Below are 91,169 nucleotides of genomic sequence, written 5' to 3'. Positions count from 1 at the left end.
TGATTTGATTTTACCATAGACTTATTGTATTTCAAAAAAAAAAAAAAAAAAGATTTTGGAGTATTTTAACCTATTTATCTTTGGAGTGTTGATTCTTGTAACGATAAAATGATCTTTTGAATTTTATCATCAGTATTTAATGGGAATAAAGCCTAAAACAAGAACGCGTAGCTGACAAAAACTTCTTTATTCCTAAAAACGCTGAAGTTTTGTCGGATCGTTTGTTGCTGCCACACATTGCTAGAGCCAAAATTCTTCCAACTTTGCGCACTCAAGCTATAGTAAGGGATTTTTAACCCCACATTAAAGCGGTTGCGCTTGCCTATATACAAAGAACCCCCAAAATTCACAAAAAAACCCCCACCCGCTGCAAAAAATTTATCCTCTTGATTCGTGTTTTGATTTTTATATTGAGAACTCCACAATATGGCGTATTCCACCCCACCCCCACCAAACACGCCTATTTTAAAAAACAGCATTTTTTCTGTTTTTAAAGCGAGTTTTAAAAGGGTGTCTATAGGGAGATTGACAAACACATTCACGTTCAAGCCAAACGCCATGAAATGCCCGTTATTGAAAAGAAAATCTTGAGGGTTTGGGGTTTTTTGCAAATTCAAAGAGCCTTGAGTGTTTGAAGCGGTATCGTAGGTTTTAATCGCACTTGGGTCATAATTGGCTTGGGATAAAAGGGTATTGCCCCCCACTTTTTGACCTAATTGTGCTTTAGCGTATTCTATATCCCCCCACACCCTTAATCCTAAAATATGGTATTTATCAATAGCTATTTCATCGCCTATTTGCCCAGTATAGGACAGGTTTTTACCCCCCTTATAATGGGCTTCTAATTTCTCGCCATAACACACGCTGCTAGGGCAAGTGGGGTTGTCTTTATAGGCTTGTTGCCACATGCTTGTGCGCGTGCTAGCCCCTGTGCCTAGCCTAAAACCCAAATAAATATGGTTTTTCGTTTTAAAAAAAGGCGTTTTTTCAGTGGCATTGCCCCACAAAACCCCCAAACCGGCTAAAAAAACAAGCGCTTTCAAACGCTTTTTTGATTCAATTCTACCCATAATGGCACTTCACTTTGCAACATTTCTTGATTAAAAAATTCCTCTATACTCTCTCGCATGCCCTTTATCTCTGTAAGGGTATTGACGCAGTTGCGAAACGCGCTCGCTTGCATTTCGCCCTTGGCGTAAGCATGCAAATTTTTCCTAAACATGATCACCCCCCTATCCCCATAAAACTCCACCATTTTATCAAAATGTTCTAAAACCAGGTCTTTTTTCACGACTGCGGGCAATTCGGTGGTGTTGTTTCTGATTTGCCAAAATATCCATGGGGCTCTTAAGGCTGCTCGCCCTATCATTAGCCCATCAGCTTGCGTGATTTGCAAGACTTCAAAGGCTTTTTTCACGCTGTCAATTTCGCCATTGGCTATTACCGGCTTTTTTAAAATCCCTTTCATTAAAGCGATGCTTTCATAATCTATTTTGTCTTTTTGGTATTTGTCGCTTCGTGTCCTCCCATGCACCACCACATAATCCACCGGCGCGTCATTCAAGGCATGAGCGATTTCTTTAGGGATTTTTTGATCAAAGCCTAAACGCACTTTCACGCTTGTGATTTTTTTATTAGTGTTTTCTCTGATGGTTTTTAAAAGCTTCACCAAGTGGTTTAAATCCTTCAATAGCCCGCTACCATTACCATGGTTAGCCACTTTAGGAGCAGGGCAACCGCAATTAAAATCAATCCCACTCACATGCTCTAAAGCGTTGATTTTTTCCACCGCTTCTTTGACTACGCCCTCTTTAGAGCCTGAAATTTGTGCCATGAAATGATCTTCTAAATGGGATTTTTCCAACATTTTAGAAGTTTTATCAAACGCATACACCAACGAATGCGAGCTCACCATTTCGCTTGTGGTAACATCTACGCCAAATTTTTTCACCACGCTCCTAAAAGGCAAATCCGTATAGCCTGCCAAAGGGGCTAGAAAAAGCCATTTTTTATTCTTAAAGTCCATTCATTCTCATATCAAAGTTTTTTGCTGTATTTTGACACAATCAAGGTTAAAAAGCGCTTTAAAAACTTATCGCTGGATTGAAATGAAGCTCTTTTATAGATCCGTTAAACTCTGTTTAAAACGGGTTAAAAAATCATGCGTTGGTTGTTTTAAAAACTCTGCGTATAAAACAGGCCGTAAGCGTTTAGGGATATTCAATCTCCTAGCTTTGTCTTTAAAATCCTTTGGCATGCTTAAAGTTTTTTGGGGTTTAAGGGCGATAAACGCATGCTCTTTATCCTTTTCAATGATGAATTTTTGAGCGATTTCTAGGCTAAAAAAATGGCGTTTGATTTCTTCTTTTTGAGAAAAGCTCAACACATACCCCTTTTGCTTTAAGATTTTATCCACCATAAAAAGCGCATTTTGCGAATACTTAAAAAAAATGATCCCATGCATTTGTGAAACGGGCATCAAAGAATAAAGCCGCTCTTTTTCTTTATCCAAAAATTTAAAACTTTGGATAATGCCCTTAGAATAATGTTGCATCAAGGAGTTAGCGTAATTTTTCCTAAAAAAATTGCGTTTGAATTTTAAAGAAGAATTAGAATCATCTTCAAAAAATTCCCAATCTTTAACGAGCGCTTTAAGGGTTTCTTTAGGGGTGTAAAGTAAGGGGCGAACAATCGCATAAAACCCTCTTTTTTCATAAGCTTGAAAGCTTAAAAGCGTGTTCAGTCCGGCTCCTTTGCTTAGTTGCATCAAAAACCATTCCAGCCTGTCATTCAAGTGGTGTGCTAAAATCAAATGCTTGTAAGAATGCTCTTTGATCAAAGTTTCAAAAAAATCATAACGGATCTTCCTCGCTTGCATTTCAAAATTGCGCTCAATCTTTGGAGCGTAGTGGATATAGCATTTTTTATGGTGCGCTTGGGCGAGTTTTTGGGCGTGCTGGATAATTTCAAGGCGTTGTTTTTGCGTGTTGTAATCCACTAAAGCGATGTCAAAAGCGATATTTTCTTCAACTAAAAGATGAGACAAGCAAGTAGAATCCAACCCACCCGAAAAACCCAATAAATTTTTCCCCCCTCTTAAAGGCTCTAAATAGGTTTTAAAATCTCGTGCTATCAAATCGGCATTAAGCATAGATTTAATTCATCGCATTCTTTCACAAAAATTCCTTGCGAGAAAGAATGCTTTTCAACAAGCTCGCGCTTTCTATGCCTAAAATTTCATTCCTGAGTTTTTCTACTTCATGCAAACTCGGGGCTTTTTCATGGACGGCTTCATTGCGAATATCTTGAATGAGAGTGAGGCTTTTTGAAAAAGAATAATTGATGAATCGGTTTAAGTTTTCTTCTAAATGGTATTGGATTTTTTCGTGTCTGAGTAAAAATTTAATACTCCCAAGATTGGGCTTTTGAGTGAAAAAATCTTCAAGTATCAAAGATTTTCCTTGGACTTTATAATTTAAATCATAAAGGTTGGGATCTTTTTCACACGCCTTTAAAAGGACTTTTTTAGCAAAAAGATAAATTTCATATTCTAAAGTTTTAGAGTATTTGACGATGATGCTTGTAAAATCATTCAAAAGATCGTTTTCGCTTTGTAAAAGCTCTAATTCTGCATGAATGATGTTATTGATGCTGTCAGGGTGTAAGAGGTAAAAAAGCCTTTTGCCAAAAACAAAACGCATGAAATTTTCTTGCATGATCAAATATTCTTTGCTTTTATACACGCTCAAATAATGTTTTTCATCGCCTAAAAAATAAGAACGCTCTTCTTTCAACCTCACCGGCAAAGGATAGACATAATTATTCCCATAAATAGCGTAAGTGTGGTTGTTGGGCACGATGAAATTGGCTAAAAATTGATCCCTTAAAAGGCTAAAGTCTTCCCTGACTAATTCCCTTAAATAGCTGATAATAAAAAAGTCTTCCACTTCCAAATTTTTTTCTTTATAATAACTAGGGATCAAACTCTCATCAATCTCTTTAGAAACCTTTATCACCTTAGCGGCAAATAAATTAGCGTAATCGGTCAAAAAAAGCTGCAAAAAATTTTCTTCATTGGTGGCTTTGTAAATCTCTTCTAAAGAGTCTTGCTTTTCTTGATCGTTGAGCTTTGATCGGATTTTACCAAAGCCCACTTGGGATTTTTCCTGTAAAACGCTTAAATGTTGTTGGATAACATCTTTTTGATAGTAAGGGTTATAGAGGATTAAAAGATGGTTCATGCCTTGCCTTACTTTAAGATTTCTTTAAGATTCTTCTTGATCTCATCAGGATTTTGCTCGTATTCTTGGATGAGTTCTTTTAAAATTTCAAACAATTCGTCAAAATCCTGTGGGTATTCTTTCTTAAAACCCACGATCAAATCCAAAGTCTTGCCCGCCTTGTTTGATGGATCGTTTTCGCCCTCAAGAGCGTTTTTTATATCCAAAACCATATTGGCAATGCGAGCACTCTGCACGGGGCTTGAAATGCGTTTGAATAAAGAGCCTCTAAACGCGTTTAAAAGCTTAAGAATTGGGCAAATTTTAGAAAACATCGCCTTTCCTTTAAAAGATTTAAAACACCGCTTACTAGCCAAAAACTAGCAAGCGTTCTAGCGTTGGCACATTCGGTATTTTAACACAAATTCAGTTCATTCCTCTTTTAGGCTCAACATCTATAAAATCTTCGCCCTTGATAAAATCTTCGCCAGTTTGAATCCACTTTTCAAGTCCTTCACTAAACTCTTGCGTTTTTTTAACGCTTTCTTCGCATGCTTGAATGCATTTTTCCAGTTCCAACGCCATTGGGAAACATGTCTGTTTGAATCTGGTTTCATCATTGATGAGATTTAAGATTTCTTGTTTTTGTCCGTCAAAATTAGATTTCATTTCTTCTTTAGCTTTTTCAAGTTTTTCTATTTCTTGGCTTTCTTTCCAAGAATCCCACACTTCAAAAGCAAGACCGATAAGCGGTAAAGCTTTGTTCAAATTGCTTGCCAATTTGACAGCACCCCAAGGTTTGAATTTCAAAGCCAAATCTATGTCTGTAAATTTTGCCACAGCCACTATCGTGTCTCTAGCCAGTTTGATATTAGTTGCATTGATGAACCCGCTTTGATTTAAAAATTGATTCCAATTTTCCCCAATGTTCCGGCATGTTTTTCAAAAGAACTCATATCGGCGTTAAAACCCGTTTCAATTTTAGCCATTTCATTGAAGATCCCTTGCGTTTGCCTTTCAAATTCATTTTGGACTCTTGTGTCTATATTGATACCTTTATCGCCTATTTCTCTAATAATAAAATCATTAAAGGTTTCTAGGCTGGTGCCAGAAACTTGAAGGATGAGATCGCTGAAATACCTCGTTATAAATTCTTTTAAATTAATGCGGGCTTGAGAAATTTCTCCGTTTAGATCTTGAAGATCCTTTCGCCTTTTTTCAAGCGTTTTATTCAAATATTCCATTTCTCCATTAATATCTTGCAACGCTTGTTTTGCGGGCGGCATTTGCCTATAGACCACATCTTGAATGACGCTTTTTTTGGCTTCTTCCATAATGGTTAATTTCCCGCCATTTTCTTTAATCTTTTTTTGCGTCGCGTCTTGCAAGGCTTTGATATGTGAGAGCTTTTGAAACTCTTCTTGATGCTTTAGCCAGTGTTCCACCCCCAAATCAAAAGGGTTTGCCGCAACAGCGACAATAATCAAACTTTCTTTTTCTTCTTCGCTTAAAAAAATCAATTCATTCAGTCGGCTTTGGATGTTTTCTTTTTTGATTTTAAATCTTTTGTTGTAATCTTCTTCATCTTCAATATCCGCTTCTTCATCAAAACGGCTGATGACAAATATCGTCCTGGATAAAAGATTGAGCGTCCTAAACAACCAGTTCAAATCGTCCTTATGGCTTTCTTTGATAGGGTTTGACGGATTGAGCGCGTATAAAATGAGGTGGGCTTCGCTGATATATTTTTTCGTAATATCTTTATAGCGTTCTATTTTGCCGCTATCAGTTATTTTTTCTTTAAACCCGAATAGTCCCGGGGTGTCAACCAGCTCCATTTCATCATCTATGTTATAGATTTTAACTGCATCGCTGGATTCTTTGTGGTCTATCTTCATGCTCTCATCTAGCCGATCGATCCAAGCTGCCGCTATGGAGGTTTTCCCGCAAGAAAAACCTCCCACCAACGCCACTTTAAGTTTTTGATCGCCCACATTTTCCATCGCATTACGGATCTTGTCTTTGAGAGACTCTTCAATATTGATGCCGTATTCTTCCCCAGTATGGACAAAATCAAGTAATTTTTGGAGATTTTTTTGATTCCTCTCTTGATTTTTCTTAAATTGTTCTAGCGTTTCATTCTTCATTGCATGCTCCTTGTTTTGATATTGTTAGATGGATACTATTAGAAATGTATCCTAATTTTTCATGGGCTTCTTCCAATTGTCTTTTCATGCGTTCGTAATTATCAACAGGTCTAAGATTGGCTTTGAGTTTTCCAATCTTTTCCCATATGTCTTTTTTGCGACTTTCAAGTCGGCTTTTCACATCCTGCACAATTTTTTCACAAATTTGATGTAAATTCTTATCCACTTCTTTTTTTGTTGGGATCTTTTATATCTTGAACTAAAAAAGCTCCAGATTGATCTGGCTATTCCAACTAATCCTGTAATAATCCCTGCAGTCAGAGCAAGCCAACCCATAGGATTCCAAGCGTTAAATATCCCAAGCAAACCCAAACCTCCTATTGAAGTGGCTAATTTTGTTCCATCAATGCCGCTATCAGTATCAAAATCAAGATTAAAGCCTCTATCAATACTGATGTGCTCTAACATTGCTAGAGAATCTTTAATTCTGTATTCAAGTTGTTTAATAGCTTCTTTTATCTCTCCATCAAATCGTTTCTCACATTCTCTAAACTGCCATTTTATGTCTTCATGCAATGTTTCAATTCCTTGAATGAGTTCATTTTCAAAAATTTCTTTACATTCCTCATCTTCAATATTTTTGTTAATATGCGCATACATTTTTTCTCTCAAGTCAGATTTGAATTGATCGATTTTGCTGAACGCTGAATTGGTTAAATTGGATATATATTTTTCTTTAGAACGATCCAAATTATCACAAACTTCTTGGTGGTGATTCTTTATTTCTCTGATGGTTGGATCGATCTGTTTTTCAATCGTGGTTACGATCGCTTTTTGCAATTTTTCTATCACTTTTAAGGCTTTATTGCAGTTGGATTCTATGATTTTTTTGCGTGAGTTTTCAAGAAGCGTTCCGGCTATAAATTCACCTAATTGTTTAAAATGAGATTTCAATAACAATTCTTCTACTTTAAAAATTGCTAGAAATTTTTGTTTGTTTTTATAAAAATCAGTCTCTGGCAGTAGTGCCGATGAAAGGCCATAAAAAGCCACTTGGGTGCTGACTATTTGGTGTCCCTTGTAGTGTTTGCCTAAAATGGCTCTCATCTTTTCATTCAAATCTCTTAAGCTTTCTTTTTCGTTTTCATCAATAAGCCCATCTTTAAAAGCTCTCGGGTTGTTAATCGGTTTGTTGAAAATCGTCCATACCTCTGTTTGCGAATCAAGTTGTTTTTGGATTTTTTCAATCGTCCCTTCTTTCCTCTCTTCTCCTTTTTGCGGAGGAGTGGGCTTTTTGGTAACATAAAAAATAGCATGGGCTTTTTGCGTTGCGTTAGAAATTTGTTCAATAACTTTTTTTCGTCGCCTTCTATCCCTGGAACATCCAGTAAAGTAAAGGTTTTGTTGTTGTGTTTGAGGGTGTAAGATTTGGTTTCTGTAGTGAAATCGCTCCTCCCATCGCCTATAATCGCTCCATCTTGAAATTTTTCTAGCTCCAAAAGAGCATGCCCGCTGCCTCTATGATTTTTCTCTGAATAGAGCCGCTTGAAGCGCTCTTGTTGATCCATTTTGCCTGGTTCTTTAAAAAACAGCCTCAAGCATTCAATGAGGGTTGATTTCCCCGCACCGGTTTCCCCATAAAAAGCAATGGTAAATTTTTCCAACTCTTCATTATTTTTTAAACTTTCAAGCTCTTTTAAGCTCTCAGACTCTAGTTTTTTGAACAACTCTAGGGCTTTTTGGTTGAACTTTCTTAATCTCTCATCGCCGCCATCGGTATTTTCAAAAATCTTTTGGAGATCTTTGATGCTTTTCTCCACATCAGAATAAATCTTTTTCATTTTTGTCTCTTGCCGGAATTTTCTGACGCATTTTAACAAAAAAAAAACGCAAACCCCCACGCTACAGCCACGCTACAGCCACGCTTTTAGCCCTATGGCTAGCTTTTAAAAAGCCCTTAAAACCTTAGCGAGTAAGATATTGTCTTTAAATTCGCTAGGCATAATCATATAATGCCCGGGTTTTAAAGGGGTGGCTAGTTCGCTGTCGTTGATTAAGATTTCCCCATCCACTTCAGGCGCCCATCTCAAATCCCTTGCTTTGTAAAAATACTCGCCCTCTTTATTTTCCACTAACGCCTTAATGGGCCTATTTAACAAAGCCTTAAAGGAATTGTTCTGGTGTTTTAGAGCGATTTTATTCAAGGCTTTGATGCGAGCGTTGATGATTTTTTTAGGCACTTTCTCTAAAGAATAGGCATGCGTGTTTTCTTCAGCGCTGAAAGCAAAAATATTCAACCGGTCAAACCGGAACTCGTCCAAAAACGCGCTCAATTCCTCAAATTCGCCCTCATTTTCTTCCGGATGCCCTACAATGATCGTGCTTCTGATAAAGCTTTCTTTAACCTGCTTCATGGCATCTAAAAGCTTTAAATGGTGCACTTGGCTGGAGTTGCGCCGCATTTTTTTAAGCATGGAGTCGCTGATATGCTGGATGGGCATGTCAAAATAATTTTGAAAAATGGGCGAACTTTCAATCGCACCAATAAGCTCTAGCGTGGTGCTAGAAGGGTAGAGGTATAGAATGCGAGCACTCTTTAAGGCTTGCTGTTTGTCAATCGCGCTAATGAGCTGGATCAAGCCGTCTTTTTGCCCTTTATCGTATAAAAAGGAGCTAGAGTCTTGAGCGATAAAAGTCATATCCGTATAGCCTTTAAGCGCGAGATTTTCCACTTCTTTTAAAATGGAGTCTAATTCCCTGCTTTGTAATTTCCCCTTAAAGCTAGGGATAGCGCAAAAAGAGCATTTTTGATTGCAACCCTCAGAAATTTTCACATACGCATGCACGCTAGAACCTGTGATAATACGCGCGTTATAATGCTCGCTCAAAAACACTTGCTCGCTGAACTGGTTTTGTTTTTTAGCAATCATTATGTCAATCTTGTCATAATCCCCCACGCCGGTAAAAATATCCACTTCAGGGATCAACTCTTTGATTTCATCTTTATAGCGTTCGCTCAAGCACCCGCTCGCAATCAAAATCGCCCCCCTTTTTTTGTCTTTAGCGGCGTTTAGAATGGTTTGGATGCTCTCTTGTTTGGCGCTTTCAATAAAACCACAAGTGTTGATCAAAATCACATCAGCGCTCTTAGCGTCATTAGTGAGCGTGTAGTTATAAAGCTTGCCTAACATCACTTCTGAATCCACCAAATTTTTAGAGCAACCTAATGAAATTAAGCAGAGTTGTTTGTTTTCTTTAATTTGCATGTTAATGGCTTTTTAAGTTTTTCAAATCCACTTCCCAAAAGAAATCAATCCATTCAGGAGCGTCTTTTAAAAACGCATCGGCTTTGTATTTCGCGCTTGTTTTTTGGAACAAACTCGCGCTATAAAACTTTTTATCAGGGTGTTTGTCTTCTAACACTTTAAGCACCGCTTCTAAAGAATTACCGCTATCTACGATCTCATCTACCACAAGAATGGTTTTTAAACGCTCTTTGATCGTGGGGATATTTTCAATTTTTAGGGCGTTTTGTTGGTTGGTGGTGTCATAAGAAATCGCATTGATGCCATAAACTTCCCTTAAATTCCAGTGCAAACTCAAAAAATGCGCTAAAGTCATGCCCCCTCGCATCACGCACACAAGGGCTTCTGGGACACCGCAAATGCTCTCTACTTGTTTGACTAATTCTAGGCTGTCTTTCAAAAAGGTTTCATAAGAATAATGCATTATAGTCCTTAAATTTCATAATATTGCTTCAAAAAGGTTGTATTCGCCACGCCGTCAAATTCCCTTAAATCCAAGTCGTTTAAGGCTAATTCTAGGGCGTTTAAGGCGTAGGTGGTTTTATAGACAGGAATGATCCCCATGTGGTTGATACGAATGAGTGCGTCTTTATAAGGCTCTTGACCGCCCGCAAATTGCACCTGGTATTTTTCTTTTAAAAGGTTTCTCAATTCTTTGGCATGCTCGTTAATAATCGTTGTCATGCTCAAGCTTGGGCTTTTAGGGAAAATCTTTAAACCCAAACCTAAAACGGCTTTTTGAGTGGCTAAAGCGACTCGTTTAGTTTCTTTATAAAGTGCTTCAAAGCCCCCTAAATTTTGCACCAATTCAAAATAGCGTTGCAACCCTAAAGTGTGTAAAATAGGAGCGGTGTAGCTTGTGGTGTTATTTCTTTGGTTTTTCAATTCGCTCTTTAGATTGAAATAAAACCCCACATTGCGTTCTTCTATGCACTCAATCGCCTTCTGGCTCAATGCGATTAGGCTCATCGCAGGAGGCAGCATGAACGCTTTTTGACTCCCTCCAATGAGCGCATCAACATGCGTTATTTCTAAAGGCTCAACCCCTAAAGCGGTGATAGCATCTACTATCACAAAAACATTCGGGTTAGTTTCTTTGATCGCTTGAGCGATTTTTTCTACAGGGTGTCGTAACCCCCCACTGGACTCGCATGCTTGAATGCAAAACGCATCAATGTTAGGGTTGGCTTTAAGCGCGTTTAATATCCCATCCACTTGAGCCGGTGTGTCCCATTCATAGACTAGTTCATGGGCTTTGATGGAGTGGGCTTTAGCGATCTTGCCAAACCTTTCGCCAAACTTGCCCGCATTAACAAAAAGCAACTCTTTTTGACACAAAGCAACCACGCTCGCTTCCATAGCCCCCGTCCCGCTGCTATTTAAAAGCAAAACTTCTTCTAAACCGGTCATTTTTTTTAAATTTTCTCGCACGCCTTGGAAAATCTTTTCAAAATCTTTGGTGCGGTGGTGGGGCATTGGCTGAGAAAAGCTTGAGCGCATCTCTTCGCTAATGGCTACAGGGCCTGGAGTGAAAAGCAACATTTTAAAATTAACCTTTAATTTTTGAGAGAATTTAAAAGCTATCATACTAAAACGCGCTTAAAATTAAGCCTTATTGTTTAAGAAAATCGCTTTTTAATGCAAATAAAATGCTAAAATGCCATGATTTAAAAAGAATTTAAGGCAATGATTGGATAAATTTGGTCTTCGTGCGTGTTTTCTAACCCTTTTTTTTAGCGGGTATTCTAAAAAAGCTCCAGGAACGATAGGGAGTTTGGTAGCGTTGTTACTAGGCTTGCCTATTTTAATTTTTTCGGCTAACACTTTGTTTTTAGCGGCCATTTTGATTGGGCTTATCGCTATCACTCAAATAGATAAGAAAGAAGAGGAGAGCAAGATCCATGACAGCTCTTATATTGTGATAGACGAATTAGTGGGCATGTGGTTGGCGATGGCGATTAGCGGGTTATCGTTAGCGGGCGTGGTTTTGAGTTTTATCTTTTTTAGGATCTATGATATTACTAAGCCCTCACTCATTGGCAAGATAGACAAAGAAGTTAAAGGGGGCTTAGGGGTTGTGGCTGATGACGCTTTAGCGGGTGTTTTAGCCGGATTGAGCGTGTTATTAGTCATCAATATTTTAGGATTTTTTAACATTAAACTTTAATTTTAAGAAAATTCAAAAGCCTTTTTTTAGGTAAATATAGATAGACTTTATTGCAATCGTTTTTAGGGAGTTTGATCGTGGAATTTTGCGTTTTATTTGGTGGGGCGAGTTTTGAGCATGAAATCAGCATTGTGAGCGCGATCGCGCTTAAAGAAGCGCTAAAGGATAGGATTAGATATTTTATTTTTTTAGATGAAAACCATCATTTTTATTTGATTGAAGAATCCAACATGCATTCAAAATACTTCGCTCAAATCAAAGAAAAAAAATTACCCCCCCTAATCCTTACGCATAATGGCTTGCTTAAAAACTCGTTTTTAGGCACTAAAATAATAGAATTACCCTTAGTGATTAATCTTGTGCATGGGGGCGATGGCGAAGATGGGAAATTAGCGAGCTTGTTAGAATTTTATCGTATCGCTTTTATAGGCCCTAGGATTGAAGCGAGCGTGTTGAGTTATAACAAATATTTAACCAAGCTTTACGCCAAAGACTTAGGGGTAAAGGCTTTAGATTATGTTCTTTTGAATGAAAAAAACCGTGCTAACGCTCTAAATTTGATTGGCTTTAATTTTCCTTTTATAATCAAGCCTAATAACGCTGGGAGCTCTTTAGGGGTGAGCGTTGTGAAAGAAGAAAAAGAATTGATTTACGCTTTAGACGGCGCGTTTGAATATTCTAAAGAGGTTTTAATAGAGCCTTTCATTCAGGGAGTGAAAGAATACAATTTAGCCGGCTGCAAGATCAAAAAGGATTTTTGTTTTTCCTATATTGAAGAGCCTAACAAACAGGAATTTTTAGATTTCAAACAAAAATATTTGGATTTTTCACGCACCAAAGCCCCTAAAGCGAATCTTTCTAACACCCTAGAAGAACAATTGAAAGAAAATTTTAAAAAACTCTATAACGATTTGTTTGATGGCGCGCTTATTCGTTGCGATTTTTTTGTTATAGAAAATGAAGTGTATCTTAATGAGATTAACCCCATTCCTGGCAGTTTGGCCAATTATTTGTTTGATGATTTTAAAACAACGCTAGAAAATTTAGCGCAATCATTACCCAAAACCCCTAAAATCCCAATCAAAAACTCTTATTTGTTGCAAATCCAAAAGAATAAGTAATGGCCAAACGCAGTATCGCTTATTTGGATAGCGTTTTTGACATTTCCTACACTTTTATAGACCACCATAGCCCTTTAAACGCCTTGTTTTTGCATGGTTGGGGGAGTTCTAAAGAAATCATGCAACAAGCGTTTCAAGGCTGTTTTTTAAATTACAACCATTTGTATGTGGATTTGCCCGGCTTCAATCAAAGCCCTAACGATGAAAAAGTCTTAGAGACTAAAGATTATGCTAATATCATCAATCTGTTCTTAAAAAGCGTGGATAAAAAAGCGCATGTCGTTTTTGGGCATAGCTTTGGAGGGAAAGTAGCGATCTTGTGCGAAAACGAACGCATTGTTTTATTGAGCAGCGCAGGGATCTTAGAGCCAAAACCTTTAAAAGTGCGTTGTAAAATCCTTTTAGCTAAAATCTTTAAAAAATTAGGCTTGAATTTAGGGTTTTTGAGGAGTAAGGACGCTATGGGGCTTAATCAAGCGATGTATGAAACCTTTAAAAAAGTAATTAGCGAAGACTTTAGCGATCATTTCAAACGATGCGAGAAGGAAGTTTTATTATTTTGGGGTAAAGATGATAAAGCAACCCCCTTAAGCTCCGCTCAAGAAATGCAAACCTTATTAAAAAGAAGCACGTTATTCGTTTTGGAAGGGGATCATTTCTTTTTTTTAAACCAAGCAAAAGAGATTGAAAAACTAGTGGAGAATTACCATCATGCAAAGTCTTAGTTGGCTGAATTTAGCGTTTCGTTGGCTCTTTATAACAGGGCTTGGCTATTATATAATGACTTTATTGCAATGGTATCATTACAGCGTGTTTAGGATCTTAACCAAGCACCACAAAATGCGTTGGCATGGGATTTATTTTTTATTGCCTTTGGGGATGTTTATCCTATCGTATGCTTTCAAAATGCCGTTTGTTTTTGATTTCTTTTGCGGCGTTATTCAAATGCCCATGCTCATTGTTTGGGCCAAACGCAACGACAAGCCTTTAGTTTTCACGCCAAGGGTGAAGCGCTTTTTCATCTTCTTATTACTCTTTTTAATCTTGCATGAAATCTTAAATATAGAACTAGTCCCTTTGAATGGGATTTCACTCGCGCTAGGCTATTTGTGTTTATTCACATTTGTTTTGAGCGCTTCTTTAATCTTTGAAAAAGTCCTATCTAGGCGGTATTTGCAAACCGCTAAAGACAAAATCGCCTCTTTAAAAAATTTAAAAGTCATCGCCATTACCGGAAGCTTTGGGAAAACCAGCACCAAAAATTTCTTGCTTCAAATCTTACAAACCACATTCAACGCACATGCAAGCCCCAAAAGCGTCAACACCCTTTTAGGCATTGCGAACGATATTAACCAGAATTTAGATGATAAGAGCGAAATCTATATCGCTGAAGCCGGAGCAAGGAATAAGGGCGATATTAAAGAAATCACCCGCCTTATTGAACCACACCTTGCCGTGATCGCAGAAGTGGGCGAACAGCATTTAGAATACTTTAAAACTTTAGAAAATATTTGCGAGACTAAAGCGGAATTATTGGATTCCAAACGCTTAGAAAAAGCCTTTTGTTATTCTGTAGAAAAAATCAAACCCTATGCCCCTAAAGATAGCCCTTTAATAGATGTTTCTAGCTTGGTTAAAAACATCCAATCCACTTTAAAAGGCACTTCTTTTGAAATGCTTTTAGATAGCGTTTGGGAAAGCTTTGAAACGAAAGTTTTAGGCAGATTTAACGCTTATAATATCGCTTCAGCCATTTTAATCGCTAAGCATTTAGGCTTAGAGACCGAAAGGATCAAACGGCTTGTTTTGGAACTCAACCCTATTGCCCATCGTTTGCAACTTTTGGAAGTGAATCAAAAAATCATCATAGACGATAGCTTTAACGGGAATTTAAAGGGCATGTTAGAGGGCATTCGTTTAGCGAGTTTGCATCAAGGGCGTAAAGTCATTGTAACACCGGGCTTAGTGGAAAGCAATACAGAAAGTAATGAGGCTTTAGCGCAAAAAATAGACGGGGTTTTTGATGTCGCTATCATCACAGGGGAGTTGAATTCCAAAACGATTGCTTCCAAATTAAAAACCCCCCAAAAAATCTTACTCAAGGATAAGGCGCAATTGGAAAATATCTTACAAGCCACCACGATTCAAGGCGATTTGATTTTATTCGCTAATGACGCCCCTAATTACATTTAGGAAATGAACATGCAACATTTATACGCTCCTTGGCGCGAAAGTTATTTGAAAGAGAAAAATAAGAGTTGTATCTTTTGTGAAATTTCTCAAAACCCTACAAAAGATCCAGAGAACAGAGTGCTTTATAGAAATAGCGATCTCTTTGTGGTGATGAACGCCTACCCTTATAACCCAGGGCATTTGTTGATCGTTCCTCATGTGCATCAAGCGAGCGTTGAACTTTTAGATCTGAACACTTGGCTGAACATGAATAAATTAGCGCCTAAAGTGTTAAAAGCGTTGTATGCTTATGGCGCTCAAGGGATCAATTTAGGTTTGAACTTGCACAGAAACGCCGGAGCAGGGATTCCTGAGCATTTGCACATGCATTTAGTGCCTAGGTTTTTAGGCGATAGCAATTTTATGAGTGTTATCGCTCAAACCAGGGTGTGCGGGATTGATCTTAATGAAACCTATCTTACCTTAAAAAACTTATTAGAAAAGGAGCTTCATTGAAAACAAACGCTTTTAGTTTGGGTGTGCTACAATTGATTTTAATTCATTTTAAGGAGTGTCAGCGATGAAGGCGCGTGGGTTTAAGGCAAAGATGCGTGGTTTTAAAATTTTTTCAGGGAGCGCTCACCCTGCATTTGGCAAAGAAGTGTCAAAGCATTTAGGCTTTCCCTTATCCAAAGCGGTGATAGGCAAATTCAGCGATGGCGAAATCAATATCCAAATCAGCGAATCGGTGCGCGGTAAAGATATTTTTATCATCCAACCCACTTGCGTGCCTGTCAATGACAATCTAATGGAATTGTTAGTCATGGTAGATGCTTTAAGGCGCAGTTCGGCCAATTCTATCACAGCGGTGTTGCCGTATTTTGGCTATGCCAGACAGGACAGAAAAGCGGCTCCAAGAGTGCCTATCACGGCTAAAATGGTCGCTAATTTGATGCAAGAAGTGGGGATTGAAAGGATCATTACGATGGATTTGCATGCCGGGCAAATCCAAGGCTTTTTTGATGTGCCGGTAGATAATTTATACGGATCTATTGTCTTTAGAGACTATATCCGCTCTAAAGCGTTAAAAAACCCTGTGATCGCTAGCCCTGATGTGGGTGGGGTTACAAGAGCTAGGTATTTTGCCAATCAAATGGGCTTAGATTTAATCATCGTGGATAAGCGCCGTGAAAAAGCTAATGAAAGCGAAGTGATGAATATTATCGGCTCAGCCAAGGAGCACGATGTGATTTTAGTGGATGATATGATTGATACTGCAGGCACGATCTGTAAAGCCGCTTTGGCTTTAAAAGAGCAAGGGGCGACTTCTGTCATGGCGTTAGGCACGCATGCGGTTTTGAGCGGGAATGCGATCAAGCGCATTAAAGAAAGCGCGTTAGATGAAGTGGTGGTAACTAACTCTATCCCTTTAGTTCAAAAATGCGATAAAATCACCACTTTAAGCGTAGCACCCTTATTTGCGGAAGTGATCAGAAGGATTTATCATAACGAAAGCGTCCAATCGCTTTTCACTTAAAAAAGGGGATAAAAGAAAAGCGGGAGTGGTGGATTCTGTAGGACTTGAACCTACGACCAATCGGTTATGAGCCGAGTGCTCTGACCAGCTGAGCTAAGAATCCAAAATTCCCAAAGGATGGTTTGCTATTGTATCCAAAAATATAGCGAAAAGCAAGCAGGTTTTCTAGGATTGCAAACAGGATCATAAAAGTGATAAAACTGCTCCCCCCATAGCTGAATAAGGGTAAGGGAATCCCCACCACAGGGGCTAACCCTAAAGTCATGGCGATATTCACGCTGGAATAAACAAAGATTAAAATAGAAATCCCAAGGGCTACAATCTTTAAAAACCAATCGCTGTTGCTTTCAAACAGATAAAAAAATAAATGCAAACTCAAGCCTATATAAATCGCAAAAAGCAACATAGCCCCTAAAAACCCAAAACGCTCCACGAAGTAAGCAAAGATGAAATCGCTCGTTGCGATAGGCAAGAATTTGAATTTGGTTTGCGTGCAAGCCTCTTTAGATTTGCCTAAAAACCCGCCCGATCCTATAGCGATAATGGATTGCATGACATGGTAATTGGGCTTTTCAGAAAGAAAGTCTGCGATGCGCTTTTTTTGATAATCATGCAAAAAATGATAAGCGACAGGCGAAGCCACTAAAAGAGCGATAAAAAGAGGGAGCCACACCCTAGTCCTTAAACCCACGATAAGTAAAATCCCAAAACCCATGATGAGCACAATAAGAGCCGTGCCTAAATCAGGCTGTTTTAAAATCAAAGCCGCCGGTAAGCAAATGTAAAAACTAAGCTTTAAAAACATGCCCCAATCATAGCCCTTAAAAGGAGGCGGGTTTATTTTAATCAAATGCGCCAATAGTAAAAGGATAGCGATCTTCACGGGTTCGCTGGGCTGTAAAGTGATAGAAGTGAAAGAAATGACTAACCATCGCTGCGCCCCAAGCTTGCTAGACCCCATAAAATCCACTAACGCCAATAAAATCACGCACGCCCAATAAAACACAAAGAGCCACCGATCGAGCTTTCTAAAAGGGATAAAAAACACGATCCAAAAGAGAAGAAACCCTATCGCATAATAAACCCCTTGCTTTAAGCTCAAAACCGCGCTGCTCTCAAAAATCAACAAAAAAGAAACCACCAACAAGGGGATGATAAACACAAAAGGCAAAAGATCAAAATGTATCCAGATTCTTTTGTCTAATGCCATGCGTTTTTCATAACCCCTAATCTTATGGTTTTAATTTTTTGATTGTATCCAAATTGAGATAATTCTCCTTAAAGAGAGAAGTTATCATGCCAACTTCATCAGGCAAATTGACTTCGCCCGTCTCATCATTAAAGCACTTTTCTAGCACTTTCAAATACGCAAACCCAATGCCTTCTGTGATAACAGCAGCGGTTGCACCCCCTGCAACACTCCCCACAACAGGAATGAATTTAAGGAAACCATTAACGAGCGTTCTCCCCACTTGCGCGGCAGCGGTTACGCTTAACAATCCTACGACCAAACTCGCACCCACAGATTTATCCAAATCCATTCCAAAAGCGTCATTCATTTTATAGATCATTCCTGCTTGAATGGGCGCGATAGCGAGCGCATCGCTAAAGGGTATGGGGATAAGCCCAGCCGCTCCTGATGCAACATGGATAATGGTTTTACATTCCTCTATCATGGCCTGTTTTCTTTCTTGGATCTTAACTTTTTGAACACGCAAAAAATGGTTTTTCATAGCGTCTGAAAGACATTTTTTCGTTTCATCTACCAATTCTTCTAAACCTTCAACAGGGACTTTCAACCCCCTAAATGAAAAGGCAACGGAATTAACTCTCACATAAGCTCTGACAAAACCTTTAAACCCCCATTCTTCGTCTATGATCCCTTTAGTTTCTTTAACAAAGGCATCGCCGGCTTTTTCTTGTGTGTTGGTGAAAACGAAAATCGTTGGGATATTCCAATTTCTAGCAAAGCTTAATAACTCTCTCTCTCTCTTGAACCCTACTAGAAGTCTCCTTAACGCACAGATACGCCACATCAATGGCTTCTTTTTTATCAAGCGTTTTAAAAGAATCTTCCATTTCTTTTTTAATGCTTTGCATGGTGTCGTGGTAATCTGCAGCTTCAATGCCTTGAGTGTCCCAAAAAACCAAGCCTTTCTGTTCATCAATGTATTTTCCAATGTGCTGATTAATAGGCTCTCCTACAGCTGTTTTAGCGATTTCTTTACCAAAGAGAGCGTTAATGAACGAGCTTTTACCACTCCCAGTATACCCCATAAGCAAAATATTCATTTTGCTCTCTTTAATGCCTTTGAGATTTTTAAAGTGTTCACGAAGTTTATCTGTATTTAATCCGCCCGTTTCTTTATTGAACGCACCGCCTAAAGAGTTATCGTGTTCCATTAGAACCCCTTTAAAAATGATTTGAGCCACACAATATTGTCGCACCGATTATAGCGTATTAAAATAATGAAATAGGATTTTTTTAAGGTTTTGAGTAGAATAATGGTTTTTAAAAATGCAAAAAAGAGTTTGGATGCAAAAAGTTTTCATAGCCCCTACCCATTACAAACGCATTGATGAATTTTTAGCCAAAGAATTGCAAATTTCTAAAAACCAGGTATTGAATTTGATTAAAGAGGGGCTAGTGTTTTGTCAAAAAAAGGAGGTCAAAAAAGGGGGGCTAGCTTTAAAAGAGGGCGATGAAATCACGCTTTTAACGCCCAAAATCGCGCCCAAACCCTTAAAAAAAGAGCTTGATTTAGAAATAGAAGTCATTTTTGAAGATGAAGACTTGTTAGTGTTGAATAAGCCCCCTAATCTAGTCGTCCATAAAGCCCCAAGCGTGAAAGAGCCTACTTTAGTGGATTGGTTGGAATCTAAAAATTACGAGCTTTCTAATCTTGGCTTAAAAGAGCGCTATGGGATTGTGCATCGTTTGGATAAGGACACAAGCGGAGGGATTGTCATCGCTAAAAACAATTTTACCCATGTTCATTTGAGCGAGCAGCTCAAAACTAAAACAATGGGGCGCTATTATATCGCCTTGCTTTCAATGCCCCTAAAAGAAGAAAAAATGAGCGTGGAATGCTATTTGACAAGAAATCCTAATAACCGCTTAAAAATGATAGCGCTCAAAGCGGCTAAAAAAGAAAAAAGCCGCTATTCTAAAAGCGAATTTACTAGCTTACTGACTTCTCAAAATGGCATGGATTTGATAGGGGCTAAACTATTCACCGGGCGCACGCACCAGATCAGAGCGCATTTAGAATATTTGAACAGACACATCATAGGCGACAATCTTTACGGGCTTAATGGAGCGCTTCCTAAAGAAGAAATAAGGATCATGCTGCATGCCTATTTGATAGAGTTCAAACACCCTAGAAGCGAGCAAAAACTGCGCTTTAAAGTTCCCCTATTAAAGGATATGTTAGAATACCTTAAAAAAGTTTTTGACAAGGAGAATTTAGATGAGGTCTTGGATGAAGAAAAAATACTTCACGCTTTTATTGCAAAGTAGTGTGGTATTAGCGGTTTTTATAGGGTGTTCTTCTACCAAGAATCATACTTTTTCAGCCCTTAACAATCAAGAAAATACAGACCCTAATCTCCCGGTAGTTTATTCTGTTAAAACGATTAACGATGTGAGTTCAGTGGGTTTTGAATGGCCTAAAATCGCTGATACTTATGATATTGATGGGTTTATTTTGTATCGTTTGAAAAAAGACTCCAAACTTAAAAGAATCGCCACGATTAAAAACCCTTATGCGACCCACTATTATGATGAGGGGCTAGAAACAGAAAGTTCTTACGCTTACCAGCTCGCTACTTACAAGGGCGATAAAATCTCTAAACTTTCAGAACCCATTTTAGTAAAAACCTCTTTTATCAATCCTGTAGAAAGCGTGTTTGCAAGCCTTGAATACCCTAAAAGCGTGAAAGTCTTTTGGAGCCCGCACCCTAACCCTAGCGTTTCTAAATACATCATTCAAAGGCAGAATAAAGACGGCAAATTTTTAAATGTAGGGGCTGTAAAAAACCGCTTGTTTGTGGAGTTTTTTGATAAAGATTTAGAAGATGGGAAAAAATACCGCTACCAAGTCATCGCCGAAAATTTCATGGGGGATAAATCTAGGCCTAGCATCATAGTAGAAGGGAAAACCAAAGATTTACCCAAAGAAATCGCTAATGTTAGAGTGAGCCAAAACCTCACACGACACATTGAATTGAGTTGGGATAAATCCCCGGAAGAAGATGTGATAGCTTATCGCATTTACGCTTCCAATAACCGCAACGATAAATACAAATTCATCGCTCAAACCACCAACACTTCCTATGTGGATAAAATAGAAAAAGACAACCTCACTCGTTATTACAAAGTCGTCGCCCTTGATAAAACGCATCTTGAAGGGGCATTACCCAAAGAGCCTGCAATAGGTGAGACCGCTGACAGACCCGAAGCCCCTATCATCACTAAAGGGACTATTCAAGACTCTTCAGCCCTCATTCAATGGGAAAATAACCCAAGCGCTAAAATAACCACTTATGCGGTGTATCGTTTTGAAGCCAACTCTAAAACCCCTTTGCGCTTTGGGAATATCACCAAAAACCAATTCGTGGATAAGGACATGAAAGTGGGCGTGGCTTACCGCTATCAAGTGGTGAGCGTGGATAAAGATGGTTTAGAATCGCACCCAAGCAAAGAAGTGCGTTTGTTTTTAGAGCGCTAAAAGGGTTTTAATGCCCCATTTTTTAGCCAAGCTGGATTTTAAACCTTTAAAATACCCCTTAATTGAAGGGGATTTTTGTTTTCATAAGGAATTTTTAAGCTTAAAACACCCCACTAAAAGCTGTGTGTATGCGAGTTTTAAGGATCATATTTTTTTATTGCAAAAAATCAGGCGAGCGAATGATTTTTTGATCAAAAGCGAAAAAGCAACGCCCTTAAAAAGAGAGGTTTTAAAGCAAGTTTTAAGGATTTATTCGCAATCTTTTGAAGTCATTTCGCATAATTTGCAAGAAAATTCTAAACATGCGAGCGGAAAAAAAGCCCTTGATTTAGGAAATTTTGAAGACTTTATTCAAAAAAATCAAGCCCCTATTTTAGTAGAAATTGGTTTTGGGAGCGGCAGGCATTTGATAGAATTAGCCAAAAACAACCCTACTAAAACATGCTTAGGGATAGAGATTCACACCCCGTCTATCGCACAAGCGTTAAAGCAAATTGAGTTGCTGGATTTAAAAAATCTGCACATCTTGCAAGGCGATGGCCGTTTGGTTTTAGAGAGCATGCCACATCACAAGTGCGAGAAAATTTTTGTGCATTTCCCTGTGCCATGGAATGAAAAAAAACACCGCCGGGTGCTAAGCGAAAAGTTTTTAAACGAAGCTTTAAGGGTTTTAAAGCCTAAAGGGTTTTTGGAATTACGAACCGATGATAGCCTTTATTTTGAAGACAGCTTGAAATTAGCCCTAAAAAACTTTCAATGCGAGATAGAAATCAAAAAAAACGCTCAAATACCGGTTGTCAGCAAGTATGAAGCGCGTTGGAACAAACTCAAAAAAGATATTTATGATTTAAGAATTTATTCTTTAGAATGGAATGAAACCCCTTTTTACAACCATGCATTTGATTTTTCTTTTGATACAATAACAATGAGTAAAAAGAGCGTTAAAACGATTTTAAAAACCAAAAAAATCATCCAAGAGGGGTATTTTGTGCATGTTTGTAATATTTATGAGAATAAGGGGGATTTTTTAGTGGAATTGAGTATGGGGGATTTTGATTGGCCTGTGCGTTTGTTTGTTTTATTAACAGAAAATCAGATTTTTTATCTCAATAAAAGCCCCTTAAAAACCTTAAACAACCACAAAGCGCATCTTTTGCTTCAAAATATCCTAAGCCAAAAGGGAATTGGATGAGTGTGATCATCGCAGCGAACAATCTATGCTTACAATACCAGCAAAACGAACCGGTCATTAAGCATGCGAATTTACGCATCAAACGCAAGGATTTTGTGTTCATTTCAGGGCCTAGCGGGAGCGGTAAAAGCACGCTTTTGCGATCGTTTTATGGGGATTTAAAACTTTTTAGCGGTAAATTAGAAGTTTGCAATATCAATATGAACAACGCTTCAAAATCAACGATTTTAGATTTGCGTAAAAATATTGGCGTGGTTTTCCAAGATTATAAATTGATCCAAGATTACACGATTGAGCAAAACATCAAACTACCGATGGTAATTTGCGGGATCAAAAAAGAAGAATGCCACTTGCAGCTAGAAAAACTTTTAGGGCATATTGATTTACGCCATAAAGCTAACCGCTACCCCAAAGAACTCAGCGGAGGCGAACAACAGCGAGTGGCTATGGCTAGGGCTATGGCGAACTGCCCTGAACTCATTTTAGCCGATGAGCCTACTGGGAATTTAGACGATTATTCTAGCGATAAAATCTGGAGCTTATTAAGGGGCATGAACACGCAATTAAACGCTACGATCGTGGTGGTTACACACAAATTCCCTAAAAATTTTAGCGCTTATCACCGAAAATTTTACATAGAAGATGGGGAAGTTTATGAATACTCTTAAAAAGCATTTAGCCTTTATCATTCCCCTAGTAGCGTTATTGTTTAGCTTGGAGTGTGTGTTGTTTATCAATCAAGCGATCGAGCAGAAAGAAAAAAAATTGATTGAAGATTATTCGGTCGTGTTAGCCAGCACGCAAAAATTAAGCTTGGAATTGTTGCGTCAAAATTTTAGCGAAATCATAGCGTTAAAAGAAATTGATCCTAATTACTCTTTAGAGCCTCTTCAAAAAACTTTAGGTACAGACGGGCTTAAGGAATTAAAAAAAAATTTACCCTTTTTTTATTCTTTACAACTTTCCACATTCCCCACTCAAGAGCGTTTAGAAAACATTAAAGAAAAATTGCTCAAAATCCCTGGCGTTCAAAAAGTTGAAGTCTTTGCCAAAACTTACATGCAAGTGTATGATCTCTTGAGTTTTATTAAAGCAGCGGTCTATATCTTTGCGTTAGTGGTCTTTGTCTTATCGGTTTTATTGATGTTCAAGCAAGTCCGCATCTGGATCTATCAATACCATGAGAGGTTAGAGATCATGGATTTATTAGGGGCTTCGGTGTCTTTTAAAAACGGGTTTTTGTATAAAATAGCTTTAGTGGATTCTTTAATCGCTAGTTTTTTAGCCCCCATGCTCATGCTCTATACCACTTCGCAAAAAGGTTTTGAAAAAACGATGGATACTTTGGGTATTATAGGAGGCGCGTTTGTTTTAAACCATTTTTTATGGGGACTGCTTTTTAGCCTTGTGGTCTCATTTGTTTCTGTTTTACTTGTAGCTTGGAGGACTAGACATGTATAAATTAGGGGTGTTTTTGTTAGCCACCTTACTATCAGCTAACACGCAAAAAGTGAGCGATATTGCTAAAGATATCCAACACAAAGAAACCCTCTTGAAAAAAACCCATGAAGAAAAAAACCAACTAAACAGCCGTTTGAGTTCTTTAGGCGAAGCGATCCGCTCTAAAGAGCTTCAAAAAGCGGAAATTGAGCACCAAATGGTTGCCTTAAAAAAGAGTCTTGAAAAAAATCGTAACGAAAGTTTGGCGCAAGAAAAAGTCCTAACCAACTACCGCAAGTCTTTAGATCATTTGCAAAAACAACGATCATTTTTACAAAAGAGGGTGTTTGATACGCTTTTAGAGGATTTTCTTTTTTCACAAGCCCTAAAGGGGCAGAATTTAGCCTCTTCTAATGATGTTGTTTTGCAAGTAGCATTTGAAAACTTGCACCAAAGCACTCTATCTAAAATGTCGCAACTGAGCCAAGAAGAAAAGGATCTCAATGTGCAAGCTTTAAAAGTCAAAAGCAGCATTCAAAAAATCTCATCTGTCATAGATGAGCAAAAAACTCGTGAAGTAACCTTAAAATCCTTGCAAACCGAACAAAATAAGCTCATTTTGAGCATGCAAAAAGACTATGCGATCTATAACCAGCGATTAACCCTTTTAGAAAAAGAGCGCCAGAATTTAAACGCTCTTTTAAAACGCTTGAATATCATCAAACAAAATAAAGAAAATGAAGAAAAAGTCAGTTTGAAAAAATCTTCTCAAGCCTTAGAAGTCAAACAAGTAGCGAGTTCTTATCAAAATATCAACACCACGAGCTATAACGGGCCAAAAACGATCGCTCCCTTGAACGATTATGAAGTGGTGCAAAAATTTGGCCCCTATATTGACCCGGTTTATAATTTAAAAATTTTTAGCGAATCCATTACGCTAGTGTCAAAAACCCCAAACGCTTTGGTGCGTAATGTTTTAGACGGGAAAATCGTGTTCGCCAAAGAAATCAACATGCTTAAAAAAGTAGTTATCATTGAGCATAAAAACGGCATCCGCACGATTTATTCTCAATTGGATAAAATCGCCCCCACCATTAAAAGTGGCATGCACATCCAAAAAGGCTATGTTTTAGGGCGCATTGAGCAACGCTTGGGCTTTGAAGTTACCATGAGAGAAAAACACATCAACCCCTTAGAACTCATCGCACGCAATTAAGATTTAACAAATCATTTTTATTGCCGATATTGGCTAAAGAGCTTATGCAAACAAATAAATCATTATACTTGTAGGCATGGAAAAATTTGGAGGTTTTTATGGTCAATGAAGTTCAAGGGATTGGGATTCCCACATCTCACACAAGCGTTCAAACAACCCCCACAAAAGAGATCAGTCGCACAAATACGATAAACACTATTGATGAATCTAAGACAACGATAGACCCTGATCAATACAAACCCAAACTAGAATTATTGAGCGAGCGTCTGAATGAAGAAATGAAACGCATTGGCACGGATATTAATTTTAGTTATAACGATACGATCAAAGGGTTAGTGGTTTCAGTCAAAGACGCTAATGGGGATAAGGTGATAAGAGAAATACCCTCTAAAGAAGCCGTGGAGCTTATGCAAAGAATGCGCGATGTGATAGGCATTATCTTTGATAAGAGAGGCTAAAAATTAGAGGTAAAACATGGCAATAGGTTCATTAAGCTCATTAGGGCTTGGCAGTAAGGTTTTGAATTACGATGTGATTGACAAGCTTAAGGACGCTGATGAAAAAGCGTTAATCGCCCCCTTAGACAAGAAAATGGAGCAAAATGTTGAAAAGCAAAAAGCCCTAGTAGAAATTAAAACGCTCCTTTCAGCTCTAAAAGGTCCGGTTAAAACGCTTTCGGATTATTCCACTTATATCAGCCGAAAAAGCAATGTTACAGGCGATGCGTTGAGCACGAGCGTGGGGGCTGGCGTGCCTATTCAAGATATTAAAGTGGATGTGCAAAATTTAGCGCAAGGCGATATTAACGAATTAGGGGCGAAATTTTCTTCAAGAGATGATATTTTTAGCCAAGTGGATACCACGCTCAAATTTTACACGCAAAACAAAGACTACGCCGTTGATATTAAAGCAGGAATGACCTTAGGCGATGTGGCTCAAAGCATCACGGACGCTACCAATGGCGAAGTGATGGGTATTGTGATGAAAACAGGAGGGAATGACCCCTACCAATTAATGGTGAATACCAAAAACACCGGCGAAGACAACCGCATCTATTTTGGCTCACACCTCCAATCCACGCTCACTAACAAAAACGCCCTTTCTTTGGGGGTTGATGGAAGCGGAAAAAGTGAAGTGAGTTTGAATTTAAAGGGGGCTGATGGGAACATGCATGATGTCCCTATCATGCTAGAGCTCCCTGAAAGCGCTTCTATCAAACAAAAAAACACCGCAATCCAAAAAGCGATAGAGCAGGCTTTAGAAAACGACCCTAATTTTAAAGATTTGATCGCTAATGGGGATATTTCCATAGACACTCTTCATGGGGGGGAATCTTTAATCATTAATGACAGGCGTGGGGGAAACATTGAAATTAAAGGGAACAAGGCTAAAGAGCTTGGGTTTTTGCAAACCGCCACCCAAGAAAGCGATTTGTTAAAAAGCTCTCGCACCATTAAAGAGGGTAAATTAGAAGGGGTAATTAGCTTGAATGGTCAAAAACTGGATTTAAAAGCCTTAACCAAAGAGAGCAACACCAGCGAAGAAAACACAGACGCTATCATTCAAGCGATTAACGCTAAAGAAGGCTTGAATGCGTTTAAAAACGCCGAAGGCAAGCTTGTGATCAATTCTAAAACCGGAATGCTCACCATTAAGGGCGAGGACGCTTTAGGCAAGGCCAGTTTGAAGGATTTGGGTTTGAACGCTGGCATGGTGCAATCTTATGAAGCTTCACAAAACACGCTTTTTATGTCTAAAAATTTGCAAAAAGCGAGCGATTCAGAATTCACTTATAATGGGGTGAGCATCACACGCCCCACTAATGAGGTCAATGATGTGATTAACGGGGTTAATATCACTTTAGAGCAAACCACAGAGCCTAATAAACCCGCCATTATTAGCGTGAGCAGGGACAATCAAGCCATTATAGACAGCCTTAAAGAATTTGTCAAAGCCTATAATGAACTTATCCCTAAACTGGACGAAGACACTCGTTATGACGCTGACACTAAAATCGCTGGGATTTTTAACGGCGTAGGCGATATTCGCACCATTAGATCCTCTCTTAATAACGTGTTTTCTTATAGCGTGCATACGGATAATGGGGTAGAAAGCTTGATGAAATACGGGCTTAGTTTAGACGATAAGGGCGTGATGAGTTTGGATGAAGCTAAATTGAGTAGTGCCTTAAATTCTAATCCTAAAGCGACTCAAGATTTTTTCTATGGGAGCGATAGCAAGGATATGGGGGGCAGAGAAATCCACCAAGAGGGCATTTTTTCTAAATTCAATCAAGTCATCGCCAACCTCATAGACGGAGGGAACTCTAAATTAAAAATTTATGAAGATTCCCTAGACAGAGACGCTAAAAGCCTGACCAAAGACAAAGAAAACGCTCAAGAGCTTCTAAAAACCCGCTACAACATCATGGCGGAGCGTTTTGCCGCTTATGACAGCCAAATCTCTAAAGCCAATCAAAAATTCAATTCCGTGCAAATGATGATCGATCAAGCGGCGGCTAAAAAGAATTAAAAACAGAGAGTTATCAATTTTAAAGGATAAAGGAACATTATGCAATACGCTAACGCTTATCAAGCCTACCAGCATAACCGAGTGAGTGTGGAATCCCCGGCAAAACTCATTGAAATGCTTTATGAAGGGATTTTAAGATTTTCTTCGCAAGCCAAACGCTGTATTGAAAATGAAGACATTGAAAAAAAGATTTATTATATTAACAGGGTTACGGATATTTTCACGGAATTGTTGAATATTTTAGATTATGAAAAGGGAGGGGAAGTGGCAGTGTATCTTACAGGCTTATACACCCATCAAATCAAAGTTTTAACGCAAGCCAATGTGGAAAACGATGCGAGTAAGATTGATTTGGTGTTGAATGTAGCTAGGGGGTTGTTAGAAGCTTGGAGGGAAATCCATTCAGATGAACTCGCCTGATGCGTTATTAGATTCCTTTAAAATCGCTCTCATTAAAAAAGATTCTAAACAGGCCTTTTCATTGATAGAGCGCCTTTCTTTAGAGCAAATAAAAAGCTTGGATTTAGACACGCTTTTAAGCCTTAAGGAAATGATAGCCCAAAGCATTGAACTATTAGAAAAAGAAAAAGAAGAACTGCAATTACAAATGCATAAGGCTAAGAAGATTCAAAAATTCTTGTCTTAGATTTTTTAAACTACGATACAATGAAAGCACTATTTTTATTGAAGGCTAAAGGTTGTCTGAACCCATAGATAGATTCACGCGCATAAGGTGGTTGTTTAAAAACGATTTTGAAAAAATCCGCCGACAAAGGGTTTTAATCTGTGGCGTTGGGGGCGTTGGGGGCTTTGCACTAGACGCTTTGTATCGTGTGGGGATAGGGCAAATCACTATCATTGATAAAGATGTGTTTGATGTTACCAATCAAAACCGCCAGATTGGATCAGAAAGGATAGGAGAATCTAAAGTGTTGGTGTTGCAAGATCTCTATAAGGGCATTCAAGCTTTGAGTTTGCACATAGATGAAGCGTTTTTAAATTCATTTAATTTTAGAGATTATGATTACATTTTAGATTGCATGGACGATTTACCTATAAAAACGAGCTTAGCGATCAAATGTCAAAATTTCGCTTACGGGAAATTTATCAGCTCTATGGGGAGCGCGAAACGCTTGAACCCTAAACACATTCAAGTGGGGAGCGTGTGGGAAAGCTATGGCGATAAATTCGGGCGTAAATTTAGGGATTTTTTAAAAAAACGCCGTTTTAAAGGGGATTTTAAAGTGGTTTTTAGCCCTGAAGTCCCGCATTGCATAGAGCTTGGGAGTTTTAATGCGGTTACGGCGAGTTTTGGTTTGCAAATAGCGAGTGAAGTCGTGCAAGACATTATTAAATAAGATATTATCAACAATGAAAGGAAGTGGAATGAAAGATTACGAAGACGAATTGGAAGATTTTGAAGAAGAAGAATTAGAGGGCTTTGAAGAAGAAGATGAAGAGTATGGGGATTATAAAAATGTCTATGATGATGACGATTATGAAGACTATAGCTCTGATTATGAAGAAGAGTGAAAAATGATTTGTGCAAGCGTCCTCCAGCATGCCTATTGCGGCTCTAGAAAAAAAACCATAGAGCACACCGCAAACTTGCTTGAACAAGCGCTAAAAAAACACCCTAAAACCAATTTAGTGGTGTTGCAAGAATTAAACCCTTATAGTTATTTTTGCCAGAGCGAAAACCCTAAATTTTTTGATTTGGGCGAATATTTTGAAGAAGATAAGGCTTTTTTTAGTGCTTTAGCTCAAAAATTTCAAGTGGTGCTGATCGCTTCTTTATTTGAAAAGCGCGCTAAAGGGTTGTATCACAATAGCGCTGTTGTGTTTGAAAAAGACGGATCGATCACTGGAGTGTATCGCAAAATGCACATTCCTGATGACCCAGGGTTTTATGAAAAATTTTATTTCACGCCGGGGGATTTGGGCTTTGAGCCTATTGTTACAAGCGTGGGCAAATTAGGGCTTATGGTGTGCTGGGATCAGTGGTATCCTGAAGCAGCAAGGATTATGGCTTTAAAAGGGGCAGAAATTTTAATCTATCCTAGCGCGATAGGGTTTTTAGAAGAAGATTCTAATGAAGAAAAAAAACGCCAGCAAAACGCATGGGAGACTATCCAAAGAGGGCATGCGATCGCTAATGGCTTGCCTTTGATTGCGACTAACAGAGTGGGCACAGAATTAGATCCTAGCGGCGCGATTAAGGGGGGCATTACTTTTTTTGGCTCTAGTTTTGTGGTGGGGGCTTTGGGCGAATTTTTGGCTAAAGCGAGCGATAAAGAAGAGATTTTGTATGCGGAAATTGATTTAGAACGCACCGAAGAAGTGCGCCGAATGTGGCCGTTTTTGAGAGACAGACGCATTGATTTTTATAACGATTTGTTGAAACGCTATATTTAATCAGTCAATCAATTTAAAATTTAAGATTAGAAAGGATTAAACATGGTAGGTGTGGTTTTTTGCGCTAAACAAGCGCAAAAATTCTATCATTTTTTTTGTGCGGTATTTTCATTTTAACAAGGAGCAAAAATGCTAGAAAATAGCTCTATATGGAGCAATCCTGCCTTTGTGGCCATCATTTGCATGTGCGTTCTTAGCCTTTTAAGGCTCAATGTCATGCTTTCTATGATTAGCGCCACTCTCATAGCAGGACTTATGGGAGGGCTTGGGATCACGGAGAGTTTTAATGCAATGATAGATGGCATGAAAGGCAATTTAAACATCGCTTTAAGCTACATCCTTTTAGGGGCTTTAGCGGTAGCGATCGCTAAAAGCAATCTTATTAAAGTCGCTTTGAGTAAATTAATAGGCTTAATGAATTACAAACGATCCACTTTTTGCTTTTTGATCGCTTTCATCGCATGTTTTTCGCAAAATTTAGTGCCGGTGCATATCGCTTTTATCCCTATTTTAATCCCCCCTCTTTTGCATTTAATGAACCGGCTAGAATTGGATAGAAGAGCGGTCGCTTGTGCTTTAACCTTTGGCTTGCAAGCCCCCTACTTGGTGCTTCCTGTAGGGTTTGGCTTGATTTTTCAAACCACCATTTTAGAGCAATTAAAAGCTAATGGCGTTAGCACCACCATAGCGCAAATCACAGGAGTGATGTGGATAGCAGGGTTAGCGATGGTTGTTGGGCTATTTGCCGCTGTATTAACGCTATACAAAAAGCCCAGACACTACAAAGAAAAATCTTTTAACATAGAAAATTACGCCTCGCTCCAATTAAACTACCATGACTACTTGACTTTTATAGGGATTATCGTGGCGTTTGTGATCCAATTAGCCACCGATTCTATGCCCTTAGCCGCCTTTTTAGCGTTAGTGATCATCTTACTGGGCCGTGGCATTAAGTTTAAAGAAACAGATTCGCTTATGGATGATAGCGTGAAAATGATGGCGTTTATCGCTTTTGTGATGTTAGTGGCTAGCGGGTTTGGAGAAGTGTTGCAAAAAGTGCATGCGATAGAGGGTTTAGTGAATGCGATCACAAGCGTAGTCCAAGGGAAGCTTTTAGGGGCTTTTTTAATACTTGTTGTAGGGCTTTTTATCACTATGGGGATAGGGACTTCTTTTGGCACTATTCCTATCATCGCTGTGTTTTATGTCCCTTTATGCGCGAAATTAGGTTTTAGCATAGAATCTACGATTTTACTCATCGGCATAGCCGCAGCTTTAGGCGATGCAGGCTCACCGGCTAGCGATAGCACCATGGGGCCCACTTGCGGGCTTAACGCAGACAACCAACACAATCATATCTATGACACATGCGTGCCGACTTTTTTAGTCTATAACCTCCCTTTGATTGTTTTTGGAGTGGTTGGAGCGTTACTATTAGGCTAATCTATCAAGTTAAGAAAATCTTTTCTTTAGCCTTACCCTCTGGGATTAACGCTTTTTTAGATGTGCTAGTGGTCGTGCTCTCGGTTTTTTTTGTGGGCAAGATTTCGCACCATCACATTGTGGCTCTAGGGGTGGGCTTGCAATTTTTGATGCTTTTTTATGGCATCAATACGATTTTATACACCGGCACTAACGCCATTCTTTCTAGGCTTGTGGGGGCTAGGGATTTTGCTCAAATCAATCACGCTTTTTCCAGTATTTTTATAGGGGCGTTTGTGATCTGTTTGGGCGTGCTGTTTGTTTCTTATTTTTTGATTGAGCCTTTTTTAAATTGGATGCAATTACAAGATCCTTCGCGCCAATTGACGCAAGATTATTTAGAGGTCTTAGTTATCGCGCTACCGAGTATTTTTTTAAAAAATGTTTTAGTTTCAGCGCTCGCTAGCTTTTCAGACACCCTAACCCCCTTTATTGTCAAAATCATCATGGTCATCGCATGCATTTTCTTGAATCAAGCCTTGATTTTTGGGGATTTTGGTTTTAAAGAAATGGGGATTGTAGGCTCTGCTTTAGCGAATGTGATTGTTTCTTATTTGGAATTACTCGCGCTTGGCGTTTGGATACAAATCAAAAAAATCCCTTTAAAATTCAAAATAACCTTTAATTTTTCTTTTTTAAAAACCATGTTTAGAGTGGGTTGGCCGGCCGGGTTTGAACGCTTATTGAGCTTATTTTCTTTAATCCTCTTATCCAAATTTGTAGCGAGCTATGGGGATAAGGTGTTAGCGGGCATGCAAATAGGCATTAGGGTTGAAACCTTTTCGTTCATGCCCGGATTTGGGTTTATGATCGCAGCGATGGTTTTAACAGGGCAAAATTTAGGAGCGAACAAGCCAAAGATCGCTACAGAATATGCGCATTTGATTTTAAAAATCTCTATGGGTTTAATGGGGGTTTTAGGGATTGTTTTAGTCTTATTCGCTAAAGAATTTGCGAGCCTTTTTTCTCAAGATGAAGAAGTTTTGGAAGTGGCGCGATCTTATTTGATCGCTGTGGGCCTCTCTCAAGCCCCCTTAATTGGGTATTTTGTGCTAGATGGAGTTTTTAGGGGGGCTGGCATTTCTAAAGTCTCACTCTATATTAACACTCTAAGCTTATGGGGGTTAAGGATCATGCCTATTTACTTGCTTTTAATTCATCATTTTAAGGTGGAATTTATTTTTGTAGTGATCGCATCAGAAACTTTTTTGCGCTCATTCATCTATTATAAAGTTTTTTCTAAAGGCATATGGAAAAGGTGCGGGAAAAAGGCTTGATTATTGCCTGAGCGTAGCGGTCGTTTTGAAACGGCTTTCTCGCACTACCTGCACGCCCACTTCGCCCACATACTGAACGCTCTCTTCTATCTTTTTAGCGATCTTTCTGGCAATAATAGGCACTTGATTGTCCCTAACTTGGTTGGATTTGACAATCACTCTTAATTCTCGCCCACTCTCCATCGCATACGCTTTTTCCACCCCATCAAATTCTAACGCGATCTCTTCTAAAGCTTGCATGCGTTTAGCGTATTCTTCATCGCTCTTTCTTCTAGCCCCAGGACGCCCTGCTGAAAGCGCATCAGCCGCGCACACGCTCGCGCACTCCACGCCCATGATTTCTTCATGCCCATGGTGGGCATAAATCGCATTAATCACAACCGGATCTTCTTTATGGCGCTTGCACACCTCAACCCCTAAATTCACATGGTCTCTCCCAAGCTCTTGAGTGAGCGCTTTACCAATATCATGCAAAATACCGGCTCTTCTGGCGAGCTTTTTATCCCCCCCAAGCTGCTCTGCAATCAAGCCGGCTAAAAGAGCGACTTCTTTAGAATGCTGTAAGGCGTTTTGCCCAAAACTAGAACGATAACGCATTTTGCCTATTAAAATTTTAAGCTCATCTTCCATAACCCCAAGCTCTAATTCTAACACCACGCTCTCCCCTTCAGAAAGCAATTCTTTTTCCAGGTTGCGCGCGACTCTATGATAAACCTCTTCAATCCTGTTAGGCTGGATACGGCCGTCTTCTATTAAAATTTTAAGCGTCTCGCTCGCTACTTCACGCCGATAAAGATTGAAACTGGACAAACACAATTCGCTGCTGTCTTCGCTAAATTCTATATCCACCCCACTGACCTTTTTAAACGCTTCAATATTTTTCCCGTCTTTGCCTATCACACGACCGATATAATCTGAGCAAGGCAAAGCAATACGAGTTGTTAAATTCTCTGCCGCATAATTACCCGCAAAACGGGCTGTCGCTTCCGCTAAAATGGCATACGATTTTTTCTTGCCCTCTTCTTTGGCTTCTTTTTCATAACGCCTGATTAACGCACTTTTTTGGGCTTCTAATTCTTCTTCTAACTGCTCTAAAATCATGTTTTTAATTTCATCTTTGGTGTAAGCCATGTAATTGAGCATCGCGTCTAGCGCTTTGGCTTGAGCTTCTTTACAAACAGTGCGCTGTTTTTTAAAATTTTCTTTTTCTTGTTCTAAAATTTGGCGTTCTTTTTCAAGCTCTTTTTTTTCCTTTTCTAAATAGCGTTTTTCATCTCTTACAAATTCTTTGTGTTGTGCTTCTAAATGCTTCAAATGCGCTTCTTTTTTTTCAAAATGGGTTTTTAGTTGCAAATTCTTGTTTTCATATTGCTGTTGCAATTTGCATTCTTGGCTTTTCATGCGCATCTCTTCAGCTTCCACGAAAGATTTCGCTTGAAACTCCATTAATTTGGCTTTAGCTGAAGCGCTTTTTAAAACGGCTTGCCCTCTAGCGTAATAGATCTTTTTCATCACATAATACATGACTAGAGCGGTAATCAAACACGCTACCAAGACTTCTAATGAAATGTAAATTAACCCGCTGCTCATAATGTTTCCTTCTATTATTCTTCATAACGATACGAGCATTCATGTAAAGATTCGCTTCAATGTCATAGGCGTCTGTAAGAACACCATTAGCTAGAGCTAATTCCCTACTCACAAACACGATTAAGGGGCGTTTTAGTCGCCTTTTGAATAATTGGGGCAAACTCCTATCATACATGCCTAGCCCAAAACCCACGCGCCTAAAGCTTGTATCCATTCCTAAAATCGGCACGACAATGCAATCTAATTCCCGCTTATAATAGCGCGACAAACTCGGCTCATCAAACCACCCCAAACGCCTTAAGGGCAACCTAAAGGGCACGATAGTGAAACCCTCTTTAGAAAAATGAGCGCCTTTTTTAATGCTTTTAGGCAACCACACGTGCTTATTTTTTTGTCTTAACTTCAAAATCAAAGGCCTGATGTCAAGCTCATGCCCTAATGGGCTATACAATAAAATATTTTGATAATCTTTGAGTTTCCAAAATAAAAGCCTACAAGCCAATTTATCCCTGACTGCTTTATCTTTGGTCGGTTTAGTCCTTTTCAAGCGTTCTTTACAAAAATCTCTAAAAATCGTTTTAATGGTTATAATCCTTAAATTTTAGACTTACATTATAGTATAATTTTAGGTTATTAGTTACCATTTTATTTTATTCTTAAGGATGTGTTTATAATGAGAATTAAGGCTTATTTTTTGCGTTTTATTGCGCTGGTTTTTATCGTTTTGTTGGGTTTTAACGCTTGTAAAAATTCCCAAAAACCTCAAGATTCTCAAAACAATACCACCCAACAAGATAGCCCTAAAACCTACACCGCTATGGATTTGAATAACCAAGAATACACGATTACAGGCGATTTAGATTCTCTAAACATCAGCCCGGATTCTAACGCCCCTACTCTATTGATTTTAAGCGCTTTAGACAATTCTTTAAAAGATTACGCCCCCAGCTTTAACATCTTAAAAAAAACTTTTAAAGATCGTTTGAGGGTGCTTATTTTACTCAATAAACCCTATTCAAGCGATGCAATCAAAGACTTTATTGCACCCTTTCAAGCTGATTTGATGATTTTAAACCCTAAAGATACCGCTCTTTTTGATCATTTAAAGTATGATATTTTAAACCATTCTTTTAACATGCTCTTATACCACAAACACCAATTGATTAAAATGTATCAAGGGATCGTGCCAGCAGAAATGCTCCAATTTGATATTTCCAATTTAAAGGATTAAAAAACCATGTTTAATTTTTTCAAAAAAATTGTCAATAAAATTAAGGGCGAAGAGACTAAAGAAGAAGCTAAAGAGAAAAAGCGCCAAAGCGTTCCTAAAGAGGAATTAGAAGGAATTTTGATTGGCTTTGACATCCAATACGATTTGATAGAGAGCTTGTTACAGCATTTAGGCGATTTAATTACGCCCAAGCAATTAGAAGTCGCTTTGTTGCGTTTTGTGCGAGGGGAAAGCTATTATGATAAAACCCGCCTAAAGACTATCACCACAAAGCCCTTAGTGCATTTGATCGTGGGGGTTAATGGGGCGGGTAAAACCACAACAATCGCTAAATTAGCCAAACTCTCTTTAAAACAGCATAAAAAAGCGCTTCTTGGGGCAGGCGATACCTTTAGAGCGGCCGCAGTCAAACAGCTGCAATTATGGGGCGAAAAGCTTAACATTCAAGTCATTAGCGCTAAAGAAGGGAGCGATCCAAGCTCTCTAGCTTACAACACCATAGAAAGCGCGATCGCTAAAAATATAGATGAAGTTTTTATAGATACCGCTGGGAGGTTACACAACCAGACCAACCTTAAAAACGAGCTTTCTAAAATCGCACGCACCTGCTCTAAAGTTTTAAAAGACGCCCCCTTTTATAAATTCCTTATTTTAGACGGCACGCAAGGGAGTTCTGGGCTAACGCAAGCGAAAATTTTCCATGAGACTTTGGCGCTAGATGGCGTGATTATGACTAAGCTTGATGGCACTTCTAAAGGCGGAGCGATTTTAAGCGTGCTGTATGAGTTGAAATTACCCATCCTTTATTTAGGAATGGGCGAAAAAGAAGACGATTTGATCGCTTTTGATGAAGAACGCTTTATAGCAGATTTGGTTGATGCGGTGTTTGTGGAACAATAAATTAAAAATTATTGATTAAGAATAACCCTAAAACTCACATCCATGTGGTTTGCCTCTTGCAAAGCGTTACAAACCTCTGCGTTTTTGATATAAAACTCCTTCAGCGGGATATGGGAATAAAGCTTTTTGTACGCTTCATCAATTCTGCAAATTAATGGGCGCGATTCATAAATCTTGCACAAATTCGTTTCTAAATCCAAAAACTTGCACACCCCATTGCCAGTATCAAATTCAATAAGCTCAATAATCCCAGCGATATTTTTACAGCAAAGCCCACAAGAGGTGCAAGGGAAACGATTAAGGGTTGCTTGCTTTTTTGATTCTTCCATGATCGCTTCTTTATACCTTCTCTATTTCACGCTCTCTTTTCCTCTTTTAAAGCCTTATAGCTTTAAGAAGTCTTATCGTCTCTTAGATCTTCAAGCTGCGCTTGCCTAAATCTGATACCATCCAAGCTATAATTCCCATTTTCTAAGCTATCCATCTGATCTCGCATAAGAATGAGTGCGTTTTTTGCTTTTTCGTTAAGCTTTTGGTGTTTGTCCATGATAGAGACTTTCAAAAAAGCGCTCAAACTAAAGAGCGTTGAAACGGTAACGCAGAGTTGATCTTTTTCTTTTTGATTGTAACGAGAGGTATCGTAGTTATGCTTTTTCATCGTGGCGATGGCGTCTTGAGAAAGCGAGAAAAACAGCGCGTCAAACTTTGTGATCTGCCTAGTGAAAAGCTCCGCCATTTTCCTAACGGCTTGGAGATTATCAATCATCACATCCGCTTTTTTGACGGCTGCTTCAACTTGAGAGCAATAAGCTTTGGCATTGTCTAGCTTTTTTTCCATTTCATCAGCGCTAATAGCCCCAAAAATAGCGAGTGCAGGAGCTGCTAACAAGCCTCCAACCACTGCCATACTCCCAGCAGCCAACCCACCTCCCAAAGAAATCGCCCCACCACTCATCCAAGCAAGAGCACCACCAATATGAGACAGCACCGTGCCCAGCCGCCGCATTTATACCAGTGCATGCGCCATAAGTGGCAAGAACTCCAACTGCAATGCCCACGCCACCCAAATTAGCAAGATCCAACAAGCCCATCTCTTTATACTTATTGACAATATTTAGCGCTTCTAAGACTTGCTCTTGAATATTTTGCATATCAATATTGCTGATGACAAACTCATGACCCTTCAATTGGTGGAAGTGATCCAAAAAGTTTGAAACCGTATGGCTTAAAACATGGAGTTTTTTCTTACCCAATCTCACTAAAGCTTGATTGCGACTAGACTGCACACATTATCAACTTTTCTTTTTGCCTTCTCTTTTAAACTCTCTGCCTTTTTGATAAATTCATCAGCTTCGCAATCGGCATCGAGCGCATCAATCCCTTTTTTGACTCCGTATCCTGCTGCCGCTATGGCTACTCCGGCTAAAATAAATGGTAATGGCATGTTTTCTCCTTAAATGTTATTTTTTTGCGATACATTCATAAATATTCGTTATGAGTGAGACTCCACCACCTATCAACGCACCGGTTTGTGCAGCGTTCATTCCTGCTTGATGCGAAACGGGAGAACGGGAGACAGATCTCTCATAAGAATACCATGTCTGATACTTTTCAAAGCTTTTAGATTTTCATCAATGCTTTTTTGAAGCTCAACGCGCACGGCTTTCTTTTGTTCTCTTGGCAAATCGCTTACATCAATCAGATCTTTATGGAGATAGGCAAAATGAAGCGTTTGATAAATATCAATCATTTCTTTAATAACGCTATCTTCAATCCCAAGCGTTCTAGCGGTTTGTGCGAATTTCTCACGATCTCTTTGATTGAAAGAACCACCATTTTCTAACGACTCTATCACATTGGTTACAATTTCATATCTATCATTTTTTTCCATGTTTTCTCCTTTACATTCTTATGTCTTTATTACTGGTAATCAATTCCCAAAATTCTTGGGTATTATTAAACAAGGGCTTTTGACCTAGTCTTTCTTGAATCTTATTATTGACTCCTATGGCCAAATCCGCATCGCCTGCATAAAGCACCCTCTCAAGCTCATCAAAATTTTGATTGAAAAACTTTGTAGTTTCATGAAAATATTTCTCAAACACCTCCTTAAATTGATTTTGATAAATCTCTAACAACTTGATGATTTCACGGCATTCTCTTTCAATCTCAATACGCCTTTGGCGTGCCAATTTAGCCTCTTCACGAGCCTTTAGAAGGGCGTTAAAACAAGTTTCGCTCAACACTGCACCCACAAAGCCCCCAATCAACGCCCCAACCACAGGAATAGGGATGAGCGCTTGACCAGCAAATGCCATAGCCCCACTACTTACAAGAGTAGTGTTGGCTTTCCCAAGCTGTTTAAGAAGCTCTTTCCCATCAATCTTTCCAGAAAAATAGCGAGTTAAAACCGTAGCATTTGCCACACAAGCACCCACAATCATCGCAGGCACTGAACCCTTGCCAAGGCTTTGGATGATTTTATTAGCACTGCTTTGCATCAAACCTCCCAAAGATGAGCTTGCAAACGCGCTGCCATAACTAAGCGCTCCACCCTTTAGGGTAGCAATGGCGGTGTGCTTGATCGCTTTTATAGGATCCTTGCCATTTACGAAACATTCATAAGCATTCTTTACCAACGAGACACTACCACTTATCAACGCACCGGTTTGTGCGGCGTTCATTCCTGCTTGATGCGAAACGCTGGCAACATCTTTGGCAGTGGAGAGCTTTGGGTTCAACCTAGCTTCAATCGCCTCTGCTTTAGTGATGCTCGCAGATCTTGTATGGGCTTTGATTGTTTTGCAATATTGGCGTTTTTCCTCTAAATGAGCGGCTTTTTGAAAATCGCCAAGCCCCTTTTGTTTAGCGATTTGAGATTCTAGGCTCTTGATCTTAATATTAGCTTCTTTTTGAAAATCCCCAAAAAAATCCTTAGGGATTTCCATCTTCATGCCATTTTTTAGATATTTCTCATAATCTTTGGATAAGAATTTTTCAAAACACTCCGCACCATTTCTGCCCACAAATTTACTCTGCACAGCCGTGCCAGGAATGACATTCCCCTTTTCATCCACACTGATATAATCCACGATTTCGTGGTTCTTACTGGGCGTGGCATAGTTTGGGAAAGGCTTTTTAAACTGAGCCTTTTGTCCGCTAGAAAGATCATCATACTGCACTATCCTTTCTCTTTTTCCTGCAAGGATATTATGCTCATTAACACGGGCTTGCTCTTTGATTTCAGCAGAATACCCCGCCTGTTGGTGGATATTTTGATTAATATAATTAGGGTTTATCTTCCTTTTTGAGATTTCTTCTAATCTATCCAAGACAGAAAAATGCTCTCTATTGGCGCTAGCATAGAGTGCACTCTCTTCAGCAGTTGAACTCATGGTGGTTGCATCTGTGATGTTGCTGTATTTTTGTTTTTTTTCTCGATCTTTTTTCATGACTCAACTCCAAAAACGAGAGTTTTAAAAAAAGCGAGGGATTTTGGGGATTCTAAAGGGTTCAGGGTAGGCTTATAGTAACCCCCACCCAGAAAAGCTAGAAATAAAAGACTAGGACTAAAAAATGCTAGGACTTTTTCCATAAAGACCTCCTTATTGTTCAATCCTAGCCACTATAACCAAAAATCCTAAGCAAACCGCTTTATTTTTAATAAAAAGGTTTAAAATGATAAATATTTTACGCCCCTACCCCCCTGTATAGTAAAACGCCCTTGTGGGAGTGTCGCTGTTTTTATCATTCCACATGTTTTTTTCTGGTTTATTGATGATGGATTGCTTTAAAAGCCTTTTCATCATTTTTGTATCTTTATTTATGATCGCTTCTTTAGCGTCTATGGCGTCTTGATAGTATAAACATGGGCAAATCTTGCCATCAGAAGCCAAACGGATACGATTGCAAGATTGGCAAAAGTCATCGCTATGCGGAGCGATAATGCCAAATTGATAGCCATTTTCTAGCGTGTAGATTTTAGAAGACCCTTGTTTGGGTTTTTCCATGCCCATAATCTTATATTTTTGAGCGATCAAATCTAAAATTTCTCGCTCTTTCAAGCCTTTAACCAAACTTTTAGCATGCGTATTTTCCATAAATTCAATGTAGCGGATTTGTATGCTTCTATTTTTTGCGTATTCTAAAAGCTCTAAGATTTCATCATCATTAACGCTTTTCATCACAACCGTGTTTAATTTGAGTTTTAAACCCACTTTCAAGGACTCTTCAATCCCTTCTAGCGCATTTTTAAGAGCGTCTTTTTGAGAGATTTTTAAAACCCTATCGCTTTTTAAAGAATCTAATGAAACATTCACTCGGGATAACCCGGCATTCTTTAAATCCTTAGCCATTTTTTTGAGTAAAAAACCATTAGTGCTTAAAACTAACGCTACTTCCTTATTGTAGGCGTGCAGTTTAGCGATAAATTCGTCTAAACCCTTGCGTAATAGCGGCTCCCCACCCGTGATTCTAATTTTTTTAACGCCCTCATCAATGGCGATTTTAAGAAATTCTAAAACATTATCCAAAGGCAATAATTCTTCATCATCAAAAAAATCTAATGGCGTAGCAGGCATGCAATACTGACACCTGAAATTGCATTGTTTGGTTACAGAAACCCTAATATAGTCAATAACCCTATTAAAACTATCTACTAACACTCCCTTTATCCCTTATGCCCTTTATTTAAGCTTTTAGTGTAACATAATAAACAATAACTTAACAACATCAAAATGGATAGATCTTTTGAAAAACCCTATCATTGATAACATTCCTTGCGTTTTACTGGCTGGGGGCAAAAGCTCTCGTTTTATCATTAATAACATTCAAACCAATAAGGCTCTCATGCCTTTAAAATCGTATCCTAGCCTTTTAGAATACCAATACTCGCGCCTTTTAAAACTTTTCAAACAAGTCATTATCAGTGCTAAAAAATCGTATGAACTAAACGCTCCCTACCTTTTAGAAAAAGAGAGCGATCTTTTTTCACCCCTTTTTGGCATTCATAACGCTTTTTTAACATTGCAAACCCCTTATATTTTTTTTATCGCCATAGATGCACCTTTAGTGTCTTTTGAAAGCATTAAAATTCTCTGTGGGATTCAAAACTTTAGCGTAGTCTATGCTAAAAGCCCCACAAAAGAACATTATTTGATTTCTTTATGGCACAAAAGCACCCTTAACGCTCTCAGTTACGCTCTTAAAACGCAAAATTATCGCCTGAGCAATCTTATCAAAAACGCCTCTTCAACCGCTATCCATTTTGATAAAGAAGAAGAATTTTTAAACCTAAACACCCTAAAAGACTATGAATTAGCCGTTCAAATTTTAAAAGAGGGATCAAATGGCTGAAGAAGAAAAAACCGAACTCCCTAGCGCGAAAAAAATCCAAAAAGCCAGAGAAGAAGGCAATGTGCCTAAAAGCATGGAAGTGGTGGGGGTTTTGGGGTTATTGGCTGGGCTGATGAGTATTTTTGTTTTTTTTATATGGTGGGTGGATGGCTTTAGCGAAATGTATCGCCATGTGTTGAAAGATTTTTCCCTAGATTTTAGCAAAGAAAGCGTTCAAGAGCTGTTTAACCAACTGGCTAAAGACACTTTTTTATTGCTTTTACCTGTTTTAATCATTTTAATGGTGGTGGCGTTTTTATCCAATGTCTTGCAATTTGGCTGGCTCTTTGCCCCTAAAGTCATTGAGCCTAAATTTTCTAAAATCAACCCTATCAATGGCGTCAAAAACCTTTTTTCTTTAAAAAAACTCCTTGATGGGAGTTTGATCACCTTAAAAGTTTTTTTAGCTTTTTTTCTAGGGTTTTTCATCTTTTCCTTATTTTTAGGGGAATTAAACCATGCGGCTCTTTTGAATTTGCAAGGCCAGTTATTGTGGTTTAAGAGCAAGGCGTTAGCGCTCATTTCTTCACTTTTGTTTTTATTTTTTGTCTTGGCTTTTATAGATTTAGCAATCAAACGCCGCCAATACACTAACTCTTTAAAAATGACTAAACAAGAAGTTAAAGACGAATACAAACAGCAAGAAGGAAACCCAGAAATCAAAGCCAAAATCCGCCAAGTGATGGTAAAAAACGCCACGAATAAAATGATGCAAGAAATCCCTAAAGCTAATGTTGTGGTTACTAACCCTACCCATTACGCCGTCGCTCTCAAATTTGATGAAGAACACCCTGTGCCTGTGGTGGTGGCTAAAGGCACGGATTATTTAGCTATTAGGATTAAAGGAATCGCCAGAGAGCATGATATAGAAATTATAGAAAATAAAACGCTCGCTAGAGAGCTTTATAGGGATGTGAAATTAAACGATACCATACCAGAAGAATTGTTTGAAGCGGTAGCGATAGTCTTTGCTCAAGTGGCTAAATTAGAACAAGAACGCCAAAAACAAAAAATCATTAAACCTCTTTAAGATTGTTTAAACCCGCTTTTAAGCCCTAAAAAGACACTCAATCAAGGACACTCAATCAAAAGGCTTTAGCTATCCCTATTGAATGAGAACTAAGCCTTTAAATCTTATGCTCCAAACGCCTTAAAGTGTTATGGATGTATTCTAAAAGCCACCCTAACAAGCCTAAAAAGTAAAAACCCAACCGCATGCCATAGTATTCTTTAGTTTGAATGAACATGCTAGAGCATAGCACCACCACGCTAAGCCCCACGATCAAAATAAGCGTGTTAGCGTATTCATACAACCCAAAAAGGCGTTTGTGGTAGATTAAAACCAGTATCAATAAAATAAGAGCGAGTGTAAAAAGGGAAAAATCCACGCAATCAGACACGCTTAAAAATCTAAAACTCTGTAAAGAAGAAGCAAAAACCCACACGATGCAAATATTCATAGAGGGCAAGAAAGATTGCTTCATGCTAGCCCCTAAAAAACGCCACAATAAAGTCGCTAACAGCACAAAATAGAAAAGATAAAGCGCCATTAAAGAATGTTTAACAGGAAAATTCCAAGCGTAAAAAGAAAGGCATAATATCCCTACGCAAGCGCATTTTTGGCGCGTGAGGGTGAAAGGCTTTAGAATAAGCACAAGCAGATAAATTAAAGAAACGCCTATTAACCCCAAATAATCTAATTTGACAATGAAATCATAAACATGGTTTTCAAACAAAAAAAACAATTGCGAAAAATCATCGCTGAAATGCGAAAACAACAAAGTTTCCGCATTGAACAAAAATAACAAAAAAAACAATGAAGAAAAAACGACTTTATGCGTGTATATTTTTTGATAAAAATTCATCTACAACCTAATCATTGCCTAATCATTCTTGCTGAAGAAACTATCAATACCATCAGCAATGCCCTTAGCCAAGATCTTTTGATACGGTTTGCTTTGGATGCGTTTAGATTCTATCGCATGGGAATTATAACCAATTTCTATTAAGATTGAAGGCATTAAAGCCCCGGCTAACACCCAAAAAGGCCCCTCTCTCACGCCCCCATCCACCACATCAGGGTAATTTTTGCGGACACTTTGGAGCATGCCGTATTGCACATCAATCGCCAGTTTGTTAGAAACAATCAGTCGCTGCGTGTTCAATGAATTTAAAAACAAACTTTTAGAAAAATAATCCATCAAATTCACATCGTCTTTATTTTCTTGCTCAGCCACTTTCCTAGCCCTTTCACTCCTTGCGGTGGATAAGAAATAAGTCTCTATACCATGAGCGTTAGAAGTGGAATGTTTAGGGATGGAATTGGCATGCACTGAGATGAATAAATCTGCCCCTTTTTTATTGGCTAGTTCCGTGCGAGCCACTAAATCAATATAAATATCCTTATCCCTTGTCAATAAAACGCTATAGCCTCTTTTTTTAAGCTCTTTGTATAAAAACTTCACCACTTCTAAAACAATGTCTTTTTCACACACCAAATTCGCGCTCATCGCCCCGCAATCTTTCCCCCCATGCCCAGCGTCTAAAACGATTTTTTTGTGTTTTTTACGCTTGGTTTTGATGAAAGTGTCATTTTTTTCTGCTATAAAGACTTGGTTCTTACTCTCATTTTCCGCTTCTTTTTTAGGAATTTCTTTTTTAGGAATTTCTTTTTTAGGAATTTCTTTTTTAGGAATTTCTTTTTTAGGAATTTCTTTTTTAGGAATTTCTTTTTTAGCGCTCCTTTCGTTCAATGGAGAGTGCGCATGCTTTGAATGTGCATGCTTAGTTGGCGTTTTTTCTTTAGTCTCTTTAGACTTTTTAGCCTCTTTTTTAATGGGCTTAGGGGTGGGTTTTGGCTTTGTGTGTTTGAGTGCATGGTGTTTGGGTGGTTTGGGTGTTATTTGATGCCTTGTTAAGGGTTTTTTCTCCACGATAGAAACATAGAGCTTGTCTTTAAGGATTTTAACCTCATAAGTCATCTTAGGAGCATGGCTAATGACCACTCGCGCTAATTTAGGGCTGAATTGCGCGATCGTGATAGACGATTGTTTAGAAAATTGGTAATGCTTTTTAGGAATGGTTAAAATGGCTTCTAATTCCAAATAACTCTTGAAATTTTTGAGCGAAACTTCTTTGAATTTTTTAACCTCTTGATTGAACAGAATTTTAACACTGCTAGAGCCAAAAGGCACAATGTTGATAATTTTAAGGGTTGTAGCATAAGCAAAATGCAACCAAAAAAGACATGCAACAACCCCTAACCTCACAAGCACTACAAATTAACCCTCTGTAAGCTCTTTAATCAATTCATGCACGCTGATAATCTTATCCACTCTATAGCCGTTAGCCCCGGTAAAATAAAGCCCCTCTTCTCTGTTCCCTAAATAACTGCGCCCCAAGCCATCAGCGATGCAATAGCCCACCTTTTTAGCCTCTTCACCCCTGTTACAAGGCGCTACACAATTGCTCACGCATGCGATTTTGGGCGCATTACCCTCTTCAATGCGTTTGAGCACCCCCGTATTAATAGCCCTAGCCGGATAGCCTACAGGCGATTTAATGAGTAAAATATCTTCTTTGTTGAGCGTGGGCAAAAGATCGGCATACACTTTAGCGTCGCATTCCTTCGTGCCTAAAAAACGAGTCGCCATCTGCACCCCACTCGCTCCAAGGCTTAACATGGTGTCTATATCCTTCCTATCCCAAATCCCCCCAGCAGCGATGATAGGGATATTCCCCCATTCTTTAGAAGCTTCCACGACTTTAGGCACTAAGTTTTCTAATCGGAATTCTTCTTTGAAACAATCTTCGTATTTAAAGCCCTGATGCCCCCCACTCAAAGGCCCTTCCACAATGAATGCGTCCGGGATTCTTTTATACCGATCGCTCCATCTTTTACAAAGGATTTTTAAAGCCTTCGCTGAAGAAATAATAGGGATGAGCGCCACATCGCTAAAATCCTTAGCGAATTCAGGCATGTTAGTGGGCAAACCAGCCCCTGTAATAATGATGTTCGCTCCCGCTTCACAAGAGTCCCTTAAAACACGGCCATAGTCATTGATAGCGTATAAAATATTCGCCCCCAAAGGGTTGTTCCCACAAATTTTCCTAGCGTTTGCAAAAATCTCATTCAACGCTTTTTTGGAGTAAAAATTCAAAGCTTCAAAGGGTTTTTTAGCCACAATCCTTTCTACAAAACGCATGTTTTTATAATAACCAGTCCCTACGGCTGAAATCACTCCTAAAGCCCCTTCTTTGGCAACATTTCCAGCTAGTTCATCCCAGCTAATCCCCACACCCATACCCCCTTGAAAGATAGGGAATTTTATGGTGTGCTTACCGATTTTTAGCGGTTTGAGTGTTGATACCATAGCTCTTTCCTTAAATTAGTTAATATTTAATTTCATAAATCTTTTCTTACCAAGCTGTATAACATAATTTCCTTTAACAAAACGATAACTCTCATTTTTTATCACTTCTTGATTAATCTTTACCCCTCCCCCTTGAATATCGCGCCTGGCTTGTGAAGTGGATGGGCAAAAGCCAATCTGTTTTAACACATCTAAAATCCCAACCCCTTCATCAAAATCGCTCTCTGATAAAATTTCGGGCAAAAGGTTTGCGCTAAACACTTTAGAAAATTGCTCTTTAGCCTTGAATGCTTGATCATTATCATAATAACGAGCCACGATTTCACCAGCGAGATCCTCTTTAACGGCTTTAGGGTGCAAGGTCTGATTTAAAATACCATGTTTTAAGTCTTCAATTTCTTCTAAAGTCTTAGCGCTCAAAAGGGTGTAGTATCGCCACATGAGATCATCGCTCACGCTCATGATCTTCCCAAACATCGCATTAGGCTCTTCAGTGATCCCCACATAATTCCCCAAGCTTTTACTCATTTTTTGCACCCCATCAAGCCCCTCTAATAAAGGCATGGTAATGATAGACTGCTCTTTATTCAAGCCGTAAGCTCGTTGCAAAAAACGCCCCACCAGCAAATTAAACTTTTGATCATTGCCCCCAAGCTCAATATCCGCATCCATCGCCACTGAATCATAGCCTTGCAACAAAGGGTATAAAAATTCCACGATGCTAATGGGGCGATTTTCTTTATAGCGTTTAGCAAAATCGTCCCTTTCTAGCATTCTAGCGACTGAAAACTTCGCGCACAATTCTATCATGCCCTTTGCGCCTAAAGCATCCAACCAAGTGGAATTAAAGCACACTTCGGTGTGTTTTTCATCTAAAATTTTATAGATTTGCTCTTCATAAGTTTTAGCGTTTTCTAAGACTTGCTCCCGGTTTAAGGGCTTTCTGGTTTCATTTTTCCCTGTAGGATCGCCTATCATAGCGGTAAAATCCCCAATCAAAAACTTAACCCTAGCCCCATATTGTTGCAATAAAGCTAATTTTTGGATCAATACCGTATGCCCTAAATGCAAATCGGGAGCGGTAGGATCAAACCCGGCTTTAACGATAAAGCGTTCATTGGTTTCGTAATATTTTCTCACCAGCTTTTCAATGTATTCTAATCCAATGATTTCATTAGCGCCTCTTTTGATCTCTTTTAAGGCGGTACTGACTTTTTGTTCCATGTTCATTCCTTAATTAGGGCTTATTATGATTCATAAGCATCATCCAGACTGGATAATTCTACAATCCTATCCTGATATTTGCGATTGATTAAGGCTCTGATCCAATCCGCCTTATCCGTGGCTATTTCAAAACTCACTTCACAATGGCTAGAATATTTGTCTTTATAGCCTAGGTAAGACACGCCCACAATATTGCATTCATTCCTGTTTAAAAAAGTTAACAAACCCGCTAAAACCGACTTTTTTTCGCCTAAATAAAACATCATTTTATAAATCGTTCGATCCCGTTTGTGCCATTCTATATAAACCATAGGCGCTTTAGCGTCCACTTCCGCCATCGCTTTTTTGCAAAATTTATGGTGTGCAACCGCTTTTGGATCTTTTAAATCCGTTACAATCGCAATGATTTCATCGCCATATTTAGGGTAACAACAATCATTCAACAACACCTGTTTGATTTCTAAAGCGTTGCTTGAACAAACGCTAAAATGTTCTAATTCCTTACACTGCCACTGCCGATTGGGGGCTAAAAAATTCAAAACATTGGTTTTAAAACCCAAATACCTCAAACCTCGAGTCCATAAACTCATCTCTTGGTATTCTAAAATCGCATCTTCTTTTAAAGAAAACACTTTATTTTCAATTTCTTCAGTGAGCTTGGATAAATTTTCAAAGCTTTTCATCGCTTCTGTTAAAGTAGTCTCCACCCCGCAATCTGTTAATTTTTCTTCAAAGTTTTTATAATCTTTCAAATCCACATCTTCAAAAACAGAGCGCCCAAAAAAAGTCGTTAGAATATTTACCATGCTCTTAGTATCAATTTCTTTCAAGCGATTTCTTCTTTGGATGCGCAAATGGTTTTTAGCCTTAGAAGTTTTAAGCTGATCCATCCAAATGAAACGAGGTATTATTTTATCGCCTTTAACGATTTTAACCACATCCCCACTCCTTAATTCCTGATTGAGTAAGGCTTTTTTACTATTGATATAAGCGTCCGTGGCTTTATCGCCCAAATCGCTATGCACCATGTAAGCAAAATCTAAAGCAATCGCTCCTACCGGTAAGGTGTAAGTGTCCCCATGAGGCGAAAAAACGACAATATCTTCACGATACAAATCGTTCTTAGCGAGTTCGTAAAATTCCTTAGGGTCGTTTTTCAAATCGCTGTCATGGTATTTAAAATTTTGCAACCACCTCATGCCCTCATGATGATCTTCATTATCCACGCCCCCAGCTTTATACTTCCAGTGGGCTGAATTACCATACTCCGCCCCCATATGCATATCAAAGGTGCGGATCTGCACTTCATAAACAGAAGATTCATCAAAAATGGTCGTGTGTATCGTCTTATAGCCATTTTCTTTCGGTAAAGCGATGTAATCTTTAAAACGGGAGACAATGGGTTTGAAATTCAAATGGATAATCCCTAAAACTTTATAGCAATCAATCGGGTTTTTCAATAAAATCCTAATGGCTAACAAGTCCAAAATTTCATCAATATTAACCGCGCCCTTTCGTTGCATCTTAAGATAGATAGAATAGGGGCGTTTCACCCTTGTAACGAGTTTAAAATCCGAATGGCTAAACCCGCTATCAAAAAGTTTTTTTTCTAACTTGCTCGCAAAAGCGTTGAGTTTTAAGAGTAAAGACTGCTTGTTTTTGTGCAAATATTCCTTGATATTTTTATATTCTTCTGGATAAATATAATAAAAGCTCTTGTCTTCTAATTCATTTTTGATTGAAGACATGCCCAATCGACTCGCTATAGGGGCATACACCGCTAGAGTCTCTTTAGAAATACGCACCTGCTTGTCATGAGGCAAGGCGTCTAAGGTGAGCATGTTGTGCAACCTGTCGCTAATCTTTACCACTAAGGCTCTTGGATCTTGTATCGCGCTAATTAAAATCTTTCTAAAAGTGAGCGCTGAAACCACCATTCTGGGATCTTGAGAGCTCACCCCTAACTCTTCTTTCCTGATTTCAGTGATTTTAGTGAGCGCATCCACTAAATTAGCCACATCTTGCCCAAATTCTTGCTCAATCGTTTCAATCTTACAAGGCGTGTCTTCCACCACATCATGCAAAAGTGCAGCGCACACCATCGCTTCATCGCCCCCACAAAACGCTACCAAGCTTGCCACACAAATAGGATGGACGATATAAGGCTCGCCGCTCTTTCTATATTGCCCCTTATGGCTTTTGGCCGCTAAATTTAGGGCGTTTTCAATTTTGGGTGTGGAATCAATTAAAGTCCTTAAGATTTCAATGCCACCCTTTGGGGTCGTAACTTTTTTAATAACATCAAGAATCCGTAAGAATCCGATATCAACGGATTTATCAATTTCGTTCATCTATCCTGTCTATATCAATTTTCCCTTCAGCGATTTCTCTAATGGCAATATCCACTAATTTATGGCGTTTAGGGTCCATATTCACTAAAGTTTTGGCTCCGGCGTTTAATTGTTTCACACGAGCGAAAACTAAATTATCTAGCATGTAGCGGTCGTTCCCAATATTTTTTAAGGCTTGAGCGACTAAACTCTCTGTTCTCTCTTTTTTCAAACTGATCCTTTTATTTTGAGTTCTATCCAATTTTAAAGGGCTTATTTTACCATAGAAAATACGCCTTGTTGGTGCTTGATCACTTGCAATAAATTCCCCTTTTTGAACATGTTACACACCACAATGGGGAGCTTATTGTCTTTAGCTAAAGAAATAGCGGTATCGTCCATCACTTCAATATCCCCTATCAAGGCATCGTTATAGCTTAAAGTGTCTAATTTTTTAGCGTCTTTGAATTTGTTAGGATCTTTATCGTAAATGCCATCCACTTTAGTCGCTTTAATGATTAAATCCGATTCAATTTCAATCGCTCTTAAAGTGGCCGCCGTATCCGTAGTGAAAAACGGGTTTCCCGTGCCTGCGCCAAAAATCACCACCCTACCCTTTTCTAAATGCCTGATCGCTTTTCTGTAAATGTAACTTTCACAAATTTCTTTGATTTCAATCGCGCTCTGCACTCTTGTGTCTAAGCCGATATGCTCTAAAGCTTCTTGCATGGCTACCGCATTAATCACGGTGGCTAACATGCCCATATAATCCCCACTGGTGCGCCTAATGATCCCCCCTTGAGCCGTGCTAACCCCCCTAATGATATTGCCTCCACCAATCACAATACCCACTTCAATATCGTTTTCCACTAAGCTTTTGATCTCTTTAGCGATGTGATCTAACACATGAATGTCAATCCCAAACTGGTTGTCCCCAGCTAACGCTTCCCCAGAAAATTTCACCAAAACCCGTTTGTTTTTTATTTTTGCTTGCATGATCCCTTCTTAATTAATTAATAAAATTTTAATAAAACTTGTGATTGTAACCTAATCTTGCTTAAAAACACCCTTTCTGAATTTTAAGCCTACATTCCCAGCGAATCACTAAAAACGCTTGGGTTTTTGAATGCGTTTAAATAACAATTCACGATAGAACGCTTTAAGGCCTAATTGTTCTTTTTTGCCTAAAGTGTAGTAAATTTTTTGCAAGTAATGCAGAATGTCTTGGCGTTTTAAGTTGGTTTTTAAAGCGGCTTCTTTAAGGATGTAGTAAGGGATTTTTGTTTTTTGATGTTTGAAAGCTAAAGACAAACGCTTGTAAAAATCCTTGTTTTGATAATAACACAAACGCCCAAAAACAAACGGCAAGCGTTTTTTTTCATACCACAGAGCGGCTAAATCTATAAAATCTTTTTTGGGGTTGGAATAATAAAATTGCAACGCTTTATTGCCGATTAACACTTCGCCCTTTAACCCTAGCGCTTGAGAGAGGGCGTTTGAAGAAGCGCTTTCTTTATCAAAAGCGTTTTTTGTATCCACAACCAGCACGCTTAAAACTTCCTTATAAGCGACAATACCTAGAGAATAAGGATAAAGAGCGAATTGATAGCCAGCGATAGAAGAAATAAAGCCCGCATCAATACGCCTGAATAAAAAACTTTGATTGAGTTTGGAGGGGTAGGTTTTTTTAAGCCGTAAAAATTGTTTGAAATAACAAGGGGTGGGGTAGGATTTGATAAACACATCAAAAGGGAGCATGTTCAAATAATCAATTTTACCAAAACGCACTTAAAATCCTTTTTTGTATCGCATGGTAGCTAAAGTTTCTTACAACTTAACTAAAAGTAAAAAGAGTTTTGTTATCATGGAGTAGTTTGCAATGCATTAGTGAGTAATACTATTTAAAAAGGAGAAATGATGAAAGATTTTTTAGAAGATTACAAAAAAAGCGTTTCAGAAAGAGAAAGTGAGGGTATCCCACCACTCCCCTTAAGCGCTAAACAAGTTCAAGCCGTCGTTGAGATTTTAATGAAAGATCCTACAAACGCCGCTTTCGCTAAAGAATTACTCATTCACAGAGTAAGCCCTGGGGTTGATGAGGGGGCGAAAGTGAAAGCGGAATTTTTAGCCAAATTGTCTCAAAAAAAACTAGAATGCGCACACATTAGCGCTTTAGAAGCGACCACTCTTTTAGGCACGATGCTTGGGGGGTATAATGTAGAGCCTTTGATTATGGGCTTAGAGAGTCAAGACAAAAACATCGCTAAAGAGAGCGCAAAAGCGTTAAAAACCACTCTTTTAGTCTATGGATCGTTTGATAAGATCGCCGCAATGAGTAAAACTAACGCTTTAGCTAAAGAGGTGCTAGAGTCTTGGGCGAACGCTGAATGGTTTTTGAATAAAGAGCCTTTGAATGAATGCATTGAAGCGTGCGTGTTTAAGATTGATGGCGAAACCAATACCGATGATTTAAGCCCAGCGAGCGATGCTTTCACACGAAGCGATATTCCTTTACACGCCAAAGCCATGCTAAAAAACCGGATTGAAAATTACGAACAACGCATAAAAGCCATTAAAACTAAAGGCGTTCCTGTAGTGTATGTGGGCGATGTGGTTGGCACAGGAAGCTCTAGAAAAAGCGCGACAAACTCTATCATGTGGCATTTTGGTAAGGACATTCCTTTTGTGCCTAATAAAAGGAGTGGGGGCATTGTGATTGGGGGGGTGATCGCTCCGATTTTCTTTGCGACTTGTGAAGATAGTGGGGCGTTACCCATTGTGGCTGATGTTAAGGATTTAAAAGAGGGCGATAGGATTAAAATCTATCCTTATAAAGGCGAAATCACGCTAAACGATAAAGTGGTTAGCACCTTTAAGCTAGAGCCTGAAACCTTATTAGATGAAGTCAGGGCTTCTGGGCGTATCCCTTTAATCATCGGTAGGGGTTTGACTAATAAAGCACGTAAATTTTTAGGGCTAGGCGAATCTGAAGCGTTCAAAAAACCAGCCGCTCCTAAAAGCGACGCTAAAGGCTACACTTTAGCCCAAAAAATCGTAGGCCGTGCTTGCGGGGTGAAAGGGATCTTACCTGGCGCTTATTGTGAGCCAAAGGTTACCACCGTGGGCAGTCAAGACACCACAGGGGCGATGACTAGAGATGAGGTTAAAGAATTAGCGAGTTTGAAATTTGATGCGCCTTTTGTGTTGCAGAGTTTTTGCCATACCGCCGCTTACCCAAAACCTAGCGATGTGAGTTTGCATGCAACCTTGCCTGGCTTTATCACTCAAAGAGGCGGTGTGGCGTTGCATCCGGGCGATGGCGTGATCCATACATGGCTGAATCGCATGGGATTGCCTGACACTTTAGGCACAGGGGGGGATAGCCACACCCGTTTCCCTTTAGGCATTAGTTTCCCGGCAGGGAGTGGGTTAGTCGCTTTTGCAGCGGTTACAGGCACGATGCCATTGAACATGCCAGAATCGGTGTTGGTGCGTTTTAAAGGTGAAATGAATCCTGGGATCACCTTAAGGGATTTAGTGAATGCAATCCCTTATTATGCGATTAAAAAAGGGTTACTCACGGTGGAGAAAAAGGGTAAAATCAATGTCTTTAACGGGCGTATTTTAGAGATTGAAGGCTTGCCTGATATTAAAATGGAGCAGGCCTTTGAACTAAGCGATGCGAGCGCCGAAAGGAGCGCGGCTGCTTGCGTGGTGCGTTTGAATAAAGAGCCGATGATTGAATACTTGAAATCCAATATCAAGCTGATTGATGAGATGATTGCAAGCGGTTATGAAGATAAAGAGACTTTGAAAAAACGCAAAGATGCGATGCAAGCTTGGGTGGATAATCCGGTATTGTTAGAGCCAGATAGTAACGCTCAATACGCTGCTGTCATTGAAATTGATGTGGCAGAAATCACGGAGCCTATTTTGGCATGCCCTAATGACCCCGATGATGTCGCTACTTTGAGCGAAGTTTTAGCGGATATGACCGGCAAAAGACCGCATGCTATTGATGAAGTATTTATTGGATCTTGCATGACGAATATCGGGCATTTTAGAGCCTTTGGCGAAATCGTTAAAAACGCTCCTCCCAGTCAAGCACGCCTTTGGGTAGTGCCACCCAGTAAAATGGACGAACAAGAGCTTATTAATGAGGGCTATTATGCGATTTTTGGGGCTGCCGGGGCAAGGACTGAAGTCCCAGGCTGTAGCTTGTGCATGGGCAATCAAGCGAGGGTTAGGGATAATGCGGTCGTCTTTTCTACTTCCACACGGAATTTTGATAATCGTATGGGCAGAGGGGCTAAAGTGTATTTAGGCAGCGCGGAGCTTGGGGCGGCGTGTGCTTTACTAGGGAGAATCCCCACTAAAGAAGAATACATGAACTTAGTGAGCGAAAAGCTAGAGAGCCAAAAAGACAAGATTTATCGCTACATGAATTTTAATTTAATGGAGAATTTCAGGCTCTAGTTTTATTTCCATTAAAAGGGGTGATCCCTTTTATTTGGCTATGACTGAGTGTTGAGAGAGGATAAAAAAGGAGAGTGGTGATGAAAAAAATCGTTGTGAGTTGGTGTGTAGTGTTGGCTTTTTTAAGCGCGGATCCAGTGCAAGACAATAAAACGATCAGTAACGCGGATTTGATTAAAGAAATAAGGGATTTAAAAAAAGTCATCAGTGCACAAAACACTGAGATCAACAATTTAAGAAAAGTGCAAGAAGTGTTGTCTGGGCAATTAGGGGACATGCGTAAGGATATATTAAGCACTAGAGATTATTGCATTAGCTTAAGGCCTTATATCTATAATTGGCGCTAGGGGATCATCAAAGCATGAGAGCATGCACCATTTGATCCTTTGATGCAATCCTTTAATGGTTGAAAAATATGGTTGAAAAATTAAAAGTTAGGGGGTTTTGGTTTTCGCTTTGTGCCCTTATAATGGGGATTTTATAGGGTTTGAGTGTTTAAAAGTGCGTTTAACCCACATGCCTTGAAAAAAGCTCTCTTGTTGGATTGTAGGGGTAAAATCAGTCCCCTTATTAAATATTATATAATAAAATTTTAGGAAATTCAGTTTAAAGATATTAAAAAATGCCATACGCCTTAAGAAAAAGATTTTTCAAACGCCTTGTGCTGATTGTTTCCACTTTTTGCGCGATAAGCTTGAACGCTAAAAGCTATCTGTTTTCCCCCTTGCCCCCAGCGCACCAGCAAATCATTAAGACAGAGCCTTGCTCTTTGGAATGCTTGAAAGACTTGATGTTGCAAAATCAAATTTTTTCTTTTGTTTCTCAATACGATAACGACAACCAAGATGAAAGTCTTAAAACTTATTACAAAGACATACTCAATAAACTCAACCCCGTATTCATCGCTTCTCAAACTCCAGCTAAAGAAAGCTATGAACCTAAGATTGAATTAGCGGTTTTACTGCCTAAAAAGGTGGTGGGGCGTTATGCGATTTCGGTGATGAACACCCTTTTAGCGTATTTGAACACCAGAAACAACGATTTCAATATCCAAGTCTTTGACAGCGATGAAGAGAGTCCTGAAAAATTAGAGCAAACCTATAAAGAAATTGAAAAAGAAAAATTCCCTTTTGTGATAGCCTTATTGACTAAAGAGGGCGTGGAAAATTTGATCCAAAACACTACCATTAGCACCCCTACTTATGTGCCTACGGTGAATAAAGCACAATTAGAAAATCATACCGATCGTTCTTTAAGCGAGCGCTTGTATTTTGGGGGGATTGACTATAAAGAGCAATTAGGCATGCTCACGGCTTTCATTAGCCCTAATTCGCCCGTGATTGAATACGATGATGATGGCCTAATAGGCGAACGCTTGAGGCAAATCACGGAGTCTTTAAACATTGCAGTCAAACACCAAGAAAATATTTCTTACAAGCAAGCCACCAGTTTTTCTAAAAATTTTAGAAAAAATGATGCGTTTTTTAAAAATTCTACCTTGATTTTAAACACCCCTACCACTAAAAGCGGTCTAATCCTTTCTCAAATAGGGCTTTTAGAATACAAGCCCTTTAAAATCCTTTCCACACAAATCAACTTCAACCCCTCTTTACTCTTACTCACCCAGCCCAAAGACAGAAAAAATTTATTCATTGTCAATGCCTTACAAAATAGCGATGAAACGCTGATAGAATACGCCTCCTTATTGGAGAGCGATTTAAGGCATGATTGGGTGAATTATTCCAGCGCGATAGGGCTAGAGGTGTTTTTAAACACGCTGGATCCGCATTTTAAAAAATCTTTTCAAGAGAGTTTAGAAGACAATCAGGTCCGTTACCACAATCAAATTTATCAGGCTTTGGGGTATTCTTTTGAGCCGATAAAAAATGGAAGCGGAACCAAAAAAGAATAATATTTAGATAATTATTTGAATACTTTCATTTTTAATAGGTTTTTTAATAAAATTGGATTACGATGCGAGCGAAAATTAAACAAAGGTTATTCTATGTTAAAATTTCAAAAATTATCTCTATTGTTTGTTTCCATTCTTTATAATCAAAGCCCTTTATTGGCTTTTGATTATAAGTTTAGCGGGGTAGCAGAATCCTTTTCTAAAGTGGGGTTTAACCATTCCAAACTCAATTCCAAAGAAGGCATTTTCCCTACAGCCACTTTTGTAACCGCCACAATCAAGCTTCAAGTCGATTCCAATCTGCTCCCTAAAAGCATTGAAAAACACAGCCTAAAAATAGGCGTTGGCGGGATTTTAGGAGCGCTCGCTTACGATTCCACAAAAACGCTCATAGACCAAGCCACGCATCAAGTCTATGGCTCAGAACTTTATTACTTCATAGGGCGTTGGTGGGGGTATTTAGGCAACGCTCCTTGGAAAGACTCTCGCATAGAATCTGACGCTCACACCCGTAATTATGTCTTATATAATTCCTATTTATTTTATTCTTATGGCGATAAATTCCACATCAAATTAGGGCGTTACCTTTCTAACATGGATTTTATGAGCGGTTATACAGAGGGTTTTGAAGTAGAATATAAAATCAAACCTAAAGTGGCGTTAAAATGGTTCAGCTCTTTTGGGAGGGCTTTGGCTATGGGGCAATGGATACGAGATTGGTATGCCCCTATTGTTACTGAAGACGGCAGAAAAGATGTTAATGATGGCATTCATGCGGTGCAACTCTATTTTTCTAGCAAACATGTTAAAGCCACGCCCTTTTTTTATTTTTCACCTAAGACTTACGAAGCGCCCGGGATTAAAATCCATATTGATAGCAACCCAAAATTTAGAGGTTTAGGGTTACGATCTCAAACCCTTATCAATGTAATTTTCCCCGTTTATGCTAAAGATTTATACGATGTGTATTGGCGTAACTCTAAGATTGGCGAGTGGGGTTCATCGCTTTTAATCCACCAACGCTTTGACTACAACGAATTTAACTTTGGCTTTGGTTATTACCAAAATTTTGGCAACGCTAACGCAAGGATTGGCTGGTATGGTAACCCAATCCCTTTTGACATAAGAAGTAACAGCGTTTATGGTTTGGTTTTTAGTAACGCTGTTACCGCAGACTCTGTTAGCGGATATGTCTTTGGTGGGGGCGTGTATAGAGAGTTTTTATGGGGTATTTTAGGCAGATACACTTACGCCACCAGAGCGAGCGAAAGATCCATTGACTTGCACTTGGGTTATAAATGGGGTTTTTTTGCTAGCGTTGATGTGAATTTACAATACTATGCGGTGAGCATGCACACTGGCTATAAGACTAATGATCTCACTAGCCCTTTTGATAAAGCCTTTAAGGCGAACACACAAGACAGGAGCAATCTCATAGTGAGTTTGAAATTCTTTTTTTAAACCCTATCAATTAGGCTTGGTGGAATTGAGCCATTGTTTTTGGAAATCAATGGCTTTTCTCAATTCGGCTTCTAGTTGGGCTAAAATATCTTTTAAGGGCTTAACATCAACCAAATTGTCTTGCTTGAAAGAATCCAGCTGTTTGTCAATTTGCAAAGCGGCGTCTAGCGCGTCTTGGGGGAATACCGGCTCGCCTAAAGCCTTTTTAATCGCTTCGCCGATTTCAATCGTTTCAGAGCCTTGATGATCTTTTAAGTTAGGATTATTTTCTTTGTCCTTAGGCTTAGGCTCTAAGATCAAGTGCAAATGTTTGATTTTTTCATGCAAATCGTTAAGATCTTTTAAGTGATCGGTATTGCGCCCCCTATCCACCGCTTTTTCTAAAAGCTTATCGCTCAGGCTTACTAACTGATCGCTTAATTTAACGCTGTTAGCTTGAGCTTCTGTTACTTCATCAATATCAATCGCTGCTAAAGCACTCACAAAATAAAAGGGCAACGCCCACCTTCTAAAACGAGAGAAAAACTTCTGCATTTACCTTCCTTAAATACGCTTAAAAATGATACTTTTTAATATGGTGGAGCTGTGGGGAATCGAACCCCAGTCCAAAAATCTTGTCCTAAACACAAACTTCTACAATGCTTAGAAAATTGGTTAGTTTTTTAGCCTTAAAACTAGCTCTGGTCCAACTTTCTAAAACCTTGAGATAGTTTCAAGAGTTCTTGTTTCTTAGTTTAAAAGGCGAACCACCTTTTAAAAGCGTCTAGCTTAAGGTTATGGAGTGATTAAAACGCTAGAAATTCTAATCAGTCCAGCTCCAAAAGGAGATTAACTCACGCAGCTTTAGCGTAAGCTGGAGCGTAATCTGTGTTGTTTACAGTTATTTTTGTTGCTGTTTTACAAGCAGCACTTGGCATGCTGTCTGTGCGACAAGAAATCTGTCGAAATCCAAGTCAGCCCCATAATTTTAAAAGCTTGTCTATTTTAGCCAACTTTTGCTAACAAAATGCAATGAATCATTAAAAATCATTGGCGCACAATATCAATGTTTTCATCTTTAGGCTTAAAAACAAAGATTTCATCAGCAATGGTGGGGTTAATTTCTGTTTGAGAAAAAGTGATCGTTACAAGATTGTTCATTTCATCTTTAAATTCCAGCGAAAAAGGCTTGCCGTCTTTGAAAACCAAACGATAAGTGGTTTTGTTGATAGTCGTTTTAAAAGAGCCGTCATCTTGCTTTTTTAAGCGCTTGAGAATGGTGAAAAAATCCGTCTTGTCTTTTAAGGGCGTGATGGTCGCTTGAAACAAATTAGGCTCATAAATTACCACTTCTTTATCGTTCATGTAAATTTCTTTTTTTAAAGGCTTTTCATAAACCCATAAAGCCCAATTAGGGGCTTTAGCCTTTAAAACCCCATAATAAACTAAAGGCTTTTCATTTTTTAAAACCTGCTTGAAATTCGCGCTAAAACTTTGCAAATGCTGCAAAACCTCTTCTTCTTTAGAAAGCGTTGAAGGATTTTTAGCATAAGCAACGCTCATAAAAATCAAAACCATTAAAATCTTTAAAAAAGCTTTCATCATTCAAACCTTAAAATCATCTCTTACCTCAATAAAACTCTCTATTTTACAAGACTTTTATTTTATCCATGCTAAAATGGGATTAAAAACTGACGCTTTAATAAAATAAATGGGATTAAAGCACTCTTAATAAGGTTATTACTACTATGATAAAAGCAATAATTGGAAAAATCATTGGCACCAGAAACGATCGCTGGATCAAACAATACAAAAAAAAAGTCCTAGCCATCAACGCCTTAGAGCCTACTTATGAAAAAATGAGCGATGATGAGCTGCAAAACGCTTTTGAAGAATTAAAAAAACGAGTGCGATCCACAGAAAAAGATTTACAAGAAAAAACCCTTTTAGAAGTTTTACCAGAAAGCTTTGCTATCACTAGAGAAGCGAGCAAAAGGATCTTAAAGATGCGCCATTTTGACGTGCAACTCATTGGGGGCATGGTCTTAAACGATGGCAAAATCGCTGAAATGAAAACTGGAGAGGGTAAAACTTTAGTCGCTACTTTAGCGGTGGCTTTGAACGCTTTAAAGGGCGAGAGCGTGTATGTGGTAACCGTTAATGATTACCTAGCGCATAGGGATTCTAAAGAAATGGAGCCGTTGTATCATTTCTTAGGTTATAGTGTAGGCACGATCACCGCAAGCGTGCGAGATGATGATGAGCGTTTAGAAATTTATTCTAAAGACATTGTTTATGGTACTAATAATGAATTTGGCTTTGACTATCTAAGGGATAACATGAAATATTCTTTAGAGCATAAAGTGCAAAAATCGCATGCGTTCGCTATTGTTGATGAGGTAGATTCCATTTTAATTGATGAAGCGAGAACCCCTTTAATCATTTCAGGGCCTGTGGATAGGCGCATGGAAAATTACAACAAGGCTGATGAAGTCGCTAAAAGCATGCAAGTGGAAACCGATTTCACCATAGACGAAAAAAACCGTGCGATTTTAATCACTGAAGAGGGGATTAAAAAAGCCGAAAACCTCTTTGGCGTGGATAATTTATACAAGATTGAAAACGCCGCCTTATCGCACCATTTAGATCAAGCCTTGAAAGCGAATTACCTCTTTTTTATTGATAAAGATTATATTGTAGCCAATAATGAAGTGGTGATTGTAGATGAATTTACCGGCCGTTTGTCTGAGGGGAGGCGCTTTAGTGAGGGCTTGCATCAGGCTTTAGAGGCTAAAGAGGGCGTGAGCATTAAAGAAGAGAGCCAAACCTTAGCCGATATTACTTTCCAAAATTATTTCAGGATGTTTTCTAAACTCGCTGGCATGACAGGCACGGCTCAAACCGAAGCCACAGAATTTTTAGAAATCTATAATTTAGAAGTGGTGTCTATCCCTACTAATCTAGCGATCAAGCGAAAAGATTTGAACGATCTAATCTATAAGAGTGAAAAAGAAAAATTTGACGCTGTGATCCTTAAGATTAAAGAATTACACGATAAGGGACAGCCTGTTTTAGTTGGCACGGCCAGCATTGAAAAGAGTGAAACCTTGCACGCTTTACTCAAGAAAGAACGCATCCCTCACACCGTTTTAAACGCCAAGCAGCACACCAAAGAAGCTGAAATCATCAAAGACGCCGGGCTTAAAGGAGCGGTTACGATTGCGACTAACATGGCAGGCAGAGGCGTTGATATTAAGCTCACTGATGAAATTAAAGAGCTTGGGGGGCTGTATATCATTGGCACTGAAAGGCATGAGAGCCGTAGGATTGACAACCAATTAAGGGGGCGAAGCGGGCGCCAAGGCGATCCGGGAACAAGCCAATTTTATTTGAGTTTAGAAGACAATCTGTTGCGCATTTTTGGGAGCGATAGGATTAAGGGGGTGATGGAAAAATTAGGGCTTAAAGACGGCGAACACATTGAATCAAAGCTTGTAACAAGAGCGGTGGAAAACGCGCAAAAAAAAGTGGAGAACTTGCATTTTGAAAGCCGTAAGCATTTGTTGGAATATGATGATGTCGCTAATGAGCAACGAAAAAGCGTGTATAAATTTAGAGATGAGTTATTAGATGCCAATTACGATATTGGCGCTAAAATCGCTGAAAACAGAGAATACGCACTCAATCAAATCTTTTCTAAACTCAAAGCCTTTGACCATCAAAACCTGTCTAAAGAGGAACTTTTAGGGCTTAAAAACATCTTAAAAGAAGATTTTAATGCTCATGTTGGATTAGAAGATTTAGAAAAAGCCTCTCCTATTGAAAATTTTGTCGCTGAAAAATTAAAAAGCGATTATGAAAACAAAATGAAAGTTTTAGATAGCGAACAAAGAAGCCGGATTGAACGAATCGTGTATTTGCAGATTTTAGACAACGCATGGCGAGAGCACCTTTATACGATGGATAATCTCAAAACTGGTATTAATTTAAGAGGCTATAACCAAAAAGACCCCCTTGTAGAATACAAAAAAGAGAGTTACAACCTTTTCTTAGAACTCATTGAAGACATTAAAATGGAAGCGATCAAAACCTTTTCTAAGATCCAGTTTGAAAATGAGCAAGATTCTAGCGATGCGGAGCGTTATTTGGATAACTTTAGCGAAGAAAGAGAGCATGAGAGCATAACCTACCGCCATGAAGAAGCCTTAGATGAAGATTTGAATGCGACCATGAAAGCTTTCGCTAAAACCCCTAAAAGGAACGAGCCTTGCCCTTGTGGGAGCGGCAAAAAATATAAAGATTGTTGCGCTAAAAGCGGGCCTAAAAAGGGCTTATTTGCCAAATAGATCGTTGATTTTTTTCCTTATCAAGCGTTATTTGCGTTTTGATAAAAGCCAACCTTTTATTAGCATCACCGCCCTGTTGGCTTTCTTTGGCGTGGCGGTTGGCGTGATGGTTTTAATTGTGGCTATGGCGATCATGAACGGCATGAGTAAGGAATTTGAAAAAAAGCTTTTTGTGATGAACTACCCCTTAACGCTCTATACCACAAGCCCTTATGGGATCAGCGAAGAGGTGGTGCAAGCTTTAGAAAAAAAGTTCCCTAATTTGCTTTTTAGCCCCTATTTGCAAACTCAAAGCCTGATTAAAAGCGCGCATTCCATGAATGGTGGCGTGGTGTTTGGGGTTGATTTTTCTAAAGAAAGGCGTATTAATGAAGTTTTAAACGACGCTTTAAAAAACACCAATGAAAACGATCTTTTTAAAAACCCTTTTAATTTGATCGTGGGGAAAAGCTTGAGATACAGCTTGAATTTAGATCTCAATCAAAAAGCCGATTTGTTTTTCACCGAATTAGAGCCAACAGGCCTCACGCTCTCCCCTATCATGAAGCGTTTTACCATCAAAGGCGATTTTGATTCAGGACTAAAATCTTATGACATGAGCTACATGTATTCTAGCCTTCAAGCCATAAGTGCGATCAGGAGGTTGCCCTTAGGGCTTTATGATGGGGTGCATGTGTATTCTAAAACGCCCATGAAGGATATTGAAATTTTACGCAACGCTTTAAAAACCATCAACCACCATGGCATAGGCATTGAAGGGTGGTGGCAACAAAATGGGAATTTTTTCTCGGCCATGGAATTAGAAAAAAGAGCGTTATTCATTGTGCTCATGCTCATTATTTTAATGGCGTCTTTGAATATCATCAGCTCGCTTTTAATGGTGGTGATGAACAGGCGTAAAGAAATCGCCCTACTCTTTAGCATGGGGAGCAGCCAAAAAGAAATCCAAAAAACCTTTTTTTATTTGGGGAATATCATTGGTTTAGGCGGTGTGGCGCTTGGGGTAATTTTAGCGTTTTTAAGCATGTATCTTTTAAGCGTGTTCCCTATCATCTCGCTTCCAGCGGATGTTTATGGCATTAACACCTTGCCTTTGGATTTGTCTTTAATGGATTTTACGCTCACTTTAATAGGCTCTATCATTATCGTAGCGCTTTCTTCTTATTACCCGTCTAAAAAAGCTTCTCATATTGACGCTTTAAGCGTGTTAAGGAATGAATAAATTAAAAAATTAAATCATATTGAGATTAAATAAGGCTTTGAATGTCTGTATTTGATTAACAAAGAAAAATTTTATCCTCAAAATTAAAAAAAACAATAATATTATGCTAATATAAGGAACGACTTAGTTAAGAATTAACTTTGTAAGTCGGACTTCGTAGAAAAAAGGACGAAAGATGAACAGACTGATTAGACTCTCAAGATCTGTAAGAAAAAATTTTCTTTGAATGGTGTTGGCTTACTCTATTTTTTGTTTATACTAAGGGTTAAACATGAACTATAAAGTTGCATCTGCTAAAAATATCGCAACGCTTCTTTTTTTATTCTCTTCTCAAAGTCAAGCTTTTGATTTGGGTAAAATCGCTAAAATTAAAGCGGGTGCTGAAAGTTTCTCTAAAGTCGGTTTCAATAACAAACCTATTAACACTAATAAAGGGCTTTACCCTACCGAAACCTTTATGACGATCATGGCTTACATGCAAGTAGATTTTACGGAACTCTTGCCCAAAAGTGCTACGGCTAATGGGCATCATTTAGACGGGAGTCTTGGGGGTTGGGGGGGTGCTGTTATTTATGATACCACTAAGGATTTTATTAACGAAGTTACAGGAAAACCCTATGGGGCTATGACTTGGAACTATGTGGGCTATTGGGGCGGTCTTGTGGGGCAAAAACCATGGGCTAGTTGCGGGTTAGCCACAGGGAATTTGACCCAAGGCCAATACGATAAGATGACTCAAGCTGAAATGACGCAGTTGTCTAATCAAGAAGCTTTAGAGGCTTCCACTTGCGCAAAAAGTTATGCCGATCACACCAGGAACTATGTGATTTATAACGCTTACTTGCACTACAACTACAGAGATATTTTTGAAATTAGGGGCGGGAGATACGAATCCCCAGCGGATTATATGAGTGGTTACAACCAAGGCTTGGATATGACCTTAAACTTAGGGAATTTCAAATTCTGGTGGTTTAGCTCTTTTGGCCGTGGCTTTGCCTATAATGAGTGGCTTTATAATTTCTATTCGCCTAAAACCTACACTCTTAAAAATGGGCAAACCATAAACCCTGGGGTGCATGCCTTTTATATCATTTGGAATTACAAGGGTTTTAGCATTCAGCCTTTTGTCTATTTTTCACCCTTTAACGAATACGACCCTAACTTTACGATCACTTATGATAGTAACCCCACTTTTACTGGCTTAGGGTTTCGCTCTCAAACCGATATTACCGTGCTTAATCCCTTTTACGCTAAAAGATTTTGGGACACCTATCAATTTGGCATGCCAGCCGGTAAGAACGCGCACAGCTTGATGATCAAACAAAAGTTTGAATGGAATGAATACAATTTCGGTTTTGGGATTTATAAATCCTTTGGGAACGCTAACTGGATGATAGGCTACCATGGTAACCGCTTGGGCTTTGACTTTTGGACGAACACCGTTTATGCAAACACCCTTAACTCTTTGTCTTACATGATGGACGCGAACGCTTTCACCGTGTTTGCCTTTGGCGGTGGGGTGCATAGGAAATTCCTTTGGGGTTTATTGGGGCGTTTGACTTATGGGCCTAGGGCGAACGAACAAGTCCTATCGCTCAACTTGGGCTATAAATTCACTAAAAATTTCTCAGCCGACATCAAATTTGAATATTATAATGTGTTGATGCATCAAGGCTATAAAATGGGGTGGAACGGGCCAAAATTAGACAGCCAACCCGCCACCGATCAAGACAGGAGCCATATTTTCACCGAAATCGTGTGGAAGCTTTAAACCCTCTTTAAATAACAACCCTTTAAGGGTTTGTTAAAACGCCTAGCAAAAAATAGCCATTAAAAACGCTTTATCGCCTATTTTAGGGCTTGTTTTTAAAAAGCGTTAGAATTTTTAAATTTTTTTATTATGCTATTTTTGGCTCTGTGATACTAAAACTTTTATTTTTAAAATGGGCTTTTGGTTGCTTTGTTTTGTCATTTTAAAATTTGTTTTATTAAACTTATCACAAAACTCAAAAACTCATTTTAAACTTTTATCTAAAACTCATTTTATAAGGGGATAGGGGGGTATTTTGAAATCATTCTCCCCCTTAACCCCCAACTAGATCCCCCTAACCCCAAGAAGACCGCCTTAAGAAATTATCGCTTGATTAAAATCAAGCTCTTTTATTATTTGATTGTAAAAAATACTTTTTAGCATTTTTTAGGTTTTATTTTTGTTGTAAAACTTATTTTTTTAAAACCCTGATTTTAGCGCTCATTAAATCGTGGTTTAAAGCTTTTTTGATGTTTTCAAATTGGCTTTTTTTGTTTTTAAGGCTTGTGATTTCATGATCCAAAGTGCTTAAAACGTTAGCGATAGCGATTTGTTCGTTTAGAGGGGGTAAAAGGATTTCAAAATCTTTTAAAGTTGCCATTACGATATAAGGGGTATTACCTTCATTTCTATTTGTTTGAATATGAGATTGCAAAAACATTGTTAAAAAATATTTTACAAATATAATATGTTCACTAAAATTATCCAACACATAGGTTCTTTGATAGGCGTTAAATTTGCCCTTATAGTAATGCACATACCCTACATACGCACCATTTCCAGAAATTAAAATTGCTTCTGTGTCAAAAGCGTACTTATCTATAAAATAATATTCTTTTGCACATGTATAAAATCTATATTTTCCATAATGAACCATTTCATTTGCATCTAATGAACCGGTTGTGATTTCGCATATATCCCCAAGCCTCACTCTTTGCCAGGCTTGATTGAAGCCTTTCAAGCGTTTTCTTTGACTCAATAGTTCAAAGCTTAAAGCTTTTTTAACGCCCTCTTTTTTAAGAATGAGGGCTCTCAAAGAGCAAAGATAACGATTCAAACCGCTTAAAATGTTAGCGATAGCGATTTGTTCGTTTAGAGGGGGCAAAAGGATTTCAATGTTTGAAATTGTCATTTTAGTTAAACTAGGAACACCGGTCGCTTCGTTATAGTTTGACCATTTTATGATAGAAAAAGCATAAAATATAAATTTTGGAATGGATTTTTTAAATAAATAGCTATAAAATAGTGTATCTACTACCCAAAATTTACCATTTAGATAAATAGGCTTATCAATAGTCCCTTTTCTCCCTATGCAAACACTTTCACCATTATGAAGGAAATTATTAATTGATAGCATATAGCCACCGCTTCCATAAACAGGAATATTTCCTAATTTAAAATTTTTGTAATCTCTACCATGCTTTAATGTTAATATATCCCCAAGCCTTACTCTTTGCCAATTTAAGGGCAGCATTAATGCGTCCATGCGTTCTTTTGAATGGTTTTAAAAAAGACAATGTGCTCTAATTTGTTCATTTTGCCCCCTTTAAACTTCTAAAACGCTAGCGATAAAAAGGCTCTTTTTTAAGCCCTCATCGCGCGCATGGAGTTGGCTAAGGCTAAAAGCGTGACCCCCACATCGCCAAAGACCGCTTCCCACAAGCTCGCTACCCCTATAAGCCCCAGCACGATAAAAACCGCTTTAATCCCCAAAGCGAACAAGATATTTTGCCAAATGATGCTTTTAGTTTTTTTAGCGATCGCCAAAACTTTCACTAACGAATTTAAGGAGTCATTAGTGATCACAATGTCTGCGCTTTGCTTGCTCAATTCTGAGCCTTTCCCCATGCCAATCCCCACATCAGCGCTCGCTAGAGTCGGAGCGTCATTGATGCCATCGCCTACAAAAATCGCCGGGGCTTTATAGCGTTCTTTAAAAGTTTTAAACACGCTCGTTTTTTCTTCAGGCAACAAGCTCGCATAATATTCACAGCCTAGAGTTTGAGCGATGCTCTCAGTTGCGCTTTTTCTGTCCCCGCTCAAAATGCAAAAATTCTCTATCCCTTGTGCTTTTAAATCCCTTAAGCATTCTATGGCGTCATCTTTAATCTCATCGCTAATGACGATATAGCCCACATAAGCCTGATTGAAAGCCACATGCACGATCGTGCCGTTTTCTTTGGAAGGGCTGTGCGCGATATTGAATTGATCGAGCATTTTTTCATTCCCTGCGATGATTAAATCCGTATTGCATTGTGCTTTAACCCCCATTCCGCTCACTTCTTCGTAATTTTTAATGTCATGCTGGTGCTTATCGTCCTTTAACATTTCTTCGCATGCTTTTTGAATGGATAAAGCGATCGGGTGCGTGGATAAAAGCTGCGAACAAGAAGCGTAATGCAAAACTTCTTCTTTAGAATGCCCATTTTGCGGCACAATATCTACCACTTTAAAAACGCCTTTAGTCAAAGTGCCGGTTTTATCAAAAGCGATGCTTTTAGCTTGGGTAAGCACCTCTAAAACATGCACGCCTTTCATTAAAATGCCCTTTCTGCTCGCCGCTCCCACGCCCCCAAAATACCCTAAAGGCACAGAAATCACTAACGCGCAAGGACAGCTCACCATTAAAGCCACAAGCCCCCTATAAATCCACTCATCAAAGCTCCCCATAGAAAACAAGGGCGGTAATATAGCGATCATTAGCGCAATGAATAAAACGCTTGGGGTGTAGTAGCGTGAAAATTTAGTGATAAATTTCTCGGTTTCGCTCTTTTCATTCGTGGCTTGTTGGACTAAATCCACCACTTTAGCGATAGAAGAATCTTTATACATTTTTTCTACTTTAATTTCAAGGACCGCTTTTAAATTCAAGCTCCCCCCTAAAACTTTAGAGCGTTCGCTGACATTAACAGGCATAGACTCCCCACTCAACGCCCTTTCATCTAGCAAACTTTCGCCCTTAACTACCACGCCATCCACAGGCACTTTTTCGCCGACTTTCACCACCACAATGTCATTGACTCTTAAATCTTCAGGCGCAACGCTCACTAATGCATCGCCCTTTTTCAAATAAGCCAGATTAGGAGCGACATCCACCAAAGCCTTAAGGGATTTTTTAGAGCGAGAGACAGCGAGTTTTTGCAAAAATTCGCCCGCTGAATAAAACACCATAATAGACACGCTCTCTTCATAAGCCCCCACGCAAAAAGCTGCAATAGTCGCAATGAGCATCAAAGCGTTTTCATCAAAAAATTGCCCTTTTCTAAGCCCACGAAACGCCCCTAAAATCACATCTTTACCGCTCACTAGATACACTAAAGCGAGCACCACAAACACCGCTTTTTCAATAAAGGGGCTAGGATTTAGGTGTAAGATTAAGATCGCGCCCAAAAAGACAGCGATCGTAATGATGAGTGGGGTAAAACTCAAGGGCTTTTCTGTAGCCTCTTTAAAAGACAGGCTCAAATGCGGTTCATTCTGCTTGATAAAAGCCTTAACCTTTTCAAAATCGCTCGTATCCAAAAACAACTTACTGGTGCTGAAATTGATTTGAGCTTTTTTCACATAATCTAATTTGTTTAAATCCCTTTCCAATTTAGACGCGCAATCAGGGCAATCCAAATTATGAATGTGGTATTCTTGCATTTTCTCTCCCTTATAAAAATCCTTTTAAGAAATCTTTCTAAAACTCAGCGCTTTAAGCATGTGAGATTTTTCTATATTCTCGCAAGCGTTTAAATCCGCAATCGTCCTAGCGACCTTTTTGACCTTATTAATAGAGCGCATGGACAGATTAAACCTTTCAACCGCCTGCTCTAACAACTTTTTTGCTTCAGCGTTTAAAGGGCAAAATCGTTCTATCTGTTCTTCATTAAGCTTACCATTAAAAGCGCTCTGTTTCCTTAACTTTTGCTGTTTGAAAGCTAATAATACCAATTCATGCATCTCTTTTGAAGTCCAAGAATGCGACGGCGTGTCTTTATAATTCCCCTCTTCCATTTGCACGAACAGATCAATCCTATCCAAAAAAGGCTCGCTCAAGCGGTTTTTATACTGCGTGATTTCTCTATCTTGGCAACGGCATGCTTTGGTTGAGCTGAGTAAATTCCCGCACAAGCAAGGGTTTTGAGCCCCTACAAATAAAAAAGAAGTTTCGTATTCAATCTTGCTGTGCACTCGTGAGATCACTAATTTATTGTTTTCTAAAGGCTCTCTTAAAGCTTCCAAAATATCCTTTTTAAAATGGGGCAATTCATCAAAAAAAAGCATGCCGTTATGCGCTAGCGCGATTTCGCCGGGTTTTGGCTCTCTTAAAGAGCTTGAGCCTAAAATACTGGATTTTGAAGCGCTCTGGTGAGGGTTTCTAAAGCTCCTTAAGGGGTAATAGGCACTGTCTTGCTCGCTTAAAATGCGTAATTTTGTCGCTTCTAAGATTTCATTCAGGCTCAATGGAGGCAAGATATAGCGCATGCGATTAATGATCATGCTTTTCCCACACCCTGGACTCCCCTCTAAAATCAAATTATGAAACCCAGCGCTAGCGATCAAAGCGGCTTCTTTAGCGACAGCTTGCCCCTTAACTTCTTTAAAATCTAAGGCATAGGCGTCTGAAAAATAATACTCTTTATCGTTCAATTCTATCGTTTTAAAGGGTAGTTTTTTCGTGTGGGTGTCTGCTTTGATTTCAGGGTTTTGCAAGATTTCTAACGCTTCTTTAAAATGCTCCACAAAAAAGCATTGCAAATTAGGGATGAGCGAAAAAAGCTCTTCATTCGCCTTAGGCGCAATGATTTTGGCATGGGGGCGCTTAATGGCAATGTCTAAAAGCATGGGGAAAATGTTAGGATTGGGTTTGATCTTGCCATCAAGCCCTAACTCCCCAAAAGCAAACCACTCTTTAAAAGCCAACTCTTGTTTTTGCAAAGCGATTAAAAGAGCGATAGGCAAATCAAAATGGCTCCCGGATTTAGGCAAATCTGAGGGGGAAAGGTTGATGGTGATTTTTAAAGGCGGGAAAGTGAAATCGTTATTTTGTAAAGCCGATTGGACCCGCTGCTTGGCTTCTTGGATAGAATTATTAGCCAAGCCTGAAATCACAAACGCCGGCAAAGCCCTTGTGAAAGTCGCTTCCACAGCCACGATTTCTGCCACCCCCCTTTGCATGGTTGCGCAAAATATCGTGTTAATCATGGTTGTTACTTGTGTTTTTGTTTTTTTTGCAGCTCTTTGAGTTCTTTTTCAAATTTCTTACGCTTCAAAATGGATAATTTATCCACGAATAACACGCCATTGAGGTGATCGATCTCATGCTGAATGGCTACCGCTAAAAGCTCGCTCGCTTCTAAAATTTTCACTTCAGCGAAGCGGTTTTGATACTCTATCTTAACCTTTTCAAAGCGCTCCACTTCTTCATAAAATCCCGGCACAGACAAGCACCCCTCTTTATATATTATCGTCCCTTTAGTTTCTATAAACTTAGGGTTAATGATTTCTAAGCAGTCTTCTTTGTGTTGCACGCCGTCTTCTTGCGGGAGATTGATAATGAGCATTCTTAAAGGCAAGCCCACTTGAATAGCGGCTAACCCTATCCCCTCACTAGCGATCATAGTCTCATGCATGTCATCTAGCTGTTGGTGGAGTTTTGCATCAAAAGAAACGACCTCTTTAGAAATCGTTCTTAAAATTTTAGAAGGGTAATGGATAATCTCTAATAACGCCATGCAATCACTTCACATTTTTCTGTAACACTTTATCAATCAAGCCATACTCTTTAGCTTCTTTAGCGCTCATATAAAAATCCCTGTCCGTGTCTTTAGCGATTTGTTCCAAACTCTGCCCTGAGTTTTGAGCCAAAATAGAATTCATCAAACCCTTAAGCCTGAGAATCTCATTAGAAATGATTTCAATATCGCTCGCTTGCCCTTGAGCCCCCCCTAAAGGCTGGTGTATCATAATCCTTGAATGGGGTAGTGAAAAGCGCTTGCCCTTAGCCCCACAGCTCAGTAAAAACGCCCCCATAGAAGCCGCTTGACCGATGCAAATCGTGGAAACATCAGGGCGGATAAAATTCATGGTGTCATAGATGCTAAGACCGCTTGTTATCACCCCACCGGGAGAATTGATATACAAGCCAATGTCTTTTTCAGGGTCTTCAGCTTCCAAAAACAAGAGTTGGGCCACGATAGAAGACGCCACGCTATCATTGATCTCACCGCTCAATAAAACAATGCGATCCTTTAAAAGGCGCGAGTAAATATCATAGCTGCGCTCCCCACGATCGGTATTCTCTATTACATAAGGAATGTATCCCATCATCTCTCCTTTTTAGCCGTTTAACCCGCTTGAATTTTTTGAGCGTTGGGCCTCATTTTTTCCAAAATTTCTTGTTGCTCTTTAGGCAGGTTTTTATCCAACAAATAAGCCAACACCCTATCTTCAATCATCGCCATTTTCACCGCCGCTAACATGTTGTTTTTGCGGTATTGTTCAATGAGGCTTTCTGGGTTTTGCCCTGTCATCATCGCTTCATAATACAGAGTTTGAAAGACTTCATTGTCATGCACGCCAATTTTTTCTTCCTTCGCTAAAGCGTCAATGATAAAAGTGATTTTCACGCTTTTTGTCGCATCATTCCTAAAGCTCTCACGCTTTTCTTTGGCTTTTTCTTGACTTTCTTGTAAGGATTTGACTTCCTCAGCTTGCATGGAATAAAGAGCGTTCCTGAATAACAAATCCATTTCTTGCTCTATGATCGTTTTAGGCAAATCAAAAACAATCTTTTCATCTAAATTTTCAATCAATTTTTCTTTCAACTCTTCATTATAGAGCCTGGCTTTATTTTCTAAAAACAACTGCCCTTCAACCCTTTCTTTTAAAAGCTTTAAAGTCGCATCCTCTTCATTGGCTAGCACGATTTTAGCGAGTTCGTCATTGATTTCTAACACTTCACGCGCTTGAATCTGGTGCAATTTCACTTTAAAAAGGGCTTCTTTGCCGGCTAAATGCTCTGCGTGGTATCCGCTAGGGAAAGTCAAAGAGAATTCTTTTTCTTCGCCCGCTTGCATGCCTAAAAGAGCCTTTTCAAAATCTTCTAGCATTTGCTTACTGCCTAAAATCAAATTGAAATTCTCAGCCTTGCCCCCTTCAAAAGGCACATTATCTATAAAGCCTTCAAAATCAATCGTTAATTTATCGTCATTTTGAACTTTTCTTTGAGCGTCAGTATCCACAAATTTCGCATAGTCTTTAGCGAGCTGTTTCAAACGCTCATTAATTTTTTCTTCATTGGGGATTTCCACCCCCACGCTAGGCACGCACTCTTTGATCTTGTCTAAAACAATCGTGGGTTTTAAGCCGATGTCCGCTTCTATTTCAAAATGCGTGTCTTTTTTTTCAAATTTAGTGAGGTTGGGGCTGCCGATTAAATCCTTATTTTCAATCCCTAATTCCTTAAAAGCGTTTTTTAAAACCTCTTGAATCATTTCTTCTTGAGCGTCTTGTTCAATTTGGGCTTGATAACGGGTTTTCACTAAACTAAGGGGGACTTTACCTCTTCTAAAGCCATCAATTTTAACTTTTTGGGCGATTTTTTGAGCGATTTTATCATAACGCTTTTCTAAATCTTCAATGGAAGGTTTAGCGCTCAAATGGGCGTTAGCGGTGTCAATCTTTTTCACTTCAAGATTCATTTTTTTCCTTAATGGCTAAAAAATTAAATTTTTGTATCATTATAGCTTAATTTGTTTTAATTCCGGTTTATAAAAAGCGGTTTTAATTCTAGTTTTCAAAAATTTAAAAAACTAAAAGTCATAAGTTGAAGTGAGATAGACAGAAATATTGCGTTTGAAATGAAGGGTGTATAAAGGGGTTTTAAAATAATCATTGGTTAAAAAGGGGATACGCGCGCCCAATTCTATCGCCCAATTCTTATACCTTGAAAAGCGGTAACGATACCCCACATCCAACATCACTTGAAACATGTAAGGGTGATAAACGCTCAAAGGATCTTTAGCCCACTTTTTAAAAATCTTTGTTTCATAAAACCAGGTTTCGCCCACGAAATTCATCCCTAAAATCAGCGTTCCAAAAGCGCGTTTGTATAAAAAATCAGCTCCCGTGCCATAAAAAATAGCGTTAATAAAAGTCTCTTTTCTTTGCAACTTTTCTCTATAGCTTTTAGGAATTTGCGAACTCTCCCTCAAACTATCGCCCAACACGCCTTTATTTTTAAGAAAAAACCCATAAGCATAGTCCAAAGAAATATAAAAACGAAAGCCATAGCGCTCTTTTTTAGGAAAAAATTGTTTATAGCCATAAATCAAACTGACTTCAGCAAAAGGAATGTCTCGGTATTTTGAATGGTTTTCAAATTTTTCCCTGCTCTGTAGCCATGACATTTGCACCACGCTTGTGCCATAATAATGGGAGCTTTTGTCTATGTTAAAAAGTTTTTTTTTGGGCTTTTTAGGCTCAGCAAAACATGGAGGGTGGGTCTTGCCTCTTAAACACTTCTTTGCTAAAAACCGCTGGAATCCTAGATCTTCTTTTTTGATGATGGTGTAAGTAACCAGATCATCAGCCCTTAAATACACGCTCAAAAAGAACGCTAAAAACCCCTTTTTAAGCAGTTTATTCAAGCGCTCTTTTCTTATGCGTTATTTGTTTTTATCGGTTTCTCTTGTTTTTCAATTCCTTGGCGTCTTTTTGATAAGATTCTAAATTCTTTTGAGTGAGTTTTTTGTCTATTTCTTGCATGATATTTGCAAAAATCTTATTCAAAGCACTCTTGATCGCATCATTAGAATTATCCGTTCCCTTAACCATAGTGCTAACTAACCCCCCGCTATGGCTTGAATGGGTGGTTTTTAAGAATTTTTCTTGGATGTCCAACTCGCTCAAATCCATCGTAAAAGAATCCAAAGATTCCCCACTCATAGGTTCTAGTATGGTAACCTTGACAAACCCGGCCGGGATTAAAACCCCTTCCATTTTATCCAAACCAGTGGAGAATAATAACCCGGGTTCTGATTTTTTCTGTATGGTCCTTTTAGGATCAGGGCGTAAAACAATTTCGCCGTTCATAGCGACGGCCAAATACCCTTCTTTTTTTTGCGAAAAAGAAAGATCGTCTTTATCGCTGCTATCTACGCTAATAACCTTATAGCCCTGATTTTGCAAAATCTGTTCAACCTTGATTGCGGTTTGATTCTTGAATTTGTTTTCATACTCTTTAGCAATATTATCGCTGTATTGAAAAGCCGGCCTTAAAAGTAGAATCTTTTCGTCTAACGCTTGAACTTTCTCGCTAGCTGGATGGTAATTCAACTTCAAAGAGACTTCATTGGTTTCAATAATATGCGGGCTGCATCCCACTAACAAAGCCACCACGCTCGCACCTAAAAGGCATTTTTTCCATGCAAAATCTTTAAAATGATTATTTGCTTTCATCGTTCTATCCTTGATTGTAACATTTTAGACTTCTATAACAACAAACCCGAAGCAACCAACACGCTTTTGTTGTCAAAATGTTATTTTACCCTAACATCTTTAGATTATCAGTCTTTTTCTATTTTTTAGCGTTATAATCCCCACTTTTGCCTCCACTCTTATGCTCCAACATCACACCGCTAATTGTCATGCTCTTATCAATGGCTTTCACCATGTCATAAATGGTTAAAAGCCCTATGCTCACACTCATTAGCGCTTCCATTTCTACGCCCGTTTTAGCTTGAGTTTTGACTCTCGCATAGAGTTTAAAACTACAAGTTTCTTTTTCTTCTAAAATATCAATATCCACCCCATTGAGCATGATTGAATGGCACATGGGAATGAGCTCGCTTGTCTTTTTAGCCCCCATAATCCCAGCAATAATAGCAGTCTGTAACACCGGACCCTTTTTGACGCAATGATTGATAATAGCGTCATAAGCCTCTTTATTCATGCTGATACGACCGCTTGCTAAAGCGATTCTTTCAGTGGTTTCTTTATCCCCTATATCCACCATTTTAGGCTGATTTTCTCCATTCAAATGAGTGAGCGGCATTTTTTACCTTATTGTTTGGGGCGAAACGCTTGAATGTTTTTTTCATTCACTTGCATATAATTCCCTAAAATCAAATCCACGCAATAAGGAATCGCTGGAAAAACCGCCTCTAAGCATTCTCTAATGCTTTTTGGCTTACCAGGGAGATTGACAATCAAACTCTTATTCCTAATACCAGCGCTTTGGCGCGACAGAATCGCTGTAGGCACATATTTTAAACTAGTTATTCGCATAAGCTCTCCAAAACCAGGAAGCATTTTTTGGCACACTCTTTCTGTGGCTTCTGGGGTTATGTCTCTTAAAGCAGGGCCTGTGCCTCCTGTAGTAACGACTAGATCGCATTGGTATTCATCGCACATTTTAATCAGCGATTTTTCAATTAAATCCCTTTCATCAGCGACAATTTCGTAATAAAATTCTAAAGGATTGAGCAGGTATTCGCTCAACACTTCTTGTATCGCCTTACCGCTTAAATCTTCATAAATCCCTTTTGACGCCCTATCGCTCGCGCTCAAAACGCCTATATGAATCGTTTGCATTTGAACTCCTTTTTAAGCTAAAAGCCCACTCCCTTTTAAAAGGTGGCTTCTTTCTTTAGCGTAGATGCGTTTATTGTGGATTAAATCGTATTTCCAAATAGGGGCGTTATGCTTAAAATCTTCAATAAAATCTTGGTATAGTTCTAAGGCGTTTTTTCTGTTCTTTCCCATTAAAACGCATAAAAATGAGCTTTGTCCTATCAAAACATCGCCCAAGCTGTGCGCCATTTTTAACACCACGCCCAAATCTTTGGCTTTATGGTGCCATTTTTCAAACCAAGTCTTTAATAGTGCTTCATGAATATCAAAACTCAAGCCTTGAATGTTATCCTCCCCTCTCACAATCCCCACAAACACACAAAACGCTCCAAAGTTTTTCGTGCAAGCTTCCTCTTGGTAGGCTTTCAAAAGCTCACTAGTATCCAATGCCCCTTGAATGATTTTTAACACCTAGCCCCCACAAACCGGTGGCAACAAACTTACCACATCGCCATCTTTTAAAGGTGTGTTTAAATTGTCTATTAAGTGATCATTAAGGGCTATCGCGCAAACGCCCAACCACTCTTTTAAGCCCTCTTTTTCTTGTAAAATCGCTCTTAATTCCTTTAAATCACCCGCTTTGACGAAAAAATTTTCTTCTTTTATGGGTCCAAAAAATCGCACTTCCACCATCATTTACCCTTATATTAAATCTTTTAAAAGCATGATTTTATATTTTTAAAACCTCTTTAAAGCGCTCATAATTTTCACAATAAATGCCCCATTTTGAGCTTTTTGACTTCCAAATACCCTTGATTGTGCTCATTAGCGCACACGATCAAGCTCTCTCTTGTTACCTCAGCGTATTTTTCTAAAGCGGCGATTTTTAGAGGGTTGTTTGTGAGTAAGCGCATTTTTTTAATATGGTAATATTCTAAAATTTCACCCGCAACACTATAATCCCTTTCATCGTCTTTAAACCCTATCATTTCATTGGCTTGAATGGTATCATAGCCTTTATCCTGTAAAGCGTAGGCATTGACTTTGTTAAATAGCCCTATCCCACGCCCTTCTTGGCGCAAATAAATCACTAGCCCCCCTTCTTTAGAAATCCTTTCTAACGCCATTTGCAACGCCCCTCCGCAATCGCATTTTTGAGAGCCTAGAGCATCACCCGTTAAGCATTCTGAATGCAAACGCACTAAGGGGTTTTGAGAAAAATTAGGGGTGAAAATGACTAAATGATCTTTAGAGCCATTAGAACCCTTTTCTCTAAAACACTGGATATAAAACTCCCCAAATTGAGTGGGTAATTTGGCTTGGTTAGAGACTTCTAATCGTTTCAAGGATACTCCTAAAATTAGTTTTAAAACGCGTCTTTTAAAAAAAGGTATTCTATCAAAACTCTTTATAATTTTCTTAAATTTTAAGCTCTTAAAATTTGTAAGTCAAATTCAAACCATTAGGGCTTAAATTAGAACGGATTTCATGTTTATTATAAATCCCTAAAGCTTCCCCAAGCCCTAAATCTCTAATGATAAAACCGATAGGATCCATAAGAGCGATGACTAAACGCCCTAAAAACAAAGAGCCAAAAAGCTTGCCTTCGTTGCGTTGGATATAGCGCGTGAGCTGATAAAACCCCTCCCCTAAAATGGAGCCTAATAAAGGGGTGATCACCAAATCCTGCCAGCTAGGCACTTCCACAAACGCTTCCAAACCATATTCCCAAAAAAGCGTGGAAGTGATAAAAGAAAAAAACGCTGATGCCATCCAACTAAACCCAGCCATGCGCGGTTGCATATAATACATAGCCCCAAAATAAGGGTGCAAAATTTCATTGAAAATAAAACTATCATTGTCTAGTTTTGGCCCCATGCGGACATTTTCAAACCAACTTTTGATCCCAAACTTTTCTCTATCCCAATTCGTTACGCTCTCTGGCATGAGATACAACCCCACAATCCCTATCACCAAAGACACGCCTAAAATCCCTATGCTCGTGCCTAAATATTTCCAACGGCTATTTGGGGCATAAGGGATCGTGTTGCTCTTTTTAAACTTCTTTTTAAAATGTTGCCAAATAAGATTTTTAGGGCTTCGTTTGAGCGTTTCTTCTAATTGAATGCTGTTAGCGTTTAAAAAACTACAGCCCAACCCCCAAGTCACCACGCAAACTACCCAAATCTTTTGGAAGGTTTTTAGGACTATTTTCAATAATATTTTTAGGAATGTTTTTAATGAAATCAGCATAAACTCTATTATTACTCTCATCAGGTTGCAAACTTTATTGCTTGACTTAAAAAGAGTTTATTATACCTTAAAAACATTACAACACATTCAATAAAACTTAACAAGCCTCTTAAAGGCTAATCGTTTCTACAAGCTTAAGCCCAAACCCGCTCAAAGCCTTATACTGCCTGTCTTCACAAGAGCTTAACAGCCTAAAATCCTTTATCCCCAAATTTTTTAACACTAACGCCCCAATCCCAAAATCTTTAACGATATTGTTTTCTTTGGAATGCGTGTTCATAAAGATCAAATAACCCCCTTCGCGCTTTAAATATTCTAACGCTTTAAAAAACACTTCAAACGCATCAGTCGTCAAAAAATCAAAATCCTCTTTGATAGGGTGGAAACGCACTAAAGGGGCCAAATCATGGGTTTTTGCGCCTTTAAATTTAAAAGCGTAATGGTTTTTTTGCTGGTGGTCTAAAAAAGTGTAGCATTGCGTTTGGTGTTTTAAAAATTCTCTTTCTTCTTGGCAAAACATTTTCAGCAAACTTTCATTTTCCAAACGATAGCTAATCAAATCAGAAACATAGAGAGTTTTAAGATCATGTTTAAGGGCAAAGTCGCTCAAAAATTTATCCCCTCTCCTCGCCATAGATCCATCTTCTTTCATGATTTCACAAATCACGCTCACGGGCTTTAATCCAGCTAATTTGCATAAATCCACGCTCGCTTCAGTATGGCCCGTGCGCGCTAACACGCCTCCATCTTTTGCGATTAAAGGGAAAATATGCCCCGGGCGCACAAAATCGCTCGGTTTGGTGGTGTCCTTACACAATAATTCAATCGTCAAATGCCTTTCAAAAGCAGAAATCCCGGTTTTGGCTTCTTTAGCGTCAATAGAAACCGTGAAAGCGGTCTCATGATTAGAATCATTCACGCTAACCATAGGAGGCAATTCAAATTTTTTCGCTAAATCTTTGGTCAAAGACACGCAAATCAACCCCCTAGCATGCGTGGCCATGAAATTGATTTTCTCAGGGGTAGAAAAAATCCCGGCTAAAACCAAATCCCCCTCATTTTCCCTGTCTTCATCGTCCATGACAATGAGCATTTCGCCATTTTTATACGCTTCTAAAGCTTCAGTAACTCGTTTTAAGATCATTCTAACTCCCTAGTTTTATTCAATAATATTTAGTTTTATAGAAAAAAGAAATATAGCATGTTTAATAACGATGATTACTTTATTGCTTCATTTAGCAAACCGCTAAAGCCTTTAAATCAATTGAATGAAACTTCCCCTATCATGCAAGAAATGCTCAAAGACTTATTCTAATGTTTGCAAAGCCTAATGATTAGTTTTTTCTAATGATTAATTTTGGGCTATACCTAAAAACTTTATCTAAGATTTTAACCGCGCTTTTATGCAAAGAACGGCCAATCCTAATGCTTAAAGGTAATTTTTTAGGCCTTTGTTTTTCTGTGTTGGAGTTTTGAGTATTCATTCCATCGCAAGCAATCGCAAATTCTTCTAACACATAGTTTTTGACCCCATGCCAATAATGCCTATCCATCACGCAATCTATAGGCATCACCCATTCTTTCGCGCTGTATTTCAATAATTTTTGTGCGGCTTTTGGGGCTAAACATACCCTTGAGTGCCAATACCATCTTTAAAATTTAAGATTTGAGAAACCCCTTTAATAAGAGTTTTTTGTTTAGCCACATTTTCTTCTAAATGCATCAAGCGGATATAGCCTAATTCGTTGATGTGTTTATGACAAAACTCTAGGCTTTCTTTAAAACGCTCTTTTACAATAATATCATCTTCTAAAATACAGATCGCTTCATTGAGTTCTATGCATTTTTGCCACAATGAATAATGGCTCGCATAGCACCCAAGCTCCCCAAACCCCATCCTCTTCCCGCAATGCTTGAGCGCGTAAAAGAAATTTTTTAACGCACAAGGGGGGTGTTTTTCGTTTTTACAAAAAGCCCATAAATCTTCAACCATAAAAGAAGGGTGCAAATGCTCTAAAATCAAGGGGTGTAATTGAGTGGGAGAGATTTTAGAATAGATCGCATCAAAAATTTCATAAGAGATCCCCTGAAGTTTAAGGCTCTCTAAAAGGGGGGTTATATGAGTTTCTTTTAAAGAAAAATTTTGACAGGTTTTGGGGCTTAAATGAATAATAAAAACACGCATGTTAGCCTTAATTCTTAATATAAATAAAATCAATATTAAACAGACTTACATTCTAGCGCAAATTTTAGTAAAATACGCACCATGTTAGATGATATTCCTATTACCATTCAAAAAAGTAAAAAAATCAAAACCCTGAGCTTGAATATCACGCCATCTTTAGAAGTGATTCTCAAAATGCCCAATTCTTGCTCTCAAGCCAGAGCGAACGCTTTTTTAAAAGAACAAGAAGCTTGGCTAAAAAAAACCCTTTCAGCCATGCAAGAAAAACACTCCCTTTTACACTCGTGCCTAGAAACCTATCAAAATAAAATCCTTGTGTTTGATGAGGTGAAAAACGCCAACGATTACACCCTAACAGATCTTAAAAAAATCTTAAAAACTTATTTGGAGCAACAACTCCACTTAATCGCTCAAAAAATGCAAACTTCATACACCCATTTTAGCATTAGAAACAACGCTAAAGTTTTAGGGAGTTGCTCTTATCATAACCGCTTGAGTTTCGCCCTTTTATTGGTTTGCGCCCAAAAAGAAGCGATTGATTATGTCATTATCCATGAACTCGCCCACACGATCCACAAAAACCATTCCAAAAATTTCTGGCGTTGCGTTCAAATCTTTTGCCCTAATTACCGCGCTCTAAGAGAGTATTTAAAACAAAGGGTTGTTTTTTATACCCAACTGCTCAAAACATTACAACCCTAAAATTAAAAATTATAGCTCACATACGCCGTGATGCTCCTAGGAGGTGCGGCTTCTTTCCCGTTAGGGCTAGTGCCTATCCCGCTAAACCAATATTTCATGTTAAAAATGTTATTGATTTGCAAGCTCGCATTAACGCTTTGCTTTTTGCGTTCCCACAAAGTGCTAGAAATTTGTAAATTCCACACCCAATAGTACGGCGTCATGCCCGCTGTTTTGGTGGTGATGGCCCCATTTTTAATCGTGGGCGCGTATTGAATGAAAGGCACGGTGTTTAACACATCGCTATAAGTGCGGCTATAAAAGAAAGAGCTCAACCCGATCGTGGTTTTAGCGTAAGTGTAGCTCGCGTCTAAAATGAATTGGTGTGGGCTTACAAAAGGGAGTTTTTTGCCAAAAATATCTTTTTTAGGCCCTTTAGGATTAGCAGGGTTAGTAACCATCGTGTGGCTTGTGATATTAGCGTCTATGAAAGTGTAAGCCGCATGGAAATTAAGCCCTCTAATTGGCGTGTAATACAACTCTAGCTCCACGCCTTGCGACCTCGCATTGACTGGTTCTCTGTTATCCCCATAGCGCCCAGTAAAATAGTGGTTCGCAAAAATCACAAAATAATTCGCGTTAAAACTCACTTGATTGTTGAAATAATATCTTGAGCCACCTTCCATGACATTAAAGATTTGAAAATAATCCGTGCTTGTGCCTACAAAACTACCGATATTGCTGAATTGGGGCGGAATGTAGCTTCTTTGATAATTGAAATAAAACAACAATTCTTTAATGGGTTTATAGCCGACATTTAGCGCCGGATTCCATTGGTTGTAACGATCTTTAATGGTTTTTCCTGTTTGACCTGCTTTAAAAGGGGGAGCGTCTTTTTTTTCGTAATTTAAAAAAGTGTATCTCAAGCCCGGCGTGATCGTTAGCATGCCGTTATTGAAATTGATTTCATCGCTGGCATACACGGCGGTATAATTGTTGAAATTATTAAGTGAAGTTCCTGCATCAAACCCACTGCCATTATTAGGCATGCTAGGGTTTTTCCTGGTAGTGGATCGGCGGTATAAATCTTCGGTTAAAAACCGCATTCCCATGTTAAAAGTTTGTTTGACTTTACCGGTATTGACAACGAGATTGAGTTTTGGTTCAAAAGCATTCACCACGAAGCGGCGGATATTATCAAAAAATTGCCAACAAGGGCTATTCGTATCGCTATAAGAATACAGACCGCAATTAGGGTTAGTCGCGCTAATTTCCCCCTTGCCTTTAAAGGGTAAAATCTTATTTTGACTGCTCATATACACGCTTTGGTATTGGTTGGAAAAGCCAAAATCCCTGCTCATGTCATGCGTGAAATAAGTGAATTTAAAATCTCCCCCCACTTTCCTATCCGGATCGCCAAAATAATTTTGATACACGATCCCAAAGCGCTTGGCTCGCCCTCCATCTTGATTGTCAGGGCGTTCATTAATAAAGCGGTTATAGGCGTAATCTTGCGCGCTCAAAGTGCCTGGATGGTAAGAGTTGTATTGATAATACTGGTAATAAGCTTTAAAAGTATTGGTCGCATTAATCTTATAGATCGCATCAAGCAAGTAGTTTTGCACCTTTGTGGGGCTGTTTTGCCTGAAACCTTGCCCATTAATCCAATTGCCTTGAGCGCTAATTCCTATATACTTACCCAACATTCCAGCCGTTCGCCCGTAAGTGTTAAACAGCATCTGATTGCCTAAGGTTTGGGCTAAAGGCTTGCCTTTTTCTTCAGGATCGACAAAATTCCCATTAGAGGATCGCCCCCAAAAAGTGATCCTTTCAGCCGCTTGATTTTCCCACTCTTTTGGGATTTCTTTAGTGATGACATTCACCACGCCTCCAAAAGTGTTAGGGCCGTATTGGACGCTTGTGCCCCCTTTAATCACATCAATCCTATCCACTGACTGGAAAGTTACAGGGAAAATCGCCAGTTCAATATTGGAATACGGCGCGCCATAAATGGGGATACCATTGACTAAAATCATGCCCGTATTGCTATGCCCGTTACCGCCCCCACCAAAACCGCGCACCGAAATTTTAGGCAACACGCCTGTGCCTGTAGCGTCTCTGATTTGAATCCCTGGCACATTTTGCAAAGCGTTTTCAATATTCAAATTACCCGTTTTTTTGAGTTCTTTGTTGGAAATCACCGTGCGAGAGCTTGTGGAATTGTGCACCTCTTCGCTTTGCCATGAAAGCGGCGCGCTGGAATTGAATTTTTGCTCGGTGGTTGTAACTTTTTTTAAAAAATGGTGCTTATCTTTCGCACTCATAAAAGAACTAAAAGTCCAAAAAGTCAAAGTGTATAACGCTAAAAAATACGGGGTTTTTACCCTCAAATAACCATTCATTATGATAACCTTTCTCATTTAATTCAAACCGATGCATACTATAAAAATAATTATTATAATTAACTTAAATTTTGAAATTTGATTTTTTATTTGCAATTTGTTATCAAAACGATTTGAAAAAGGTTTTTTGCGTTTTTTAAACAGTTAGCGTTTTTTAAAAACAGAGTGTTATGGGAGTTTTGAATGCGTTATTTATCAATTTGACGAAGAAACCATCACAACCGCTATCGCAAAACCAGCGTCATGGCTGATGCTCGCGCTCAAGCTTTGGATGTTAAAATAATCCATTTTTTCTTTAGAAAGGGTGATTAAGGGGGCGTTTTTAGGGCTTTTAGAAATGCGTATATCCAAAAAGCTCAATTCCTTACCAATGCCTACTTGAAGGGCTTTAGAGCAAGCCTCTTTAAGCGCGAAAAACCCGGCGATGCTGCTAGATTTATCCTTGCATAAAACAATCTCACTCGGCGATAAAAAACGCTCTAAAAACCTCATTTCAAAGCGTTTCACGCACTTTTCTATCCTAGCAATAGAGACAATATCTATGCCAATCATTTAAAATTATTGAATAATGAAATCAGTGAAAAAGACATTTTTAATAAAGCCATCAATCAAAAACGAATTCAAATGGCTCTTAATTTCATCTTTAAGCTTGTTTTTGCCTTTATTAGTAACCACTTCTTCCACGCTTTTAGACGATAGAATTTCTATAATCGTGTCTTTAATCGCTGTGTCTTTAACCTTGACTTCATTTAAAAGCTTTTCATTACTCAATTCTAACGAAATAGAAGCCTTAAGGTAGCGTCTGCCATTTTGAGAGACCAGATTCACCGCAAAAGGCGCATCAATCGCATACAAAGGCCCAAGCACCAGATATTGCTGGATATTAGAGCCTTCTTTAGCCTCTTGATTCTTGTTCGCCATAGGATTAGCTTGAACTTCTTGGGTGTTTTTAGAAGCGTTTTCTTTAGATTCTTCCTTATTCCCCATAAGCAGCATGATAATCACCCCTACTAATAAAAGCATCACTAACACGCTTCCAATAATGACAAATAAAAGAGCTTTGCTTTTTTTTTGGGGTTGTTGCGCGGTATTTTCTTGTTCTTCTGCCATGCCTATTCCTATTGAAAATAAGTTAAAGTGGTTTTCCCAAATTTTTTCTGTTTGATTATAGCTAAAGTTACAAGACTTTTAGGCATTTCATGCAGGCTTTCATGCTCAAAAACCACTAAAAGATTTTTTGGATTAAAGCGTTTCAATAACCTTTCTAAAGCTTGAAAACACTTTTCATAAATCCCTAAAAACCCGCTCGTTTCAAAAGGAGGATCCAAATAAAGGATATTCAAAACACCATTTTTTAAACGCAGCGTGGGCAAAAGCTTGAAAGCGTCATCTAAAAAGGTTTGAATTTCAATTTCCTTTTTCAAGCGGTTTTTAAAGAGGGAAATATTTTCTAAGAGCGTGGCATAAGCGCTTTTGTTTTGTTCAAAAAACACCGCGCTTGTTGCCCCCCTACTCAAAGCCTCTAACCCCATAGAAGCGCTGCCTGAAAACACTTCTATAAAGTGCGCTCCATTAATTTCTGCTTGCAAGGTGTTAAAAAACGACTCTCTTACGATCGCTTTGGTGGGGCGCGTGTTAGAGATGTTAGGCAAATTCAAACCCAATCCCTTGCAAGCCCCCCCAATAATCTTAAATTTTTTTACTGGCTGATGATTTGGCATAATTTTTGGGTGTATTCTTCTAGTAATTGCTTAATCTTTTGCTCTTTAGAAATTTTCATTTCTTCGCAAGGTTTTTCACTCGTCTTTAAAGCGCAATAAAAATTTTTTATATCTTCTTTCACGCTCTGTTTAGTGAAAGGCTTTCTTAAGCGCTCTTCTATAAAGCATAGGGGCTTATTGGTTTCTAGCTTTTCATCATCGCTTAAAACAAAGTCGCAAACTTCCATAGGAGAAAGACAACCGCTCAAATAAAATTCCAAACTCCTTTGAATCAACAAAGACTTGCAAGAAAGAAAAATTTTCAAGAAACCCCTTTTATCCCATCAATAATAAAGTTAAATTGTTTCAAATTATAGCAATTCTTTCTTTTAAGCGCCAATACTAAATAAATTCAAAAAGTGTTTCATTTTGTAAAAAAGAAAAAAAGAATGTTAAAAATAAAGCTCAAATAACATCGTTTTTTTTTTTTTTTGTATAATGCTCGGCGAAGGTAAGAGCAAAAGGCGTTTTATATTCCTTCCTTCTTTACTATAACTTAGCATTTTAATAAACTTTTTCATTAAAATGTCCTAACGCTCTTACCTTTAATTGAGAAAGCGAGTTAGCCTCTCTCAACTTTTCACACAAACTGATCTTGAAGGCGTAGTGTTTAATATTCTAAAATCCAATATACTAATCCCCCCTTTAAGAATACGCAAATTCTTTATTATTTAGATTGTAAAATACTTTTAATTTACATTTTATTTTTTTTCACAAACTCTAACGCTTTGAAACGCTCCCCTAAACCCCCAGGGCTAATTAGGGGCTTGATTTTAGCCACTTCTTTCAAATACCTTTCATAACTCACGCTCTTTGAAAATGTTTCTAATAATTCCATAAGCCCCATATCCAATAAAGCGTTAGCCTGCGATTTGAAGAACGAAAATTGTGCATGGTGTTTTTCAAACAAAAAGCGCATCAGAGAAAAATTGACATCATAAGTCAGATCGCTCTTTTGATACAAAGAATCCAGATGGTTTAAAATATCCTTAAAATCCAGCGCTTGGTGGTTTTTAAAAGCCCTTAAATGCATGTCTTTCCTCTCTATTTCATCGCCATAATCAAAGCTCAAAAACACCCAAGAAGAAGCCTCATCCAATTTTTCTAACAAATCCTTAATGAAAGCCTCTAAAAATAACGGTGCGCACCCTTGTTTTAAATCCAAATTTTTAAGAAGTTCTTTAGTGGGTCCATCAATAGCGCCCCAAACGCCCTTATGATCATGGGTAATAAAAAGCATTTTGTTATCTTTAATGATCTCGCAAGCGAATGCGTCAAACAATTCATTAGAAACAACAAATGCACTTTTTTCTTTAAAATCAAGCTCTTCTAAATTGCAACTATTCAAATCCAATTGCGTGGCTTGTTTAAAAATAGTTCGTTGGAGTTTTTGCAATTCCTTTAAAGGCTCACAGCTGACAAACTCGCATTTTTCCATTACGCCCACGCTCAAAGCGTTTAAAAAATTCGCTATATCGCTCAAAAAATGCCCATGATGAGCGCCAATTTCTACAATTTTTAAAGGCAAAAATAATTTTTCTTCTTCTAAAAGCTTAATGATATAAAACGCAACAGCACCCCCAAAAAACTTACTCAAAGACACCGAAGTGTAAAAATCCCCTTTTTGACCGATTAGTGCTTTTTTGTAATACCCCTTTTCGCCATAAAGCCACTCTTGCATGTAATTCCCAAACGATCGCATGATTTTCCTTTCATTAAACCCATCTCAACCAACAGTAATAGAAGCGCTATTCTAGTCAAAATCGCCTTATTTTTGCGCTATGATATTCAATAATAATGACTTTTTAAGCTAAGTTTGAAGGGAGTTTAGAGTTTGGAAATTTTAAGGCGAGAATGCGGGGCAGTTGAAGAAAACGCTTATATTGTGAAGCTTTCTAGTGGGATAGATTTTATTATTGATCCCGGATTTTCTAGCAGCGAATGGGTGTTAGAAAACGCTAAAAACCCTAAGGCGATTTTAATCACGCATGGGCATTATGATCATGTATGGGATAGTGCTCAATTGTCAAAACTCCTTAAAAACACCCCCATTTACGCCCCCAAAGACGATGTGTTCATGCTAGAAAATGATATTTTCCATTTAGGCATGCCGGTTTTTAGCCCCAATTTCAGTGTGCCTTGCAATAAGGGTTGCACCACTTTAGAGATAGAAAACACCACCATTAAATACTGGCATTTTCCCGGTCACACGCCCGGTTGCTCTATCATAGAAATAGAAGGGGTGATTTTTAGCGGGGATTTTATTTTTTATCGCAGCATTGGCCGTTATGATTTCCCTTATTCTAATGAAAAAGACATGAAAGAGTCCCTGTTAAGGTTTCAAAATTTAGATTTCCCTAAAGACATAGAGATCTATCCAGGGCATGGGGATAAGACGAGTTTTTTTGCTGAAAGAAAGCACTCTAAAATTTGGGTTTCAAGGATGGCTTAATTGTTAAGCCGGCTAGAAAAAGAGCGTTATTTGCGCCATATCATGCTAGAAGATGTGGGCGAAGAAGGCCAATTGAAGCTTTTAAAATCTAGCGTTTTAGTCGTTGGGGCTGGGGGTCTTGGATCAGCGGTTTTGATGTATTTGTGTGCTGCTGGGATAGGAAAAATCGGTATTGTGGATTTTGATGTGGTGGATATGAGTAATTTGCAACGCCAAATTATCCATTCACAGGATTTTTTAAACCAATCTAAAGCCTCTAGTGCGAAAGCGCGCTTAAAACAACTCAATGCTGGTATTGAAATAGAGGCTTTTGAAGAACGCTTTAAGGCTCATAACGCTCTTTCTCTCATAGAGCCTTATGATTTTATCATAGACGCTACAGACAATTTCAACGCTAAATTTTTGATCAATGACGCTTGCGTGTTAGCCCAAAAACCCTATTCGCATGCCGGGGTTTTAAAATACAGGGGGCAAAGCATGAGCGTTTTACCCAATAGCGCATGCTTATCGTGTGTTTTTGATAAGCCCCCTAAAAAGGGATTGAATCCTATTTCAGGGCTTTTTGGGGTCTTACCCGGAATTTTAGGGTGCATCCAAGCGAGCGAATGCCTTAAATATTTTTTAGGGTTTGAAACTTTACTTATAAATACTTTACTTATAGCCGATATTAAAACGATGGATTTTAAAAAAATTCAAGCACCCAAAAACCCTGAATGTAGGGTTTGTGGCACGCATAAAATCATGCATTTACAAGATTATGAAATTTAGATTAAGGGGTAAGTTTTGGATTTATCAACCATACTAGGCTTGGTATTGGCGGTCGCTTCTATTTCGCTGGGCGATATTTTAGAAGATGGTAACCCGTTGCACATTATCCATTTGAGTTCAGTCATCATCATCGTGCCTACTTCGCTTTTTGCCGCCATGACAGGCACGCATGCTCGCTACGTGAAAGCCGCTTACAAAGAGATAAAAATTGTTTTTTTAAACCCTAAAATCAATTTAAACGAAACCATTAAAAATTTAGTGGAATTAGCCACTCTGGCTAGAAAAGATGGGGTGTTGAGTTTAGAGGGGCGGGTGGCGCAAATTGAAGACGATTTCACCCGTAATGGCTTGTCTATGATCATAGATGGCAAGGATTTAAAATCCGTTAAGGAAAGTTTAGAAATCAGCATTGAAGAAATGGAAGAGTATTACCACGGCGCCGCTCATTATTGGGAAACGGCCGGCGAGACCGCTCCTACTATGGGGTTAGTGGGGGCGGTTATGGGGCTTATGCTAGCCTTGCAAAAACTGGACAACCCGGCTGAAATGGCAGCAGGGATCGCTGGGGCTTTTACGGCTACTGTTACAGGGATTATGTGTTCTTATGCGATTTTTGGCCCTTTTGGGCATAAGCTCAAGGCTAAATCTAAAGACATTATCAAAGAAAAAACCGTTCTTTTAGAGGGGATTTTAGGCATCGCTAACGGGGAAAACCCAAGGGATTTAGAAAACAAACTCTTAAACTACATCGCTCCCGGTGAGCCTAAAAAATCTCAATTTGAGGGCTAAACATGGCTAAGAAAAACAAACCCACCGAATGCCCCGCCGGCGAAAAATGGGCGGTTCCTTATGCGGACTTTTTGTCGTTGTTGCTTGCGCTTTTTATCGCTCTTTATGCCATTTCAGCGGTCAATAAATCCAAAGTGGAAGCCTTAAAAACCGAATTTATTAAGATTTTTAATTACGCTCCCAAGCCAGAGGCGATGCAGCCGGTTGTAGTGATCCCGCCTGATTCAGGGAAAGAAGAAGAGCAAATGGCGAGCGAAAGCTCCAAACCGGCTTCGCAAAATACCGAAACAAAAGCCACTATCGCTCGCAAAGGCGAAGGCAGTGTTTTAGAGCAAATTGATCAAGGATCTATCTTAAAGCTCCCCTCTAATTTGTTGTTTGAAAACGCTACTTCAGACGCCATCAATCAAGACATGATGCTCTATATTGAACGGATCGCTAAAATCATTCAAAAACTCCCTAAAAGGGTGCATATTAATGTGAGAGGTTTTACGGATAACACGCCTTTAGTTAAAACCCGTTTTAAAAGCCATTATGAATTAGCCGCCAATCGCGCTTATAGGGTGATGAAAGTTCTTATACAATACGGCGTGGATCCTAACCAATTGTCTTTTTCTTCTTACGGCTCTACAAACCCTATCGCGCCTAATGATTCTTTAGAAAACAGAATGAAAAACAATCGTGTGGAAATCTTTTTTTCAACCGATGCAAACGATTTGAGTAAAATCCATTCTATTTTAGATAATGAGTTCAACCCCCACCAAGAATGAGCCATGAATAAATTTTTTCTCTTCATCTTTCTCTTTTTAGCGAGCCTTATTGCTAGAGAAAAGGACGCTTCTTCAAACCTTTTTGATTTGATTGATAAAGGGATCAACAGAGAACAAGAATTAAAAGAGCAGGAGCAAAAAACGCGCTTAAAACTGGCTCAAAGCCCTTTAGTGGCTTTAGAAATTGTCCCCCAAGAAACGCCCTATTTAGAATGGCAAGGGGCTAGGGAGTCGTATTATTTAAAGGTGAGTGCTGTCGTGGAGAGCGTGGTTATCTTAAAAATTGACATCAATCAAGGGCGTTCTTGCTCGCTCTACCCCACGCCTAAAAGCGTTTCTTTAGTGAGGAATCAAAGCGTAGCCTATGAAATTTTATGCGAAAACCAACCCCTATGGATAGAAGTGAGCACGAATTTAGGCAAACGCACCTTTCAGTTTTAACCTGCAACCAACATTAAAGAATGCCTTTAACATTTTAAAACCCCTTTATTCAAATAAGTTTGGTTATAATGCTAGGCATGGGCGTTTTTAAACAATTGATCAAAGAATTGTATGAATGGTTGCTCCATTCTATAGATGTGGCTACGCAGCATTTAGTTGCTATGGTGTTAAAAATAAGCATGGTAAAATATTTGGTAAAAGAATTTCATGATCGCTTTATTTATTTTATAGACTTACTCGCACAGCATTTTATCATCGCTGTGCTTTCTGGTTTTCTCGTGCTGGTGTTTGGGGTTTTGATATTCCTTAATCTTTTAAGATTTCTGGAAACCACCTTTTGTATTAGTATTTTTGACTCCATATTCCGCATTTGCTTTCATCAAGTTGTAAGCTCCTGTAGAAAATGTATTGGTTAAAAATTGCACAAAGCCAGACTTAATGTCTTTTACAGCATTGTTCAACTTGGTGGAAAACTTGAACGAATCAGAATAATCTTTCATATTCTTTTGGTTGAATCCAATTTTATCATACGCTGACAAAGGAGCGCTTCCCACATTATGCGCAACTATCTTATCATTCACGAGCTTGAGCCACTCAGGGTTTTTTTGCGTTAGCATGCCGATCGCTTTTTCATTGATCGTTCCATTGTGGACATTGCTATTAATGCGTGTGTGGCTGTTAGTAGCGTAATTGTCTAGTTTCGCTGACAAACTAGCAGGCACTTGTTTCGTGCTTTCAACCCATAGATTCACAGCATTCTTTTTTGTAGAATCTTTGAGCTCGTCTATCATTTGATCTAGGTTGCCAAAACGACATGCTTTAGCTTCTGATACCGCCTGATTGAGATTGTCAATCTTTTGTTTCAATTCTTGCTCCCTTGAAAGCCCTACCTTACCGAGATCATCAA

At 38.8% G+C, this 91,169-nt stretch carries 90 protein-coding genes, 1 tRNA gene, 1 other RNA gene and 6 pseudogenes; 40 read left to right on the top strand and 58 right to left on the bottom strand.

The features are described from left to right. Window positions 1-152 precede the first annotated feature (152 nt). From KX581_RS03455 to KX581_RS03400, 12 genes and pseudogenes are all read right to left on the bottom strand, one after another. Window positions 153-1,070: an outer membrane beta-barrel protein gene (locus tag KX581_RS03455; RefSeq protein WP_231175594.1), complete on the bottom strand. Its 918-nt coding sequence runs from the start codon at window positions 1,068-1,070 to the stop codon at window positions 153-155. Then, on the bottom strand, window positions 1,040-2,026 hold the full coding sequence (locus KX581_RS03450) for a tRNA dihydrouridine synthase (RefSeq protein WP_231175593.1): 987 nt from the start codon (window positions 2,024-2,026) through the stop codon (window positions 1,040-1,042). The genes KX581_RS03455 and KX581_RS03450 overlap by 31 nt, the downstream gene beginning before the upstream one ends. A gap of 93 nt (window positions 2,027-2,119) precedes the next feature. Next, window positions 2,120-3,151 carry a tRNA lysidine(34) synthetase TilS gene (gene tilS, locus KX581_RS03445; protein ID WP_231175592.1) on the bottom strand — a complete coding sequence of 344 codons (1,032 nt, stop codon included), beginning with the start codon at window positions 3,149-3,151 and terminating at the stop codon, window positions 2,120-2,122. A gap of 22 nt (window positions 3,152-3,173) precedes the next feature. Next, window positions 3,174-4,241, bottom strand: coding sequence for an HP0729 family protein (locus KX581_RS03440; protein WP_231175591.1), 1,068 nt, complete (start codon window positions 4,239-4,241; stop codon window positions 3,174-3,176). A gap of 8 nt (window positions 4,242-4,249) precedes the next feature. After that, window positions 4,250-4,555, bottom strand: coding sequence for a radical SAM protein (locus KX581_RS03435; RefSeq protein WP_120871598.1), 306 nt, complete (start codon window positions 4,553-4,555; stop codon window positions 4,250-4,252). A gap of 91 nt (window positions 4,556-4,646) precedes the next feature. Beyond that, window positions 4,647-6,367: pseudogene (locus tag KX581_RS03430) on the bottom strand (LeoA/HP0731 family dynamin-like GTPase). Next, window positions 6,357-6,548, bottom strand: a complete 192-nt coding sequence (locus tag KX581_RS03425; RefSeq protein WP_231175590.1) for a hypothetical protein — start codon at window positions 6,546-6,548, stop codon at window positions 6,357-6,359. Before KX581_RS03425 ends, KX581_RS03430 begins: the two are co-directional and overlap by 11 nt. Then, window positions 6,545-7,486: a hypothetical protein gene (locus KX581_RS03420; protein WP_231175589.1), complete on the bottom strand. Its 942-nt coding sequence runs from the start codon at window positions 7,484-7,486 to the stop codon at window positions 6,545-6,547. Before KX581_RS03420 ends, KX581_RS03425 begins: the two co-directional genes overlap by 4 nt. A gap of 5 nt (window positions 7,487-7,491) precedes the next feature. After that, entirely contained in the window at window positions 7,492-8,208 is a 717-nt protein-coding gene (locus tag KX581_RS03415; protein ID WP_231175588.1) for an AAA family ATPase, read from the bottom strand. Window positions 8,209-8,313: 105 nt separating this feature from the next. Then, on the bottom strand, window positions 8,314-9,633 hold the full coding sequence (gene rimO, locus KX581_RS03410; protein WP_231175587.1) for a 30S ribosomal protein S12 methylthiotransferase RimO: 1,320 nt from the start codon (window positions 9,631-9,633) through the stop codon (window positions 8,314-8,316). Between the two features lies 1 nt (window position 9,634). Further along, window positions 9,635-10,096, bottom strand: coding sequence for a phosphoribosyltransferase (locus KX581_RS03405; RefSeq protein ID WP_231175586.1), 462 nt, complete (start codon window positions 10,094-10,096; stop codon window positions 9,635-9,637). A gap of 8 nt (window positions 10,097-10,104) precedes the next feature. Next, window positions 10,105-11,214: a pyridoxal-phosphate-dependent aminotransferase family protein gene (locus KX581_RS03400; RefSeq protein ID WP_231175585.1), complete on the bottom strand. Its 1,110-nt coding sequence runs from the start codon at window positions 11,212-11,214 to the stop codon at window positions 10,105-10,107. A 148-nt stretch (window positions 11,215-11,362) separates the two neighbouring features. Between KX581_RS03400 and KX581_RS03395 the strand changes: the two genes are divergently transcribed. The 6 genes from KX581_RS03395 (at window position 11,363) to KX581_RS03370 (ending at window position 16,669) form a co-directional block, all read left to right on the top strand. Then, window positions 11,363-11,839, top strand: a complete 477-nt coding sequence (locus KX581_RS03395) for a phosphatidylglycerophosphatase A family protein (protein ID WP_231175584.1) — start codon at window positions 11,363-11,365, stop codon at window positions 11,837-11,839. A gap of 77 nt (window positions 11,840-11,916) precedes the next feature. Further along, window positions 11,917-12,960: a D-alanine--D-alanine ligase gene (locus KX581_RS03390; protein ID WP_231175597.1), complete on the top strand. Its 1,044-nt coding sequence runs from the start codon at window positions 11,917-11,919 to the stop codon at window positions 12,958-12,960. Then, window positions 12,960-13,685 carry a lipase EstV gene (gene estV / locus KX581_RS03385; protein ID WP_231175583.1) on the top strand — a complete coding sequence of 242 codons (726 nt, stop codon included), beginning with the start codon at window positions 12,960-12,962 and terminating at the stop codon, window positions 13,683-13,685. Before KX581_RS03390 ends, estV begins: the two co-directional genes overlap by 1 nt. Beyond that, entirely contained in the window at window positions 13,672-15,153 is a 1,482-nt protein-coding gene (locus tag KX581_RS03380) for a Mur ligase family protein (protein ID WP_231175582.1), read from the top strand. The genes estV and KX581_RS03380 overlap by 14 nt, the downstream gene beginning before the upstream one ends. 9 nt (window positions 15,154-15,162) lie before the next feature. Further along, window positions 15,163-15,648: an HIT family protein gene (locus KX581_RS03375; RefSeq protein ID WP_231175581.1), complete on the top strand. Its 486-nt coding sequence runs from the start codon at window positions 15,163-15,165 to the stop codon at window positions 15,646-15,648. Between the two features lie 64 nt (window positions 15,649-15,712). Continuing rightward, window positions 15,713-16,669 (top strand): ribose-phosphate pyrophosphokinase, encoded by a 957-nt coding sequence (locus tag KX581_RS03370; protein ID WP_080280280.1) that lies wholly within the window; start codon window positions 15,713-15,715, stop codon window positions 16,667-16,669. 26 nt (window positions 16,670-16,695) lie between these two features. Here the strand turns inward: KX581_RS03370 and KX581_RS03365 are convergent. From KX581_RS03365 to KX581_RS03350, 4 genes are all read right to left on the bottom strand, one after another. Next, window positions 16,696-16,772: transfer RNA gene (locus KX581_RS03365), tRNA-Ile, on the bottom strand. Further along, window positions 16,734-17,879 carry an FtsW/RodA/SpoVE family cell cycle protein gene (locus tag KX581_RS03360; protein WP_180629458.1) on the bottom strand — a complete coding sequence of 382 codons (1,146 nt, stop codon included), beginning with the start codon at window positions 17,877-17,879 and terminating at the stop codon, window positions 16,734-16,736. The genes KX581_RS03365 and KX581_RS03360 overlap by 39 nt, the downstream gene beginning before the upstream one ends. A 22-nt stretch (window positions 17,880-17,901) precedes the next feature. After that, window positions 17,902-18,705: a YcjF family protein gene (locus KX581_RS03355; RefSeq protein ID WP_231175580.1), complete on the bottom strand. Its 804-nt coding sequence runs from the start codon at window positions 18,703-18,705 to the stop codon at window positions 17,902-17,904. Continuing rightward, a complete protein-coding gene (locus KX581_RS03350; protein WP_231175579.1) occupies window positions 18,632-19,072 on the bottom strand; it encodes a GTPase in 441 nt (146 codons plus the stop codon). The genes KX581_RS03355 and KX581_RS03350 overlap by 74 nt, the downstream gene beginning before the upstream one ends. A gap of 133 nt (window positions 19,073-19,205) precedes the next feature. On the opposite strand from KX581_RS03350, the gene KX581_RS03345 reads away from it, so the two are divergent. The 15 genes from KX581_RS03345 to KX581_RS03275 all read left to right on the top strand — a co-directional run bounded on the left by KX581_RS03345 (window position 19,206) and on the right by KX581_RS03275 (window position 32,953). Continuing rightward, a complete protein-coding gene (locus KX581_RS03345; RefSeq protein ID WP_120871578.1) occupies window positions 19,206-20,189 on the top strand; it encodes an RluA family pseudouridine synthase in 984 nt (327 codons plus the stop codon). Further along, window positions 20,152-21,399, top strand: coding sequence for a fibronectin type III domain-containing protein (locus KX581_RS03340; RefSeq protein ID WP_231175596.1), 1,248 nt, complete (start codon window positions 20,152-20,154; stop codon window positions 21,397-21,399). Before KX581_RS03345 ends, KX581_RS03340 begins: the two co-directional genes overlap by 38 nt. 10 nt (window positions 21,400-21,409) lie before the next feature. Next, entirely contained in the window at window positions 21,410-22,591 is a 1,182-nt protein-coding gene (trmB, locus tag KX581_RS03335; protein ID WP_231175578.1) for a tRNA (guanosine(46)-N7)-methyltransferase TrmB, read from the top strand. Further along, complete coding sequence (locus KX581_RS03330; protein WP_000111069.1) at window positions 22,588-23,259, top strand: ABC transporter ATP-binding protein; 672 nt, start codon at window positions 22,588-22,590, stop codon at window positions 23,257-23,259. Before trmB ends, KX581_RS03330 begins: the two co-directional genes overlap by 4 nt. Further along, complete coding sequence (locus tag KX581_RS03325) at window positions 23,246-24,052, top strand: FtsX-like permease family protein (protein ID WP_180755292.1); 807 nt, start codon at window positions 23,246-23,248, stop codon at window positions 24,050-24,052. Before KX581_RS03330 ends, KX581_RS03325 begins: the two co-directional genes overlap by 14 nt. Further along, entirely contained in the window at window positions 24,045-25,247 is a 1,203-nt protein-coding gene (locus KX581_RS03320) for a murein hydrolase activator EnvC family protein (protein WP_120871570.1), read from the top strand. The genes KX581_RS03325 and KX581_RS03320 overlap by 8 nt, the downstream gene beginning before the upstream one ends. Window positions 25,248-25,345: 98 nt before the next feature. Beyond that, complete coding sequence (locus KX581_RS03315) at window positions 25,346-25,705, top strand: FlaG family protein (RefSeq protein ID WP_000245957.1); 360 nt, start codon at window positions 25,346-25,348, stop codon at window positions 25,703-25,705. Window positions 25,706-25,721: 16 nt separating this feature from the next. Continuing rightward, complete coding sequence (gene fliD / locus KX581_RS03310; protein ID WP_231175577.1) at window positions 25,722-27,779, top strand: flagellar filament capping protein FliD; 2,058 nt, start codon at window positions 25,722-25,724, stop codon at window positions 27,777-27,779. Between the two features lie 39 nt (window positions 27,780-27,818). Then, window positions 27,819-28,199, top strand: a complete 381-nt coding sequence (gene fliS, locus KX581_RS03305) for a flagellar export chaperone FliS (protein ID WP_001199081.1) — start codon at window positions 27,819-27,821, stop codon at window positions 28,197-28,199. Then, window positions 28,186-28,425: a hypothetical protein gene (locus tag KX581_RS03300; RefSeq protein ID WP_231175576.1), complete on the top strand. Its 240-nt coding sequence runs from the start codon at window positions 28,186-28,188 to the stop codon at window positions 28,423-28,425. Before fliS ends, KX581_RS03300 begins: the two co-directional genes overlap by 14 nt. A 52-nt stretch (window positions 28,426-28,477) precedes the next feature. Continuing rightward, window positions 28,478-29,137 carry a tRNA threonylcarbamoyladenosine dehydratase gene (locus tag KX581_RS03295; protein WP_231175575.1) on the top strand — a complete coding sequence of 220 codons (660 nt, stop codon included), beginning with the start codon at window positions 28,478-28,480 and terminating at the stop codon, window positions 29,135-29,137. A 28-nt stretch (window positions 29,138-29,165) separates the two neighbouring features. Further along, complete coding sequence (locus KX581_RS03290) at window positions 29,166-29,312, top strand: hypothetical protein (protein ID WP_000656202.1); 147 nt, start codon at window positions 29,166-29,168, stop codon at window positions 29,310-29,312. A gap of 3 nt (window positions 29,313-29,315) precedes the next feature. Then, on the top strand, window positions 29,316-30,194 hold the full coding sequence (locus KX581_RS03285; RefSeq protein WP_231175574.1) for a carbon-nitrogen hydrolase: 879 nt from the start codon (window positions 29,316-29,318) through the stop codon (window positions 30,192-30,194). A gap of 129 nt (window positions 30,195-30,323) precedes the next feature. Beyond that, the gene (locus KX581_RS03280) at window positions 30,324-31,637 is read left to right on the top strand and encodes a Na+/H+ antiporter family protein (RefSeq protein WP_231175573.1); all 1,314 of its coding nucleotides are present in this window, start codon (window positions 30,324-30,326) and stop codon (window positions 31,635-31,637) included. Beyond that, on the top strand, window positions 31,637-32,953 hold the full coding sequence (locus KX581_RS03275) for an MATE family efflux transporter (protein ID WP_331273820.1): 1,317 nt from the start codon (window positions 31,637-31,639) through the stop codon (window positions 32,951-32,953). The genes KX581_RS03280 and KX581_RS03275 overlap by 1 nt, the downstream gene beginning before the upstream one ends. Here the strand turns inward: KX581_RS03275 and rny are convergent, their stop codons facing one another. Next, window positions 32,954-34,465 carry a ribonuclease Y gene (rny, locus tag KX581_RS03270; RefSeq protein ID WP_231175595.1) on the bottom strand — a complete coding sequence of 504 codons (1,512 nt, stop codon included), beginning with the start codon at window positions 34,463-34,465 and terminating at the stop codon, window positions 32,954-32,956. Then, window positions 34,443-35,117: a 5-formyltetrahydrofolate cyclo-ligase gene (locus tag KX581_RS03265; protein ID WP_331273819.1), complete on the bottom strand. Its 675-nt coding sequence runs from the start codon at window positions 35,115-35,117 to the stop codon at window positions 34,443-34,445. Before KX581_RS03265 ends, rny begins: the two co-directional genes overlap by 23 nt. Before the next feature lie 99 nt (window positions 35,118-35,216). On the opposite strand from KX581_RS03265, the gene KX581_RS03260 reads away from it, so the two are divergent. Together KX581_RS03260 and ftsY are read left to right on the top strand one after the other, a co-directional pair. Next, window positions 35,217-35,774 (top strand): hypothetical protein, encoded by a 558-nt coding sequence (locus tag KX581_RS03260; protein WP_120871549.1) that lies wholly within the window; start codon window positions 35,217-35,219, stop codon window positions 35,772-35,774. Window positions 35,775-35,780: 6 nt separating this feature from the next. Further along, on the top strand, window positions 35,781-36,674 hold the full coding sequence (gene ftsY, locus KX581_RS03255) for a signal recognition particle-docking protein FtsY (protein WP_180504187.1): 894 nt from the start codon (window positions 35,781-35,783) through the stop codon (window positions 36,672-36,674). 8 nt (window positions 36,675-36,682) lie between these two features. Here ftsY and KX581_RS03250 read toward each other — a convergent pair whose 3' ends face one another. From KX581_RS03250 to moaA, 5 genes and pseudogenes are all read right to left on the bottom strand, one after another. Continuing rightward, window positions 36,683-37,003 carry a YkgJ family cysteine cluster protein gene (locus KX581_RS03250; protein ID WP_120871545.1) on the bottom strand — a complete coding sequence of 107 codons (321 nt, stop codon included), beginning with the start codon at window positions 37,001-37,003 and terminating at the stop codon, window positions 36,683-36,685. A gap of 62 nt (window positions 37,004-37,065) precedes the next feature. Then, a pseudogene (locus KX581_RS03245) lies at window positions 37,066-38,118 on the bottom strand (glycine zipper family protein). A gap of 96 nt (window positions 38,119-38,214) precedes the next feature. Beyond that, window positions 38,215-38,565 (bottom strand): hypothetical protein, encoded by a 351-nt coding sequence (locus tag KX581_RS03240; protein ID WP_045004214.1) that lies wholly within the window; start codon window positions 38,563-38,565, stop codon window positions 38,215-38,217. A 10-nt stretch (window positions 38,566-38,575) separates the two neighbouring features. Continuing rightward, entirely contained in the window at window positions 38,576-40,126 is a 1,551-nt protein-coding gene (locus tag KX581_RS03235) for a hypothetical protein (protein WP_120871543.1), read from the bottom strand. Between the two features lie 246 nt (window positions 40,127-40,372). Next, entirely contained in the window at window positions 40,373-41,338 is a 966-nt protein-coding gene (gene moaA, locus KX581_RS03230) for a GTP 3',8-cyclase MoaA (protein ID WP_180629443.1), read from the bottom strand. Between the two features lie 85 nt (window positions 41,339-41,423). On the opposite strand from moaA, the gene mobA reads away from it, so the two are divergent. Together mobA and flhB are read left to right on the top strand one after the other, a co-directional pair. Further along, complete coding sequence (mobA, locus tag KX581_RS03225) at window positions 41,424-42,029, top strand: molybdenum cofactor guanylyltransferase MobA (protein ID WP_219026066.1); 606 nt, start codon at window positions 41,424-41,426, stop codon at window positions 42,027-42,029. Beyond that, on the top strand, window positions 42,022-43,098 hold the full coding sequence (gene flhB, locus KX581_RS03220; RefSeq protein WP_231175570.1) for a flagellar biosynthesis protein FlhB: 1,077 nt from the start codon (window positions 42,022-42,024) through the stop codon (window positions 43,096-43,098). Before mobA ends, flhB begins: the two co-directional genes overlap by 8 nt. Window positions 43,099-43,195: 97 nt before the next feature. On the opposite strand, the gene KX581_RS03215 is transcribed toward flhB, so the two are convergent. The 8 genes from KX581_RS03215 to KX581_RS03180 all read right to left on the bottom strand — a co-directional run bounded on the left by KX581_RS03215 (window position 43,196) and on the right by KX581_RS03180 (window position 51,783). Next, the gene (locus KX581_RS03215; protein ID WP_231175569.1) at window positions 43,196-43,933 is read right to left on the bottom strand and encodes a hypothetical protein; all 738 of its coding nucleotides are present in this window, start codon (window positions 43,931-43,933) and stop codon (window positions 43,196-43,198) included. A gap of 18 nt (window positions 43,934-43,951) precedes the next feature. Next, window positions 43,952-45,343, bottom strand: coding sequence for an N-acetylmuramoyl-L-alanine amidase family protein (locus KX581_RS03210; RefSeq protein WP_231175568.1), 1,392 nt, complete (start codon window positions 45,341-45,343; stop codon window positions 43,952-43,954). A gap of 6 nt (window positions 45,344-45,349) precedes the next feature. After that, complete coding sequence (fabX, locus tag KX581_RS03205) at window positions 45,350-46,441, bottom strand: nitronate monooxygenase (RefSeq protein ID WP_220954505.1); 1,092 nt, start codon at window positions 46,439-46,441, stop codon at window positions 45,350-45,352. Window positions 46,442-46,456: 15 nt separating this feature from the next. After that, complete coding sequence (tyrS, locus tag KX581_RS03200) at window positions 46,457-47,665, bottom strand: tyrosine--tRNA ligase (protein WP_180629447.1); 1,209 nt, start codon at window positions 47,663-47,665, stop codon at window positions 46,457-46,459. Window positions 47,666-47,688: 23 nt separating this feature from the next. Further along, the gene (locus KX581_RS03195) at window positions 47,689-50,016 is read right to left on the bottom strand and encodes a RelA/SpoT family protein (RefSeq protein WP_231175567.1); all 2,328 of its coding nucleotides are present in this window, start codon (window positions 50,014-50,016) and stop codon (window positions 47,689-47,691) included. After that, on the bottom strand, window positions 50,003-50,227 hold the full coding sequence (locus KX581_RS03190; protein WP_000712202.1) for a DNA-directed RNA polymerase subunit omega: 225 nt from the start codon (window positions 50,225-50,227) through the stop codon (window positions 50,003-50,005). Before KX581_RS03190 ends, KX581_RS03195 begins: the two co-directional genes overlap by 14 nt. Before the next feature lie 41 nt (window positions 50,228-50,268). Beyond that, a complete protein-coding gene (gene pyrH, locus KX581_RS03185; RefSeq protein ID WP_231175566.1) occupies window positions 50,269-50,991 on the bottom strand; it encodes a UMP kinase in 723 nt (240 codons plus the stop codon). 108 nt (window positions 50,992-51,099) lie between these two features. Further along, on the bottom strand, window positions 51,100-51,783 hold the full coding sequence (locus KX581_RS03180; RefSeq protein ID WP_120968857.1) for an MqnA/MqnD/SBP family protein: 684 nt from the start codon (window positions 51,781-51,783) through the stop codon (window positions 51,100-51,102). 129 nt (window positions 51,784-51,912) lie between these two features. On the opposite strand from KX581_RS03180, the gene acnB reads away from it, so the two are divergent. The 5 genes and pseudogenes from acnB (at window position 51,913) to KX581_RS03160 (ending at window position 57,844) form a co-directional block, all read left to right on the top strand. Continuing rightward, complete coding sequence (gene acnB / locus KX581_RS03175) at window positions 51,913-54,471, top strand: bifunctional aconitate hydratase 2/2-methylisocitrate dehydratase (RefSeq protein WP_231175565.1); 2,559 nt, start codon at window positions 51,913-51,915, stop codon at window positions 54,469-54,471. Window positions 54,472-54,551: 80 nt separating this feature from the next. Continuing rightward, window positions 54,552-54,818, top strand: a complete 267-nt coding sequence (locus tag KX581_RS03170) for a hypothetical protein (protein WP_203262652.1) — start codon at window positions 54,552-54,554, stop codon at window positions 54,816-54,818. Between the two features lie 68 nt (window positions 54,819-54,886). Continuing rightward, window positions 54,887-55,067, top strand: a pseudogene (locus tag KX581_RS08405) (hypothetical protein). A gap of 26 nt (window positions 55,068-55,093) precedes the next feature. Further along, a complete protein-coding gene (locus KX581_RS03165; protein ID WP_231175564.1) occupies window positions 55,094-56,383 on the top strand; it encodes an IS701 family transposase in 1,290 nt (429 codons plus the stop codon). A 93-nt stretch (window positions 56,384-56,476) separates the two neighbouring features. Continuing rightward, window positions 56,477-57,844, top strand: a complete 1,368-nt coding sequence (locus KX581_RS03160) for an outer membrane family protein (RefSeq protein WP_231175563.1) — start codon at window positions 56,477-56,479, stop codon at window positions 57,842-57,844. A gap of 6 nt (window positions 57,845-57,850) precedes the next feature. Here the strand turns inward: KX581_RS03160 and KX581_RS03155 are convergent, their stop codons facing one another. From KX581_RS03155 to lolA, 3 genes are all read right to left on the bottom strand, one after another. Then, a complete protein-coding gene (locus KX581_RS03155) occupies window positions 57,851-58,378 on the bottom strand; it encodes a hypothetical protein (RefSeq protein ID WP_231175562.1) in 528 nt (175 codons plus the stop codon). 41 nt (window positions 58,379-58,419) lie between these two features. Then, window positions 58,420-58,805: a transfer-messenger RNA gene (gene ssrA / locus KX581_RS03150) on the bottom strand. Between the two features lie 65 nt (window positions 58,806-58,870). After that, on the bottom strand, window positions 58,871-59,425 hold the full coding sequence (lolA, locus tag KX581_RS03145) for a LolA-like outer membrane lipoprotein chaperone (RefSeq protein WP_231175561.1): 555 nt from the start codon (window positions 59,423-59,425) through the stop codon (window positions 58,871-58,873). A 146-nt stretch (window positions 59,426-59,571) separates the two neighbouring features. Between lolA and secA the strand changes: the two genes are divergently transcribed. From secA to hofF, 3 genes are all read left to right on the top strand, one after another. Continuing rightward, complete coding sequence (gene secA / locus KX581_RS03140; protein ID WP_231175560.1) at window positions 59,572-62,169, top strand: preprotein translocase subunit SecA; 2,598 nt, start codon at window positions 59,572-59,574, stop codon at window positions 62,167-62,169. Beyond that, window positions 62,159-63,391 carry an ABC transporter permease gene (locus KX581_RS03135; protein ID WP_231175559.1) on the top strand — a complete coding sequence of 411 codons (1,233 nt, stop codon included), beginning with the start codon at window positions 62,159-62,161 and terminating at the stop codon, window positions 63,389-63,391. Before secA ends, KX581_RS03135 begins: the two co-directional genes overlap by 11 nt. A 271-nt stretch (window positions 63,392-63,662) precedes the next feature. Then, window positions 63,663-65,162: an outer membrane beta-barrel protein HofF gene (gene hofF, locus KX581_RS03130; RefSeq protein ID WP_231175558.1), complete on the top strand. Its 1,500-nt coding sequence runs from the start codon at window positions 63,663-63,665 to the stop codon at window positions 65,160-65,162. 451 nt (window positions 65,163-65,613) lie between these two features. Here the strand turns inward: hofF and KX581_RS03125 are convergent, their stop codons facing one another. From KX581_RS03125 to KX581_RS03045, 17 genes and pseudogenes are all read right to left on the bottom strand, one after another. After that, the gene (locus KX581_RS03125; protein ID WP_414600152.1) at window positions 65,614-66,675 is read right to left on the bottom strand and encodes a restriction endonuclease subunit S; all 1,062 of its coding nucleotides are present in this window, start codon (window positions 66,673-66,675) and stop codon (window positions 65,614-65,616) included. A gap of 110 nt (window positions 66,676-66,785) precedes the next feature. After that, the gene (locus KX581_RS03120) at window positions 66,786-68,846 is read right to left on the bottom strand and encodes a heavy metal translocating P-type ATPase (RefSeq protein WP_231175556.1); all 2,061 of its coding nucleotides are present in this window, start codon (window positions 68,844-68,846) and stop codon (window positions 66,786-66,788) included. A gap of 24 nt (window positions 68,847-68,870) precedes the next feature. After that, window positions 68,871-70,391 (bottom strand): YifB family Mg chelatase-like AAA ATPase, encoded by a 1,521-nt coding sequence (locus KX581_RS03115; RefSeq protein ID WP_231175555.1) that lies wholly within the window; start codon window positions 70,389-70,391, stop codon window positions 68,871-68,873. 5 nt (window positions 70,392-70,396) lie between these two features. Then, window positions 70,397-70,921, bottom strand: coding sequence for a peptide deformylase (gene def, locus KX581_RS03110; protein WP_231175554.1), 525 nt, complete (start codon window positions 70,919-70,921; stop codon window positions 70,397-70,399). A 4-nt stretch (window positions 70,922-70,925) separates the two neighbouring features. Next, window positions 70,926-71,513 (bottom strand): ATP-dependent Clp endopeptidase proteolytic subunit ClpP, encoded by a 588-nt coding sequence (clpP, locus tag KX581_RS03105; protein ID WP_000540573.1) that lies wholly within the window; start codon window positions 71,511-71,513, stop codon window positions 70,926-70,928. 20 nt (window positions 71,514-71,533) lie between these two features. After that, the gene (gene tig / locus KX581_RS03100) at window positions 71,534-72,889 is read right to left on the bottom strand and encodes a trigger factor (RefSeq protein ID WP_231175553.1); all 1,356 of its coding nucleotides are present in this window, start codon (window positions 72,887-72,889) and stop codon (window positions 71,534-71,536) included. Between the two features lie 111 nt (window positions 72,890-73,000). Continuing rightward, window positions 73,001-73,837: an outer membrane protein gene (locus tag KX581_RS03095; protein ID WP_231175552.1), complete on the bottom strand. Its 837-nt coding sequence runs from the start codon at window positions 73,835-73,837 to the stop codon at window positions 73,001-73,003. Between the two features lie 28 nt (window positions 73,838-73,865). Continuing rightward, window positions 73,866-74,648: a flagellar sheath lipoprotein HpaA gene (hpaA, locus tag KX581_RS03090; protein WP_231175551.1), complete on the bottom strand. Its 783-nt coding sequence runs from the start codon at window positions 74,646-74,648 to the stop codon at window positions 73,866-73,868. Window positions 74,649-74,766: 118 nt separating this feature from the next. Then, the gene (gene moaC, locus KX581_RS03085; RefSeq protein ID WP_001131570.1) at window positions 74,767-75,243 is read right to left on the bottom strand and encodes a cyclic pyranopterin monophosphate synthase MoaC; all 477 of its coding nucleotides are present in this window, start codon (window positions 75,241-75,243) and stop codon (window positions 74,767-74,769) included. An 8-nt stretch (window positions 75,244-75,251) separates the two neighbouring features. Next, window positions 75,252-75,782 (bottom strand): molybdopterin adenylyltransferase, encoded by a 531-nt coding sequence (mog, locus tag KX581_RS03080; protein ID WP_231175550.1) that lies wholly within the window; start codon window positions 75,780-75,782, stop codon window positions 75,252-75,254. A gap of 12 nt (window positions 75,783-75,794) precedes the next feature. After that, a complete protein-coding gene (locus KX581_RS03075) occupies window positions 75,795-76,232 on the bottom strand; it encodes a molybdopterin synthase catalytic subunit (protein WP_231175549.1) in 438 nt (145 codons plus the stop codon). Then, window positions 76,233-76,454 (bottom strand): MoaD/ThiS family protein, encoded by a 222-nt coding sequence (locus KX581_RS03070; protein WP_162968280.1) that lies wholly within the window; start codon window positions 76,452-76,454, stop codon window positions 76,233-76,235. A gap of 74 nt (window positions 76,455-76,528) precedes the next feature. Further along, the gene (gene ribA, locus KX581_RS03065) at window positions 76,529-77,107 is read right to left on the bottom strand and encodes a GTP cyclohydrolase II (protein ID WP_108338518.1); all 579 of its coding nucleotides are present in this window, start codon (window positions 77,105-77,107) and stop codon (window positions 76,529-76,531) included. A gap of 88 nt (window positions 77,108-77,195) precedes the next feature. After that, the gene (locus KX581_RS03060) at window positions 77,196-77,933 is read right to left on the bottom strand and encodes a DUF3943 domain-containing protein (protein ID WP_231175548.1); all 738 of its coding nucleotides are present in this window, start codon (window positions 77,931-77,933) and stop codon (window positions 77,196-77,198) included. Further along, on the bottom strand, window positions 77,908-78,045 hold the full coding sequence (locus KX581_RS03055) for a hypothetical protein (RefSeq protein WP_231175547.1): 138 nt from the start codon (window positions 78,043-78,045) through the stop codon (window positions 77,908-77,910). The genes KX581_RS03060 and KX581_RS03055 overlap by 26 nt, the downstream gene beginning before the upstream one ends. Window positions 78,046-78,123: 78 nt before the next feature. Further along, the gene (locus KX581_RS03050) at window positions 78,124-79,158 is read right to left on the bottom strand and encodes a bifunctional 3,4-dihydroxy-2-butanone 4-phosphate synthase/GTP cyclohydrolase II (protein WP_219026046.1); all 1,035 of its coding nucleotides are present in this window, start codon (window positions 79,156-79,158) and stop codon (window positions 78,124-78,126) included. Between the two features lie 190 nt (window positions 79,159-79,348). Continuing rightward, a pseudogene (locus tag KX581_RS03045) lies at window positions 79,349-80,199 on the bottom strand (glycosyltransferase family 25 protein). 81 nt (window positions 80,200-80,280) lie between these two features. Here KX581_RS03045 and KX581_RS03040 point away from each other — a divergent pair. Beyond that, window positions 80,281-80,901 carry a M48 family metallopeptidase gene (locus KX581_RS03040; RefSeq protein ID WP_231175546.1) on the top strand — a complete coding sequence of 207 codons (621 nt, stop codon included), beginning with the start codon at window positions 80,281-80,283 and terminating at the stop codon, window positions 80,899-80,901. Window positions 80,902-80,903: 2 nt separating this feature from the next. On the opposite strand, the gene KX581_RS03035 is transcribed toward KX581_RS03040, so the two are convergent. From KX581_RS03035 to KX581_RS03010, 6 genes are all read right to left on the bottom strand, one after another. Next, window positions 80,904-83,282: a TonB-dependent receptor family protein gene (locus tag KX581_RS03035; protein ID WP_231175545.1), complete on the bottom strand. Its 2,379-nt coding sequence runs from the start codon at window positions 83,280-83,282 to the stop codon at window positions 80,904-80,906. A 195-nt stretch (window positions 83,283-83,477) separates the two neighbouring features. Continuing rightward, entirely contained in the window at window positions 83,478-83,834 is a 357-nt protein-coding gene (gene acpS, locus KX581_RS03030; protein WP_120933177.1) for a holo-ACP synthase, read from the bottom strand. A 6-nt stretch (window positions 83,835-83,840) separates the two neighbouring features. After that, window positions 83,841-84,392: a flagellar basal body-associated protein FliL gene (gene fliL / locus KX581_RS03025; RefSeq protein WP_000797032.1), complete on the bottom strand. Its 552-nt coding sequence runs from the start codon at window positions 84,390-84,392 to the stop codon at window positions 83,841-83,843. 8 nt (window positions 84,393-84,400) lie between these two features. Beyond that, window positions 84,401-85,003 (bottom strand): 16S rRNA (guanine(966)-N(2))-methyltransferase RsmD, encoded by a 603-nt coding sequence (rsmD, locus tag KX581_RS03020; RefSeq protein ID WP_220905018.1) that lies wholly within the window; start codon window positions 85,001-85,003, stop codon window positions 84,401-84,403. Then, entirely contained in the window at window positions 84,982-85,308 is a 327-nt protein-coding gene (locus KX581_RS03015) for a dihydroneopterin aldolase (protein WP_231175544.1), read from the bottom strand. The genes rsmD and KX581_RS03015 overlap by 22 nt, the downstream gene beginning before the upstream one ends. 428 nt (window positions 85,309-85,736) lie before the next feature. Continuing rightward, the gene (locus tag KX581_RS03010; RefSeq protein ID WP_231175543.1) at window positions 85,737-86,744 is read right to left on the bottom strand and encodes a class I SAM-dependent methyltransferase; all 1,008 of its coding nucleotides are present in this window, start codon (window positions 86,742-86,744) and stop codon (window positions 85,737-85,739) included. A 132-nt stretch (window positions 86,745-86,876) separates the two neighbouring features. On the opposite strand from KX581_RS03010, the gene KX581_RS03005 reads away from it, so the two are divergent. The 6 genes and pseudogenes from KX581_RS03005 to KX581_RS02980 form a co-directional block, all read left to right on the top strand. Beyond that, complete coding sequence (locus tag KX581_RS03005; RefSeq protein ID WP_231175542.1) at window positions 86,877-87,494, top strand: MBL fold metallo-hydrolase; 618 nt, start codon at window positions 86,877-86,879, stop codon at window positions 87,492-87,494. Further along, window positions 87,495-88,262: a HesA/MoeB/ThiF family protein gene (locus KX581_RS03000; RefSeq protein WP_231175541.1), complete on the top strand. Its 768-nt coding sequence runs from the start codon at window positions 87,495-87,497 to the stop codon at window positions 88,260-88,262. A gap of 15 nt (window positions 88,263-88,277) precedes the next feature. Beyond that, window positions 88,278-89,051, top strand: a complete 774-nt coding sequence (gene motA, locus KX581_RS02995; protein WP_000366185.1) for a flagellar motor stator protein MotA — start codon at window positions 88,278-88,280, stop codon at window positions 89,049-89,051. Between the two features lie 2 nt (window positions 89,052-89,053). Continuing rightward, on the top strand, window positions 89,054-89,821 hold the full coding sequence (motB, locus tag KX581_RS02990) for a flagellar motor protein MotB (protein WP_120871482.1): 768 nt from the start codon (window positions 89,054-89,056) through the stop codon (window positions 89,819-89,821). Between the two features lie 3 nt (window positions 89,822-89,824). Next, window positions 89,825-90,262, top strand: a complete 438-nt coding sequence (locus KX581_RS02985; RefSeq protein WP_001031792.1) for a hypothetical protein — start codon at window positions 89,825-89,827, stop codon at window positions 90,260-90,262. Between the two features lie 68 nt (window positions 90,263-90,330). After that, window positions 90,331-90,564, top strand: a pseudogene (locus tag KX581_RS02980) (ergothioneine transport permease/ergothioneine binding protein EgtU); the annotation flags it as partial. 12 nt (window positions 90,565-90,576) lie between these two features. Here KX581_RS02980 and KX581_RS02975 read toward each other — a convergent pair. Further along, window positions 90,577-91,169, bottom strand: a pseudogene (locus KX581_RS02975) (type IV secretion system oncogenic effector CagA); the annotation flags it as partial.

Origin of the sequence: Helicobacter pylori, from assembly GCF_021062735.1 — a bacterium.
Taxonomy (GTDB): domain Bacteria; phylum Campylobacterota; class Campylobacteria; order Campylobacterales; family Helicobacteraceae; genus Helicobacter; species Helicobacter pylori_DN.
Note: the sequence above shows the minus strand (reverse complement) of the source record. Positions and strands in the feature narration are given on the sequence as shown.

Excerpts from the sequence above, each read along its gene's own strand:
- KX581_RS03440 (WP_231175591.1), bottom strand. The coding sequence starts at position 4,241 with ATGAACCATCTTTTAATCCTCTATAACCCTTACTATCAAAAAGATGTT.
- KX581_RS03195 (WP_231175567.1), bottom strand. The coding sequence starts at position 50,016 with ATGAACGAAATTGATAAATCCGTTGATATCGGATTCTTACGGATTCTT.
- estV (WP_231175583.1), top strand. The coding sequence starts at position 12,960 with ATGGCCAAACGCAGTATCGCTTATTTGGATAGCGTTTTTGACATTTCC.
- tilS (WP_231175592.1), bottom strand. The coding sequence starts at position 3,151 with ATGCTTAATGCCGATTTGATAGCACGAGATTTTAAAACCTATTTAGAG.
- KX581_RS03160 (WP_231175563.1), top strand. The coding sequence starts at position 56,477 with ATGTTAAAATTTCAAAAATTATCTCTATTGTTTGTTTCCATTCTTTAT.
- KX581_RS03240 (WP_045004214.1), bottom strand. The coding sequence starts at position 38,565 with ATGGAAAAAAATGATAGATATGAAATTGTAACCAATGTGATAGAGTCG.
- KX581_RS03235 (WP_120871543.1), bottom strand. The coding sequence starts at position 40,126 with ATGAAAAAAGATCGAGAAAAAAAACAAAAATACAGCAACATCACAGAT.
- mog (WP_231175550.1), bottom strand. The coding sequence starts at position 75,782 with ATGCAAACGATTCATATAGGCGTTTTGAGCGCGAGCGATAGGGCGTCA.
- KX581_RS03405 (WP_231175586.1), bottom strand. The coding sequence starts at position 10,096 with ATGCATTATTCTTATGAAACCTTTTTGAAAGACAGCCTAGAATTAGTC.
- KX581_RS03250 (WP_120871545.1), bottom strand. The coding sequence starts at position 37,003 with ATGGAAGAATCAAAAAAGCAAGCAACCCTTAATCGTTTCCCTTGCACC.
- moaC (WP_001131570.1), bottom strand. The coding sequence starts at position 75,243 with ATGCCGCTCACTCATTTGAATGGAGAAAATCAGCCTAAAATGGTGGAT.
- rny (WP_231175595.1), bottom strand. The coding sequence starts at position 34,465 with ATGAAAAAGATCTATTACGCTAGAGGGCAAGCCGTTTTAAAAAGCGCT.
- flhB (WP_231175570.1), top strand. The coding sequence starts at position 42,022 with ATGGCTGAAGAAGAAAAAACCGAACTCCCTAGCGCGAAAAAAATCCAA.
- KX581_RS03010 (WP_231175543.1), bottom strand. The coding sequence starts at position 86,744 with ATGCGATCGTTTGGGAATTACATGCAAGAGTGGCTTTATGGCGAAAAG.
- fliD (WP_231175577.1), top strand. The coding sequence starts at position 25,722 with ATGGCAATAGGTTCATTAAGCTCATTAGGGCTTGGCAGTAAGGTTTTG.
- acpS (WP_120933177.1), bottom strand. The coding sequence starts at position 83,834 with ATGATTGGCATAGATATTGTCTCTATTGCTAGGATAGAAAAGTGCGTG.
- KX581_RS03120 (WP_231175556.1), bottom strand. The coding sequence starts at position 68,846 with ATGCAAGAATACCACATTCATAATTTGGATTGCCCTGATTGCGCGTCT.
- KX581_RS02985 (WP_001031792.1), top strand. The coding sequence starts at position 89,825 with ATGAATAAATTTTTTCTCTTCATCTTTCTCTTTTTAGCGAGCCTTATT.
- KX581_RS03260 (WP_120871549.1), top strand. The coding sequence starts at position 35,217 with ATGAGAATTAAGGCTTATTTTTTGCGTTTTATTGCGCTGGTTTTTATC.
- rimO (WP_231175587.1), bottom strand. The coding sequence starts at position 9,633 with ATGCAAATTAAAGAAAACAAACAACTCTGCTTAATTTCATTAGGTTGC.
- KX581_RS03215 (WP_231175569.1), bottom strand. The coding sequence starts at position 43,933 with ATGAATTTTTATCAAAAAATATACACGCATAAAGTCGTTTTTTCTTCA.
- KX581_RS03300 (WP_231175576.1), top strand. The coding sequence starts at position 28,186 with ATGAACTCGCCTGATGCGTTATTAGATTCCTTTAAAATCGCTCTCATT.
- KX581_RS03290 (WP_000656202.1), top strand. The coding sequence starts at position 29,166 with ATGAAAGATTACGAAGACGAATTGGAAGATTTTGAAGAAGAAGAATTA.
- rsmD (WP_220905018.1), bottom strand. The coding sequence starts at position 85,003 with ATGCCAAATCATCAGCCAGTAAAAAAATTTAAGATTATTGGGGGGGCT.
- KX581_RS03325 (WP_180755292.1), top strand. The coding sequence starts at position 23,246 with ATGAATACTCTTAAAAAGCATTTAGCCTTTATCATTCCCCTAGTAGCG.
- KX581_RS03070 (WP_162968280.1), bottom strand. The coding sequence starts at position 76,454 with ATGGTGGAAGTGCGATTTTTTGGACCCATAAAAGAAGAAAATTTTTTC.
- KX581_RS03345 (WP_120871578.1), top strand. The coding sequence starts at position 19,206 with ATGCAAAAAGTTTTCATAGCCCCTACCCATTACAAACGCATTGATGAA.
- KX581_RS03320 (WP_120871570.1), top strand. The coding sequence starts at position 24,045 with ATGTATAAATTAGGGGTGTTTTTGTTAGCCACCTTACTATCAGCTAAC.
- tig (WP_231175553.1), bottom strand. The coding sequence starts at position 72,889 with ATGAATCTTGAAGTGAAAAAGATTGACACCGCTAACGCCCATTTGAGC.
- fliL (WP_000797032.1), bottom strand. The coding sequence starts at position 84,392 with ATGGCAGAAGAACAAGAAAATACCGCGCAACAACCCCAAAAAAAAAGC.
- fliS (WP_001199081.1), top strand. The coding sequence starts at position 27,819 with ATGCAATACGCTAACGCTTATCAAGCCTACCAGCATAACCGAGTGAGT.
- hpaA (WP_231175551.1), bottom strand. The coding sequence starts at position 74,648 with ATGAAAGCAAATAATCATTTTAAAGATTTTGCATGGAAAAAATGCCTT.
- KX581_RS03455 (WP_231175594.1), bottom strand. The coding sequence starts at position 1,070 with ATGGGTAGAATTGAATCAAAAAAGCGTTTGAAAGCGCTTGTTTTTTTA.
- KX581_RS03040 (WP_231175546.1), top strand. The coding sequence starts at position 80,281 with ATGTTAGATGATATTCCTATTACCATTCAAAAAAGTAAAAAAATCAAA.
- motB (WP_120871482.1), top strand. The coding sequence starts at position 89,054 with ATGGCTAAGAAAAACAAACCCACCGAATGCCCCGCCGGCGAAAAATGG.
- KX581_RS03435 (WP_120871598.1), bottom strand. The coding sequence starts at position 4,555 with ATGTTTTCTAAAATTTGCCCAATTCTTAAGCTTTTAAACGCGTTTAGA.
- tyrS (WP_180629447.1), bottom strand. The coding sequence starts at position 47,665 with ATGGAACAAAAAGTCAGTACCGCCTTAAAAGAGATCAAAAGAGGCGCT.
- KX581_RS03375 (WP_231175581.1), top strand. The coding sequence starts at position 15,163 with ATGCAACATTTATACGCTCCTTGGCGCGAAAGTTATTTGAAAGAGAAA.
- KX581_RS03280 (WP_231175573.1), top strand. The coding sequence starts at position 30,324 with ATGCTAGAAAATAGCTCTATATGGAGCAATCCTGCCTTTGTGGCCATC.
- pyrH (WP_231175566.1), bottom strand. The coding sequence starts at position 50,991 with ATGCAAGCAAAAATAAAAAACAAACGGGTTTTGGTGAAATTTTCTGGG.
- KX581_RS03340 (WP_231175596.1), top strand. The coding sequence starts at position 20,152 with ATGAAGAAAAAATACTTCACGCTTTTATTGCAAAGTAGTGTGGTATTA.
- KX581_RS03355 (WP_231175580.1), bottom strand. The coding sequence starts at position 18,705 with ATGTGGCGTATCTGTGCGTTAAGGAGACTTCTAGTAGGGTTCAAGAGA.
- secA (WP_231175560.1), top strand. The coding sequence starts at position 59,572 with ATGATAAAAGCAATAATTGGAAAAATCATTGGCACCAGAAACGATCGC.
- def (WP_231175554.1), bottom strand. The coding sequence starts at position 70,921 with ATGGCGTTATTAGAGATTATCCATTACCCTTCTAAAATTTTAAGAACG.
- KX581_RS03035 (WP_231175545.1), bottom strand. The coding sequence starts at position 83,282 with ATGAATGGTTATTTGAGGGTAAAAACCCCGTATTTTTTAGCGTTATAC.
- KX581_RS03165 (WP_231175564.1), top strand. The coding sequence starts at position 55,094 with ATGCCATACGCCTTAAGAAAAAGATTTTTCAAACGCCTTGTGCTGATT.
- clpP (WP_000540573.1), bottom strand. The coding sequence starts at position 71,513 with ATGGGATACATTCCTTATGTAATAGAGAATACCGATCGTGGGGAGCGC.
- KX581_RS03125 (WP_414600152.1), bottom strand. The coding sequence starts at position 66,675 with ATGCTGCCCTTAAATTGGCAAAGAGTAAGGCTTGGGGATATATTAACA.
- KX581_RS03115 (WP_231175555.1), bottom strand. The coding sequence starts at position 70,391 with ATGATTAACACGATATTTTGCGCAACCATGCAAAGGGGGGTGGCAGAA.
- hofF (WP_231175558.1), top strand. The coding sequence starts at position 63,663 with ATGAACTATAAAGTTGCATCTGCTAAAAATATCGCAACGCTTCTTTTT.
- KX581_RS03450 (WP_231175593.1), bottom strand. The coding sequence starts at position 2,026 with ATGGACTTTAAGAATAAAAAATGGCTTTTTCTAGCCCCTTTGGCAGGC.
- KX581_RS03315 (WP_000245957.1), top strand. The coding sequence starts at position 25,346 with ATGGTCAATGAAGTTCAAGGGATTGGGATTCCCACATCTCACACAAGC.
- lolA (WP_231175561.1), bottom strand. The coding sequence starts at position 59,425 with ATGAAAGCTTTTTTAAAGATTTTAATGGTTTTGATTTTTATGAGCGTT.
- fabX (WP_220954505.1), bottom strand. The coding sequence starts at position 46,441 with ATGGTATCAACACTCAAACCGCTAAAAATCGGTAAGCACACCATAAAA.
- KX581_RS03285 (WP_231175574.1), top strand. The coding sequence starts at position 29,316 with ATGATTTGTGCAAGCGTCCTCCAGCATGCCTATTGCGGCTCTAGAAAA.
- acnB (WP_231175565.1), top strand. The coding sequence starts at position 51,913 with ATGAAAGATTTTTTAGAAGATTACAAAAAAAGCGTTTCAGAAAGAGAA.
- KX581_RS03370 (WP_080280280.1), top strand. The coding sequence starts at position 15,713 with ATGAAGGCGCGTGGGTTTAAGGCAAAGATGCGTGGTTTTAAAATTTTT.
- ftsY (WP_180504187.1), top strand. The coding sequence starts at position 35,781 with ATGTTTAATTTTTTCAAAAAAATTGTCAATAAAATTAAGGGCGAAGAG.
- KX581_RS03155 (WP_231175562.1), bottom strand. The coding sequence starts at position 58,378 with ATGCAGAAGTTTTTCTCTCGTTTTAGAAGGTGGGCGTTGCCCTTTTAT.
- KX581_RS03330 (WP_000111069.1), top strand. The coding sequence starts at position 22,588 with ATGAGTGTGATCATCGCAGCGAACAATCTATGCTTACAATACCAGCAA.
- KX581_RS03350 (WP_231175579.1), bottom strand. The coding sequence starts at position 19,072 with ATGGAACACGATAACTCTTTAGGCGGTGCGTTCAATAAAGAAACGGGC.
- KX581_RS03380 (WP_231175582.1), top strand. The coding sequence starts at position 13,672 with ATGCAAAGTCTTAGTTGGCTGAATTTAGCGTTTCGTTGGCTCTTTATA.
- KX581_RS03415 (WP_231175588.1), bottom strand. The coding sequence starts at position 8,208 with ATGAAAAAGATTTATTCTGATGTGGAGAAAAGCATCAAAGATCTCCAA.
- trmB (WP_231175578.1), top strand. The coding sequence starts at position 21,410 with ATGCCCCATTTTTTAGCCAAGCTGGATTTTAAACCTTTAAAATACCCC.
- KX581_RS03050 (WP_219026046.1), bottom strand. The coding sequence starts at position 79,158 with ATGATCTTAAAACGAGTTACTGAAGCTTTAGAAGCGTATAAAAATGGC.
- KX581_RS03400 (WP_231175585.1), bottom strand. The coding sequence starts at position 11,214 with ATGTTGCTTTTCACTCCAGGCCCTGTAGCCATTAGCGAAGAGATGCGC.
- KX581_RS03170 (WP_203262652.1), top strand. The coding sequence starts at position 54,552 with ATGAAAAAAATCGTTGTGAGTTGGTGTGTAGTGTTGGCTTTTTTAAGC.
- KX581_RS03360 (WP_180629458.1), bottom strand. The coding sequence starts at position 17,879 with ATGGCATTAGACAAAAGAATCTGGATACATTTTGATCTTTTGCCTTTT.